General features: G+C 69.9%; 85 protein-coding genes and 11 pseudogenes (2 of these 96 only partly in view). 45 read left to right on the top strand and 51 right to left on the bottom strand.

The genetic code is table 11. The annotated features are described in order from the left end of the window. The 5 genes from OHA58_RS01290 to OHA58_RS01270 all read right to left on the bottom strand — a co-directional run. A protein-coding gene (locus OHA58_RS01290) for an amylo-alpha-1,6-glucosidase (RefSeq protein WP_405475412.1) crosses the window boundary here: on the bottom strand, window positions 1-1,056 show its 5' portion. Its footprint begins 678 nt before the window's first position; only the first 1,056 of its 1,734 coding nucleotides appear in the window; the start codon lies at window positions 1,054-1,056; its stop codon lies beyond the left edge, outside the window. A 64-nt stretch (window positions 1,057-1,120) separates the two neighbouring features. Next, the gene (locus OHA58_RS01285) at window positions 1,121-1,882 is read right to left on the bottom strand and encodes a carbohydrate ABC transporter permease (RefSeq protein WP_405484667.1); all 762 of its coding nucleotides are present in this window, start codon (window positions 1,880-1,882) and stop codon (window positions 1,121-1,123) included. Between the two features lie 68 nt (window positions 1,883-1,950). Next, entirely contained in the window at window positions 1,951-2,934 is a 984-nt protein-coding gene (locus tag OHA58_RS01280) for a carbohydrate ABC transporter permease (protein WP_405475410.1), read from the bottom strand. Window positions 2,935-2,944: 10 nt separating this feature from the next. Then, entirely contained in the window at window positions 2,945-4,192 is a 1,248-nt protein-coding gene (locus OHA58_RS01275) for an extracellular solute-binding protein (protein ID WP_405475407.1), read from the bottom strand. 77 nt (window positions 4,193-4,269) lie between these two features. Beyond that, window positions 4,270-5,283, bottom strand: a complete 1,014-nt coding sequence (locus tag OHA58_RS01270; protein WP_405475404.1) for a LacI family DNA-binding transcriptional regulator — start codon at window positions 5,281-5,283, stop codon at window positions 4,270-4,272. A gap of 313 nt (window positions 5,284-5,596) precedes the next feature. Between OHA58_RS01270 and OHA58_RS01265 the strand changes: the two genes are divergently transcribed. Then, window positions 5,597-9,238: a LamG-like jellyroll fold domain-containing protein gene (locus tag OHA58_RS01265; protein ID WP_405475402.1), complete on the top strand. Its 3,642-nt coding sequence runs from the start codon at window positions 5,597-5,599 to the stop codon at window positions 9,236-9,238. A gap of 256 nt (window positions 9,239-9,494) precedes the next feature. On the opposite strand, the gene OHA58_RS01260 is transcribed toward OHA58_RS01265, so the two are convergent. Continuing rightward, entirely contained in the window at window positions 9,495-9,773 is a 279-nt protein-coding gene (locus tag OHA58_RS01260) for an SMI1/KNR4 family protein (RefSeq protein WP_405475400.1), read from the bottom strand. Window positions 9,774-9,821: 48 nt separating this feature from the next. Here OHA58_RS01260 and OHA58_RS01255 point away from each other — a divergent pair. Then, a pseudogene (locus OHA58_RS01255) lies at window positions 9,822-9,992 on the top strand (OsmC family peroxiredoxin); the annotation flags it as partial. A 184-nt stretch (window positions 9,993-10,176) separates the two neighbouring features. Here the strand turns inward: OHA58_RS01255 and OHA58_RS01250 are convergent. Further along, window positions 10,177-11,643 carry a non-reducing end alpha-L-arabinofuranosidase family hydrolase gene (locus OHA58_RS01250; protein WP_405475397.1) on the bottom strand — a complete coding sequence of 489 codons (1,467 nt, stop codon included), beginning with the start codon at window positions 11,641-11,643 and terminating at the stop codon, window positions 10,177-10,179. 683 nt (window positions 11,644-12,326) lie between these two features. On the opposite strand from OHA58_RS01250, the gene OHA58_RS01245 reads away from it, so the two are divergent. Beyond that, complete coding sequence (locus OHA58_RS01245) at window positions 12,327-13,757, top strand: endo-1,4-beta-xylanase (protein ID WP_405475395.1); 1,431 nt, start codon at window positions 12,327-12,329, stop codon at window positions 13,755-13,757. A 127-nt stretch (window positions 13,758-13,884) separates the two neighbouring features. On the opposite strand, the pseudogene OHA58_RS01240 reads toward OHA58_RS01245, so the two are convergent. Next, window positions 13,885-14,043: pseudogene (locus tag OHA58_RS01240) on the bottom strand (endonuclease); the annotation flags it as partial. Between the two features lie 391 nt (window positions 14,044-14,434). Here OHA58_RS01240 and OHA58_RS01235 point away from each other — a divergent pair. Further along, window positions 14,435-15,019 (top strand): GNAT family N-acetyltransferase, encoded by a 585-nt coding sequence (locus OHA58_RS01235; protein ID WP_405475392.1) that lies wholly within the window; start codon window positions 14,435-14,437, stop codon window positions 15,017-15,019. Here OHA58_RS01235 and OHA58_RS01230 read toward each other — a convergent pair. Next, entirely contained in the window at window positions 15,016-15,414 is a 399-nt protein-coding gene (locus OHA58_RS01230) for a hypothetical protein (RefSeq protein WP_405475389.1), read from the bottom strand. The genes OHA58_RS01235 and OHA58_RS01230 overlap by 4 nt on opposite strands. Further along, a pseudogene (locus tag OHA58_RS01225) lies at window positions 15,411-16,264 on the bottom strand (IS5 family transposase). The gene OHA58_RS01230 and the pseudogene OHA58_RS01225 overlap by 4 nt, the downstream one beginning before the upstream one ends. Window positions 16,265-16,528: 264 nt before the next feature. On the opposite strand from OHA58_RS01225, the pseudogene OHA58_RS01220 reads away from it, so the two are divergent. Beyond that, window positions 16,529-17,762: pseudogene (locus tag OHA58_RS01220) on the top strand (ricin-type beta-trefoil lectin domain protein); the annotation flags it as partial. 97 nt (window positions 17,763-17,859) lie between these two features. On the opposite strand, the gene OHA58_RS01215 reads toward OHA58_RS01220, so the two are convergent. Beyond that, on the bottom strand, window positions 17,860-18,570 hold the full coding sequence (locus OHA58_RS01215) for a polysaccharide deacetylase family protein (RefSeq protein WP_405475387.1): 711 nt from the start codon (window positions 18,568-18,570) through the stop codon (window positions 17,860-17,862). Window positions 18,571-19,128: 558 nt separating this feature from the next. On the opposite strand from OHA58_RS01215, the gene OHA58_RS01210 reads away from it, so the two are divergent. The 6 genes and pseudogenes from OHA58_RS01210 (at window position 19,129) to OHA58_RS01185 (ending at window position 30,947) form a co-directional block, all read left to right on the top strand. Further along, a complete protein-coding gene (locus OHA58_RS01210; RefSeq protein WP_405475384.1) occupies window positions 19,129-21,285 on the top strand; it encodes a glycoside hydrolase family 9 protein in 2,157 nt (718 codons plus the stop codon). Window positions 21,286-21,438: 153 nt separating this feature from the next. Next, window positions 21,439-22,133, top strand: a pseudogene (locus tag OHA58_RS01205) (FadR/GntR family transcriptional regulator). A 320-nt stretch (window positions 22,134-22,453) separates the two neighbouring features. After that, a complete protein-coding gene (locus OHA58_RS01200; RefSeq protein ID WP_405475381.1) occupies window positions 22,454-24,280 on the top strand; it encodes an endo-1,4-beta-xylanase in 1,827 nt (608 codons plus the stop codon). Between the two features lie 144 nt (window positions 24,281-24,424). Further along, complete coding sequence (locus OHA58_RS01195) at window positions 24,425-27,187, top strand: glycoside hydrolase family 48 protein (protein WP_405475379.1); 2,763 nt, start codon at window positions 24,425-24,427, stop codon at window positions 27,185-27,187. Continuing rightward, the gene (locus OHA58_RS01190; protein ID WP_405475377.1) at window positions 27,184-28,719 is read left to right on the top strand and encodes a GH12 family glycosyl hydrolase domain-containing protein; all 1,536 of its coding nucleotides are present in this window, start codon (window positions 27,184-27,186) and stop codon (window positions 28,717-28,719) included. Before OHA58_RS01195 ends, OHA58_RS01190 begins: the two co-directional genes overlap by 4 nt. A 101-nt stretch (window positions 28,720-28,820) precedes the next feature. Continuing rightward, window positions 28,821-30,947: a glycoside hydrolase family 6 protein gene (locus OHA58_RS01185; protein WP_405475375.1), complete on the top strand. Its 2,127-nt coding sequence runs from the start codon at window positions 28,821-28,823 to the stop codon at window positions 30,945-30,947. Window positions 30,948-31,047: 100 nt separating this feature from the next. Here OHA58_RS01185 and OHA58_RS01180 read toward each other — a convergent pair whose 3' ends face one another. After that, entirely contained in the window at window positions 31,048-31,335 is a 288-nt protein-coding gene (locus tag OHA58_RS01180) for a hypothetical protein (protein ID WP_405475372.1), read from the bottom strand. 307 nt (window positions 31,336-31,642) lie between these two features. Between OHA58_RS01180 and OHA58_RS01175 the strand changes: the two genes are divergently transcribed. Further along, window positions 31,643-31,774 carry an alpha/beta fold hydrolase gene (locus OHA58_RS01175; RefSeq protein ID WP_405475369.1) on the top strand — a complete coding sequence of 44 codons (132 nt, stop codon included), beginning with the start codon at window positions 31,643-31,645 and terminating at the stop codon, window positions 31,772-31,774. Window positions 31,775-31,790: 16 nt separating this feature from the next. After that, on the top strand, window positions 31,791-32,027 hold the full coding sequence (locus OHA58_RS01170) for a hypothetical protein (RefSeq protein ID WP_405475367.1): 237 nt from the start codon (window positions 31,791-31,793) through the stop codon (window positions 32,025-32,027). A 169-nt stretch (window positions 32,028-32,196) separates the two neighbouring features. Here the strand turns inward: OHA58_RS01170 and OHA58_RS01165 are convergent, their stop codons facing one another. Genes OHA58_RS01165 through OHA58_RS01125 form a run of 9 tightly spaced genes read right to left on the bottom strand, consistent with a single transcriptional unit; the run spans window position 32,197 to window position 40,930 of the window. Then, window positions 32,197-33,573 carry an FAD-binding oxidoreductase gene (locus OHA58_RS01165; RefSeq protein WP_405475364.1) on the bottom strand — a complete coding sequence of 459 codons (1,377 nt, stop codon included), beginning with the start codon at window positions 33,571-33,573 and terminating at the stop codon, window positions 32,197-32,199. Beyond that, window positions 33,570-34,676: an acyl-CoA dehydrogenase family protein gene (locus tag OHA58_RS01160; protein ID WP_405475361.1), complete on the bottom strand. Its 1,107-nt coding sequence runs from the start codon at window positions 34,674-34,676 to the stop codon at window positions 33,570-33,572. Before OHA58_RS01160 ends, OHA58_RS01165 begins: the two co-directional genes overlap by 4 nt. Then, window positions 34,673-35,671 carry an ABC transporter substrate-binding protein gene (locus OHA58_RS01155; RefSeq protein WP_405475358.1) on the bottom strand — a complete coding sequence of 333 codons (999 nt, stop codon included), beginning with the start codon at window positions 35,669-35,671 and terminating at the stop codon, window positions 34,673-34,675. The genes OHA58_RS01160 and OHA58_RS01155 overlap by 4 nt, the downstream gene beginning before the upstream one ends. A gap of 10 nt (window positions 35,672-35,681) precedes the next feature. Further along, window positions 35,682-36,779 carry an LLM class flavin-dependent oxidoreductase gene (locus OHA58_RS01150; RefSeq protein WP_405475355.1) on the bottom strand — a complete coding sequence of 366 codons (1,098 nt, stop codon included), beginning with the start codon at window positions 36,777-36,779 and terminating at the stop codon, window positions 35,682-35,684. A gap of 23 nt (window positions 36,780-36,802) precedes the next feature. Beyond that, window positions 36,803-37,768 (bottom strand): ABC transporter substrate-binding protein, encoded by a 966-nt coding sequence (locus tag OHA58_RS01145; protein WP_405475352.1) that lies wholly within the window; start codon window positions 37,766-37,768, stop codon window positions 36,803-36,805. Beyond that, window positions 37,765-38,499 (bottom strand): ABC transporter ATP-binding protein, encoded by a 735-nt coding sequence (locus tag OHA58_RS01140; protein ID WP_405475349.1) that lies wholly within the window; start codon window positions 38,497-38,499, stop codon window positions 37,765-37,767. The genes OHA58_RS01145 and OHA58_RS01140 overlap by 4 nt, the downstream gene beginning before the upstream one ends. Window positions 38,500-38,502: 3 nt before the next feature. Next, entirely contained in the window at window positions 38,503-39,393 is an 891-nt protein-coding gene (locus OHA58_RS01135) for an ABC transporter permease (protein WP_405475347.1), read from the bottom strand. Next, window positions 39,390-40,229: a sulfurtransferase gene (locus OHA58_RS01130; RefSeq protein ID WP_405475345.1), complete on the bottom strand. Its 840-nt coding sequence runs from the start codon at window positions 40,227-40,229 to the stop codon at window positions 39,390-39,392. The genes OHA58_RS01135 and OHA58_RS01130 overlap by 4 nt, the downstream gene beginning before the upstream one ends. Beyond that, window positions 40,226-40,930: an alpha/beta hydrolase gene (locus tag OHA58_RS01125; protein WP_405475342.1), complete on the bottom strand. Its 705-nt coding sequence runs from the start codon at window positions 40,928-40,930 to the stop codon at window positions 40,226-40,228. The genes OHA58_RS01130 and OHA58_RS01125 overlap by 4 nt, the downstream gene beginning before the upstream one ends. A 394-nt stretch (window positions 40,931-41,324) precedes the next feature. On the opposite strand from OHA58_RS01125, the gene OHA58_RS01120 reads away from it, so the two are divergent. Beyond that, entirely contained in the window at window positions 41,325-42,173 is an 849-nt protein-coding gene (locus tag OHA58_RS01120) for a LysR family transcriptional regulator (RefSeq protein ID WP_405475340.1), read from the top strand. 22 nt (window positions 42,174-42,195) lie between these two features. Here OHA58_RS01120 and OHA58_RS01115 read toward each other — a convergent pair whose 3' ends face one another. The 8 genes and pseudogenes from OHA58_RS01115 to OHA58_RS01080 form a co-directional block, all read right to left on the bottom strand. After that, on the bottom strand, window positions 42,196-42,555 hold the full coding sequence (locus OHA58_RS01115; RefSeq protein ID WP_405475338.1) for a MarR family winged helix-turn-helix transcriptional regulator: 360 nt from the start codon (window positions 42,553-42,555) through the stop codon (window positions 42,196-42,198). Between the two features lie 212 nt (window positions 42,556-42,767). After that, a complete protein-coding gene (locus OHA58_RS01110) occupies window positions 42,768-43,502 on the bottom strand; it encodes an NADPH-dependent F420 reductase (RefSeq protein ID WP_405475335.1) in 735 nt (244 codons plus the stop codon). 105 nt (window positions 43,503-43,607) lie between these two features. Beyond that, window positions 43,608-44,201, bottom strand: coding sequence for a TetR/AcrR family transcriptional regulator (locus OHA58_RS01105; protein ID WP_405475332.1), 594 nt, complete (start codon window positions 44,199-44,201; stop codon window positions 43,608-43,610). 247 nt (window positions 44,202-44,448) lie between these two features. Further along, window positions 44,449-45,287: pseudogene (locus OHA58_RS01100) on the bottom strand (helix-turn-helix transcriptional regulator). 481 nt (window positions 45,288-45,768) lie between these two features. Next, window positions 45,769-46,518, bottom strand: a complete 750-nt coding sequence (locus tag OHA58_RS01095; RefSeq protein ID WP_405475330.1) for an SDR family oxidoreductase — start codon at window positions 46,516-46,518, stop codon at window positions 45,769-45,771. An 88-nt stretch (window positions 46,519-46,606) separates the two neighbouring features. Continuing rightward, on the bottom strand, window positions 46,607-46,756 hold the full coding sequence (locus OHA58_RS01090) for a hypothetical protein (protein ID WP_405475327.1): 150 nt from the start codon (window positions 46,754-46,756) through the stop codon (window positions 46,607-46,609). A 185-nt stretch (window positions 46,757-46,941) separates the two neighbouring features. Further along, window positions 46,942-48,282 (bottom strand): cation:dicarboxylate symporter family transporter, encoded by a 1,341-nt coding sequence (locus OHA58_RS01085; protein WP_405475326.1) that lies wholly within the window; start codon window positions 48,280-48,282, stop codon window positions 46,942-46,944. A gap of 167 nt (window positions 48,283-48,449) precedes the next feature. Next, on the bottom strand, window positions 48,450-49,616 hold the full coding sequence (locus OHA58_RS01080) for a mandelate racemase/muconate lactonizing enzyme family protein (protein ID WP_405475323.1): 1,167 nt from the start codon (window positions 49,614-49,616) through the stop codon (window positions 48,450-48,452). 108 nt (window positions 49,617-49,724) lie between these two features. Between OHA58_RS01080 and OHA58_RS01075 the strand changes: the two genes are divergently transcribed. Next, window positions 49,725-50,408, top strand: a complete 684-nt coding sequence (locus tag OHA58_RS01075) for a GntR family transcriptional regulator (RefSeq protein ID WP_405475322.1) — start codon at window positions 49,725-49,727, stop codon at window positions 50,406-50,408. 154 nt (window positions 50,409-50,562) lie between these two features. Here OHA58_RS01075 and tnpA read toward each other — a convergent pair whose 3' ends face one another. Continuing rightward, a complete protein-coding gene (tnpA, locus tag OHA58_RS01070) occupies window positions 50,563-50,991 on the bottom strand; it encodes an IS200/IS605 family transposase (protein ID WP_405475319.1) in 429 nt (142 codons plus the stop codon). Window positions 50,992-51,017: 26 nt separating this feature from the next. Between tnpA and OHA58_RS01065 the strand changes: the two genes are divergently transcribed. Together OHA58_RS01065 and OHA58_RS01060 are read left to right on the top strand one after the other, a co-directional pair. Next, window positions 51,018-52,337, top strand: a complete 1,320-nt coding sequence (locus OHA58_RS01065; RefSeq protein WP_405475318.1) for an RNA-guided endonuclease InsQ/TnpB family protein — start codon at window positions 51,018-51,020, stop codon at window positions 52,335-52,337. Between the two features lie 223 nt (window positions 52,338-52,560). After that, window positions 52,561-52,709, top strand: a pseudogene (locus tag OHA58_RS01060) (transcriptional regulator); the annotation flags it as partial. Between the two features lie 96 nt (window positions 52,710-52,805). On the opposite strand, the gene OHA58_RS01055 reads toward OHA58_RS01060, so the two are convergent. From OHA58_RS01055 to OHA58_RS01045, 3 genes are read right to left on the bottom strand one after another with little or no spacing between them, the layout of a single operon-like run. Then, a complete protein-coding gene (locus OHA58_RS01055; protein ID WP_405475317.1) occupies window positions 52,806-53,342 on the bottom strand; it encodes a DUF6262 family protein in 537 nt (178 codons plus the stop codon). Then, window positions 53,339-53,662, bottom strand: coding sequence for a transposase (locus OHA58_RS01050; RefSeq protein WP_405475315.1), 324 nt, complete (start codon window positions 53,660-53,662; stop codon window positions 53,339-53,341). The genes OHA58_RS01055 and OHA58_RS01050 overlap by 4 nt, the downstream gene beginning before the upstream one ends. 18 nt (window positions 53,663-53,680) lie before the next feature. Further along, window positions 53,681-54,403 (bottom strand): tyrosine-type recombinase/integrase, encoded by a 723-nt coding sequence (locus tag OHA58_RS01045; RefSeq protein ID WP_405475313.1) that lies wholly within the window; start codon window positions 54,401-54,403, stop codon window positions 53,681-53,683. Between the two features lie 1,118 nt (window positions 54,404-55,521). Here OHA58_RS01045 and OHA58_RS01040 point away from each other — a divergent pair. Further along, window positions 55,522-56,811, top strand: a complete 1,290-nt coding sequence (locus OHA58_RS01040) for a sulfite oxidase (protein ID WP_405475311.1) — start codon at window positions 55,522-55,524, stop codon at window positions 56,809-56,811. A 371-nt stretch (window positions 56,812-57,182) separates the two neighbouring features. Here the strand turns inward: OHA58_RS01040 and OHA58_RS01035 are convergent. Both OHA58_RS01035 and OHA58_RS01030 read right to left on the bottom strand, forming a co-directional pair. Further along, window positions 57,183-57,368, bottom strand: a pseudogene (locus tag OHA58_RS01035) (2-phosphosulfolactate phosphatase); the annotation flags it as partial. Then, the gene (locus OHA58_RS01030) at window positions 57,365-58,138 is read right to left on the bottom strand and encodes an IclR family transcriptional regulator (protein ID WP_405475308.1); all 774 of its coding nucleotides are present in this window, start codon (window positions 58,136-58,138) and stop codon (window positions 57,365-57,367) included. The gene OHA58_RS01030 and the pseudogene OHA58_RS01035, both read right to left, overlap by 4 nt. A 440-nt stretch (window positions 58,139-58,578) precedes the next feature. On the opposite strand from OHA58_RS01030, the gene OHA58_RS01025 reads away from it, so the two are divergent. Genes OHA58_RS01025 through OHA58_RS01000 form a run of 6 tightly spaced genes read left to right on the top strand, consistent with a single transcriptional unit; the run spans window position 58,579 to window position 64,168 of the window. Then, window positions 58,579-59,601, top strand: coding sequence for an ABC transporter substrate-binding protein (locus tag OHA58_RS01025; protein WP_405475306.1), 1,023 nt, complete (start codon window positions 58,579-58,581; stop codon window positions 59,599-59,601). A 9-nt stretch (window positions 59,602-59,610) separates the two neighbouring features. Then, on the top strand, window positions 59,611-60,609 hold the full coding sequence (locus tag OHA58_RS01020) for an NrtA/SsuA/CpmA family ABC transporter substrate-binding protein (RefSeq protein ID WP_405475304.1): 999 nt from the start codon (window positions 59,611-59,613) through the stop codon (window positions 60,607-60,609). 47 nt (window positions 60,610-60,656) lie between these two features. Then, window positions 60,657-61,493 carry an ABC transporter permease gene (locus tag OHA58_RS01015; RefSeq protein WP_405484665.1) on the top strand — a complete coding sequence of 279 codons (837 nt, stop codon included), beginning with the start codon at window positions 60,657-60,659 and terminating at the stop codon, window positions 61,491-61,493. Then, window positions 61,490-62,218, top strand: coding sequence for an ABC transporter ATP-binding protein (locus tag OHA58_RS01010; RefSeq protein ID WP_405475302.1), 729 nt, complete (start codon window positions 61,490-61,492; stop codon window positions 62,216-62,218). The genes OHA58_RS01015 and OHA58_RS01010 overlap by 4 nt, the downstream gene beginning before the upstream one ends. Then, the gene (locus OHA58_RS01005; protein ID WP_405475300.1) at window positions 62,219-63,082 is read left to right on the top strand and encodes an ABC transporter substrate-binding protein; all 864 of its coding nucleotides are present in this window, start codon (window positions 62,219-62,221) and stop codon (window positions 63,080-63,082) included. A gap of 12 nt (window positions 63,083-63,094) precedes the next feature. After that, window positions 63,095-64,168 (top strand): LLM class flavin-dependent oxidoreductase, encoded by a 1,074-nt coding sequence (locus OHA58_RS01000; RefSeq protein ID WP_405475298.1) that lies wholly within the window; start codon window positions 63,095-63,097, stop codon window positions 64,166-64,168. Between the two features lie 289 nt (window positions 64,169-64,457). On the opposite strand, the pseudogene OHA58_RS00995 reads toward OHA58_RS01000, so the two are convergent. Then, window positions 64,458-65,250 (bottom strand): annotated as a pseudogene (locus OHA58_RS00995) (IS5 family transposase). A gap of 252 nt (window positions 65,251-65,502) precedes the next feature. Here OHA58_RS00995 and OHA58_RS00990 point away from each other — a divergent pair. Together OHA58_RS00990 and OHA58_RS00985 are read left to right on the top strand one after the other, a co-directional pair. Next, a complete protein-coding gene (locus OHA58_RS00990) occupies window positions 65,503-66,348 on the top strand; it encodes an IS5 family transposase (protein ID WP_405484663.1) in 846 nt (281 codons plus the stop codon). Window positions 66,349-66,506: 158 nt separating this feature from the next. Next, a complete protein-coding gene (locus tag OHA58_RS00985) occupies window positions 66,507-67,901 on the top strand; it encodes an alpha/beta fold hydrolase (protein WP_405475296.1) in 1,395 nt (464 codons plus the stop codon). A 48-nt stretch (window positions 67,902-67,949) separates the two neighbouring features. Here the strand turns inward: OHA58_RS00985 and OHA58_RS00980 are convergent, their stop codons facing one another. Together OHA58_RS00980 and OHA58_RS00975 are read right to left on the bottom strand one after the other, a co-directional pair. Beyond that, the gene (locus tag OHA58_RS00980) at window positions 67,950-68,636 is read right to left on the bottom strand and encodes a hypothetical protein (protein WP_405475294.1); all 687 of its coding nucleotides are present in this window, start codon (window positions 68,634-68,636) and stop codon (window positions 67,950-67,952) included. A 352-nt stretch (window positions 68,637-68,988) separates the two neighbouring features. Then, complete coding sequence (locus OHA58_RS00975) at window positions 68,989-69,258, bottom strand: hypothetical protein (RefSeq protein ID WP_405475291.1); 270 nt, start codon at window positions 69,256-69,258, stop codon at window positions 68,989-68,991. Window positions 69,259-69,371: 113 nt separating this feature from the next. Between OHA58_RS00975 and OHA58_RS00970 the strand changes: the two genes are divergently transcribed. Then, window positions 69,372-69,602, top strand: coding sequence for a hypothetical protein (locus tag OHA58_RS00970; RefSeq protein WP_405475289.1), 231 nt, complete (start codon window positions 69,372-69,374; stop codon window positions 69,600-69,602). A 21-nt stretch (window positions 69,603-69,623) separates the two neighbouring features. On the opposite strand, the gene OHA58_RS00965 is transcribed toward OHA58_RS00970, so the two are convergent. The 8 genes from OHA58_RS00965 to OHA58_RS00930 all read right to left on the bottom strand — a co-directional run bounded on the left by OHA58_RS00965 (window position 69,624) and on the right by OHA58_RS00930 (window position 89,387). Beyond that, window positions 69,624-71,504 carry a M64 family metallopeptidase gene (locus tag OHA58_RS00965; RefSeq protein ID WP_405475286.1) on the bottom strand — a complete coding sequence of 627 codons (1,881 nt, stop codon included), beginning with the start codon at window positions 71,502-71,504 and terminating at the stop codon, window positions 69,624-69,626. 19 nt (window positions 71,505-71,523) lie between these two features. After that, complete coding sequence (locus OHA58_RS00960; protein ID WP_405475285.1) at window positions 71,524-74,250, bottom strand: peptidoglycan-binding protein; 2,727 nt, start codon at window positions 74,248-74,250, stop codon at window positions 71,524-71,526. A gap of 45 nt (window positions 74,251-74,295) precedes the next feature. Beyond that, window positions 74,296-75,258 (bottom strand): WD40 repeat domain-containing protein, encoded by a 963-nt coding sequence (locus OHA58_RS00955; RefSeq protein WP_405475282.1) that lies wholly within the window; start codon window positions 75,256-75,258, stop codon window positions 74,296-74,298. Then, on the bottom strand, window positions 75,255-76,973 hold the full coding sequence (locus tag OHA58_RS00950; protein WP_405475279.1) for a hypothetical protein: 1,719 nt from the start codon (window positions 76,971-76,973) through the stop codon (window positions 75,255-75,257). Before OHA58_RS00950 ends, OHA58_RS00955 begins: the two co-directional genes overlap by 4 nt. A 2-nt stretch (window positions 76,974-76,975) precedes the next feature. After that, window positions 76,976-81,613, bottom strand: coding sequence for a hypothetical protein (locus OHA58_RS00945; protein WP_405475278.1), 4,638 nt, complete (start codon window positions 81,611-81,613; stop codon window positions 76,976-76,978). A gap of 97 nt (window positions 81,614-81,710) precedes the next feature. Beyond that, a complete protein-coding gene (locus tag OHA58_RS00940; protein ID WP_405475276.1) occupies window positions 81,711-85,757 on the bottom strand; it encodes a hypothetical protein in 4,047 nt (1,348 codons plus the stop codon). Next, the gene (locus OHA58_RS00935; protein WP_405475275.1) at window positions 85,754-88,414 is read right to left on the bottom strand and encodes a DUF6603 domain-containing protein; all 2,661 of its coding nucleotides are present in this window, start codon (window positions 88,412-88,414) and stop codon (window positions 85,754-85,756) included. The genes OHA58_RS00940 and OHA58_RS00935 overlap by 4 nt, the downstream gene beginning before the upstream one ends. A 631-nt stretch (window positions 88,415-89,045) precedes the next feature. After that, the gene (locus tag OHA58_RS00930; RefSeq protein ID WP_405475273.1) at window positions 89,046-89,387 is read right to left on the bottom strand and encodes a hypothetical protein; all 342 of its coding nucleotides are present in this window, start codon (window positions 89,385-89,387) and stop codon (window positions 89,046-89,048) included. Between the two features lie 2 nt (window positions 89,388-89,389). On the opposite strand from OHA58_RS00930, the pseudogene OHA58_RS00925 reads away from it, so the two are divergent. Next, window positions 89,390-89,917, top strand: a pseudogene (locus tag OHA58_RS00925) (alpha/beta hydrolase); the annotation flags it as partial. A gap of 350 nt (window positions 89,918-90,267) precedes the next feature. Then, a complete protein-coding gene (locus OHA58_RS00920; protein WP_405475270.1) occupies window positions 90,268-91,140 on the top strand; it encodes a phosphotransferase family protein in 873 nt (290 codons plus the stop codon). 360 nt (window positions 91,141-91,500) lie between these two features. Here OHA58_RS00920 and OHA58_RS00915 read toward each other — a convergent pair whose 3' ends face one another. Beyond that, window positions 91,501-93,639: a P-loop NTPase fold protein gene (locus tag OHA58_RS00915; protein ID WP_405475267.1), complete on the bottom strand. Its 2,139-nt coding sequence runs from the start codon at window positions 93,637-93,639 to the stop codon at window positions 91,501-91,503. Between the two features lie 250 nt (window positions 93,640-93,889). Here OHA58_RS00915 and OHA58_RS00910 point away from each other — a divergent pair, with 250 nt between their 5' ends. From OHA58_RS00910 to OHA58_RS00900, 3 genes are all read left to right on the top strand, one after another. Beyond that, the gene (locus OHA58_RS00910) at window positions 93,890-94,288 is read left to right on the top strand and encodes a hypothetical protein (RefSeq protein WP_405475265.1); all 399 of its coding nucleotides are present in this window, start codon (window positions 93,890-93,892) and stop codon (window positions 94,286-94,288) included. 82 nt (window positions 94,289-94,370) lie between these two features. After that, window positions 94,371-94,757 (top strand): hypothetical protein, encoded by a 387-nt coding sequence (locus OHA58_RS00905; protein WP_405475262.1) that lies wholly within the window; start codon window positions 94,371-94,373, stop codon window positions 94,755-94,757. Window positions 94,758-94,815: 58 nt separating this feature from the next. Beyond that, complete coding sequence (locus tag OHA58_RS00900) at window positions 94,816-95,439, top strand: hypothetical protein (protein ID WP_405475259.1); 624 nt, start codon at window positions 94,816-94,818, stop codon at window positions 95,437-95,439. Window positions 95,440-96,124: 685 nt separating this feature from the next. Here OHA58_RS00900 and OHA58_RS00895 read toward each other — a convergent pair. Then, on the bottom strand, window positions 96,125-96,478 hold the full coding sequence (locus OHA58_RS00895; RefSeq protein ID WP_405475257.1) for a DUF4333 domain-containing protein: 354 nt from the start codon (window positions 96,476-96,478) through the stop codon (window positions 96,125-96,127). 363 nt (window positions 96,479-96,841) lie between these two features. Between OHA58_RS00895 and OHA58_RS00890 the strand changes: the two genes are divergently transcribed. After that, complete coding sequence (locus tag OHA58_RS00890) at window positions 96,842-97,111, top strand: DUF1876 domain-containing protein (protein WP_405475255.1); 270 nt, start codon at window positions 96,842-96,844, stop codon at window positions 97,109-97,111. A 127-nt stretch (window positions 97,112-97,238) separates the two neighbouring features. Beyond that, entirely contained in the window at window positions 97,239-98,651 is a 1,413-nt protein-coding gene (locus OHA58_RS00885; RefSeq protein WP_405475252.1) for an RtcB family protein, read from the top strand. Between the two features lie 39 nt (window positions 98,652-98,690). Here OHA58_RS00885 and OHA58_RS00880 read toward each other — a convergent pair whose 3' ends face one another. Then, window positions 98,691-99,146 (bottom strand): archease, encoded by a 456-nt coding sequence (locus OHA58_RS00880; protein WP_405475249.1) that lies wholly within the window; start codon window positions 99,144-99,146, stop codon window positions 98,691-98,693. Window positions 99,147-99,630: 484 nt separating this feature from the next. On the opposite strand from OHA58_RS00880, the gene OHA58_RS00875 reads away from it, so the two are divergent. The 7 genes and pseudogenes from OHA58_RS00875 (at window position 99,631) to tpg (ending at window position 105,635) form a co-directional block, all read left to right on the top strand. Beyond that, window positions 99,631-99,909, top strand: a complete 279-nt coding sequence (locus OHA58_RS00875; protein ID WP_405475246.1) for a hypothetical protein — start codon at window positions 99,631-99,633, stop codon at window positions 99,907-99,909. A 476-nt stretch (window positions 99,910-100,385) separates the two neighbouring features. Then, a complete protein-coding gene (locus OHA58_RS00870) occupies window positions 100,386-100,922 on the top strand; it encodes a GNAT family N-acetyltransferase (RefSeq protein WP_405475243.1) in 537 nt (178 codons plus the stop codon). After that, window positions 100,876-101,112, top strand: a pseudogene (locus tag OHA58_RS00865) (IS701 family transposase); the annotation flags it as partial. The gene OHA58_RS00870 and the pseudogene OHA58_RS00865, both read left to right, overlap by 47 nt. 976 nt (window positions 101,113-102,088) lie before the next feature. After that, window positions 102,089-102,304: a hypothetical protein gene (locus tag OHA58_RS00860; RefSeq protein WP_405475240.1), complete on the top strand. Its 216-nt coding sequence runs from the start codon at window positions 102,089-102,091 to the stop codon at window positions 102,302-102,304. A gap of 130 nt (window positions 102,305-102,434) precedes the next feature. Beyond that, complete coding sequence (locus OHA58_RS00855) at window positions 102,435-102,821, top strand: hypothetical protein (protein ID WP_405475239.1); 387 nt, start codon at window positions 102,435-102,437, stop codon at window positions 102,819-102,821. A gap of 17 nt (window positions 102,822-102,838) precedes the next feature. Beyond that, window positions 102,839-105,070 carry a telomere-associated protein Tap gene (gene tap, locus OHA58_RS00850; protein WP_405475236.1) on the top strand — a complete coding sequence of 744 codons (2,232 nt, stop codon included), beginning with the start codon at window positions 102,839-102,841 and terminating at the stop codon, window positions 105,068-105,070. 7 nt (window positions 105,071-105,077) lie between these two features. Continuing rightward, window positions 105,078-105,635 (top strand): telomere-protecting terminal protein Tpg, encoded by a 558-nt coding sequence (gene tpg, locus OHA58_RS00845; RefSeq protein ID WP_405475233.1) that lies wholly within the window; start codon window positions 105,078-105,080, stop codon window positions 105,633-105,635. A gap of 122 nt (window positions 105,636-105,757) precedes the next feature. Here the strand turns inward: tpg and OHA58_RS00840 are convergent, their stop codons facing one another. Beyond that, on the bottom strand, window positions 105,758-106,069 hold the full coding sequence (locus OHA58_RS00840; protein ID WP_405475230.1) for a hypothetical protein: 312 nt from the start codon (window positions 106,067-106,069) through the stop codon (window positions 105,758-105,760). 45 nt (window positions 106,070-106,114) lie between these two features. On the opposite strand from OHA58_RS00840, the gene OHA58_RS00835 reads away from it, so the two are divergent. Then, complete coding sequence (locus tag OHA58_RS00835) at window positions 106,115-106,330, top strand: hypothetical protein (RefSeq protein WP_329580175.1); 216 nt, start codon at window positions 106,115-106,117, stop codon at window positions 106,328-106,330. Window positions 106,331-106,737: 407 nt separating this feature from the next. On the opposite strand, the gene OHA58_RS00830 is transcribed toward OHA58_RS00835, so the two are convergent. Continuing rightward, window positions 106,738-107,199 (bottom strand): hypothetical protein, encoded by a 462-nt coding sequence (locus tag OHA58_RS00830; RefSeq protein WP_405475227.1) that lies wholly within the window; start codon window positions 107,197-107,199, stop codon window positions 106,738-106,740. 617 nt (window positions 107,200-107,816) lie between these two features. Between OHA58_RS00830 and OHA58_RS00825 the strand changes: the two genes are divergently transcribed. From OHA58_RS00825 to OHA58_RS00815, 3 genes are all read left to right on the top strand, one after another. Further along, complete coding sequence (locus OHA58_RS00825) at window positions 107,817-110,366, top strand: amino acid permease (RefSeq protein WP_405475225.1); 2,550 nt, start codon at window positions 107,817-107,819, stop codon at window positions 110,364-110,366. Window positions 110,367-110,898: 532 nt separating this feature from the next. Continuing rightward, complete coding sequence (locus tag OHA58_RS00820) at window positions 110,899-111,912, top strand: helix-turn-helix transcriptional regulator (protein WP_405475223.1); 1,014 nt, start codon at window positions 110,899-110,901, stop codon at window positions 111,910-111,912. A 211-nt stretch (window positions 111,913-112,123) separates the two neighbouring features. Beyond that, window positions 112,124-115,343, top strand: partial view of a S8 family peptidase gene (locus tag OHA58_RS00815; RefSeq protein WP_405475220.1) — the 5' portion only. The gene runs 641 nt beyond the window's last position; only the first 3,220 of its 3,861 coding nucleotides appear in the window; the start codon lies at window positions 112,124-112,126; the stop codon falls past the right edge of the window.

Here is a 115,343-nt window from a genome sequence, read left to right as displayed (position 1 = left end):
GCGGCGGGCAGTGAGCCAGAAGTTCGTCCAGCGCTCCAACCGATCGTACGTAGCGGCCAGTTCGTCCTGCCCGAGCGGCATGGTCAGGCGGCGTCGAAGGTGCCCGAGCGTCCACCCGTGAATGGGCGGCTTGACGAAGTTGCGCAGGACTTCGGAGTGCGTGACCGAGTCGGGCAGCGCCCCCGTCTCGTCCTGGTGGTCGAAGGGCAGGTGGTACTGGTCCCAGGCCAGTTCGGGGCAACCGGGCGCCAGGGCAAGGGCGTTGAAGCAGTGGTCCCAGCTCCAGACCTTGTCCATCCAGTGCTTGGACATCAGCACGGCGGGCCGGGTGACCAGAGAGGCGGGGCGTACGGTCGCGGACCACAGGACGTAGGCGGCGAGTTCGGCCGCGGGCGTGGCGGCCGAGCGCCAGGGAGCCACCGTGTCGGCGAAGTCGGTGAAGGCGTTCTGCGCCGCCTCGACGATCTTGGCGAAGGCGGCCGACGCCACGTACCGAGGGCGGGCCGTGTCGATCTCCTCGACCGCGATCTCCCAGGGCGCGTCCCCCTCGGGGTCGATGGTCAGTCCGCGCTCGGCGGCGCCCAGGCTCTGGCTGCCGAAGGCGGAGGCCGTGCCGGACAGCACGGTGACGCGGTAGCGGCGCCCGGTCTCGTACGACGTGAAGACGTGCGCGTCGACGGCGGCGTCGTGGAAGAAGTAGGTGCCACTGAACGGGGTCAACGTCTCTGCTGCCGCGTCGAGTTGCAGGCCCAGCCCCTCGCCGCGCAGCCGCACGGTGTCCGGCGACTGGTAGGCGAGGTCGACGCGTCCTGCGGCGCCGAGCCAGCTCAGCAGGCCCGGGGTCGCCTCCACGCGGGTCTCCGCCCGGTCGCCCGTCGCGGGGTCGAGAGGCATCAGGCGCAGGACGGCGTGCATGCCGTTCTGGTGCGAGACGAGGTGGAGGTCGTCGGCGTGGGTCTTCTCCGCCACCACGGGGGAGAGGTCGAACCAGGACCCGTACGTGCTGAACGGGATGTCGTGGACGGAGAAGGCCGGGCCGGGACGGGCGGCGGTCATGTGGTGTCACTCGTTTCTCGGGCAGGGGTGACCACGGCGACGAGGGGCCATGGCGAAGGGGAGATCAGTCCTTGACCGCGCCGGCGGTGACACCGGCGGCGACGTAGCGCTGGGCGAGGACGAGGATGACGGCCGCGGGCAGCGAGGCCAGGACGGCGGTGGCCATGATGCCGTTCCACTGCTGGTTGTTGTTGCCGATGTAGTGGTAGATGCCGAGTGTGATCGGCTCGTGGGCGCCGCCGTTCGCAAGGGTGCTGGCGAACACGAAGTCGGACCAGGACCACAGGAACGCGAAGAGCGACACGGTGACCACGGCGTTGCGGCTCATCGGCATGACGATCGACCAGAACGTGCGCAGCGGCCCCGCGCCGTCGGTCCGCGCGGCCTGGAGGAGTTCGCCGGGGATGCCGGACATGAACGCGGTGAAGATGAGCACCGCGAACGGGATGGCCAGGGTGGAGTCGGCGACGATCAGCCCCGGCACGGTCCTGAGCAGCCCGAGCTGGAGGTAGATGGCGTAGAAGCCCATCGCCATGATGATGCCGGGGATCATCTGGGCGGCCAGCAGCACGAAGCTCAGGACGCGGCCGCCGCGCGGGCGCAGCTTGGCCAGCGCGTACCCGGCGGGCGCGGCCAGCGCCACGGTCAGGGCGACGGTCCCCAGGCCGATGACCAAACTCGTTCCCAGGTACGGCAGTTGCTCGTCCAGGACGGTGCGGTAGCCGGTCAGGGTGCCGTGCAGCGGGAGCAGGTCGGGCGGGCTCTTGCGCATGTCCGTGTCCCGGGTGAGGGACACGTTCAGCATCCAGTAGACGGGGAAGAGCATGACGGCGGTCAGGACGACGCCGATCGTGGTCTTGAACCAAGTGGCCTTTGTACGCACATGAGTTCGGCTCACGACAACGCCTCCTGTCGCCGCTGGACCCGGATGTAGACCAGGCCGAAGACCAGGGCCGCGACCACGAGCAGGTTGCCGACGGCGGCTCCCGGCCCGAAGGCGGGCAGCATGTTGCCGAAGCCGAGTTGGTAGGACCAGGTGGCGAAGGTGGTGGACGCGTCCGCCGGGCCGCCCTTGGTCATGATCCAGATGATGTCGAGGACCTTGAGCGTGTAGATCAGGCCCAGCAGTAGCGTGATCGCGGACACCGGGCGAAGAAGCGGGAAGGTGATGCGCCAGAACCGCTGCCAGGCGTTCGCCCCGTCGAGCGCGGCGGCCTCGTACAGGCCGGAAGGGATGGACTGCAGGCCGCTGTAGAGCACGACCAGGTTGAACGGGACACCGATCCAGATGTTCGCGATGATCACCGAAGTCAGCGACCAGGACGGCGACGTGAGCCAGTTGACCGGGTCGACACCGACGGCGTGCAGGGCGGCGTTCACGATCCCCGAGTCGCTGTTGAGCATCCACGACCACGTCGACGCCGACACGATCAGCGGCAGCAGCCACGGTACGAGGAACAGGGCCCGCAGGGTCGCGGCGAGCCGGAAGTGCTGGTTGAAGAAGACCGCGAGGGCCAGCCCGATCGCGTACTGGAAGGCCAGGCACACGAAGGTGAAGACGGCGGTGTGGAGCAGGGCCGGGGCGAAGGCCGGGTCGTCGAGGACGGTGCGGTAGTTCTTCAGGCCCGTGAACGGTGCGTCGCCCTGGACGAAGGAGCGGACGGTGTAGTTGCGCAGGCTCAGGTCGAGGTTGCGGTAGAGCGGATACGCGTAGAAGAGGACGAGGTAGACGGTCACCGGGGCGAGGAACGCCCAGGCGGCCCACTGGGTGGAGGCGGGCCGTCGTCGCTTCTCGGCTCGGGGCGGGGGAGTGGGGGCCGGCTCGGCGGGAACGGGCGTGGGCCGGGGGAGGTCCGGCGGATGTGTGGTCTGCTTCATCGGCGTCATGTCACTTGACCGCGCCCTGCGCCGAACTCAGCGCGTCCTTCGGCGACTTGGACCCGCTGAGAGCGGACTGCACGGCCTTCCACAACTGCTCGGAGATCTTGGGGTACTTGGTGCCCAGGTCGTCACTGGTGCGGCCCTTGGCCGCCTTGACCGCGGCGACCCACGGCTTCAACTCGGGGTTGTCAGCGACCTGTTTGTCCTGGACCTCGCTCGTCGGCGCCACGTAGGACAGGGTGGTGTCGGTGGCGTAGATGTTGGTGGTGCTGGTCAGGCAGGCCGCCAGCTTCTTCGAGGTGGCGTAGCGGCCGGTGTCCTGCTGGACGGGGATCGTCACGAACTCGCCGCCGGTCGGGGCCGCGGCGGCGCCGCCCGTGGCGCCGGGGATGGGCAGCACGCCGTAGTCGAGACCGGCCTTCTTGGCGTTCGCGAGCTGCCAGGTGCCGTTCTCGCTGAAGGCGTAGTCGCCGCTCGCGAACTCCTGCCAGCTGGTGGTCTGCGTGTTGTTCAGTACGGAGTTCGGGGCGTAGCCGTCCTTCAGCCAGTCCTTCCACAAGGAGAGCGCCGACTCGGCCTGGGAGGAGTCGAGTTGGGTCAGCTTCGCGCCCGCGCCCCAGAACCACGGCAGGAACTGGAAGCTGCCCTCCTCCGTGCCGATCGCCGAGAATGTGATGCCCTTCTTGCCCGCCTTCTTTACCTTCGCGAGGGCGGCCGTCAGTGACGGCCAGTCCTTGACCGAGGCGATGTCCACTCCGGCCTGCTGAAGGACCTTCTTGTTGTAGTAGAGGGCAAGGGTGTTGGCGCCGATCGGTGTGCCGTACGTCTTGCCGCCCGACTGCCCGGCGGCAAGCAGGTTGGCGTCGACCATCGAGGTGTCCAGCTTGGTGTCGGCGGTCGAGGTGAGGACGCCCCCGTCGGCGAGGGTGGAGACCACCGGGTTGTCGACGACGAGGACGTCCGGCGCGTTGCCCTGCTGCGCGGCCAGCAGCGTCTTGTTGGCCAGGTCGCTGGTGTCGAACCCGGTCCGCTTGACCTTCACACCGGCCTTGGCGCCGCACTGGTCGAGGAGCTTCACCCAGGCCGAGCTCTTGGCGAACTGCGGATAGGGATCCCAGACGGTGTACGTGCCGCTGTCGGCGTCCTTGGAACCGGCGCTGCCCGAACCGGAGGAACAGGCGGTCGCGCCGGCCGTAACGGCCAGGGCGGTCAGGGCCGCGACGACCAGGCGGCGTTGTCCGGAGGAGCTGTTCATGGCAGGGGTCCTTTGGTTTTGGGCATGCGGGTGCCGTGAGCACGGCGAAACGGGGCCGGGCGGAGGGGACGGGTAGGTCAGTCGGAGGTGGCGGGCCCGGTGCTGGCCCGCAGCGAGATCGGCGGCGTGAGCAGATGGTGCCGGGCCGGTGCGTCGGGCTGGTCGAGCCGCTCCATCAACAGATCGACGGCGAGCCGGCCCATCTCGGGGGCCGGTACGTCGGCGGCGGTGAGCTGCGGTGTCACGGTCTCCGCCCAGCGGCTGGCGACGACGCCGGTGACGGAGAAGTCGCGGGGCACGTGGCGGCCCGCCCGGGCGAGCCCGCGGTACAGGCCGCCCAGCGCCGCCTCGTTCAGTGTGACCAGGGCCGTGGTCGCCGGGTCGTCGTGCAGGATGCGCTCGACGCAGCTCTGCCCCGACGCGGCGTCGTCCCCGCAGCAGTACGCGCGGACCGTGAGCCCGCGCTCCGCGGCGGCCTTGGTGAAGCCCTCCAGGCCGTGGTACGCCGACTCGTATCCCGAACGCAGCAGCTGCTCGGGCCTGTTGACGAAGGCGATGCGGCGGTGGCCGAGGTCCGCGAGGTGGTGCACGCACGCCTCCGCGAGCGCCGTGTGATCCAGGCCCACCCACCAGCCGTCGTCGTTGTGCGCGGTCCGGCCGATGGCGACCGCCGGGAAACCCACCGAGGCCAGGTGGTCCACCCGGTCGTCCTCGAGCCGGATCTCCATCAGGATCGCGCCGTCGACCCGCCGCTCCCCGAGCAGCCGCTGGAAGGAACGGTCGCTGTCCGCGCCGCTCGGGGACAGCAGCACGTCGTAGTCGCAGGCCGCGGCGGCCTCCACCACGCTGCCGATGAAGTCCAGCTGCATGCCGGTGTAGTGGTTCCCGGCGGGCGGGAAGACGAGACCGATCGTGCTGGTACGCCCGTTGGCGAGAGCCCGCGCACTGGCGCTCGGCCGGTAGCCGAGCTCGTCGACGACACGCTGGATCTTGCGGCGCGTCTCCTCCGACACCGGGCGCTTGCCGCTCAGCGCGTACGACACGGTGCTGCGCGAGACACCGGCCAGCCGGGCTATCTCACCGATGTTCACGGCAACTCCTCACGGGACGAGCGGACACCGGCCACTCGTCGAACCGGTTCGCGTGGAGTGAACGTAGGAAGGGACCGTACGCCTGTCAAGACCTCCTGCATGACTTACCAACTCGCCTGAAATGGCGGAAAGTTCGTTCTGCGCGAGGGATTGAATGCGTCTTCGCCCGGTGCTAGCTTGCCGAACCGGTTCGATGAATTGATCCTTCCGGCGCCCGTACAGGCCCGTGTACTGGCTTGTGCGCCGCGACAAGTCCCCGCACCAGGGCAGTTCCCCCACGTCACCCGCACCGGTCGAAGACGAGGACTCATCCATGTCATCCGCTGACAGACCATCCCGGCGCCGGGCCCCGGCCGCCGTCACCTTGGCCCTCGGCGCGGGCCTGCTGGCCGCCCCGGCCGCCCCCGCGCAGGCCGCCGACCCGCCCGGGCCGGCCGTCCACTACACCTTCGACCAGGACGACCTCGCCTCCGGAAAGATCACCGACGCGTCCGGCAACGGCCGCACGGCGACCCTGGTCAACGGCTCCACCGCCCAGTCCGTCACCGGCGCCGACGGCGGCAAGGCCCTCGCCCTGCCCGGCGGCGCGTCCACGTCCGACGGCGCATACGTCCGTCTGCCCCGCGAAGTCCTCGCCGACAGCGCTGACTTGACGGTCTCGGCGCGCGTGAAGTGGAGCGGCGACAAGGCTCCCTGGCAGCGCGTCTTCGACCTGGGCACCGACACGTCGAAGTACCTGTTCACGACCCCGTACAACGGCGACGGGCTGCTCCGCACCTCGGTGACCACCGGCGGAGGCGGCGCGGAGGCGCAGGTGTCCGGGTACGCCCCGCTCCCCGCCGACGCGTGGCGGACGATCACCGTCACCCTCGACACCGCGGCCCAGCGGGTCACCACGTACCTCGACGGCGTGCCGGTCTCCTCCGCCAAGTCCACCGTCAACGCAAAGGATCTGCTGGGGAGTTCGGCCACGACGGCCGGTTACCTCGGCAAGTCCTTCTACGCGGACCCCCTCTTCAAGGGCGCGATCGACGACTTCACCGTGTGGCATGCGGCGCTCAGTCCCGAGCAGGTGGCGGACACCGTCGGCGGACAGCTGCCGACCCTCACGGAGTTGTCGAAGACGACCTTCGACGTGCGTACGACGACGGGTACGGCCCCGTCGCTGCCGGCGGCCGTCCGCTCGACCTACTCCGACGGCTACGACCGCGACGCACCCGTCACCTGGGACGCCGTGCCCTCCGACAAGTACGCGCGACCAGGCACCTTCACGGTCGCCGGCACCGCGGCCGGACGCGCGGTGAAGGCAACGGTCACCGTGGTCCGCGAGGGCGCACTCACCGTCGACCTCGGCTCCAACACGGGCGCGTTCCACGGCGGTGCCTCCGGCACCCTCTACGGCGTCTACGGACCCGACGTCCCCTCGAACAACCTCATCGAGGGCATGGGCCTGCGCACCGTCTCCACCAAGGCGCAGGACGGCCCGCAACACCCGGGCGCCGACGCCCTCGACGTGGTCAAGCCGCTGGCCGACTCGACCGACGGCGACGTGTACATCTACATGACCGACATCCACCGCGGCTTCCCGTACCAGTGGCCGGGCGACACCCCCGAGGAGAAGCTGAAGCTCTACAAGGAGAAGATCGCCAAGCAGGTCGACCAGGTCCTCCAACTGCCGAAGCAGTACCAGGACAACATCGTCTTCGTGCCGTTCAACGAGCCCGAGGGCAACATGTTCGGCACCGGCGAGTGGAGCTACGACAAGGTCAGCTGGCTCAGCGACCCGGACGCGTACTTCGCCGCCTGGGACGACGCGTACAAGCTCATCAAGGGCAGGATGCCGGACGCCCGGATCGCGGGCCCCAACACCAGCGTCCTGTACTCCCAGGTGAAGGGCTTCCTCACCCACGCCCTGGCCGCCGGCACGCTCCCCGACGTGATCACCTGGCACGAGCTCAGCCACCCGGAAGCGGTGCGACAGAGCGTCGCCACATACCGCACGTGGGAGAAGGACCTGTTCAAGGGGACGGACAGGGAAGGCACCCAACTCCCCGTCAACATCAACGAATACGCTTTCAACTACCACACCTCGGTGCCCGGCCAGATGATCCAGTGGGTCTCCGCGATCGAGGAGTCCAAGGTCGACGCCGACATCGCGTACTGGAACATCGACGGCAACCTCTCCGACTCCGCCGTGCAGTCCAACCGCGGCAACGGCCAGTGGTGGCTGCTGAATGCGTACGCCTCCATGACCGGGCACACGGTGCAGGTGACGCCACCCTTCCCCGGCCAGAACTACACGATGCAGGGCGTCGCCACCCTCGACCGCGACAAGCGACAGGCCCGTCTCCTCTTCGGCGGCTCCACGGGCCAGGGCCACATCACGTTTGACAACATCCCGAAGAAGCTCTTCGGAGAGCAGGTGCACGCCTGGGTCCGTGAGATCGACTGGAGCGGACAGATCGGCGACAACACAGGCCCGAAGCTGCTCACGGAAACGGACCTGAAGGTCTCCGACGACGGCAAGGCGACCGTGGACTTCGGCGACGGTGCGCTGCCGAGGCTGAAGGAGTCGTCGGCGTACGAGATCATCCTCGGCCCGTCCACCGGAAGGGTCACCAACCCTCAGTCCCCGCCGGTGAGTTGGCAGGCGTCGTTCGAAGCGGAGGACGCCGCCCACACCGGGTCCGGGTACACGAAGAACGGCCCCGAGGGATCGACCTCCGACGTCTCGAAGTTCTACACCTCCGGCGGCTACGACGTCGGCGGCCTGCGCACCGGCTCCGACGTCACCCTCGACTTCACGGTGGACGTCCCCGAGGACGGCCGTTACGACCTGAGCGTCTTCGCCAACTCCCTCAACACCTACGACAAGGTGAAGGAACAGGGCCCCACGAACGTGTTCCTGAGCGTGGACGGCGAAGCGGCGAGCGAGCAGGAACTGAACCTGCCGCTCGGCTACAAATGGGTGGTCTGGGACCACGCCGACACCAAGGTGAAGCTCACCAAGGGCAAGCACACCCTGACGCTCGCCGCGAAGAGCCTCGACGGCAAGCGCGCCACCAAGGGCGACGCGATCGTCGACCGCCTCACCCTCGCGCTGCCCACGCCGTCGGCCACCACTCAGGTCCACGAGGGCGAACTGGCCTGGCTGGGCGGCGGGGCTCGCCCCGTCTACGACACCGGATCGGGAGCGGCCCGCATCGCCAAGAACCAGACGGCCACGTTCTGGGTCTCCTCACCGGCCGACCGCGAGGCAACCCTCAAGGTCGACACACTCGTCGGCACCGGCGCCCGACTCGCCGTCAACGGGCACGACGTCCTGAGCCTGTCCAAGAGGCACCAGAGCGTGGCTGTGTCCCTCTCCGGCGGCCTCAACAAGGTGACGCTGACGGGGACTTCGGCCCCGACCCTCCTCGATCGCCTCACCGTCACACCCACCCAGGGCACGCTCACGCCCCGTACGTACGAGGCTCAGGACGCGGCGCTCGCCGGCTCGGCCACACTGACGCCGCTCTCGCTCGCCACCGACGGCACGGCGATCACCGGCATCGGCGGCGACCCCGGCAATGGCAACACCGCGACCTTCACCGTCCCCGTCGACCGCGCGGGCCTGTACGCGCTGCGCATCCGCTACTCCAACCCCGAACAGTCCGAGGCCACCCACTACAACCCGGACCCTCTCGCCCGCCACGCCGACCTCTCCGTCAACGGCGGCGCGGCCCGGCGCGTCGGCTTCCCCCACACCTTCCACCAGAACAACTTCTGGGAACTGACCGTCCCCGTCCACCTCAAGAAGGGCGAGAACACCCTCACCTTCCGCTCCGAGGAACTCCCCGACTTCGACGGCACCACCTATGCCTCGGATACCTTCCCTGACACCCTGCTCCGCTCCCGCTACGCCCCGCTGATCGACCGGATCGCGGTTGCGCCCTACGCACGCGAGGTGTCGTGAGGTAGGCGCGCCGCGGCAGGGGAAGCGAAGCCGGGCGGGTCGACCTGGTCGCCCGCCCGGCTTCGCGTGCGTGGGCGATGCCGGGGGTGCCGTAGTACCAGGACGGCCGGGACGGTCCGGCCTGCAGAGGGCGGCGTTCGGCCAGCTCGCCCAGCGTGATCCACTGCGGCCACCAGGGACCGGTGGGGGAGGGCTGTTCCCATTCGTCGAACCAGGCGCAGATCCGTCCACTGGCACACTTCCCCGGTCTCACCGTTCAGGTAGAGGCCGTGGACGGTGTCGTCGGGGTGAAGGAGCAGAACGGTATCCAAGATGGTTTCCACAGCACCAGCGTGTCCTCGGTGTCGTCCGCGCGGTTCTCCTCCTGGAACCGCATCTGCATCTGGTAGACCTCGATCACGGCGTCGAGCGGCATCAGGGCCCAGCCGCCCAGCATGAGATCCGAACCGTCTACGCCGCTCTCACCGGCGGACAGCCGCCACAGCGCCTTCAACTCCTCCGGAACGCTCACGCCGAAGGTTTCTTCCAGAGCCACGATCTCGTCGTCGGAGGCGCCGGGCTTGAGGACCGCGTACGACGGCGGAGCGGCAATCGGATGTCGGACCTCGGGGTCACCTTCTCCGTCACGTTCCCGGACGGTCCTTCGGGCGATCGGGCCCGCGCCATCCTGCCGCGGGCGGTGAAGACCTCGCACGACCGGCTGTGCACGGTCAGCCGGACCGTCGAGGCGGGCACGCCCTGGTGGGGGACGGTGCGATCCGGCTCGATTCACCGGGCTGGATCGCGCGCGACCCGGACGCGTAGCAGGCACTCCGCCGCGTCGCGGGCGCAGTAGCAGTGCACATGTGCCCGGCGTTGTCGCGCGACCGGGGCGGGCTCGGCCTTTCGCCGAGCCCGCCCCGCCGGCTCCCAACCGGGGCCGGACCCGTGTCACGCCGTCAGCGCTGCAGTGTCAGCAGACCCGGACGGTAGGGCAGGAGGCCGTAGTCGCCGCCGGAGTTGGGGCTGCGTCCCTGGTAGAGCAATTGCAGATTGCAGGGATCGACGGTCATGGTCTGATCGGCGCTGGTGCGGAGCAGTTCGCCGTGGCTGATGTCGTTGGTCCAGGTGGCGCCGCTGTTGGCCTTGCCGGCGAAGGGGTTGCTCTCGGTCGCGGCCTGGGGTGTCCACGAGCCGTTGAGGCTGGTGGCGGTGAACGAGCGGAAGTAGCGGCCCTGGGAGCCGATCGCCTCGACCATCATGAGGTAGCGGTTCTGGCCCTGGAGCTTGTAGACCTGCGGGGCTTCGAACAGGTTGTTCGTCGTATCGCTCATGACCACTGTCGAGTTCGCGCCGAAGCTGCTCGGGAAGTTCCCGATCGGCATGCTGGCCCGGTAGATCTTGCCGTTGTCACCGGCGAAGAACAGGTACATGTTCGTCCCGTCACCGATGAGCGTCTGGTCGATGGGTCCTGTTCCGGAGCCGGTGATGCTTCCGGAGAAGAGCACCTGCGGTGATGACCAGCCGTTCGGGTTGGTGGGGTCGCTCGACGTCCGGTAGGAGAAGGCGGTCCCGCCCCACTGGTAGGTGAGCACCCAGATGTTCTTCGGCGCGAAGTAGAAGAGCGTGGGCGCGACGGTGGCGGAAGACATCGTGTTCTGGCTGGCCGAGGCCATGTCCGACCAGTTGGTGAACAGGCCGAAGTTCATCGAACCCCAACTCGTCCCCGTGTCGTGCGTCGTCGCGTAGACGAGCTGCTTGCCGTTGTACGGGACGACGGTGAAGTCCTTGAGCGAGGCCCAACCTGGCTTGGGCTGCGCCAGTGCGCCCGTGGAGGTCCAGCGGTACGTCGACGGAAGATCGCAGGCGCCGGGAGTGTCCCCGCCGACCTTGACGAGCTTCCACTGCTGGTTGGTGCCGCCCCAGTCGTCGTATTGGACGATGTTCGCGCTGTCGGCGGTGGAGGCGCCTTGTACCTCGAGGGCCTTGTTGCTGTGGCGCGAGATGAGCCTCACGTAGCCGTCCGAGCTGTCGGCCAGCCGCCACTGCTGATTCGTGGCGTTCAGGTCGGTCCACTGGACGATCGCGCCGCTGTTCGCGGTGGACCAGTTGTGGACGTCCAGCACCTTGCCCGAGTGGCGGGACTTGATGCGGTAGTAGCCGTCCCCGGAATCGACGAACTGCCACTGCTGCTGGTTCTGATCGTTCCTGGTCCACTGGGTGATGCGGGCGCCGTCGTCGGTCGCCAAGTTGTAGACATCCAGAGCCTTGCCGCTGTTGCGGTTGACCAGCACATACGAGGCGTTGGTGTCTACGGTCGCCGCGCTGGCGGGATGGGCACCGAGGAAGGTGGCCACGAGCAGGAAGGGCGCCAGGACGGCGAGTAAACGTCTCAGGCGGACCGGGGATGGATGGCGGAACCACATCAGAGGGACTCCTTGAGGGGCGAGGGCGAGATGGCCCCGATGAACCGCGGAGCGGCCACGCCGGGGGTAGGGGGACAGGGGCGATCCCGAAAACTTTCGGAAAGTTCCCGGATTCATTGACGCCACAAGCTAGGAATGAGAGGCCGTCCGGTCAAGGCCTGTCGCCGATCTGTCTACAAACGGCGCCTCCCCGTTGGGCTCGACAGGCTGTCGTGCCGACTGGAAATACCGTGCACAACACCGCGAACCGGCCTTACGGCGTCCACCGGTCGTGGCGTCAGGAGTTCGCCGCTGACTCGCTGGGATTTCGGAAAGTTTCGGGCGAGGAACGGAAACTTCTTCTGCGGGGAGTATTGACGAGCCATCGTCAATACCTCAATCATCCCTGTCTGAGACACCGGCCATAGTCCGGGATTTCGAACCATGTTGACCCTGGACGCTCTGTTCTGCACGGCAGATCCACGTCCACGCACAGCCGCGCAGCAGATCCGCGCACCACAGCACCTGCGCCACCCCGTTTCGTTCCGGTGAGGTTCGCACCCACGCATCCTGGCTCTTCGCGCAGTTGGAGAGGTACGCGACGCCGCGTGGTGGTTCCCCGGCTGAGCCGCGATGGAGTCCTTTCGTGCCGGTCGACCCCTGCACTTCAGTCCTTCCGTGATTTCTACCTTGGAGGCACAGTCATGGGCTCGTACGCCCTTTCCAAACCCGATATCCGCCGGAAGACCCGCGGGCTCCTGTTGGCGCTGGTCGTCGGCGTCTTGGTTGCGGTCGGCGCCCTGGTCGCCCCGCCGAGAGCACACGCCGCCGAGAGCGCGCTCGGTGCGGCGGCGGCGCAGAGCGGCCGCTACTTCGGCACCGCCATCGCCTCGGGCAGGCTGGGCGACTCGGCGTACACGTCGATAGCGGGCCGTGAGTTCAACATGGTGACGCCCGAGAACGAGATGAAGATCGACGCCACCGAACCGCAGCGGGGCCAGTTCAACTTCACCGCCGGTGACCGCGTCTACAACTGGGCGGTGCAGAACGGCAAGCAGGTCCGCGGTCACACCCTGGCCTGGCACTCCCAGCAGCCCGGCTGGATGCAGAGCCTCAGCGGCAGCACCCTGCGCCAGGCGATGATCGACCACATCAACGGCGTGATGGGCCACTACAAGGGCAAGATCGCCCAGTGGGACGTCGTGAACGAGGCCTTCGCCGACGGCAGTTCGGGCGCCCGGCGCGACTCCAACCTGCAGCGCACCGGCAACGACTGGATCGAGGTCGCCTTCCGCACCGCGCGCGCCGCCGACCCGGCCGCCAAGCTCTGCTACAACGACTACAACGTCGAGAACTGGACCTGGGCCAAGACCCAGGCCATGTACGCCATGGTCAAGGACTTCAAGCAGCGTGGCGTGCCGATCGACTGCGTCGGCTTCCAGTCGCACTTCAACAGCGGCAGCCCCTACAACAGCAACTTCCGCACCACCCTGCAGAACTTCGCCGCCCTTGGCGTCGACGTGGCCATCACCGAACTCGACATCCAGGGCGCCTCGTCCACGACCTACGCCAACGTGACCAACGACTGCCTGGCCGTCTCGCGCTGCCTCGGCATCACCGTCTGGGGTGTACGCGACACCGACTCCTGGCGCTCGCAGGACACGCCGCTGCTGTTCAACGGCGACGGCAGCAAGAAGCCCGCGTACACCGCCGTCCTCAACGCACTCAACGGCGGCTCCACCACGCCCCCTTCGGATTCCGGACAGATCAAGGGCGTCGGGTCGGGCCGCTGCCTGGATGTGCCCAGCAGCAGCACCACCGACGGCACCCAGCTCCAACTGTGGGACTGCAACAACGGCACCAACCAGCAGTGGACGTACTCCGCCGCCGGTGAGCTCAGGGTCTACGGCAACAAGTGCCTGGACGCCGGCGGCACCGGCAACGGCACCAAAGTCCAGATCTACAGCTGCTGGGGCGCCGACAACCAGAAATGGCGCCTCAACTCCGACGGATCCATCGTCGGCGTCCAGTCCGGCCTCTGCCTCGACGCCGTCTCGGCCGGTACTGCCAACGGCACCCTGATCCAGCTCTACACCTGCTCGAACGGCAGCAACCAGCGCTGGACCCGTACCTGATGAAGACCTACGGTGCGGCTCCCGCCCCTCCACGAAGACATCGCTGATGGTCCCGGGTCGCCGCCATGGTGGTGGCGACCCTCGGGATCGGCCTGCTCACCGCGGTCAACGCCGGCCGCCACGCGTTTCACCCGAGTGTCAGGCTCGCTTGCACCGGCAGGTGATCGCTGGGGTACTGGCCGCGCGGCTCGTACGTGTTGATGGTGGCGGAGTGCACGGTCACGCCGGCCGTGGCGAGGATCCAGTCGATGCGGTCGCCGTCCGGGACGAGCGGACGGTAGCAGTGGCAAGACCCGATGGCGAACGCCGCCCTCTACAGCTGTAACAGCGGGAGCCGGTCAGCCGGGGGGTGGCTCCTGAGTGTTGTCTTTGCTCTATAGGGAGGCCCTGGTAACGGGGTTGGTTCTTAGAGGTCGTTAAGTTCGTTTCTAGTAGTGGCCTTGTGCGGTTGGGTGAGGAAGCCTTGGCGTCCGAGGCGGCTGCGGGTGACGTTCATGTCTGGGCCGTCGGTGGGCAGGCCGAGTAGTCGTGCCGTTCGCAGACCCTGAATGTCTGGTCGGGGGTGCTCGTTGAAGGCATGCACGATCTGCTGGTAGGCGGTGCCTTGGTCGTGAGGGCCGGACCGTGATCGGATATTCGGTGTTCTGCCCGCCCCATGAGGACACAAGATGGTGCGCATGACTTTGGCCACCCCCATACTGCACACCGCTCGCCTGCGACTGCGACCCTTCACCGACGCCGACGCGGACCCCCTGTTCGCGCTGCACAGCAGCACCTACGTGATGCGCTACTGGGACTCCCCGCCGTGGACCGACCGGGCCCGCGCCGAGCGTTTCATCGCGATGTGCCGGACGATGGCGGACGAAGGCACCGGGGCGCGGGTGGCCATCGACCGTGCTTCTGACGGGGCCTTCATCGGCTGGTGCGTTCTGGCCGAATGGAACCCGGACTACCGCAGCGCGTCGTTGGGCTACTGCCTCACCGAGGCGATGTGGGGCCATGGCTACGCGACGGAGGCGGCACACGCCCTGCTGCAGTGGGCATTCGACACACTGGACCTGAATCGAATCCAGGCCGAGACCGACACGCGCAACGTGGCATCTGCCCGGGTCCTGGAGAAGATCGGATTCATGCGTGAAGGGACGTTGCGGGAAGACTGCGTCGTGAACGGCGAAGTATCCGACTCGTGGGTGTTCGGATTGATCAGGCGAGAGTGGCGGCCGTCGGCCGTGCCGATTTCAGCCCACGCAAAGCGGCGCTAAGCCCGCTTCTGGTAGAGACCGCGTCCGGGTTGAGTGAGGAAGCCTTGACGGGTGAGGCGTCCGAGGCGGCTGCGGGTGACGTTCATGGCCGGGTCGTCGGTGGGCATGCCGAGGAGCTCGTGCAGCTCACGGACCCGGAACGCCTGGTCGGGGTGGGTGTTGAAGGCGTTCACGATGACCTGGTAGGCGGTGGTCAACTCAGGCGGTTCGGATTCGGTTCCTGCCAGTGCGACTTCTGCGATGACCTTTCGGGTAGTGGCCAGATCGGCAAGCCGTCCTTCAGTTTTGGCCAGGGCGGAGGTCAAGTGCTCTATCTGGTCGTGTAGTTCACCGGCCCGGGCAGTGGCCTCGTCGTGCTGGGCCTGGAGGTCTGCCAGGAGTTCGTTGACGTTCATGCGGCCAGTCCGAGGGTGTCGCGCCAGGCCGGACTCGGGGTGGTGAGGCGGCGTGTCATGTTCGCGATGGAGGCCCAGTAGACGCGCGAGGCGGAGGTGTCTGGTCGGTGGTCGTACTCACGGGCGAGGCGCCGGTGCAGGAGCAGAGTGCCGTTCGTCTGCTCCACCACCCACCGCTTCGGCTGCGGGACGAAGCCTTTGCCCTGGTCGGCGGGGTTGCGGCGGACGATGTCGACGGTGATGTCGAGCATCGCGCCGTGGATGACGACTTCGTCCTTGAAGCCCTGGTCCACCAGGTCCTTCTCCAGGCGGTGTCCGCATCGTTCGGCGGCCTGGTCGAGCAGAGCGGTGCCGGCGGCGTTGTCGTGGGCGGACGCGGCCAGCACGACGACGCCGATAATCAGCCCCATCACATCCACGGCCAGCCCCCGCTTGCGCCCCGACACCTTCTTGTTGGCGTCCAGTCCCGTCGTGGTCTTCGGGACACCGGCTGCCGCGCGGACCGACTGGGTGTCGATGACCACGAGGGACGGGTCCTCTAATCGCCGGGCTGTCTCCCGCACCTGGCAGCGCAGGAGTTCCTGGATCCGCTGGTCAAGCCCGTCCTCGCGCCACAGCCGAAGTAGTAGAACACCGCCGACCAGGCCGGGAAGTCATGGGGAAGATAGCGCCACTGACAGCCCGTCCGGTTCTGATAGAAGATCGCGTTTACGACCTCCCGCAGGTCACAGGCTCCAGGGTCCCCGGTCGCCGACCGCGCCACCCGGTGCTGCTTCCAGGCAGTGATCATCGGCTCGATCAACGCCCACTGGGCATCCGATAAGTCGCTGAGGTACGGCTCCCTCTCCATGCCCCGCATCTCAACATGGACATGACCAAAGGATGGCCCGCATGGCGGCCAGTACCACGATCGAGCGATCACTAACCGACGAAGATGGGGCTTAACGCCCACTTAGATCGGCTTGCGTCAGGTGATGGTCCGAGTATGGGCTTGGATGCACCCGCTGTGTGAGCGGGGCGATGCCGCGCAGGAAGACGTAGTCGAACTTCAGGTGCCAGTTGGTGGGTCGGCTCGCAGGCGGCCTCGGGGGAGGGGCGGCACGCCGACGCAAGCACGCCGTCGCCGTCCACAAGTGCCGGTGCCGCCGCGGCGACTCCCGGATGCGGCCCCGACGCTGACCAGCGGGTACGCATATGATCTCGAGCAGCGGCCAGAACCGCAGCTACATCCTCTGGGTCCGGGCGAACTACGACAACAACCGCCCCTACCGGCTGGTCTTCGGATTCCACTGGGTGGGCGGCACCGCCAACGACGTCGACTCGGGCGGAACCGACGGGTACAACTGGTCCTACTACGGCCTGAGGCGGCTGGCGGACAGCGCGAACAACGGCACGATCTTCGTGGCGCCCCAGGGCATCAACAACGGCTGGGCCAATTCCGGCGGTCAGGACGTGACCTTCGTCGACGACCTGGTCCGGCAGATCGAGACGGGCCTGTGCGTCGACACGGCGCAGCTGTACGCCGGGGGCTTCAGCTACGGCGGGGCGATGACGTACGCCCTGGCCTGCTCCCGTGCGACGGTCTTCCGCGCGGTCGCGGTCTACTCCGGCGCGAACCTCAGCGGCTGCAGCGGCGGCACTCAACCCATCGCGTACATGGGGCTCCACGGCATCAGTGACAACGTCCTGCCCATCTCTTCGGGACGGGCGCTGCGCGACACGTTCGTACGGAACAACGGCTGCACCGCGCATAACCCACCCGAGCCGTCGTCCGGCAGCCGGACACACATCGTCACCGCCTACTCGGGGTGCACGTCCGGGCACCCCGTCGTATGGGCCGCGTTCGACGGCGGGCACGACCCCGGCCCCTCGACGGGGGCGGCGGCTGGCGCACCTGGACGTCGGGAGAGGTGTGGAAGTTCTTCACCCAGTTCGACTCGTCGACCCAGCCCCCGCCCACCGGCCGACAGATCGTGGGCCGGCAGTCCGGCCGCTGCGTCGACATCGACAACTCCACCACGACCAACGGCACCCAGGCACAATTGTGGGACTGCAACGGTGGCACCAACCAGCGGTGGGCCTACACCGACAGCAAGCAACTCATGGTCTACGGCAACAAGTGCCTGGACGCCTCCGGGAGGGGGGCCGCCAACGGTACCGCGGCGGTGATCTGGGACTGCAACGGGCAGACCAACCAGCAGTGGAACATCAACGCCAACGGCACGATCACAGGAGTGCAGTCGGGGCTGTGCCTTGATGCCGTCGGCGCGAACACCGCCAACGGAACGAAGATCCAACTGTGGAGCTGCTCGGGCGGAGCGAACCAGCAGTGGAGTCTGCGTAGCTGACAAGAGCTGACAAGAGCTGACAGGAGCTGCGGAGCCAGGCGCCACGCCACGGCCCTCCCGCCCGGTGCTCAACGCACCGAGTGGGAGAGCCGTGGTGTCAACCGGTCGGCGCCACCGCACGTCCGGTCTGCGGGGAGATCATGCCGGCGCACAGCCCCTTGGCCGCCAGGCCCTGCGCGATGCGCGGGATCGCGGCGCGCGTGTTGGCGGCCCAGTCGTGCATGAGGATGATCTGGCCACTCGTGAGCCGTGCCGCCGCTTGCACGATGGCATCGGTACTGGCGCCGTTCCAGTCCTGCGAGTCGACATCCCAAATGATCTCGGTCAGGCCGTACTTGGCCTCGACGTTCCTCACCGTCGCGTTGGTCTCGCCGTACGGAGGGCGGAACAGCCGGGGCGTGCCACCGCCCGCGTTGGCGATGGCCTGCTGGGTCCGGGAGAGCTCGGAGTCGATCTGTGCCTGGCCGAGTTGGGTGAGGTGGGGGTGGGTGTAGCTGTGGTTGCCGACCCACATGCCGGCGGCGACCTGTGCGCGTACCAGGGACGGATTCGCGGCGGCGTACTGCCCCTCGTTGAACATCGTGGCGCGCAGCCCGTTCTGCCGGAGCGTGTCGAGCAGCGCCGGGGTGCTGCCGGACGGGCCGTCGTCGAAGGTCAGCCCGACGTAGCCGGTGCAGGCGGCGGCCTGTGCCGAGGCGCCGGTGTCGACGGCGAGGGTGCATGCGCCCAGTGTCGCGACGACGGCCAGTTTCGCTATGAGGGAGGGTGACGACCGGTGGGGTCGCGTGGTTCCTGGTCGAGTTCTCATGCGGGTGCTCCTGCGGCCTGAGGTGGGGACAGGGACGGGGCTTGTCGACGTCGACAGGTTGGTGCCGGGCTCGTGGGCTGTCAACTGTTTCGGCGTGAAGGGCGAAACTTTTGATCCACGACCTCTCTCTGCAGTGCATCAAATGCCCTGCATGCAGGCCTACTTGGTGTACGTGTCGAGAGCGATGCGGGGGAGCGGTCACTTTGAGACAGCATGGCGACGCGTTCGGTGGGAAGGATTGTCTGAAACTCTTTCGAACGCGGATTACTGCCGCGTCGACACCGGCAACTCCCGTGGCGTGCACATCAGTTGACGACTGTTGTGCGCGTCGTTACTGTCCCCCTCGGTTCTTCGATCCATCGATCAACGTTCGGGATACCGGCGATTGGGAGCGCTCCCAAACCGAGCGCCGAGCCCGGCCACGACCGCCCTCGCCTGAGCACGCCCGACATCGGCGCCGACCTCTGACCACCCGGCGTTCCAGTTCCCCCTGCCCAACGGGCCCGCTTCACCCAGCCCAACTCCCTCTGCTGACCAGCATCGACATAGGAGCCGCTCATGCCCACCGTTGCTTCGTTACCCCGCCCCAGACGCCTCGCAGCCACCCTGCTGACGAGTTCCCTCCTCGTCGGCGGCCTCCTCGCCACGCCCACCGCGGCCGCCGCCGTCTCCGATGCGGCGGCGACCACGGCCGTGCGCGTCAACCAGGTCGGCTATCTGCCGGACGGCCCCAAGCGCGCCACCGTGGTCACCACGGCGACGCAGCCGCTCACCTGGCAGTTGCGCGACGCGTCAGGGACGGCGGTCGCCTCCGGTGCGACCGTCCCGCGCGGGGCGGACGCCCCCTCCGGGCAGTCCGTCCAAGTGGCCGACTTCTCCTCGTTCCAGGGGTCAGGATCGGGATACGTCCTGACGGTGGACGGCAGCAGCAGCGTGCCCTTCGACCTCCGCGCGAACCTGTACGACGGCCTGCGCTCCGACGCCATGGCGTTCTTCTACCACCAGCGCAGCGGCATACCCATCGACGCCTCCCTGGTGGGCTCCGCCTACGCGCGCCCCGCCGGACACCTCGGCGTCGCGCCCAACAAGGGCGACACCTCCGTCCCGTGCCAGGCCGGCGTGTGCGACTACACCCAGGACGTCAGGGGCGGCTGGTACGACGCGGGCGACCACGGCAAGTACGTGGTGAACGGCGGCATTTCGACCTGGCTGATGGTCAACTCCTTCGAGCGGGCCAAGCGCGCGGGCAAGGACGCGGCGCTCGGCGACTCCTCCCTGAAGGTCCCCGAGCGCGGCAACGGCGTACCCGACGTGCTGGACGAGGCGCGCTGGGAGCTCGACTTCCTGATGCGGATGCAGGTGCCCGAGGGCAAGCCGTACGCGGGCATGGCGTTCCACAAGATCCACGACGCGGCCTGGACCGGCATGCCGCTGCGCCCCGACCAGGACCCCCAGCCCCGCGAGCTGCACCGTCCCTCGACGGCGGCGACCCTCAACCTCGCGGCGGCCGCGGCGCAGTGCGCCCGGGTCTACCGCTCCTACGACGCCGCGTTCGCCGACCGCTGTCTGTCGGCCGCGCGGCGAGCCTGGACGGCGGCCCGCGCCAACCCGGCACTGTACGCGCCGGATTCGGACAGCACCGGCGGCGGCGCCTACGGCGACACCACGGTCACCGACGAGTTCTACTGGGCGGCGGCCGAGCTGTACGCCACGACCGGCGAGAGCGGCTACCGGGACGCGGTCACCGACTCCACCTGGCACACCTCCTCAACTGCCTTCTCCGCCTACGGATTCGGCTGGGCGGACACGGCCGCACTCGGCCGGCTCACCCTGGCCACCGTCCCCAACGGCCTGCCCGCAGCCGACCGGGACCGGGTCCGGGCCTCGGTGACGGCGGCCGCCGACGGCTACCTGTCCCGCATGGCCGCCCAGGGCTACGCGGTGCCCGTACCGGCGGACGGCTACTTCTGGGGCTCCAACGGCGAGGTCGCGGGCGACGCGATCGTCCTGGCCGTCGCCGGAGAGTTGACCGGAAACGAGCGCTACCGCACCGGCGCGCTGGAGACGATGGACTACCTCCTCGGCCGCAACGCCCTCGGCCAGTCCTACGTGTCCGGCTATGGCGAGACGTCCTCGCAGAACCAGCATCACCGCTTCTGGGCCCACCAGTTGGACGCCTCGTTGCCCCATCCTCCGGCGGGATCGCTGGCGGGCGGGCCCAACAGCGGCCTCCAGGACCCGGTGGCGGAGGAGAAGTTGGCCGGCTGCGCGCCCGCCGCCTGCTACATCGACGACATCGGCTCGTACTCCACCAACGAGGTGGCGGTCAACTGGAACGCCCCGCTTGCCTGGCTCGCCGCCTACGCCGCCGAGCGGACCTCCACCGGCGAACAGCCCACCGGTGCCTGCACGGTGACGTACAAGACCGACAGCGTGTGGAACACGGGCTTCACCGCGACGGTCACCGCCAAGAACACGGGCACGACCGCCGTGGACGGGTGGCAGCTGGGCTGGGCCTACGGGGCCGGGCAGCGCGTCACGAGCGCCTGGAACGCGACCGTCACCCAGAACGGCACGGCAGTCGTCGCCCGCGGCACCGACTGGAACCGGACGATCGCACCCGGCGCGACAGTGAGCTTCGGAGTCCAGGGGACGTCCAGCGGGACCAATCCCGCGCCCACGGCCTTCACTCTCAACGGGAAGGCCTGCACCTGATCAATCCACGGTCGGCCTGGCCCGCGGCGCGCAATCCTGCTCCGGGCCGGGCCGCAGCGATCTCCTCTCGCCGCAGCCACCCCAGTATCATCAGCGTCACCCCGGGCACGCCCAAGTGTCCCCGACGGCCTCCGGGGGCTGGAGGAGCGCAGGGTGTCGCTGACCGACAAGGCCATCAGCAGATCCGCGAGCTGATCCGCACCGGTGCGCTGCCACCGGGGACGAAACTGCCGCCCGAGCCCGAACTCGCCGCCCAGCTGGGCCTGTCCCGCAACCTCGCGCGCGAGGCGGTCAAGACGCTGGCTGTCGCCCGGGTCCTCGAAGTGCGGCGCGGCGACGGGACGTACGTCACCAGTCTGCAGCCGACCCTGCTGTTCGAGGGTCTGGGGGGAGCGGTGGGACTCCTGCAGAGCGATCCGGCGGCGCTCCTCGACCTGATGGAGGTCCGCCGTCTCCTGGAACCGGCGGCCACCGCACTCGCCGCCACCCGGATCTCCGACGCCTAACTGGCCGATGTGCGGGGCCACTTGGATGCCATGCGCGAGGCGCGCGAGGACGCGGAGGAGCTCAATTCCCACGACGCGGCCTTCCACCGCGCCGTGATCTCGGCTGCCGGGAACGACGCACTGCTCACGCTCCTGGAGGGCGTCTCGGGTCGCACCCTGCGCGCACGCGTCTGGCGGGGCCTCGTCGACGCGCAGGCCTCGGAGCGCACCCTCGCCGAACACGAGGCCATCTACGCCGCGTTGGCCACGCGCGACGCATCCCTCAGCCAAGCCGCCGCCCTGCTGCACATCAGCACGACCGAGCGCTGGCTGAAGGAACACGTCGACAGCGGCGAGTCGTAGTCCGCGAGTTCGCCTCATGCCGGTTTCAGTACATGACGGCAAGGCATAGTCCGGGGCTTCACGTGTTGGCGGAGGGCTGACGTCCGCAACGCCCGGGCCGTCGACAATGCCGCCAGATAACACGCAAGTTTCGGCTCACCTCTTGACAGGTGCACCGCGCTACAGCAATTTGGGAGCGCTCCCACGACTTCAAGGCTTGCACCATCTCCCCACTAGAGCCGCGGGGGAGGGAACGGCGCGCCGTGACCGGCGGGACCCCGGTCACAGGGCTTCGGTGACGCCCGAGCGTCCCCCTCCCGCATTCGGAGAGAGGAACCAGCATGACGCTGGCGCCCATACCCCCCGCCCGAAGACGGGCGTCTCGGAGCATCGCCGCCCTGATCGCCACCCTCGCCCTCGCGATGGCGGCGATGGGGGTCACGCCGTCGCCGGCGTCCGCGGCCGAGCCGCTGACGCTGCATCAACTCGCTGACGCCAAGGGCAAGTACTTCGGCTCGGCGACCGACAACGGGGAGCTGTCCGACGCCCCGTACACCCAGATCCTGGGTTCCCAGTTCGGGCCGATCACCCCCGGCAACTCCATGAAGTGGGACAGCACCGAGCGCACCCAGGGGCAGTTCAGCTTCGCGGGCGGCGACCAGGTCGTGAACTTCGCCCAGGCGCACGGCCAGAGCGTCCGCGGCCACACGCTGGTGTGGCACAACCAACTGCCCGACTGGGTGGGGCAGTTGCCCGTCGCGCAGGTGCGCCCCGCCATGGAGAACCACATCGCCAACGTGGCCGGTCACTACCGCGGCAAGGTGTTCGCCTGGGACGTCGTCAACGAGCCCTTCAACGAGGACGGCAGCTTCCGCACCTCGCCGTTCTACAACGCCATGGGCAAGGACTTCATCGCCTACGCCCTGCGCGCCGCCCGGGCCGCCGACCCCGACGCCAAGCTGTATATCAACGACTACAACGTCGAGGGGCTCGGCGCGAAGAGCGACGCCCTCTACGCACTGGCCCGCGATCTGAAGGCCGCCGGCGTGCCGCTCGACGGCGTCGGGCTGCAGGCGCATCTGGCGATCCAGTACGGCTTCCCGAACCAGATGCAGCAGAACATGCAGCGCTTCGCCGACCTCGGCCTCGACGTGGCCGTCACCGAACTCGACGTGCGGATGCAGCTGCCGAAGGACACGGCGAAGGAGGCCACCCAGGCCGACTACTACCGCCGGGTCACCGAGGCCTGCCTGGCCGTCAACCGGTGCGTCGGGATCACCGTCTGGGACTACACCGACAAGTACTCCTGGATCCCCGGCGTCTTCAACGGCGAGGGCTCGGCCCTCCCGTGGGACGGGAACCTGCAGCCCAAGCCCGTCGTCATGGACGCGATCCGCAAGGCCCTCGGCGAGACCGGCGCGGTCGACACCCAGGCCCCGAGCGTGCCCTCAGGGCTGCGGGTGACCGGCACGACCTCGGCCTCCGTCTCCCTGGCGTGGAACGCCGCCACCGACGACACCGGCGTCACCGGGTACGACGTCTTCCGCGACGGCACGAAGGTGGGGACGGCCTCCGGCACGTCCTTCACCGACAGCGGGCTCGCCGCTTCCACCGCGTACGCCTACACGGTGCGGGCCCGCGACGCCGCCGGGAACGTCTCGGCGCAGTCCGCTCCTGTGAATGCCACGACGCAGCCGGCGAGGACGGGCGGTGGCGCCCTGAAAGTGCAGTACAAGAACAACGACCAGTCCGCCGGTGACAACTCCATCAAGCCCGGGCTGCAGTTGGTCAACACCGGCGACTCGGCCGTCGATCTCTCCAAGGTGACCGTCCGCTACTACTTCAGCGGCGAGTCCGGCGCCTCGACGTACAGCACGTGGTGCGACTGGGCGGTGCTCGGCTGCGGGGCGCTCACGCACCGGGTAGTCGCGATGAGCGGCCCGGCGGCCGGCGCCGACCACTACCTGGAGGTGGGCTTCGCCGCCACGGCGGGCAGCCTCGCCCCCGGGGCCTCGAGCGGCGAGGCGCAACTGCGGTTCAACAAGAGCGACTGGTCGAACTTCAGCGAGGCCGACGACTACAGCCGCGGCACGAACACGTCCTTCGCGGACGCACCGAAGATCACCGTCCAGCTCGACGGTCAGACGGCTTACGGCACGGCCCCCTGAAGGACGGTCCGGGCGGCAGGCCCCGCCCGCCCGGACCGTGCACCTCCACCCCTCCCACCCGCACCCCCTCTTGGAGGACCTGTGTCCGCACACCCCGAACTGCCCGAAAGATCAGCATTACTCTCCCGGCGGTCCTTCGTCGGCGTGGCCGGCGGCGCCCTCGTCGCCCTCGGTGCCGGGCAGGCGCTCGCCCGGGCCGCCGAGGCCCCGGTCGGCTCCGCCGCACAGGCGGCCGCCGCCGCCAACGGCCCCTACACGGAAGCCTTCCTCACCCAGTACAACAAGATCAAGAACCCGGCCAGCGGCTACTTCAGCCCGGACGGCATCCCCTACCACTGCGCCGAGACCCTGATCGTCGAGGCCCCCGACCACGGCCACCAGACGACCTCGGAGGCGTTCAGCTTCTGGATCTGGCTGGAGGCGGCGTACGGCCGGGTCACCGGTGACTGGGCCCCGTTCAACAAGTCGTGGGAGGTCGCCGAGGCCTCGATCATCCCGCCGCACAACGACCAGCCCACGAACGACTCGTACACCTCCTCCAAGCCCGCCACTTACGCGCCCGAGCACCCGCAGGTCACCAGCTACCCGTCCCAGATGGACTCGTCCGTCTCCGTCGGCGCCGACCCCATCGCCACCGAACTCGCCTCCGCGTACGGGACGATGGACGTCTACGGCATGCACTGGCTGATGGACCTCGACAACGTCTACGGCTTCGGCAACAAGCCCGGCACCGGCGACGAGCTCGGCCCCGGCAAGATGGCGTCCTTCGTCAACAGCTACCAGCGCGGCGCGCAGGAGTCCGTCTGGGAGACCATTCCGCAGCCCAGCACCGACCTCTTCAAGTACGGCGGCCCCAACGGCTACCTCGACCTCTTCGTCAAGGACGCCTCGTACGCGAAGCAGTGGAAGTACACCAACGCCCCCGACGCCGACGCGCGCGCCGTGCAGGCCGCGTACTGGGCGCTGACGTGGGCGACGGCGCAGGGCAAGGCGAGCCAGGTCTCCGCCTCCGTGGCCAAGGCCGCGAAGATGGGCGACTACCTGCGCTACGCGATGTTCGACAAGTACTTCAAGAAAATCGGCAACTGCACCAGCCCCACCGGCTGCCAGCCCGCCTCCGGCCGCGACGCGCAGCACTACCTGCTGTCCTGGTACTACGCCTGGGGCGGTTCCGCCGGCACCGGGGGCGGCTGGGCCTGGCGCATCGGCGACGGCATCGCGCACCAGGGCTATCAGAACCCCCTCGCCGCCTGGGCGCTGTCCACCATCCCCGCCCTCACCCCCAAGTCGCCGACAGCGAAGGGCGATTGGCAGAAGTCGCTCACCCGGCAGCTGGAGTTCCTGCGCTGGCTGCAGTCCGCCGAGGGCGCGCTCGCCGGAGGCTGCTCCAACAGCTGGGACGGCCAGTACGGCACCCCGCCGGCCGGCACACCGACCTTCTACGGCATGGCGTACGACTGGCAGCCCGTCTACCACGACCCGCCGAGCAACAACTGGTTCGGCTTCCAGGTGTGGTGCATGGAGCGCGTCGCCCAGTACTACTACGTCACCAACAACGCGACCGCCAAGGCCGTCCTCGACAAGTGGGTGGCCTGGGCCTCCGAGCAGACCACCGTCGGTTCCGACGGCAGTTACCGCTTCCCCTCCACCCTGGGCTGGACCGGCGCACCCGACACCTGGAACTCCGCGAGCCCGGGCGCCAACACCGGCCTGCACGTGTCGGTCGTCGACTACAGCGACGACGTCGGCGTGGGCGCGGCGCTGGCCATGACGCTGATCTACTACTCCGCGAAGTCCGGGGACGCCGACGCCGCCGGACTCGCCAAGTCCCTGCTCGACGCCATGGCCGGGCACGCGGACACCAAGGGCATCGCCGTCCCCGAGACCCGCCGCGACTACGACCGCTTCGACGACCCGGTGTACTTCCCGGCGGGCTGGTCCGGCACCTCCCCGCAGGGCGTGAAGCTGGGTACCGGAACGACCTTCATCGGGATGCGGCCGTGGCTCAAGCAGGAGCCGGGCTGGTCGAAGGTGCAGACGTACCTCGACGGCGGCGCCCCGCCGGTCTTCACCTACCACCGCTTCTGGGCGCAGGCCGCGCTGGCGCTCTCCTTCGCCTCGTACGCCGAGCTCCTCGGTGACGAGGGCGGACCCGGCGGCGGCAGCGACACCACCGCGCCGACCGTCCCGACCGGCCTGACGGTGACGGCGACGACCGCTACCAGCGTGTCGCTGAGCTGGACGGCGTCCACCGACGACACGGGCGTGGCGGCATACGACGTCTACCGCGACGGCACCCCGGTCGGCACCCCGACCGCGACGACCTACACCGACACCGGGCTCTCCGCCGCCACCGCCTACCACTACCGGGTCGCCGCCCGCGACGCGGCGGGCAACGCCTCCGCACTGTCCGCCGAGGTCACCGGCACCACCAAGGCGGGCGGCGGCACGGGCGGGGCCAAGGTCCAGTACAAGAGCACCGACTCCAACGCCACCGACAACGCCATCCGTATGTCCCTGAAGGTCGGCAACACCGGCGGCGGCGCGCTCAGCCTGTCCACGGTGACCGTGCGCTACTACTTCACCGGAGACGGCGGCCCGTCCACGTACAGCACCTGGTGCGACTGGGCGATGCTCGGGGCCGCCAACATCACCCACCGGGTGGTCGCCTTGAGCAGCCCGAAGACCGGCGCGGACCACTACCTGGAGGTCGGCTTCAGCGCCGGCGCGGGCAGCGTCGCCGCGGGCGGCGACTCCGGCGAGATACAGCTGCGCGTGCACAAGAGCGACTGGTCGAACTTCAACGAGGCCGACGACTACAGCCGCGGTACGAATACGTCCTTCGCGGACGCCTCCAAGATCACCGCGTATGTCGGCGGCGAGCTCGTCTGGGGGACGGCGCCGTGACAGGACGACACCTGCGCGGCGCCGTCGCCGCCACCGCCGCGGGCATCCTGCTCGCCGGGCTCGCGCTGTTCACCGGCGCGGGCCCGGCGGCGGCCGCGTCGGTCACCGACTGCACCCAGTGGGGCACCACCGAGATGCAGGGCGGCGCGTACACGTACCAGCAGAACGAGTGGAACTCCTCGGCCCGCCAGTGCGTCAGCGTGGACACCGCGACCGGCGCCTGGAAGGTGACCGAGGCGATCTTCTCCCTGACCACGGCGGGACCGCCCGCCACCTACCCGTCCAGCTACAAGGGCTGCCACTGGGGCGCGTGCACCACGAACAGCGGCCTGCCGATCCGGGTGAGCGAGCTGGGCAGCGCCCGGTCGACGTTCGACACCGCGCAGGTCGCCTCCGGCGTCTGGGACGCCGCATACGACCTTTGGTTCAACTCCACGCCCACCACCGACGACCAGCCGGACGGCACCGAGTTGATGATCTGGATCAACCACCGCGGCGGCGTCCAGCCCATCGGCTCCCGCACGGCCACGGTCACCCTGGACGGCCGGACCTGGGACGTGTGGACCGGACCCGGCGCCTCCGGGTGGAAGGTCGTCTCGTACGTGCTGCAGGGCGGCGCCACCGCGGTGACCGACCTCGACGTGAAGCGCCTCGTCGACGATGCCACCGCACGCGGCCAGATCAACCCCGCGCACTACTTGATCGACGCCGAGGCCGGCTTCGAGATCTGGCAGGGCGGCCAGGGGCTGGGGGTGAACTCCTTCTCGTTCGACGCCAGTAAGGACCAGGGAGGCGGCGGGGACACCACGCCGCCGACCGCGCCCCGCAACCTGCGGTCCACCGGATCGAGTTCGTCGTCCGCCTCGCTGGCCTGGGATCCCGCCACGGACGACGTCGGCGTCACGGCGTACGACATCTACCGCGGCAGCACGCGCGTCGGCTCCACCGGCGGCACGACGTACACCGACACGGGGCTGACGCCGTCCACCGCGTACAGCTACACCGTGCGCGCCCTGGACGCGGCCGGGAACGCCTCGTCGCCCGCCGGTCCGGTGAGCGTCACCACCGCGCCGGGCGGGGGGACGGGCACCGGCAACCTGAAGGTGCAGTACAAGACGAGCGATACGAGTCTGACGGACAACGCCATCTGGATGAACCTGCAGTTGGTGAACACCGGGTCCAGTGCGCAGAGTCTGAAGGATGTCGAGATCCGCTACTGGTTCGACGACTCTGCTTCCTCGTACACGACGTGGTGTGACTGGGCGCAGATCGGTTGCTCGAATCTGACCCATTCGGTGTCGACGAACGGCACGACGACCGGGGCCAATCGCTACCTGAAGGTCAATGTCACCGGTGGCTCGCTGGCCGCGGGCGCTTCGACAGGTGACATCCAGTTGCGGTTGCACCGGGCCGACTGGTCGAACTTCAACGAGGCCGACGACTACAGCCACGGGACCGCGAGCTCGTACACGGACGCACCGAAGATCGGCGTCTACTCCGGCGGCCAACTCCTGTGGGGCACCGCGCCCTGATCCACCCCCCAGACACCCGGTGGCGGGAATCCTTCCCGCTGCCTCCCGCCACCGGGCCGTACCTCCGCACACCCCTATTCGAGAGGAGCACCAGAGCCGCGATGAACACCACCACGCACCTCAGACGCAGGAGCCGCTTCAGGAGGCTCGCGGCGCTGCTGCCGGCGCTCGCCATGGGCGCCGCGCTCAGCGTCGCACTGCCGGCCGCGCCCGCCTCGGCGGCCGCGGCGGCCCGCGTCGACAACCCCTACGTGGGCGCCAAGCCGTACGTCAACCCCGACTGGTCCGCCAAGGCGAAGGCCGAGCCCGGCGGCTCCGTCATCGCCGACGAGCCCAGCTTCGTGTGGATGGACCGGATCGCCGCGATCACCGGCACCTCCAACGGCCGCGGCCTGCGCGCCCACCTCGACACCGCGCTGACCCAGGGCGCCACGCTCTTCCAGGTCGTCATCTACGACCTGCCGGGCCGCGACTGCTCGGCGCTCGCTTCCAACGGCGAGCTGAAGGCGGAGGAACTCAGCCGCTACAAGTCGGAGTACATCGACCCGATCGCGGCGATCCTCGCCGACCCGAAGTACGCCGCCATGCGGATCTCCGCGCTGATCGAGCCGGACTCGCTGCCCAACATGGTCACCAACGCGGGCAGCGCGGCCGGCGCCACGGACGCCTGCCGGCACGTGAAGGAGCTGGGGTCGTACGAGCACGGCGTGGGCTACGCGCTGAACAAGCTCGGCGACATCCCCAACGTCTACAACTACATCGACGCGGGCCACCACGGCTGGCTCGGCTGGGACACGAACTTCGACCCGGCCGTCGACGAGTTCAAGATCGCCGCCACCACCGAGGGCGCGACGGTCGACGACGTCGCCGGCTTCATCGTCAACACCGCCAACTACGGTGCGCTGCACGAGCCGAACTTCAAGGTCACCGACTCGGTGAACGGCACCACCGTGCGCCAGTCCAAGTGGGTCGACTGGAACTACTACGTCGACGAGCTGGGCTTCGCCCAGGCGCTGCGTGAGCGCCTGGTCAGCCGCGGCGGCTTCAACTCCGGCCTCGGCATGCTCATCGACACCGCCCGCAACGGCTGGGGCGGTACCGCACGGCCCATCGGACCCGGCCCGCAGACCTCCGTCGACGCCTACGTCGACGGCGGCCGCATCGACCGTCGCATCCACACCGGCAACTGGTGCAACCAGCAGGGCGCCGGAGTCGGCGAACGCCCGCAGACCGCGCCCGAGCCGGGCATCGACGCGTACGTGTGGGCCAAGCCCCCGGGCGAGTCGGACGGCAACAGCGAGCCCATCGACAACGACGAGGGCAAGGGCTTCGACCGGATGTGCGACCCGACGTACGGGGGCAACGCACGCAACGGCAACAACCCGACGGGCGCCATGGCCAACGCCCCGCTGGCCGGCCGCTGGTTCTCCGCACAGTTCCAGATGCTGCTGACCAACGCCTACCCGCCGCTGAACGGCGGCGGCGACCCGGGCACCGACACCGAGGCGCCGAGCGTCCCGGCGGGGCTGAAGACGACGGGCGCCACCTCGTCGTCGGTGTCGCTGTCCTGGACCGCCTCGACGGACAACGTGGGCGTCGCGTCGTACGACGTGTACCGCAACGGGACCATCGTCGGCTCCACCGGCGGCACGACGTACACCGACAGCGGTCTGACCGCCTCCACCACCTACCAGTACAAGGTGCGGGCGCGGGACGCCGCCGGGAACGCCTCGGCCCAGTCCGCCCAGGTCGCCGGCACGACGACTTCGGGCGGTGGGACTGGTACCGGCAACCTGAAGGTGCAGTACAAGACGAGCGATACGAGTCTGACGGACAACGCCATCGGGATGAACCTGCAGTTGGTCAATACTGGGAGCAGTGCGCAGAGTTTGAAGGATGTCGAGATCCGCTACTGGTTCGACGACTCGGCTTCCTCGTACACGACGTGGTGTGACTGGGCGCAGATCGGCTGCTCGAACCTCACCCACTCGGTGTCGACGAACGGCACGACGACCGGGGCCAGTCGCTACCTGAAGGTCAATGTCACCGGCGGCACGCTCGCCGCGGGTGCCTCGACGGGTGACATCCAGTTGCGGTTGCACCGGGCCGACTGGTCGAACTTCAACGAGGCCGACGACTACAGCCACGGGACCGCGAGCTCGTACACGGACGCACCGAAGATCGGCGTCTACTCCGGCGGCCAGCTCGTGTGGGGCACCGCCCCGTAACCCGCAAGGCCTGACTCACGTACGGCGCGACGCGCCCCCGGGGTCTTTCGCTCCGGGGGCGAGTGCCACAACTCGCGTTCAGCCGGTGCTCAACTGGCGCTCAGGGAAAGTAGCCGTCTTCGACTGAGCGTAGGCGATCTGCGGGTCGGACGCTCCCGAGGCCATGGCGCCGTGTAGGCCCCATGACTCTGCGCAGCAGGGTCATCCGCCCTGTGTGGAAGACCAGTTGGTCAGTCAGCCGGGCGCCGGCCCGTCCGGCGAGCGCGAGCCCGAGATGCTCCAGGACGTGGTTGAGCCGGTTGGTGAACTGCGCGTAGGGCTTGGCCAACGTGCGGCGCGGGCAGTCGGCCGTACCGGAGACGAGACGCCAGACCGTCAGGTGGATCATGACGCTCTGCCCTCAGGGCGGGAGATCCCTCAGTCTGCGCTGGTAGGAGTCGTGCACCCGGACCGAGCAGCGACAGCGGTCAGGACATGCCGCACCGCCCGGCCTTTCGCCACCACGTCGACCACGAGAGTGTCCCAGAACGATGCGTCCGCCAGCATGACCAGCACCGTCGCCGGCTTTGGCTGACTGCGGTGGGGACAACCACAGATCTGACGGGGCGTCATTCGTGGCTGTCGGACGGTGAGGCTTACGTGGCGTCGCACGAACCCGAGACCCCGGTTCTCGTGGCGTGCACGTGGTGCGGAAGATGGCCGATGCCATCGAGGGCAGCACCTTCCGCGTGCTCCAGCACACCGCCCACCTCGCCGCGCGTGAGAACCCCGAGGCCGTCAACGCCGAAATCGACGCGTTCCTCGCCGCCCTGCCCATCGCGGCCTGATCAGGAGACCACCACCATGACAGACAGCGCACACGCGACTGCCGTACCCGACTGGGTCCTGAAGTTCATGGAAGCCATCGACACCCTGAACTTCGATGAGGGCTTCGCGCCACTGACCGAGGACACCGACATGCACTTCGGCACCGCACACATTCACGGTGTCGAGGCCATCAAGGCGTTCTTCGTCAAGATCGACGCACCGTTGAACATCACCCATAAGGTCCTGGGAGGGATCTATGCAGGCGAACCATGAATCCCGCTGCTCAGGTGGCTGCGCACGCCGCCCTGGGTCGACTTGGACGCCAAGCGATCCGGCACCGCGCACCGGCAAGGGGAGCGGCCGGGCCCGGGGAAGGGTGCGGGGCTGCCGCTTCCGCACCGGGTTACACGCGCGCCGAGGCCTGATCCGCGCCCCGCGCTTGTCACAGGCTCTTGCCGGGGTTGAGGATCCCCCTCGGGTCGAACACCTCCTTGAGCCTGCGCTGCAGCGCGTGGGCGGCAGGTCCGAGCTCCTCCGCGACCCACTGCCGCTTGAGCACACCCACCCCGTGCTCCCCGGTCAGGGTGCCCCCGAGCCGCAGCGCCAGCGCGAAGATCTCGCCGGCCGCCTCCCATGCGGTGTCCGGCAGCCGGTCCAGGGACGGGTCCGCCACGATGATCGGGTGCAGGTTGCCGTCCGCCGCGTGCGCAAGGGTGTACACGGGCACGTCGTGGCGGGCGGAAATGGCCCGTATCTCGCGTACCGCCTGAGCCAGCCGGGAGCGCGGGACGGCGATGTCCTCGATGAGCGGGCGGCCCAGCCGCTCCAGCGCGGGCAGAGCCAGCCGGCGGGCGGCCAGCAGCGCCTCGGCCTCGGCGGGATCCTGAGTCGTCTCAACCGTGGTGGCCAGAGGCGCGAGCAGCCGGGCGACCGCCGTCGTCTCGGCCGCCGCGCCCGCGCCGTCGCACTGCACCACCAGCAGCGCCGCGCCCCGCTCCCGCAGCGCCGGATCGATGGCGTGCAGCACGGGACCGTCCACGAGTTCGGCCAGCGCGGGCTCGACTCCGGCTCGGCTGATCGCGTACGAGGCCTCGGCGGCCGCCTCGAAGGAGGCGAAGTACGCGGCGAGCGTGGCTGTCGCCACCGGAATCGGCCGCAGCCGCAGCGTCGCCGAGGTGATCACCGCGAGGGTGCCCTCCGAGCCGGTGAGCAGCGCGGTCAGGTCGTAGCCGGTGACGCCCTTGACCGTACGGCGGCCCGTGCGCACCACCGTCCCGTCGGCGAGCACCGCCTCCAGTCCCATCACACTGTCCCGGGTCACCCCGTACTTGGCGCACCGCAGGCCGCCCGCGTTGGTCGCGATGTTCCCGCCGATGGTGGACAGGGCCGCGCTCGCGGGGTCCGGCGCGTACCGCAGCCCGTGTGCGCCCGCCGCCCGGTCCAGGTCGGCGGTGATCACGCCGGGTTCGACGACGGCGAGCTGGTCGTCGGCGGAGAGTTCGAGAATGCGGTCCATCCCGGACAGGTCCAGGACCAGGCAGCCGTCGTGCGCGGTCGCCCCGCCCGACAGCCCGGTGCCCGCCCCGCGCGGCACCACCGGCACCCGCAGCGCGTGGGCGTGCCGCAGGGTAACGGTCACGTCCTCGGTCCGCCGGGCGCGCACCAGCGCCAGCGGTTCCCCGGCGGGCCTGGTGCCGGAACGGTCGGTGGCGTGCGCGGCGAGCACCGCGGGGTCGGTGGTCAGGCGGTCGGGCGGCAGATCCCGGGCGAGCAGGCCGAGGAGCCGGGCGGAGGTGGTCGTTTCGGGTGCTGCGGTCACGGGTTCAGTGCCTTCGTTCCGATGGCGAGCAGGGAGATGTCCTCCTGGGGCGCGTGCACGGGTGCGCACTGGATGTCCCGGAAGTGCCGCTCCAAGGGGTTGCCGCGGGCCAGCGCCGGGTTGCCGAGCAGCCGTACGGCCGACTCCACGGCCCGCACCCCGTGCCGGTCGGCCAGCACCCGTGCCCCCAGAGCCTGTTCGGGGGAGTACGAGGTGTCGCCGGCGTCGAGTTTCGCGGCACCGTCGAACACCAGCTGCTCGGCGGCGGCGAGCAGTACCTCGATCTCGCCGGCCGTGCGCCGGAAGCGCTCGGTACGGGCCACCGGGTGACCCAGGTTGGCGGGCACGCGCGTGCGGGCGAAGTGGTGGAAGAACTCCTGGGCGGCGCGGGCGACACCCAGATAGAGGGCGGCGAGCGGGAGATGCAGGGCGGCACCCGCCCGGTTGTCCTGTTCGGCGGCCGGTCCGTGCGGGCCGATCCCGATCACGTGCTCGTACGGGACCTCCACCTCGCGGAAGGTCACGTCATGACTGCCGCTGGCGCGCAGCCCCAACTGGTCCCAGCGGCCGGTGATCTCGATGCCGGGCAGGTCGCCGGGCACCAGGAACGTGCCCACGCGCGGCTCCGGTTCGTCGGTGCTCGCCCACACCAGGAACCAGTCCAGCCCCTCGGCGCCCGTCACGAACCGCTTGGTGCCGCTGACGGCCCAGCCGTCCGCCGTCCGCCGCGCGCGCGTGGCGGGCAGCCCGCCACGCGCCGGAGAACCCAGCTCGGGCTCCACCCGCGCGTGGTTGATCAGCACGGGACGCGTGAACGACTCCTTGACCACCCGCCCGTACAACTCGTCGGGCCAGTGCGGCCGGTCGGCCTGCCGGGCGTGCGTGGCCAGCGTCATCGCAGTGATCAGGGCGACGGACGGGTCGAGCCGGCCCAGGGAGTGGAGGATGCGGGCGGTCTCCTCGATGCCCTCGCCCCGGCCGCTGTACCGCTCGCCGATCGTCGCGGTGAGCAGGCCCGCCTGGTGGGCGATCCGGAGGGACTCGGCGGGGAAGGCGGCCGACCGGTCGTACTCGGCGGCCAGTTCGGCGATGCGCTCGGTCACAGGGCCTTCCTCAGGTCGGCGTTCAGTGCGGTGGACCAGAACGACTTCACGTCCAAGTGGCCTTTGAGTGCCCCGAGTTGGGTGAAGGCGTCGGCGACCTTCTGCTGCGAGGCGACGGCGTCGTCGTCGACCGTCCGGGCCTGCGTCGGGCGCTGTGTCTGGGCGTCGGCGAGGTCCTTCCGTGCCTGGGCCAGGGGTTGGTGGGTGGCGTCCGCGGTGATCTTGGCAAAGCCGTCCTCGTGCCCGTCGCGGACGTACGCGTACGCCTTGGTGATCCGTGCGATCAGATCGGCCGCGGCCGCCTTCCGCGCCGGGCTCTCCAGGACGCTGTCCCGCGCCGACCAGAGGAAGTTGCCGGACAGGATGTCCCGGCCCGAGCCGACCGTGGTGGCGCCCTGCTGGTGGGCGGTGATGATCGAGGTGCCGTAGGAGGCGAGGGCGTCGATGCTGCCGCCGTTGAGAGCGGCCAGGCCGTCGTTGGGCAGCAGCGGCTTGGCGTCGATGTCGGACCACTTCAGGCCCGCCTGCTTCAGCAGCTCGTACAGGAAGTAGTGGGCGGTGGTGTTCTGGACGTAGCCGACCTTCCTGCCCTTCAGGCCGGCGATGCCGGTCACCTTCGAGCCCTTGGGGATGACGACCTCCTGGTTGCGGGTTGCCCCGCGCTGCACGGCGACCACCTTGAAGTTGGGCTCGCCGTCGGCGGCGGCGAAGACCGGCGGGATCTCGCTGGAGGAGGCGAGGTCCAGCGCCCCGGCCCGGACGGCCTGGAGCTGCTGGTCACCGCCCTGGAACTGGCTCCACTTCACCCGGTACGGGGTGTCGTCGAGACCGGCGTACTTCAGCACGGCCTCCTCGACCTTCCAGCCGGTGGCGCCGACCCGGAGGGTGACGGAGGACGGGGACTCGGCCTGGGCCTCGCTCCCGCAGGCCGCCGCGAAGGGCAGCAGCAGGACGAGGGCGGCGGCGGACGTGCGCAGGGTGCGGCGGAACAACACGGGCTCTCCATCAGGCAGCTTGGGTGGTGGCGCGGTGGGCGAGTTCCTGACGCACCAGCGGCAGGACGTGACGGGCGTAGTCGATGGCGTCGTTGAGCGGGTCGTAGCCACGGATCGACAGCAGATCGCAGCCGATGTCGACGTAGTCGAGCAGCGCCTTGGCGACCGTCTCCGCCGAGCCGACCAGCGCGGTGGAGGCGCCGGCCGCGTTGGTGGCGACCGCCGGGGCGGTCCACAGGCAGCGGTCGTGGACCTCGCCGCGCTCGGCGATGTCGAGCAGCCGCTGCGAACCGACGTTGGCCGGGCGGCCGTCGGTGCGGTAGTGGCGCAGCAGCTCGGTGTTGCGGGCCTGGTCCTTGAGCACCCCCAGCGTGCGGTGCGCCTTCTCCCAGGCCAGCTCGTCGGTGGGTGCGATGATCGGGCGGAACGACACCCAGATACGGGGACGGGGGCGCCCGGCGGCGTCCGCGACCGCGTTCACCGCGGCGATCTGCTCCGCCGTCTCCTTCAGCGGCTCCCCCCACAGCCCGAAGACGTCGCCCTGCTGCCCGCCGACCCGGTAGGCGTCCGGGGAGGACCCGCCCACCGAGATCGGGACCAGCCCGTTCACCGGCTTCACGTCCGAGTGGTAGCCCTCGAACCTGAAGTGCCTGCCTTCGTGCGAGACGGCCCCGTCGGCCTGCCACACCTTCCGCAGGATCTGGATGTATTCGTCCGAACGCTCGTACCGTTCGGCCTTGTCGAGGTAGTCGCCTTCCCGGCGCTGCTCCTCGTCGCTGCCGCCGGAGATGATGTGCACCGTGAGGCGGCCGCCGCTGATCTGGTCCAGCGTGGCGAGCGCCCGGGCCGCGTGCGTCGGGAAGATCACGCCCGGCCGGTGCGCCAGGATCGGGCGGATCCGCTCGGTGTGGGTGGCGACGAACTGTGCGATCTGGAAGGCGTCCGGGGACGCCGAGTGGTAGGCGACCAGGGTGTGGTCGAAACCGCCGTCGTCCAGCGCGCGGGCGTACTTGCGCAGATGGCCGACGTCGAGCCCGGTACGGCTCGCGGCGGCCGGACCCGAGGCCCCGGCGTCGGTGTGGACGGCACTGATGAACTCGACAGGCATGAGCAACTCCCTACTGATGACGGCTACTTGAGAAGGGACGTGTCGGCCGACCCGGCCACGTCGACGTTCGGCTCCAGCACACCGATCCCGTTCATGAGGTCGGCCACTCCCTGCACGGTCGCGTTCACGTCCGAGGTGACGGGCAGGACCTTGCTGTACGCGGCGGAGGCAAGCGTTTTCGCCACGGAGGCGTCGGCGCCGTTGCGCTTCTCGATGGCCTGGGCGTAGGCGTCCCGATGGGTGCTGGTCCATTCCAGGGCCGTACCGAGCCGCTTGAGGAAGTCGGTGAGCGCGGCCTTCTTCGACGGGTCGGCGAGGGCCTGGTCGGAGGCGCCGACGAAGCCGTAACCGCTGACCCGGCCGTCGGCACCGTCCACGAGCAGCTTGCCGCCCTGCTCCAGGCCGACGGCCTGGTAGACGCCGAAGGTCGCCCAGGCCTTGATCTTCCCGGAGGCGAAGGCGGCCTGCGCGTCGGTCGGCAGCAGGTACTGCACCTTCACGTCCGAGTAGCTGAGCCCGTTCTGCTTGAGCACATTGGCCAGCAGATACTCGGCGATGCTGCCCTTCGCCGAGGACACCACGACCTTCTGGCCCTTGAGGTCCTTGACGCTGTCGATGCCGGAGTCCTTGCCGACGACGATGCCGACATGCCGGCCGTCGTTCTTCAGCGCGGCCACGTTCTTGAACTTCACCCCACCGCTGAGCGCCTGGAGGGCGGGGAGATCCGCGGAGTACGTCGTGTCGGCGGCGCCCGCCTGCACGGCCTGGTAGAGCGGGGCGGCGCCCTCGAACTCGGCCCACTTCACCTTGTACTTGGCGCCCTTGAGGGCATCGGAGGCGGCGACGATGGTCTGGAGGGTCTTGGCCTGGTCGCCGATGACGAGGGTGCCGTCCTTCGACGAGGCGTCCGCCGAGGAGTCCGCGCCGCAGGCGGTCAGCGCCAGCAGGGCGGAGAAGCTCAGTGCGGCGGCTGCGATTCTGCGGATCACGACGGGGTTCCTTCCAACGTACGGGTCACGCCGAGCCAGTTCAGGAGGCGGGCGCGCAGGGTGACGAACTCGGGGGCGGTCAGGTCGCGGGGGCGGGGTAGGTCGACGGTGAGTTCGTGGGCGACGCGGCCCTCGTCCATCACCAGCACCCGGTCGGCGAGCAGCAGTGCCTCCTCCACGTCATGGGTGACCAGGAGGATGGCGCAGCCATGGCGCTGCCACAGCTCGGCCACCAGCTGCTGCACCCGGCCCCGGGTGAGCGCGTCCAGCGCGCCGAACGGCTCGTCCAGCAGCAGCAGTTCGGGTTCGCGCACCAGGGCACGGGCCAGCGAGACCCGCTGGGCCTGGCCGCCGGAGAGCGTCTTGGGCCAGACGGTGGCCCGTTCCGCAATGCCGACCTCGTCCAGCGCCTTCGCCGCGAGCGTCCGGTCGGGTCGGCCGGGCAGTCCGAGGACGACGTTGCGCCACACCTTCAGCCAGGGCAGCAGCCGCGGCGACTGGAACGCGGCACTGCGTCGGGCGGGCACGGTGACCTCGCCGCCGATCTCCTCGTCCAGCCCGGCGAGGATCCGCAGCAGCGTCGACTTGCCGCAGCCGCTGTGCCCCAGCAGGGCGACGAACTCGCCCTCCCGGATGTCGAGATCGAGCTCGTACAGGACGGTGTTGCCATCGAAGGCCCGCGAAAGACCCCTGATCTCCACGCTGTTGGGGCTATTGGGACTGTTGGGCATCTCTTACGCCTCGCCCTCGAAGTTGGCGCGCCAGGTCAGCAGCCGGCGCGAAAGGATCCGTACGGCGAAGTCGCAGGCCAGCCCGAGCAGCGCGTACACGACGAGGCACAGCACGATGACGTCCGTACGGAAGTACTGCTGGGCGTTACTCATCAGATAGCCGAGGCCCGCGTCCGCGTTGATCTGCTCGGCGAAGACCAGCGCCAGCCAGGCGGTGGACAGCGCGTAGCGCAGACCCACGAGGGCTCCGGGCAGCGCGCTCGGCAGGATCACGTACCTGATCAGTCCGAGCCTTCCGAGGCCCATCATCCGGGAGGCCTCGACGAGTTGGGAGTCGGTGGAGCGGATGCCGCCGTAGATGTTGAAGTACAGCGGATAGGTGACACCGAGGGCGACCAGCGCGATCTTCGGGGTCTCCTCGATGCCGAACCAGACGATGAACAGCGGGATCAGACCCACCCAGGGGATCGCCCGGAACATGCCCATCGAGGAGTCGATGACGTCCTCACCGAGCCGGAACAGCCCCGCCAGCAGGGACAGGCTCAGCGCGACGGAGGCTCCGATCAGGAAGCCGACGGCGGCCCGGCCGCCCGACGCGGCGATGGCGTCGGGCAGCTCGCCGCTCTTCGTGAGCTCCACGGCCTGGCGGACGACGTCCACGGGGGAGGCCAGCACGGATTCCGGGAGGACACCGGTGGCCGAGGTGAGGAACCACAGCAGGACCAGGCCCACGGGTCCCGCGGTACGGCGTACGGAACGGGGGAGGGTGAGGCGGCGTGCGGTCCTCGCGGTGCCGCGGATGGTGACGCGGGCGGGCGGCGGGGCTTTGTCTGTAGAAGACTGGGGTGCCGCCTGCTGCGGCAGCACCGCCGGGTCCAGGGGTTTCGTCGTCATGGGTGGATTCCCTTCACGGCCGGGCGGGTGGGATCGGCGGACCAGGCGGACCAGGAGCCGGGGAAGAGCGCGGCCTCGAAGCCGGCGATCTCCAGCGCGGCGATCTGGTGGGCGGCGGTGACGCCGGAGCCGCAGTACACGCCGATGCGCGCGGCCTGGGCGGCTCCCTTCTCCTCGAACCGCTTGCGCAGCTCCTCGGCCGGCAGGAACGTCCCGTCCGGCGCGAGGTTCTCCCCGGTGGGGGCGCTCACCGCGCCCGGGATGTGTCCCGCCCGTGGATCGACCGGCTCCACCTCACCCCGGTAGCGCTCGGCGGCCCGCGCGTCCAACAGCAGCCCGGACCCGGCGAGTTCGGCGGCGCCGTCGGCGTCGGTCACCGGCAGTCCGCCCGAGCCCAGTACGACGTCGCCGGGCGGGGGAGTGGCCGGGATCCCGGACTCCAGCGGCAGCCCGGCCGACCGCCAGGCGTCCAGCGCCCCGTCGAGGAGCGTCACCCGGGTCAGGCCCGCGTGGCGCAGCAGCCACCAGGCGCGGGCGGCGGCGGTGTTGCCCAAGTCGTCGTGAACGACCACCTGTTGTCCCCGCCGGATACCCCACCGGCGTGCCATGTCCTGCAACTCCGCGAGGCCGGGCAGCGGATGCCGGCCGCCCTCCGGACTCGGGGGTGCGGCGAGTTCCGTGTCCAGGTCGACGTAGACCGCGCCCGGGATGTGGCCCTCGGCGTAGTGGTCGCGGCCGTGCGGATCGCCGAGCGCCCACCGCGCGTCGAGCACGACCGGCGGTGCGCCGGACGCGAGGAGGTCGCGCAGTTCGGAGACGGTCGTCGTCACGGTCATGCGAGGCCCTCCGCGATCGCGGGCAGTTCGGAGGACAGGCGCAGCCGCTCCAGGAACAGCACGACGGTCGCGGCGGCTGTGCGGTGCAGGGCGTCGTTGAGGATGTCGTGCCGACCGCTGTTGAAGGTCACCGTCCGTACGGCGGGGTGGCCCGCGTACGCGCTCAGCGCCTGAGCGACCGGGCTGATCGCGTCGTCCTTGCCGTGCAGGGCCAGGACGGGAACGCGCACCCGGTCGAGGCGGAGGTCGGGCAGGCCGGAGGTGTCGCCGAGGGTGCCGCGCCGGAAATCCGGGTCGTTCGTCAGTCGGCTCTGGTGGGTGGGGCAGGCGGTGCGGGCCTCGACCTCGGCCTCCCAACTCCCGGAGGCCCAGGGAGCGGTGGGCAGACCGGCCAGGACCAGGGCGGCGACGGCCGCGGGCTGCTCGGCGGCGAGACGGGCGGCGTACAGGGCGCCGGTGTCCGAGCCGACCAGCACCTTTGGGCCGGGCAGCGACTCGTCGGCGAGGAGCTTGGCCGCCTGGTCCGGCACGGTCGGATCGGTGGTCGCGTCACCGAGGGCACGGACGCGGTAGGCGTCGAAGGCGAGCCGGCGGCCGAACCGCTCGTACACACCACCGTGTTCGCCCCGCCCGGCCAGCACGATCAGCGTGCCGCGGGCGGCGAGGCCTTCGGGTTCGTCCCACGAGAAGGATGAGGACATGAGGGGGCAACTCCCGTTTCGGGGCAGGGACATCCATGTGGAATACGGATACGTTAAGGAAAGCGGATATACGGGTGCATGAAGGGACGTGCGGACTGACGCAAGGGCAGCGGAGAGCGACTGCCACGTGTCAGTGAGAAGGAGACGCGATCGGCTCGGAGCGGGGAGCCGGAGCGCGGAAAGGGGCCGGAGTCCGGCGGAGGGTCAGCGACAGAGCGCGCTGCACGCCACGCCGAAGTCGATGACTCGGCGCTGCGTCAGAAGGGCAGCGGAAGCGGTCGCGTGCAACATGCGCCCATCATGACCGGCCGTGACGGTTCGCGTCCAACGACGATTCCGCATCAAAATCGATCAGGAATCGCGATCGGTCGATCCGAACGGTTACTGTCGCGGCATGTCCCGACCCGTCCTCGACATCGTGGCCCTGCGCAGCCTGACCGCGATCGCGGACTGCGGCGGCTTCCACCGCGCCGCGCAGACGCTGGCCCTGAGCCAGTCCGCGGTCAGCCAACACGTCCGCAAACTGGAGAAGGCGCTCGGACGGCCCGTCGTCGAGCGAGAGGGACGCGGCACCCGGTTCACGCCGGAGGGGCGGCTGCTTCTGGAGCAGGCCCGTCGGATCCTCGCCGTGCACGACGAGGCCGTACGCAGCCTGTTCGACGCGGACGGCGACACGGTCACCGTCGGCTCCACCGAGCACGCCGCGGACCAGTTCCTGCCCCGGCTCACCGCCGCCGTCCAGGCCGTGCGGCCCGGCTGTCGGGTCCGCTTCCGCATCGACCGCTCCGCCCGGCTCGTCGAGGCCGTGGAACGCGGCAGCGTCGATGTCGCGGTGTACGTCACGGAGGCCGCCGCCACCGAGGGCACACCCGTCGGGGGCCTCCCGCTCACCTGGCACACGGTCCCCGGCTGGGAACAGCCGCCCGCACCGGCCCCGGTCCCGCTGGTGGCCATCGAGGACCCCTGCGCGATCCGCCGCCGGGCCATCGCGACCCTGGCCGCGCACGGCGTGCCCGCCACGGTCGTCGGCGACGCCGGGTATCTCGCGGGCGTGCTCGACATCGCCCGCACGGGCCAGGGCGTGGCCCTGCTCGCCGCCGTGGGCCCGGCCCCGGACGGCCTGACCCCGTACACGGGCCTGCCCGCGGTCACCCCCATAGCGATGAGCGCACTCGCCCGCCCCGGCGCGGACCCGGCGACGGTCGAGGCCGCGTTCACCGCAGTACGCGAACTGCTGCGCTGAGGCCGGCCGGGCAGGCGGTCGGTCAGCCCACGGTTAGCCCAGCATCCGGGCCAGCACGTCCCGTTTGCAGCGGCCGTACCTCCGTGACCAGGTCACGCCCCTTACGGGTCAGGCGGACCGACACGCCCCGGCGGTCCTCCGCGCCGACGGAGCGCTCCACCAGGCCCTCCTTCTCCAGCCTGCCGATCACCCGGGACGGCGCGCTCTGGCTGAGATGCACCCGTCCGACGAGGTCCAGCACCCGGCACTGGTCGCCCTCCTCGGGCGACGCGGCGGCCGACATGTCGAGCACCTCGAAGTCGCTCGCGCCCAGTCCGTGCGGGTGCAGCACATGGTCGATCTCGCACATCGTGCGCGCGTGCACGGACAGGATGTCCCGCACTGTTCCTCGAGCCGGCTGTCGGCCGCGTTCACTGCCATACACCCGAAGTTAATGCGCATGCATCGACATCGGAGGAGGGGCGGACGTGCGGGTGAAGGTCCGCACGCCAGCCCTGACCTGCCGCGAGGCGTTGCCGCTGCCGCTGCCGAGCGAGCTCGCCGAAGCGGCATGCGATGCGCGGCATGCGGTGCACGAGAGCCGCGTCGGGTGTCTCAGCGGTGGGCGGCGCGGTTCATCTCGACGACGTCGTCGACGGTGGGGTTGGCCGGGAGGGCGGCGAAGCGTTCCGGGAGGCTGTCGCGGATGGCCGCGTCCTTGGCGCGGTCGGCTGCGGCCAGGGCTGTCGGCAGCTCGTCGAGGGTCAGTTCGGTGCAGTAGGCGGGGCCGTTGGGCTGCTGGCGCCAGGAGTCGGCCAGTATGCCGGCGTCGTAGGGGTCGAAGCCGGTGTCGTCCACCAGGCTCATGGCCACCTTCCGCGCCTGCTCGGAGTCGGCGGCGACGGGGATGGCAATGCGGCCGGGCTTTCCGGCCGGCAGGCCCCGGGTGCGCTGGGTCTCGGCCAGGGCGGCGTTCCACGCCTTGACCACGGGGCGCCCCAGCTGCTCGGCGTTCCACACGCTCTCGACCTGGCCGTTGTCCACGGCCTCGATGTGCCCGCTGAGGTGCGGATAGTAGTTCGAGGTGTCGATGATCACCGTCTCGGCGGGGACCGAGGCGAACAGGCCGGCCAGCTTCCCCGCCACCCCGAAGGGGATGGCCAGGACGATGACGTCCCGGCCCTGGACGGCGTCGGCAAGGTCCGCCGCGCGGGCCCCGGACTCCAGCACCTCGGCCCGGACGGCCTCGGGGCCGCGGGCGTCGGCCACCTGGACGTCGTGGCCCGCCGCGCTGAGCTTGGCAGCGAGGTTCCCGCCGATGGCACCGGCGCCTATGACAGTAATTTTCATGATTTGTCCCTTGAATGGTTGTGCCGCCCCTGAGGGCAGCGCGATGTGATGGCCGTGTGGTGGTGCCGCCTGGCGTTGCGGGGGCGGGGCTGGGTAACTGGCGGTTTACGCCTGGGTGTCCCGCTCGCGGTAGCCGCTGGCGATGAGCGTGCGGAGCCGGTCGAGCGACTCCTCCTCGGTACCGGTGCCCTTGATCCAGGCAACGGAACAGGCCGCGAGGAACAGGTCGTGCCCCCGCACCGACGCGCGCACGCGCCCCGCGAGCTGCGCGGCTCGCACGTACTGATCGGTGGCGGCGATGAGGATGTCGCAGGGAATCGTGAGCGGGTTGTCCGGCTCCTGCGCCCGGGCCGCGGCCATGAGCGGGTCCGGCAGCCCGCTGAAGGCGCTGAAGTACTCCTCCATCGCCCGCAGCCACTGTTCCAGCGCCTCGGCCGGGTCGCCGAGCTGATCGATGTCCGCCTGGCGGGCCACCAGTTCTTCGGAGCGCGTCTGCAGCACAGCCGCCAGCAGTGCTTCACGAGTGGGGAAGTGCCGGTACAGGGTGGCGGGCCCGACTCCCGCCTCCTTGGCCACCGCCTCGAGGGAGGTGCCGACCCCGTGCTGCAGGAAGTGACGCTGCGCGGTCTCCAGCAGGGCCACGCGGTTGCGCTGGACGTCCGCGCGGGGCTTGCGTCCCCGCAGTTCACCGGCGCTCATGCACCCTCCTGCCTGCCATGATCGTGCGGCCGCATCAAAACGGATGCTGCCTCCGTACGCATTCGAGAGTAAAACGGAGGGGGCATCCGGTCAAACGGGCGGCCCGACCACGGTGCCCGGACAGAGCAGGGGGCCGACATGTCTGGCCGCAGAGCGCAGGGCACAAGCCGTGCGGGCTGCACCATTCCAGGCTGCCCTTGTCCGGCCCCTCCCGCGCCGAGCCTGGCCCGCCCCCCGGGCCAGGACATCAGGGGGTGACCTGCTGGTGCCCGATGACGGAGAGCAGTTCCAGCTTGCTGTGGCTCTCCGTGCCGGGGCGAGTGGTCAGGACCACCAGAGTCTGGGCGCGGTTCTCGGTGAACAGGACCTGGGCGTCGACGTCGATGCGGCCGAGTTCGGGATGGAGGATGGTCTTGCAGTCGTCGTAGCGTCGGGCTACCTCCTGAAGTTCCCACATGCGGACGAACTCAGGGCTGTGCTCCTGGAGTTCGGCGAGGATCCGGGCGGCTCGTGGGGTGTCGCTGCCGGCTGTGAGCGCGGCCCGCAGGCGTGCTGCCTGGGCGCGGCCGTGGCGCTCGCGGCTCTCCTCCGGAACCATCCGACGTTCGGCCGGATCCATGAACCAGCGGTAGTAGGCGCTGCGGGCCAGGCCGGTGTGGCGGGTCTGGTCGCCGAGCAGCGCGACGGCCAAGGGGTTCATCGCGAGGGTGTCGACCAGATCGGTCTGCACCAGGGCCGCGAGTCGTCCAGGCGGTCCAGGACCCGCATCAGCGTCGGGCTGACGTGCTCGGAGCGGTGGAAGCGGGCCGGGGCGTTGTGGCCGATGAGCACGAAGAGATGGTCGCGTTCGTCCAGGGTCAGCCGCAGCGCCCTGGCGAGAGCTTCGGTGATCTGGACGGAGGGCTGCGGAGCACGCTGCTGTTCCAGCCGGGCGTAGTAGTCGGTGGACATGCCGGCGAGCTGCGCGACCTCCTCGCGGCGCAGCCCTTGCGTACGCCGGCGTGGCCCCTCGACCAGCCTGACGTCGCGGGGCCGCAGCGCCTCACGCCGGTGGCGCAGGAATTCCGCCAGTTCCTTTTTGTCCATGCCCCCATCCTCGCCGCGTCCCGCCCGGCTATCCAGAGACCGCCGATCCATGGCTGAGTCCTCCTCTCCCACCTCCGCGAAGCCGCCCGTACGGCCGACGCCGAGAGCGCTCCCGGCGCGACGATCCGGTGTTCACTTGACCTGCATGAACCGCTGGGCAATTCGCCGACTGTCGCCGGTGCGCCGCAGGCCGTCGGCAGGGAAGACGGCCTGCGACGACGGTTCGTCGACGACGCCCGACGCTTGGGACCTGCCCCGGGCCTCGTCACCCCGGCCCACCCGACACGACGGTGTTCGTCGTGTGACGGGCGCTCGCGTGTCTCTCGCTCCGGTCCGACGACCGAGGTGCAGCCGCAGACGCTTCCTTACCGTTCCGCGTCCTCGGTGAGGACCACCCCGAGGCGGTCCTCGCGTTCGCCCATGATGCGACTCCACAGTGCCCGCCCGCGTGCTCTTGTTCCGCGTCGGTGCCTATAGGTCGTCAGCTGCCGCTGATCATGGCGAGGACGTTGTCGTAGGAGCCGTTGGCCTCTGCGTCGCGGATGAACCTAGCGCGCTCGACGACAAGCTCTTTCGCGTCGGGCTGCTCGCGCAGCAGGTCGAGGGTCTCGGTGAGGAAGTCGTCCAACGGCATGGATTGGTCGCTGTCCTGCTGGCCCAGCAGGGTCGTGCGCACGCCCGGCGGGACCACCTCTATCACCTGGACACCGGCGTCAGCGCCGGCGAGCTGGATGCGCAGGCTCTCGGAGAAGGAGTGCAGCGCGGCCTTGGTCGCGCTGTAGGTCGGGGTGCTCTGGTACGGGACGAATGCCAGCGCGGAGGTGACGTTCATGACGACCGCGTCGTCCTTGCCCACCAGCAGCGGCAGGAAGGCGTACGTCATCCGGATCGTGCCGAGCAGGTTGACCGTGACGTGATCCTCGGCGATCGGGAGTTCGGCCGGGTCGAGGAGGTTCTCCAGCAGCATGATGCCGGCGTTGTTGACCAGGACGTTCAGCCCCGGGTGGCTCGCCGCCACTGTCTCACGGGCCCGGGCGATCGAGTCGGGGTCCGCCACATCGAGGACGAGCGCATCGATGCCCGGGTGCTCGGCCGTGATGTCGTCGAGGAGTTCCTTGCGCCGGCCGGCGACGATCACCTTGTTGCCGGCCTCGTGCAGACGCAGGGCCAGACCGAGGCCGATGCCCGAGGTTCCGCCGGTGATCAGGATCGTGTTGCCGGTCATCTTCATGGGGGTCTTGCTCCTTCGGTACGGCGGGCCGGTGAGCGCCCGGTGCCTCGACCGTAGGGGCGCCCGCGCAGGGGCGGGAGAGGAAGGTTTATCCATGGATCGGCGGTCTCTGACTCGTGAAGCGGCCCCGCGCAGCGGATCCGGTGTCGTGGGCGGCGATGGTGACGTCGATGCCGAGGCGGTCGGCGTCGGATGAGAAGACGTCGAGGGTGGTGACCGAGCCGCCCAGCCCCTCCATGGTGGCTGTCAGCTGGGATACCGCGTTGCCTGCCGCGGGACTTCGATCCGGATGGTCACCGAGTAGGAGACGCTGGGCGTGCTCACGGAAGGGTCCTCATCTGTCCTGGTGCACGGCGGCCTGGAGGATGCCGCCGGCGGGTGATGTATATGCCGTTGAGGGGGGACTGCACTCGACGGGCACGGCTACTTGTCGGCGCCGACCTTGGTGGTGTCCAAGTCGGCCTGCGGCGGCGTGGTGGTGCGGGAGTGCAGGACCTTGCGGGCCTGTTCGGTGTCGAAGTCGTTCTCCCACTTGCCGATCACGATGGTGGCGACGGCGTTGCCGAGGACGTTGATGAACACGCGGCCCTCGTTGAGGATGCGGTCGACGCCGACGATCAGGGAGAGTGCGGCCAGCGGGATGTGGCCGACCGCGGTGACGGTGCTGGCGAGGACGATGAACGCGCCGCCCGCAATCCCGGCGGTGCCCTTGCTGGTGAGCATCATGACGCCGACCATGACGAGTTGCTGCTGCCAGGACAGGTCGATGCCCATGGCCTGGGCCAGGAAGAGGGAGGCCATCGTGAGGTAGACGGCCGATCCGTCCAGGTTGAAGGAGAACCCGGACGGGATGACGATCCCGACCACCGGGCGGCCGACGCCGAGGGTCTCCAGCTTGCGTACCAGTTGCGGCAGTACGGCCTCGCTGGAACAGGTGCTGAGGGCGACGAGCAGTTCGGCCTTGAGGAAGCGCATGAGGCCGAACAGGCTCAGGCGGCATGCCCGCATGATGGCGCCGAGGACGACCAGGACGTAGACGATGCAGGTCGCGGTGAACAGGATGATGAGGTAGCCGAGCTGTTTGAGGCTCTCTGCGCCGTAGGTGGCGACCACGGTGGCCAGCGCGCCGAAGGTGCCCAAGGGCGCGAGCCGCATCACCCAGCCCACGATGCGGAACACGACGTCCGACAGCGCCTTGATCCCGCGGGTCAGCGGTGCCCCTTCTTCTCCGGCCATGTTCAGGGCCACACCGAAGACGATCGAGACCATCAGCGCGGCCAGGATCGCATCCCCGGTGATCGCGCCCAGCAGGGAGGCGGGGATGAGGGAGGAGACGAAGCCGGTGAAGGTGGCGTGCTCGATGGCGGTCTTGGGCACGTCGTCGGCGTTCAGTGACGAGGGGTCGACGTGCAGGCCGGAGCCGGGCTGGAAGATGTTGGCGACGACCAGCCCGATCAGCATGGACACCAGGGACAGCACCAGGAAGTAGCCGATCGCCTTCACACCGATCCGGCCCGCCTTGCGCAGGTTGTCCATGGAGGCGATGCCGGTGGTGACCACGCAGAAGACGACCGGGATCACGATCATCTTGACCAGCGCGATAAACCAGTCGTTGAGCGGCTTCAGGTCCTCACCCAGCCCGGGCGCGAGGATGCCTACGGCAATGCCGAGGACGGCGGCCAGTACGACCTGGAACCACAGCTCACGTATGAGACGGCTCAGCCGTGACCGCTGCGGGCGGCCGGCGGCGGCGGTGCTTGTCATCGTTGGTGCTCCCTTGCACGACGATTGTGTGTAGCCCTGTCCCGTGGGGGGTGCGGGGGACGCGGCGCGGCTCGCGCCCCCGATCTCGTGTGTGGCGCCCGTGTCCGGCGGCGCCGGCCGACGGCGCCCGCCCGGTGGCGGACGCGTCCGCGATGGCGGGGTGGCGGTCAGCTGTGCAGGGCGCGCAGCACCTTGTAGAAGGCGGCCTTGCTCTCGAAGCCGATGCCGGGGGTGTCGGTCAGGCCGACGCGGCTCTTCTCGACGACGGCGTCGTCGGCGAAGCCGCCCGTGGGCTGGAACTCGCCCGGGTAGGACTCGTTGCCGCCGAGCTTGAGGGCGGCTGCGATGTGCAGGGAGAACTGGTGCCCGCCGTGCGGGATACAGCGCCTCGATGACCAGCCGTGCTGACGGAGCATGTCCTGGATGCGCAGGTACTCCACCAGACCGTAGGAGAGCGCGGGGTCGACCTGGATGGTGTCGCGGTCGGGGCGCAGGCCGCCGTAGCGGATCAGGTTGCGGGCGTCCTGGAGGGAGAAGAGGTTCTCGCCCGTGGCGATGGAGCCGGTGTAGTGCTCGGCGACGGTGGCGTTGAGGTGGTAGTCGAGCGGGTCGCCGATCTCCTCGTACCAGAACAGCCCGTAGGGCTCGATGGCCCGCCCGTACTCCAGGGCCGTGTTGAGGTCGAAGCGGCCGTTGACGTCGACGGCCAGCCGGGAGCCGTCGCCGTCCAGGACGTCGATGACGGCCTCGATGCGGCGCAGGTCCTCCGCCAGGTCGGCGCCGCCGATCTTCATCTTGACGACGTCGTAGCCCAGGTCGAGGAAGCCGCGCATCTCGTCCTGAAGGTCGGTGAGGGTCTTGCCCGGGGCGTAGTAGCCGCCGGCGGCGTAGACGAAGACGGAGTCGTCGGGCTGCCCGTCGCCGTAGCGCTCGGACAGGTACCGGTACAGCGGCTTGCCCTCGATCTTGGAGGCCAGGTCGAACAGGGCCATGTCCACCACACCGACCGCGACCGAGCGCTCGCCGTGCCCGCCGGGCTTCTCGTTGTTCATCATCACGTCCCACGCCGTGGCGTGGTCCAGGCCGCCCCGCTCGTCGAGCAGGCTGCCGGGCTCGGCCTCGAGGAGGCGGGGCAGGACCCGGCGGCGCAGGATCTCTCCGGCGCTGTAGCGGCCGTTGGAGTTGAAGCCGTAGCCCACCACGGGCTTGCCGTCCCGGATGACGTCGCTCTCGATCGCCACGATCGAACAGTCCATGGAGCTGAAGTCGATCCAGGCGTTGCGGATCGAGGAGCTGATCGGAACGACGCCCTCGTAGACGTTGGTGATCTTCACTCAGAGCCTCTCTCATATCTTATAAGATGTGACGCCTGTTAGAGTGAGCGGGTCCAATGCGGGATGTCAAGGGGTGGGGAACCTCCGGAAAGGAACGGTCAGGGGGCTATGGCAGGACAGAACCTGTTCTTCAGCAAGAGCGACCTCGCCTACGCAGAACTCCGCGATCGGATCCTCTTCGGCACTCTTCCTGCCGGGTCACGGCTCGCCCAGTACGACCTCGCCGAGTCCCTCAACATGAGCATCACGCCCCTGCGCGAGGCCATCCGCCGCCTCAGCAGCGAGGGACTCGTCACCGTCGACACCCACCGCGACGTCCGGGTCTCCGTCATGAACTCGAACGAGGCCCGCCAGCTGTTCGAGGTCCGCCTGTCCCTGGACCCGACCGCCGCCGAACTCGCCGCCCAGCGACGCACCGACGACGACATCGCCACGATGCAGGCCGCCGTCGACAAACTTCTCCCCGTCACCCGCCAATGGGGGGAAGAGGCACTCACGGCCCACCGCACCTTCCACCAGGCGCTGTACCGGGCCTCGCACAACGACGTCCTCATCCGTCTCCTGGACGACCTGTGGGACAAGTCCGACCGCTACCGTCGCCTCGGCCTCGAACTCCCGCCCGGCGACGAACCCCGCACCCGGGACCTACAGGAACACCACCAGCTTGTCTCCCTCATCGTGGACGGCCGCGCCGCCGAAGCCGCCCAGTTGATGCGAGGCCACATCACCCACAGCCTCACCGCCACCGCCATCAGCGCCCTCGAAGACCGCGAGGGCATGCGCGTGACGTGACGCGCGGCGACCAGCGCCGTCGTGATGCGTGGGGGGACTGATGTTCTACCTCTGATCTTGGCAGTGCTCCGCCCTTCAGGGCGGGGGTGAAGGCCATCTCAAAATAGCTCTGACCCGCACCGAAGTACGGGTCAGAGCTATTTTCGTCAGCCACTTATACGGGGCGCTGCTGGTTCTCGATGTACTGCTTGACGACGGTCAGCGGTGCTCCGCCGCATGATCCGGCAAAGTAGGAGCCGGACCAGAAGTGTCCGCCCCACAGGTGTCGGCGGACGTGGCTGTCGTACTCCTGGCGGAGCCTGCGGGAGGACACACCCTTGAGGCTGTTGACGAGCTTGGAGAGCTGGACCTTGGGCGGGTAGTGGACCAGGAGGTGCACGTGGTCCTGCTCGCCGTTGAACTGCTTCAGTTCGGCCTCGAAGTCGGCACAGACCTCCCGCATGATCTCCTCGGTGCGCGTCAGCATGGCGTCCGTGAACGCCTTGCGCCGGTACTTGGTAACGAACACCAAATGGACATGCAGGTTGTAGACAACGTGGCGGCCGGTCCTGACATCGGGGTTTGGCTTCCAGCGCGGTGACATAAGCCAACTGTAGTAGGGTGATTTTCATGAGCGAACTCGGGTTGGAGAAGCGGCAGTTCGGGCATCGCGCCCGTCTGGCGCTGCCCCCTGCCCTGATCCTCAAGGCTGATGAGCAGGCACACGCCGCCCGCACCATGTGGAACTGCCTTCACGCCTGGTGGCAGATGATGCCGAAGGACAAGCGGACCCTGGCGAACGCGGACGCCGCGATACGCCAGGCCCGCAAGGACATCGGCTTTCTTGCCGTGCTCCCCGCGCAGGCCGCGCAAGCCGTGCTCAAGACGTACTTCCGGGCGTGGGTGAACTGTTGGGACGGCCGGGCAGACGCCCCGAACTTCAAGGGCCGGTTCCGGTCGGTGATGTCGGTGGACATCCCGCAGGGCCGCGACCTCCAGATCAAGCGTGTGCACGGCCGTTGGGGCATGGGCAATATCCCCAAGTTGGGTCGTGTTCGGTTCCGCTGGACCAAAGATCTGCCCGTCGGCAAGCATGCCGACACAGACAACCGAATCACCGGAGCGCGGCTGGTCAAGGATCACCTTGGCTGGCACATCGCCTTCCGCGTGACGACGATGGAGACCACGCCCGCACCCCACCAGGGGCCCGAGGTCGGCATCGACGCCGGGGTGAACCTGCCTCTCGCCCTCTCCGACAGCAACCACTTCGACCACGGCCGCGCTCCTCGCCTCCCGGACGGCAGGGCCGACCGCGACAAGTGGCTGAACGCAGACGAGAAGGCCAAACTGCTGCGCCTGGAACGCCGAGCCGCGCAGCGCAAGGCGCACCGTAAGCCTGGCGAGCGCACCAGCCGCCGCCTTCACCACACCTATGACCAGATCCGAGGGTTGCGCGCAAAAGCCACGCGACGCCACCAGGACTGGCAGCACAAGACCACCACCACCCTCGCCCAGCAGTACGGCACGGTCGTGGTCGAAGCACTCACCATCACGAACATGGTCAAGTCCGCTCGGGGAACCGTCGAGGAGCCGGGGAAGAACGTCAAGCAGAAGTCGGGCCTGAACCGCTCCATCGCCCAAGAGGCGTGGGGCCGCACGGTCACGATGCTGACGTACAAGACCGCCCGGTATGGGGGCACCCTGCACAAGGTTCCAGCCCCCGGCACCTCCCAGCGTTGCTCGGCATGCGGCTTCACCACGCCGGGCAGCAGAGAAGACCAGGCCACGTTCGTGTGCAAGAACACCGGCTGCGGATGGTCAGGCAACGCCGACTGGAACGCGGCCCGGAACATCTTGCATCTGTACCGGACGGGCCTCGTGCTCGTCCCGGCTGCCGGAAGGGCAGTCGTCAGGCGCGCTCGCCGCGTCAAGCCACCTACCGCAAGGTAGGGCGGAATCTCCCTCGTTTACGGGGGAGATCGCTTCAAATGTCACCTTCAGCACTAGAAGAATTAGTCGATGGCCATCCGCTGCCGGTCTGCTCGGCCGGAGCGCGATAGGCACCTGGCATCGCGGTGGCCTCATCGTTGGCCGCCCAGGTCGCGTCAACGACGCCTGCGGGGGCCAGACGTACCTGCCTCGGCCATCACGGTGGGAATCAGCGAGGCGACGGCGCCTGCTGCGCAACCTCGGACTGGTCACTGGGGAACGCCGCGGACGCTCAATCGTCTACGCCCTCTACGACAACCACGTCGCCGACTCGATCAGGCCCTTCACCACGTCGAACACCTGCGGCTGGGCATCCGGGACACCCCGGCGGCCGTCCCGCCCGGGAGCCGGTCACAGCTGGGCCTGCCGCGCGCTGCGGACCGCGCCACAGCCGCACGCATCCCCCGCCTGCCGCCCCAGCAGCCTCACCTATTGGTCCGCGGCTCCTTTCTGGTTCAGAGCCCGGGTCAGTTCGCGGTTAGCCGCGCGGGCAGCCTCCAGCCCCGCGTCTTTCTCCTCCAGTTGCGCCGACAGGTCGGTGTTTGCCTGCTCCAGGCGGGTGACTTGGCGCTGCAGTTCTTCCTGGTCCGCTGAGGCGCCCAGCCCTGATTCCCGCCACGCCTGCTCGCCCATCAGCTCGGAGAGCCGCTGTTCCAGGCTCCGAGTCTGGGTGACGAGCCGGGTGTTGCGGGCGTGCGCGTTTGCGAGGTCGGCCTGGAGGGAGGCCAGGCTGACCGGCGGCCCGGCCGCGGCATCCGATGCGGAGGGCTGTAGTTCTGCGGCATGGATGAGGGCGAGTAGGTCGCGGTGGCGGTAGAGGAAGGTGCGGTCGACGCCGGCCTGCCGGGCGATGCCGCTCACGCTGATCGCCGTACCCGTGCGGATGGCCTGCTGGATAGCGGTCGTCACGCGCTGGCGGCGGCGTTCGCCGTCGGCGCGACGGCCGGCGGTCATGGCGGTGGTCATGCGGTCCTCGTGGTGTGGACGTCGGGCAGGGGCTGGCCGATGCGGGGCATGCCGAGCATCACGCTGCGGCGTACGACGGCGACGGTCTCGCCGATTTGGGCCTGTTCCTCGTCGGTGAGGTCACCGAGATCGGCCTTGACCCGCTCGATCAGCCGACGCACTCTGCGGATCTCCTCCTCAGAGGGCGTGGCTTCGCTGCGCGCCCAGTCGTCGGCTGCGAACGCCGACATCAGCCGCTCCCGACCGCGCAGCAGATCGGCCAGGTACGCCTGCAGGTCCGGCAGGTAGGAGACGTCGGTACGGAAGTGGTCGCAGCCCACGCACCGGAACCGGATGGGTCAACTCTGCCCGCCAGCCGCGACGTTCGAGGGCTCCTGGCAGACGCCGTAGGGGACACTGACTTCCCCGATCGCCCGCCGTACGTGCTCGGAGTCCAGCAGCGACTGGGTCTTGCGCCAGACGCGGGTGCCGTTGCGGTCGGACTGCAGGGCAATCACCCGGTCCACGGCGTCTCGCCGCCGCTCCTGGCTGACCCGGTAGTAGTTCTGGGTGGTCTTGAGGTCGGAGTGGTCCATCAGCTCCTTGAGGACGTCCGGGGCCACACCGGCATCCGCGTGCCGCCGGGCGTAGCTGTGACGGTAGGCGTAGGGGAAGATCCGGCTCTTGTCGAAGGGCAGCATCCGGGTGACCGCCTGCCCGTTCTCCTCCACGGTGGTAGGGACCAGGAAGTCGGGCAGCGAGTCGACCCAGGTGCGGTGGCCTTCGCCGATCGAGTGGATCGCCTTGGTGCCGTGTGGGTTGGCCCGCATGCTGGGCAGCAGTTTCAACTCGCCGACGGGAGTGTTCGGGAACATCTCGCGCACCCGCTGCTGCTGGGTGGTGATGACGCCCGCGGTGGCTTTACCGATCGGCAGCCGCCGCCCCTTTCGGTAGGACTTGTGGTTGTCGTAGACCAGGACCAGGGAGCCGTCGGGGTCCTGCCCCAGGCAGTCAACGGGCAGGTCGCGGATCTCTTCGGGGTGTCGGCCGGTGTCCATCAACAGTTCGGTGATCCCGGGCACTGCGACATGCAAGGAACATCGCCACCAGCTCCTCGTCCGACGCCTGGTCCACCTCCGTCTGCGGCTCCTGCAACCGGTGCCGGGCCCGCAACCGGGTAGTACAGGCCTGTCTCCTCCCCCTTCGCTTCCTTCCGGCAGATCCCGGCTGTCCGCCAGCTCGTACAACTGACCCAGCGCCGACCGCGGTGCCGCGCCAACAGACACCGCGTACGACAGCAAGCCGCGCACTGCGGCCAGCACTCCGTTCACCCGCCGCTCTCCCCGCCCCGGCTTCGTCCCCGGACCCCACACCAACGTCGGATTCTCGGCGCCCAGCCGACTGGGCGAGTAGCGCAGCCACACCATGAACAACCCCATGTCGGCGGCGGCCTCTTCCCACCGCCGGCCCGTCGTCCGGCACCAGCGGAGATAGAAGGCCGCTCCGCTGGCGCACGACCGTGTCGTCAGCTCCGTCCGACTCCGCCCGAATCGCAAGAACCGAAGCCACTGATCGGCCACAGACACGACACAGAACTCGTCATCGACCACGGTCCAATACCGCGCTCCTGACGGCAGATCAACGGGAAACGCCCGCACGTGCAACTCCTCTGAAGTGACGGTTCATGCAACAACCCGCCACAGAGCCACAGCCCCCGAGAACGAGCCTCAGAAGACCAACGAAGTCTCCCGTCCCACGTCACACCACGGCCGTACCCGCCTCAGAAAACGGCAGGTCCTCGCCCGCGCGTACGAGCCGTGGGGGCGCGAGCGCCTGGTGATCGACACCGCGGAGTAGCGCCCTCATGAATTGCCGGGCCGGTTCGCCCGGCACCTCAACGTACGCCGAGCGGCCCGAACCACCCCGCGCAGCCTGTCCGTTGACACCTTCACACGTCGCGTGCTTGCATCGCGCCATGCCACCACTGGAGCCTCTGACGCGCCGCCGCACCGTGGACCTCGTCCGCGTGGCTGCCGCACTGTGTCGGTTCCCCGGCTGATCACTCCCTTCCGCGCTCCCACCTCCAACAGTCGGACCCACCGGTCCTGTTGGATTCGGCAGTCCGGCCTGGATGTCGCGCGCCGGCTCGCGCTGTCTCCTCTCCCCACGTCCGGCTTCCACACTGATGACGAGGACCGTCATGCCCGCATCCGCTGTGCCTCCACCCCGTCCCGCAACCCGTCTCGACGAAACCGCCTACGACCGTCGCAGGCTCCGCCAGTGGCTCGCCGGGGATGCCAGGGCGGACGGGGTCAGCCGCCGCCGTCTGCTCACCCTGCTCGCCGCCACGGCCGCCGCGACCTCACTCCCCACGCCGCGCCCGGCCCGCGCCGCCGACACCCCGATCGTCAAACCGCTGCCGCCCGAGTGGTTCATCCAGCGCGGCACCAACGCCGAGATCCGCTGGGAGGCCCTGCGCGGAACCGGCCACCACACCCCCAACGAACGGTTCTTCGTGCGCAACCACACCGCCACCCCCGTCCTGGAGGCGGACGACTGGCAGCTGCGGCTGTGGGGCAGCGGGCTGCGGGGCGCGCCCGGCGAGGACAAGCCGGTGGCGTTCGGATACGACGATCTGCGCGCCCTGCCGGCCGTCACCCGGACCGCGTTCGTCGAGTGCGCCGGAAACGGCCGCGGCTACTACACCACCCAGCAGGGAGACACCGTCACCGGCACCTCGTGGACGCTCGGCGCGGTCGGCGTCGCCCGCTGGCGCGGGGTGCGCCTGGCCGACGTACTGCGCAGGGCCGGGCTGTCCTCCTACGCCGTGGACGTCCAGCCGCGTGGCTTGGACGCCGAGTACGTCAGCGGCAGTGAGAGCCTCGGCCGGGTGCGCCGCCCGCTGCCGCTGGCCAAGGTGCTGGACGACGTCCTGCTCGCGTACGAGATGAACGGCGAGCCGCTGCCGTTCGACCATGGGTATCCGGTGCGGGTGCTGGTGCCTTCGTGGGTGGGGATCGCGTCGATCAAGTGGGTCGGCGACATCGAGGTGTCCGCGCAGCCGCTGTTCTCACCCTGGAACACCACCTTCTACCGGATGTTCGGCCCCGCCCACCCGGAGGAGGGCAGCGCGCCGTTGACCCGGCAGACGATCAAGAGCGCCTTCGAGCTGGCGAGTGGTGCCACGTTCCGCGTGAGCGAGGACCAGGTGCTGCACGGCCGGTCCTGGTCGGGCGCGGGAGCCGTCGCGCGGGTCGACGTCAGCACCGACGGCGGGACGAACTGGCGGCCGGCCCGGCTGCACGACCATCCCCGTGCCGACACCTGGACCCGCTGGTCCGTCACCTGGAAGCCCGAGATACGCGGCGCCACCCACTTCCTGGCCCGCGCCACCGACACGGCCGGCCACAGCCAGCCGGACATCGCTGTGCCCAACACACAGGGCTATCTGTTCGACGCGGTGGTGCGGCATGCGGTGACCGTGATCTGACGGCGGTCGCGAGGATCACGGTGCCTGCGCGGATGACGACGAAGTCTCCGGTACGGGGTGTTGAATCCGTCTGCCCCCGTGGCGCGCCCCGTCGAGGGTCAGTCAGCAAGTTGCAGTCAGGACTTCGTGGCGCGGCTTTCTTCGGCTGGCGGGGACAAGTCTTGGACTTGTCGAGGTGCCTGTGCACCGTGGACCGTGGCACGCCGAATGGGGCACGATCTGCTGTCCATCGGCGGCGTCCCCGCCGCTCGAAGGACTCGAAGGACTCGATGACCGGGCGATGCGCTGGGTGATCTTCGGGGACCGGAGCCAGCATCGCAGGTGGTCGTAGTCGTAGCCCTTGTCGCTCTTCAACTCAAGGGCCGCATCCAGGACTCGGCCAGGACGATCTTCTCGGCTCCCCGCGCGAACGCCCAGGCCGCCAGGGTGAAGGCCCGCATGACGTCTACGACCACAGCCCCCGACGGAGTCTCGGCCGGCTCTGGGGTGGAGACGAACCGGAAGCGCCGGGGCACTTCGGAGTCCCCATCGGACCCGGAACGGTTCGGTGCCCTCATGTCATGACCGCGGATCTGCGCTCGGACGGCGGAAGCAGGAGGATCTCCAGGGCACGGGCGCAGGTGCGGGCCTGGGTGAGGAACCAGTCCATGCGGTCCGCCGTGATGACTTCCGGTGTGGCGCGGACGGCCAGCGCAAAGCGCGCGGAGTCCGCGTGATCGAGCACGGGCACGGCCAGGGTGCGGATTCCGTACGCCGACTCGCCGTCGTTGAGGGCGTGCCCGTCGGCGCGCACCCGTTCCAACTCCTCGGCAAGGCGCGAGGGGTCGACGATGGTGCGGTCCGTGAAGGCGCGCAGCGGCGGCAGCGATTCCGCACCGCCCTCGCCCGCACGGGGCCAGGCGAGCAGCACCTTGCCGAGTGCCGTGGAGTGCAGCGGCCTGCGCAGGCCCACCTTCGGCGTGACGGATCCGCCCGCCACGATCACGGCATGCGGACCGCTGCGCAGCGCCAGGTCGGCCGTTGCGCCGGTGCGGTGGGCCAGATCTGCCAGTTCGGGCGCGACGAGGTGGAGTCCGCGCTGGTGGTAGGAGAGGCGGCCCAGTTCGGTGACGGCGGGCCCCAGTCGGTAGCGGGCGGTTCGCGCGTCCTGTTCCAGGAACCCGGCGCCGAGCAGGGTGCGGGCCAGCCGGTGCGCGGTCGAGGTGGAGAGCTCGAGACGGCGCGCGAGCTCCGAGGCGCTGAGGTCCGGGGCGTTGTCGTGGAAACAGTGCAGGACGTCGAGGGCGCGCCGTACCGCCTGCGCGCCTGACGGCGGGGCCTGGGTCATGCGTGGCTCCTCCCATGGCTCCGGCTTCTGGTTCCGGTTCTGACTCGGGTCCCGGTTCCGGTTCGGCTCAGGCCCGGAGATTCCCACATTACGGCACAGTCGAGAGGCTCAAACCACCCTCTGAAATGCCCCGTTCACACCCGTTCCCACATTATGGGAAGCTGCTTGCCCGGGTGTTCAGGCTCGTGTCAGGCTGCGCTCACCCCGCCGGGCCGCCCGGCGGGAAGCCGCAGGGAAGGGAACAGTGCGATGACCGACGCCGCCGTTCCGCCTGCCTTCACCACGCGCCGCCACATCGATCTCGGGCGCGTCTCCAGCATGTCCTGTCGCTGACCCACATCCGGTCCGGCAGCGTCACCGGCAGGCCGGCCGCCGCGCCGGCCTGCCGCACACCTCACTGCCTCGCCTGTTCCGAGGCAACGCCCTTCCTGGAAGAGTCCATGACGCATACCCCTGTGCCCGACACGCTGTGGTTCACCCGCTGTCCCGTGCCCACGGCGACCGGCATCGCCGCCGACCGGCGCTGGCTGACAGCGGAGTTCGCGCCCGACGGCATCGCCGTACGGTCCCTGCAGGACGCGGCACCCGACATCGACGCCACGACCAGGCAGACCCACTACACGCACGCCCTCCCAGGCCTGTTCCGAGAGGGCGGGAACGTGCCTGCGCTGTGGGCCCGTTCACGCGGCGAGCCCACCCGCCTGATCGGTCTCACCTGGATCGAGGAACGGCAGACGATCCTCGTCGCACCGGGCTCCGGCCTCCGCGGCGCGCCCGCACTGCGCGGTCAGCGCCTCGCCATGCCCAAGCACACGATCGCCGTCGACTTCTGGCGTGCCATGGCCCTGCGCGGCTTCGAGGGCGCGCTCGCCTCCGCCGGACTCACGCTGGAGGACGCCGCGCTCGTCGACGTACCGGCGGACGGTCATACGGGGCAGTGGGCCGCAGAACTCGAGGCGCTGCGGCGCGGCGACGTGGACGCCGTGTACGTCAAGGGCGCCCTGGCCGTCGAAGCGGCCCGGCGCGCCGGCGCCGAGGTAGCTGTCGAACTCGACGAACTGCCCGACCGCAGGCATCGAGTGAACAACGGCACACCGCGCCCGATCACCGTCCACCAGAGCCTGCTCGACGACCACCCCGACCTCGTCGACCGCTTCCTCGCGGTGCTGCTGCGCGCCGCCGACTGGGCCGCAGACCGGCCAGAGGACGTCGCCCGCATCCTCGGCGCCGAGACCGGAGCCGGCGCCGAGGGCGTCCAGGGCGCCTACCGCCCCGGCACCCACCGCACCCTCCACCCCGACCTGTCGGAGGAACGCCTCACCCTGCTCGCCCAGCAGGAGTCCGCCCTGCGCGCGCACGGCGTCCTGCCCGAACCCGTCGACGTACGCGCCTGGGCCGACCCCGAGCCGCTGCGCCGCGCCCGTCTCCATCCTTCCGCCGCCTCGTCCAGAACGGACACGTAAGGACCTGCCATGCGCATCCCCCGAATCACCTCGGCTGCCCTCGCCTCCGTCGCCGCTCTCGCCGTCCTCACCGGCTGCGGGACCTCGGAGGCCGACACCGGAGCCAAGAAGGCCGAGGTCACCGTGCGTATCCCGGACCCCGGCAACGCCGGAGTGCTCGCCCTCGGCAAGAAGGACGGCTCCCTGGCCAAGGCCCTGTCGAAGGTGCACGCCAAGGTCGCCTGGACCGGCAGTGCTGGTCCGTTCGCGCCCGCGGCCCAGGCCCTGAACGCGAACCAGCTGGACATCGCCACCGGCTCCATCACCTCCGGCATCACGTCCCTCACGCAGACCCCCGGATTCAAGTTCTTCAGCGCCACCGCGCCGGACCCCGTGGGCGAGGGCATCCTCGCTAAGGACGGCTCGGGCATCGACTCGGTGAAGGACCTGGTCGGCAAGAAGGTCGCTGTCAACCAGGGCGGCACCGGTGAGTATCTGCTGCTCAAGGCCCTCGCCAAGGAAGGGATCCCGGCGAGCAAGGTGGAGCGGGTCTACCTGCGCCCCGACCAGACCGCCGCCGTCTTCAACGCGGGCAAGGTCGAAGCCTGGGCGGTCTGGGCGACGTACTCCGTGGCCGAACTCGGCACCGGCAAGGCGCACTTCATCGCCGACGGGCAGGCCATCGGCTCCGACAACTACAGTCTCACCGCCGTCCGCACCGCCTTCGCGGACCAGCATCCCGAGGTCGTCAAGGCGATCTACCAGTACCTGCACGACGGGAGCGTGAAGGAGAAGAAGAACCCGGCCGCGTACCTCAACGTCACCACGGACGCCGGACCCCAGGCGCTCACCGGCGAGGCCAAGCGCATCCAGATCGAGTTCACCCGCAAGGGCGGAACCGTCGAACCCATCACCGACGCCGACACCAAGCGCTTCAAGGACGTCGCGCACTTCTACGCCGAGCAGAAGGTGACCCGCACCGAGGTCGACATCGCCGCCCACCTCATAGACGTCGGGAAGCTGTCGTGACGGCGACCCACGAGGAGGTGACCCATGAAGGTCCGTCCCACGAAGAGCTGACCCAAAAAGAGCCGGCCCACGAGGGACTGGTCCTCCCGCGCGCGCCTGTTCGGCGGCCCCGCTCCCGGACGTACTCGCTGACGGTACGAGCCCTGGGTCCACTGGTGCTGCTGGCCCTGTGGTGGACGGCCTCCGCCACCGGCGCGCTCACCCCTGACATCCTCGAGTCGCCCGCCGGCGTCGGCCGGGCCGTGGGTGAGCTGTGGGGCAACGGCCAGCTGCCCGACGCGCTCGCCACCTCCCTCACCCGCTCCGGCATAGGCCTGCTCATCGGGCTCACCGCGGGCCTGACCCTCGGCATCACCACCGGCTTCACGCGCCTGGGCGACGAACTTCTCGACTCCTCGCTGCAGACCTTGCGCACCATCCCGTTCCTGTCGCTGGTCCCGCTGTTCATGGTGTGGTTCGGGATCAACGAGATCGCGAAGATCCTGCTGATCGCCGTCGCCACCACCTTCCCGATGTACGTCTCCACCTCCAGCGGAGTGCGCAACACCGACCGCAAACTGATCGAGGCGATGCGCAGCTTCGGGATGAGCCGGATCGGCATCGTGCGCGATGTCGTCCTGCCCGGCGCCCTGCCGTCGCTGCTCGCCGGTCTCCGGCTCTCCATGACGCTCAGCGTGATCGCATTGATCGCGGCCGAGGAGATCAACGCGACGGCCGGAATCGGCTACCTGATGGCGCAGGCGCAGAGCTATGCCCGTACCGACATCCTGGCGGTCTGCATTCTCGTGTACGGGCTGTTCGGCCTCATCGCCGACGGGATCGTGCGGCTTCTGGAACGGGTGCTGATGCCCTGGCGGTCAGCAGGGCAGGGGGCGGGCCGATGAGCACCGCCGTACAAGTCCGCGGTCTGCGGCGGGTGTTCGGTGAGCGAGCTGTTCTCGACGGTCTCGACCTCACCATCGGCAGGGGCGAGTTCGTGGCGCTGCTCGGCGCGAGCGGCAGCGGCAAGACGACACTGCTGCGGATCCTCGGGGCCTTGGACAGCAGCGACGGGGGACAGGTCCTGGTTCCGCGGGCGCGCACGATCGTCTTCCAGGAGCCCCGGCTCGTGCCCTCGAAGCGCGTGCTGACCAATGTGACCGTCGCGCTGCCGCGCGGCGAGGCGGAGCGCGGCCGGCGTGCGCTCGCCGAGGTCGGCCTGGAACGGCACGCCCGGGCCTGGCCCGCCACCCTATCGGGCGGCGAGGCGCAGCGCGTCGCGCTCGCTCGTGCCCTCGTCCGGGAGCCCGAACTCCTCCTGCTCGACGAGCCGTTCGCCGCCCTCGACGCGCTCACCCGGCTGAAGATGCAGGACCTGGTGGGCGAGCTGTGCCGGGTGCACCGCCCAGCCGTGCTTCTCGTCACGCACGACGTCGAGGAGGCCGTGCGCCTCGCGGACCGCGTCTGCGTCCTGCGCGACGGCCGGCTCGTCACCGACGAGCCCGTCACCGTGGACCGCCCGCGCGACCCGGGCGACTCCGCCTTCGCCACGCTGCGGCGACGGCTCCTGAACGACCTCGGCGTGCAGCTCGCCGAGACTGCCAATCTTGCTGAAACCGGAGTGATCTGAGTGACCATCACCATTGGTGTGCACAACAGCAACCCGACCCTCTACTACCTCTCGCGCCTCGATTACGCGGCCGAAGAACTCGCCGCCGTCGGGGAGACGGTCGACTTCCACACCTACACGAACGGCGTGCGCACTGGCGAGCTCCTCACCCAGGGAGTGATCGACTTCGGCGGCACCGGATCGACCCCGCCCGTCACCGCCCAGGCCACCGGGCACGACATCGTGTACACGGCAATCTCGGCGCCGCGCCCCGACCACGGCGCACTCCTCGTCACCGAGGACAGCCCCGTACGCACCGTCGCCGACCTCAAGGGCGGCACCGTCCACCTGGCGATCGGCTCCTGGCAGACCCATCTGGTCGCCAAGGCGCTCGACGACGCCGGACTCTCGTACGCCACCGACATCACCGCCGTACGCAGCGACGAGCACAGCGAGAAGCTGCTGCGCTCCGGTGAGATCGCCGCCTGGGTCGCGCAGGGCCCGCAGCTCGCCGCCGCGCGCCGCGCCGGAGGCCTCCGCGTTCTTGTGCCCACGGGCGACGTCATCACCGACCGCTCGGTGTTCTTCACCCGCAGGGAACTCGCCGAGGGGCAGCCCGAGGTCGTCGAGGCGCTGACCCGGGCACTGCGGCGCGCCGACGACTGGGCCGAGACACACCCGCGCGAGGCTGCCGAGATCGCGGCCGAGTACCAGGGCGGCGCCGCCGACGACTGGGAGACGGCCCTGCGCGCGCTGCCCTGGCAGATTGAGGACGTGAGCGACGCGTTCCTCGCCGAACAGCAGGAGGCCGCAGACATCTTCCTCCGCACCGGCTTCATCGAGCGCCCGGTGAGGGTCGCCCGCGCCGTCGCCCACAAGGCCTGAGGAGTACGTGACATGGCCCCCGAAGTCCTCTGGTACATCATTCCGCGCGAAGGTGCCTACCCTTGGGAGCCGGCGGGGCGCCGGCCCGTCGACCTGGGCTACCTCCAGCAGCTCGCCGGCGCCGTCGAACGCCTCGGCTTCACCGGCGCGCTGCTCGCCACCGACCTGTACGACGTGTGGCCGCTCGGCAGCGCCCTGTCCGCCACCACCAGCACCCGCTTCAAACCGCTGATCGCCGTCCACCCCGGCCTGATCTCCCCGACGCTCCTCGCCAAGATGGCGCTCAGCTTCGACACCCTCTTCGGCGGCCGGCTGCGCTTCAACGTCGTCAACGGCTCGACGAAGGCCCTGCGCGAGTACGGCCTCCAGGTCGAGCACGACGAGCGCTACGCGCTCAGCGCCGAGTACTGGTCGATCGTGAAACGGCTGACCGCCGGTGAGGTCTTCGACCACAAGGGCCGCTTCTACGAGCTCCGGGACGCGGGTGCATCCTTCCGCGACCTGAAACCGGTGCAGGCCCCGCACGTCCCGCTCTGGTTCGGAGGTTCCTCGGAGCCTGGCATCGAGATGGCCGCCCAGCACGTCGACGCCTATCTGACCTGGGGCGAACCGCCGCACCTGCTCAAGGAGAAGCTCGACCGGGTGCGTGAGCGCGCTGCCGCGTACGGGCGGACCCTGCGCATCGGGCTGCGGCTGCACCTGATCGTCCGCGACACCGAGGGCGAGGCGTGGGCCGCCGCCGACCGGCTGCTCGACGTCACCAGCGAGGCCACCTATGCGCGCCAGCTCGGCGACAGGGTGGGCGAGGACGGCGTCGGCTGGCAGCGCCAGTTCCGCCAGCACGGCGGCAAGGTCCCGGCGCGCGCCCGTGAACTCGAGGTCCATCTGAACCTCTGGCCTGGCATGAGCCTGTTCCGGCCAGGACCGGGCACCGCCGTCGTCGGCTCCACGTCCCAGGTAGTCGAGCGCCTGAAGGAGTACGAGGAGCTGGGCGTCGACACCTTCATCCTGTCCGGCAACCCGCTCCTGGAGGAGGCCTACCGAGTCGCCGAAACGGTACTCCCGGCGCTGGGAATCCGGGCGTGACACGCACCGTACATCTCCCATGACGCCGCTTGCTCACCGCGTCGGCCGATGTCACTCCTGCAAGTCGAGCTGGTGCTTTGGAGTGCCGGGTCTGATGCAGGGTTGGGTGACAGGTTGACCTGCCCCACCTCTCAGGTTCCAGTTTTGGTGGCTAACTGGCGGCCTTCACGAAAGGCTGCGCAAGCACCCGGTCTGGGGCTACCTCACCCCGCTGGAGATCCGGCAACGACACGAACAAGGACACGCCCTCGCGGCGTAAGTATCGAGTGTCCGACATCACGGGGGAACTTCAGGTCTCCGAATGCGCCGGGCTTGTCTCGTAGTCACGGGCCAGGCGTCGGTTGGCGATGATCCACGACAGTGCGTTCGATTGCCCACCGCTTCGGTTGCACTTGGAAGCCTCGCTGGCCAGGGTCCTTGCGGACAATCTCCAGCTCGCGGCCGAGGATCTGGGTGGCCCAGTCCACCAGGCGGCCAGCGAAGCCCTGGTCGGCCCAGATCTTCCGCACGCTCGGATGGTCGAGGCGGGTCCACAGCAGCGGGCGCTTTCCGCCGTCGCGGTCCTGCACGTTCGCGGCGACCACGTGGACAGCCAGGAGAAGACCGAGCGTGTCGGTCACGAGGAACCGCTTGCGGCCCTTGACCTTCTTACCCGCATCGAAGCCCCTGGTGGCCGCAGGGACGGTGTCGGCGGTACGCACGGACTGCGAGTCGATCAGTCCCGCGCTCGGTTCGGCGCCGCGGCCCTCGGCCTCGCGGACCTGGCCGCGAAGGGCGTCGTGGATCCGCTCGACCGTCCCGTCGTCGTGCCACCACGTGAAGTACCAGTACACCGTGGGCCATGGCGCGAAGTCCTTCGGTAGCTGCCGCCAAGCGCACCCGGTCCGCACGACGTAGAAGATCGCGTCCAAGATCCGCCGCCGTGGATGCTTCTCCCGTCGGCCGCCTTTCGGGCCCACCCTGGCGAGCGGCAGCAACGGCTCCACAAGCGCCCACTGTTCATCCGTCAGGTCGGACGGATACCCACCCCCAGCAGCATTCACATGAGACTCAACGACCACCCGGGCCGCTGGACACCACAGATCTCAAACACGGTCTTAGAGGGCGTTCGTGTCATCTATACGGCGGTTTACGGCAGTTGGCGCTTGCCGGGAATCAGCCTGTACAGGCAGAACAAGCGGTATGTCTCTTCGGTCGAGACGCACCTGGCCTTGCCCTTTACTCTGTTTTCTACCGATAGCTCATGTCCGGTTCGAATACGCGCCTGAAGTTGGCTTTTGCCTCGCCTGATCGAGCGATATGCCCGACCAGGAGCCCCGTGCATGAGTATCCCCATGACCTCTTCGCAGCAGCGCCAGCCGTACCCGAGTGACCTGTCCGACGCCCGCTGGGCACTGATGGAACCGACCTTGACGGCATGGCGGGCCGAGCGGCAGAAGACCTCGCTCAACCTCGGCGGCAAGGTCACTGACCTGCGCGAAGTGATGGACGCGATCCTCTTCCTCAACCGGACCGGCGTCCCCTGGCGCTACCTGCCGCACGACTTCCCTCCGCACACCACCGTGTTCAGCTACTTCAGCGACTGGACAGCCGACGGCACCATCGAGAAACTCGGCGTCCGCCTGCACCGACTGGTCCGTGAGCAGGAAGGACGCGCCGCCGAGCCCACCGCCTGCGTCATCGACGCGCAGAGCATCAAGACCGCTCCCAGCGTGCCCACTGACACCCAGGGCACCGACGCCGGCAAGAAGATCGTGGGCCGTAAACGCAGCATCGTCGTCGACACCCTCGGCTTATTACTGCTGGTCATGGTGACCGCCGCCAGCGTCTCCGACAACGAGGCCGGCAAACAGCTCCTCACTCAGATCGCCGCCGACCACCCCACGATCACCAAGGCGTGGGTCGACACCGGCTACAAGACCCAGGCCATCGAGCACGGCGCCACCGTCGGCATCGACGTCAACGTCGTCCCGAGAAACGCGCAGGTCAAAGGGTTCTCTGTGATTCCGCGAAGGTGGGTCGTGGAGCGAAGTTTCGGCTGGATCATGATGCACCGACGCCTCGCCCGGGACTATGAGACCAAACCCGCCCACTCCGAGAGCATGATCCGGCTCGCGATGATCTCCAACCTCGCGAAACGAGCAACGGGTGAAACACCCATAACTTGGCACAATCCCTGAACTGTCATGTCTTCAGCCGGAACGTCCTCTTACAGCGGCTAACACAATGAGGCGCGTTCTACCGGTCTGGTCTTTTCGCCTGCCGGTCTGGCGTTCGTAGAGTAGTCGCATCGGCGCTTGCCTCCAGGCCGCTGCTCAGCTCCCGCAACGGGCGGCGGATGGACGCGGAGAACACGCCGAGGCGGATCGTGCGGGAGGTCGCTGAGCGGCACGCCGGGCTGACGGGGCTGGCGGGCGAGTTGACCGCCGACGGGGTGGCGCTGTCGCTGTCGCCGTTGGAGGACGACGAGCAGGAGCAGGCCGCCGTCGGCACGGAGAAAGTGCACGTCACACGACTGGTCCCCTGCTGTGGCGCGGACGGTCCCGCGCATCGAGCGTGGTCTGGGCGGGGCAACGACGCCCCGGCCGAGCTCATAGAACGGATCCTCATGCCCGTCACCGTGCAAGACCACCGGGTACCCCACAAGTCCACCGTCCCCGCGAACAGGGGCGAGGACGTCGAACTCTTCGTGCGGGAGCGCGACGGCACGCCCCCCGGCCACCCCGACGAGCGCACGGCCGTCCTGATGCTCCACGGCCGGAGCGTTCCGGTGCTCGCGGGCTTTGATCTCGATTTCAAGTCGTACAGCTGGGCCGATGCGCTGGCGAAGGCCGGTTACGACGTCTTCATGATGGACCTCCAGGGCTCGGGGCTGTCGCCGCGGCCGAAGATGGAGGACCCTCGCAACGTCAACCCCGCCCAGCAGAACCTTCTGAAGCCGAGGCCTCCAGGTTTCACGCCGGGCCCGCCGAACTATCCGTTCCAGCTGACCAACTCGAACAGCGACCGGGACGAACTGAACACCGTCGTGGAGTGGATCATCCGCGAGCGCGGGGTGAAGAAGGTCGCCTTCATCGGCTGGTCCGCGGCCGCGTTCACGATGGGGCCGTACGCGGTCAAGAACCCGGGCAAGGTGTCGAGCCTGTTCCTGCTGGCGCCGATCTTCCCGCCCGAGGGCACGTCGAACGCCCCCGACCCGCTGCCGCAGCCCGGCTTCCCGACGTTCCTGAGCACGAAAGACGGAACCTGGAACGGGTGGGGCAACGAGGTGCACTGCGAGGGACAGCGCGAAGAAGAGATGCGCGACAAGGCGTGGGACGCGATCATGAAAAGCGATCCGGTGGGCAGCACGTGGGGTCCGGACGGGGAAGGGCGCAATCGCATCAGAAACTTCGTCCGGTGGGGCTGGAACAAGACCACCGCGGCGCAGGGCGGCGTCCTCGGCGGCAGCGTGCCGGTCCTCATCGCGTACGGGGAGCACGACAGGCAGGTGAACACGTCGAGCGAAGATCCGGAATTCAACTTCTCGGTCCCCGCGCTCTACAACGCCATCGCCGGCGACCACAAGCTGATGGTCAAGCTGGACTGCGCCGGGCATTCGGTGGTGTGGGAGATGCAGCACAAGAACGTGCACAACCTCTCGAAGCACTGGCTCAAGCACCTGAAGGTCGACGGCAAGACCCAGGGCATCTTCGACATGAACACCAACGGCGACATCAGCCCGGCTCCGTAGAACAGCCGAGCCCTCGACCGCGAACCGTGGGGGCCCAGGGGCCATACGTCAGCCTTGCGCCGTCGTCAGGGCCGCCACAGGCACCGGCGAGGTGGAGTCCGCCGTCTGCGCGCCCTCGCCCGAACGGCGGGCCGCGGCATCGTCCGCCGCGGCGCCGGCGCAGCGGCGGTACGGGAGGAATCCCGCCGGACGTTCTCCCTCGCCGGGTTCTACGAGGTTGTCCAGGTGTGGCAGGACGGCCGTCGCTTCCCCGGCGGTCGACGCGTCCTTCGACTCTGGCCGGATGAGACCCGGTTCGTGGACCTGGAGGAGATCTGTAGCGTCCTGGTCTGCGAGGTCGGCGAGCTCGTAGGCGATGGTGGTGTAGGCGTCGAGATCACGCGGATGCAGCCGACGGCCGCCGATCGTCACACACGCCTTCTCATAGGCGGCGTCATACGCCTCGTCGGTCTCCTCGTCCGGCGACCGCACCCGTTCCATCTCCCATTCCGGACGGGATGGCGACTTCGCGATCTTGCGTTCCAGCTGGGACAGGCCGCCCGGTTGGTCTGCGTACTCGGCGTAGTGCGCAGCCGAGTCGAACATGTGGAGGTCGGGGTCCTTCATCCAGGCCAGCAGCGGTCGGTCCAGCTTCTCCAACGCCTCCGACGCGTGACCAGTCGGCGTCAGCCAGGGCATCACACCCTCCAGGGCTGCCTTCAGCTCCTTCGGCCCCAAGCCCACGCTCATCGCCATGGCCGTCAGTATCCGCCACCGGCTCTCTCACAACGGGTCCTTGCCGAACTACCACCCGGACGTAAGACGGGCTGCGCCACCACCGCCGCGTTCGTCTCAACGTGGCTCGACTGGTGATCAAGATTCTGAGCGAGAGCGCGCCGCCGACATGGACGGGCGTCCGACCTAGGCCTCGTGCTGCATCGCGACGAACGATCCTTGGCGGCGGCGACCTCTCAGCTCTCGCCGGGACGCCCTCAGCGCGCGGGGCGTCGCCGCCGTTTGGCGACCTCACCGCTTCTCCGGCTACTTCAGGGCTCCTGTCGCCCGAAGCGGACTCGGCCTGGGCGGCTGACTGGCTTCTCCGGCACCACTAGCTCCGCCCGATGTTCTTCGTACGGGTAGTAGTCCTGCGTCTCGGCACTTCGGGGTGCTCATCGACCACGGCCTCCTCCAGCGCCATGCGCGCCTGATCCAACGCTTCGATCGCCACCTGCAGTTGCTCAGCCGGGAAGGCCCTCGGTCCTGTCCGCGGGTACGCGTTCATCAACCCGGTCTGCTCGTGCACCAACTGGCTCCGCACGCCGGAGAGGACCTGGCCCAGGCGCAGGTGCTCGGGATGGGGGAGACCGCGCTTCGTCATCGTGCTGTTCCTCGATTCGGGGTCGGGCGCAGCGTACCCCTCGCCTCGACAGACTGAGCGTTTTCAGCACGGAGGTTGATCCAGTCGATCCCTTCCGGGAGGTGGAGCAGCCCTTGTTGCCCAGGTACCCGTTCGTACTGACCAGCTCACAGAGCGATCATCAGGAGGAACCCGGCACCGTCGTCGAATACATCCGCACCACACGCAGTGTGTCAAAGGTGTCCTTCATCGGCTGGTCGGCTGCCGCGTTCGCCACGGGGCCGTACGCGATCAAGAACTCGGGCAAGGTGGACAGCCTCCGTTTCGAGATGGACGAGAACGGCGGCATCAGCCCAGAACCATAGATCCACACGTCCGCCCCTTGATCAACGCGCCTCCACGGGAGTGAGGTTCAGCGTCTGCTTCAGGGCGTTGTAGATGTACAGCCACGGGCTCCGGCCGCTGTTCGGCTCGGGGAGTTGCACGCGACCCATCACTGGTGCACCCGCACCGAGAATCGACAGAGCCGCGGACCCCAGGTCCGGAATCGACAGAGCCCCGGGGCCGAGGGGCGGAACGCGGCACACCAGGTCTACACCTGTCCCGCCGTCACGCACGTGATGGACGGCAGCGCTGCCGTCAAAGCTGGAGTAGCGGACGAGGTACGGGCGGTCGGCCAGATCCAGCAGTGCCACATGAGTGATGTTGCGTTTCCAGAATCCGGATGGCGATGCGAAGGTCATGGTGAAACTCGACGAGGTGAGATGACGGATCATCAACTCGCCGGTGCTCATCCGGTAGGTCATGACGTAGGGCTCGCTGCCGATCATGATGGCCACGACGGCCGTGTGGCCGGCACCCCACTGCATCGTGGAAACGGGCACCGGATCGGCGGTGTCACTGTCGAGGCGGAACAGCCCGGCGTCGCCGGTGAGACTGTTGTAGCCGACATAGTGCGGCGCCCCGCCCAGGTTGAGGGTCACGACGTGGGTGTGCGAGGCGTGACCAGGTGGGGTGGCGTGGGTGAGGCTGACCGAGGTGAACGTCGCGTCCATCGCGAAGATGCCCTGCATACCGGAGCCGAACTGATGGCCGAAGTAGTGGAGAGTTCCACCGAAGTCGAAGGGGGCCAGCCAGGTCCAGCCGGCGCCGAGGGATCCGGTCCCGACCGCCGGGTCGTGGGAGTCGATCGGCGGAGTGCCGTCGGGGCGGCGGATCGGGAACCGGTAGGTGGCGGCGGCGGAGATCGCGTAGGCGCCTGTGGCCGCGTTGTACGACAGCATGCGCTCCGGGTTCGCGCCGGCCGCGAGGCTCTGCACATGCGTCCAGGCCCCGGCGCCGTACTCACTTCCGGCGCGCACGTCGACCAAGTAGTGGCCGATGTCGATATGTGCAGTCATCTCGCATACCCGGCAGAACGGTCGAGTGCTCTCCCGCATGCGGCACTGAAGTGACGGTCGGAAGACGCCGCAGTCGTGGTATTGCGCGCCCTCGTAGGCACCCACGGCGTCCGCGGGAATCGGCGGGTTCGCCGCGATGACCGGGTGGTTCCGCACGCAGGGAGTGGCCCGCACCGTGGTGGGGACCTGGGACTGCGGCAGAGTGAGGACCTCGGCCCACTTCATGGTGGCGACATCGGTGACCGTGGTGACGTTGGGGACAGTCGGGTCGCCACCGGGGTGCGTGGACACCGGGTCCGAGAAGTCGTTCCGATAGGGATACTCGTCGGCGAGCCTGAACGCCTGGTGCCCGAGTTCGTGGATGGCCACGTCGGGCCAGGAAGCCCTGAATTTGGTGAACCAGCCGACCTCGTTACTCATGCATCCGCCGTCGGTCTGGGTGTTGTTTATCAAGACGAGGAAGTGGTTCACCGGCCCGAGGCCGGGCTCGTCGTGCACGGCCTTCTTCACGGCAGCGTCATCGCCGAAGATGATACGTTCGATCTGATGCCCTTGGAAGGTGTCCCGGCCGAACATGGCGCCGAACATGGTGCCGAAGGGGGACGTGGTAGGGGTCGGAGTGATGAGGTGGATGGTGTTTCCGGTGTGCGCCGACGCCTTGCGGACCTTGACCACGTTCAGCAGTGGCCGCAGGCCGGCATCGTTGAACGGCGAGGTCACCAGCAGCCGTTTGACGAACTTCGCCACGTCCGCGTCGAACAGCCCGGCGTCGAGTTCGACCTGTGTGTAACCCTCGGGCAGCACGGCGATGGTCCAGCCGTGGGCGACCCGGCTCGCGTCCCCGAGGGCGAAGTCGACGACCTTCACTGGTCCTCCTTCAAGGCGGCTAGTCGACGGGCAGAGAGAAGATCTCGGACGCCGGTTCGTCCAGCCGGTCCGGATCGGGCGGGCTGCTGAACAGGACGACCGAGGCGCCTTCGGGCAGCAAGGGTGCAATCAGCTCGAAGGTGCCCCGGGGAGCGTCGACGGGGAGGGCGACGAGACCGCCGTCGTCCTCGGGGCCCGGGACCTCCCGGAGGACGGCGATCGGCCGGTGTCGGCCACGCCGGTACAGCACCCGGCCGGCCGCATCGCGGAGCTCGTACCAGAACCCGGCGCGGCCGTGGGGGGAGTCGTCGGGATCGGCGGCGAGCGGCGCGGTCATCTCCAGGTCCTCCCGCGAGACGAACCGGACGACCGGGCCGCCCTGCGCCCAGTCCGCGCTGTCGTAGGAGAACGTCAGGCGCATGCTCCTGGAGCCGGACGGGCCGGAGGGGGTCGGGGTGGGCGGCGGCCCGGCGAGCGCGACCCAGGTCTCGGGGGTCACGGTTCCGGTGACGGTGAGGCCGTGGGCCATCTGGAAGGTCTGTACCGCGGTCTCCGTCTCGGGTCCGTACTTCCCGTCGTCGTCGAGGGGCGGCTCGGGGCCCTGCTGGTTCAGCAGGCGCTGGACGACGGCCACCGGCGGCCCCGTCATGGGCGGGATACGGGGGCCGGGCTCCAGGAGGGGGAAGGGCGCAGCCACGGCGAGCGCGAACCAGACGGGTGTGTCGATGTCGTCCCCGGGGGTGAGGATCGGTCCGGCGCGGAAGGTGTGTACGGCGGCTTGGGTCAGGACGCCGAAGTTGCCGTCGACGACGAGGGTGGGCGCTGCGGCTCCAGCGGCGTTCAGCAGGCTCTGGGCCAGCTTCACATGGCCGTCGACCGCGTGCGGGTCGGCCATCAGGGCGAGGGTGGGCAGCAGCGCCCAGTCCAGGACCTCCGCCAGCGGTGCGTCCCCGACGGGCTCGCCCTGCCTTGGGTTGACGTGATGAGGGACGGTGGTACTGGCCGGCACGAAGGCATCGCCTCCCGCGTAGTCGATGGCGATGACGCTGTCGCCGAGCGGCAGATCGCTCGTGGTGATGCTCGCCCGCCCCTGGTCGTCCACCTCGGCGGTACCGAGGGGCGGTCCCTGCTGGAGCGAGAAGATCACCGTGCCGCGGGGCGGGCCCGCATCGGCGTCCGTCGGGCGCACCAGGGCGTTGAGGGTGACTTCCTGCCCCTGCTCGGACGGGGTGGGTGCGGTGGGGGACGCGACGCTGTAGCGGCCGGCCGCCGAGTAGGGGAAGGTGACGGTGCCGTCCCGCTCGAAGTCGAACCCCGTCCGCAGGACGCCGTTCACCGTCTGCGGGAGGTAGCCGCGGGCGGGCAGCAGGGCGTAGAGGATCTCCCGGGGGCCGCGGCGGTTCGGTGGTGGGCCGGGGGTGGACGCCGAGATGTTGCTCAGCCCGACGAGGTCGCTGTCCGCGGCCGTCGCGTCGATCAGGACCGGGTAACCGTGCAGGACGAGCGTGTCCGCGACCGCCGACGCGAAGCCGGCGAACTCGAAGTCGACGTAGACGTGCCCGTCAGGGTCGACTCCGAACTTCAGGTCCGCGACGAGTCCGGATCCGGGCTGGAAGCCGTAGCCGTCCGCCGGCAGGAGCGTCAGCTCGTTCACCGACGCCCGCGGCAGGAACTCGTCCGCCCGGGCGATTCCCAACGGCAGCAGGTCGTGGGACAGCGCGGTTCCGTCGACACGAATGGTGCAGCCGGTCAGCACGAGCGTGTCTCCCACGGCCGTGGCGAAGCTGGCGAACTCCGGCGCGACGCTCACCTGTCCGTCCCGGCCGACAGCGAACTTCAGGTCCGCGACGACTCCCGACCCCGTGTAGAAGCCATATCCCGTGGCCGGCAGCACCGTCAGCTGATGCACGGACGTACGCGGCAGAAAGCTCATTCCGGCGCCAGTCGGTTCCACGTCGCCGCTCAGCGCCGTTCCGTCGACGTGAATCGTGCGACCCCGCAGAATGAGCGTGTCTCCCGCGGCCGTGGCGAAGCCGGCGAACTCCGGCGCGACGCTCACCTGTCCGTCCCGGCCGACAGCGAACTTCAGGTCCGCGACGAAACTCGACCCCGCGTAGAAGCCGTAGCCGTCCGCCGGTAGCACCGTCAGCTCGTTCACAGACGCACGCGGATGGAAGCTCAGCCCGGAAAGGCCGGTCGGCTCCACGTCGTGGGACAGTGCTGTTCCGTCGATGCGGATCGTGCGGCCCTGAATGGTCAGCGTATTGCCGGACGCCGAGGCGAAACCAGCGGCGTCCGGATCGAGTTGGATCGAGCCGGTGACAGGAAGCGCGAAGGCCAGGTTTCCGTTTCCTCCGCTGAGGCGGTATTGCTGGCAGGGCAGCAGGACAAGATCGTGGGGTCGGTCCGCGGGCAGGGGCAGGCCGCCGATCTCCAGTTTCAGCGCGTGGTCCAGGGCGGTGGCGTCCAGGTGCACGGGCAGCCCGCGCAGGGTCAGGCGGCGGGTGCCGCGGCCTTCGGCGACGCCGTCGAGTGCCGCGTCGAAGTCGAGCGTGCCGTCCGCGGTCACCGAGAAGACCACGTCGGAGGCGGGGGCGGAGCCCTGTTTCAGGTGGTACGTGCCGGGGGCCGGTAGCGTCACCGGGGGCGGCGGGGTGACCGAGCCGTCGATCGGCCCGGTGCCGGCCTCGGGCACCGTGAACGACGGCGCGGTGAGACGCGAGGTGTCGATCTCGATGTCGGGCATCGGCTGCTCCCTGCATCGGGCACGCTTCCCGGTGTCGGGCAAGCGTCAGAACGGTGTGGTGCCGCGGATCTCCAGGCGCGGCGCGGTGTCGACCCGGGTCTGCTGGGTGGCCCGGCGCAGGACGGCGGGGTCGGCCGGATCGCGGGTCCAGCGGTGGATGAACCCGTCCCAGCCGCCGGTGATGATCTCCCTGCTGTCGGGGGTGGCGGTGATCGCCCAGACACTGGGGTGACCGGTGGCCATGGGCGTCCCCACGGGCTTGCCGGTGGTGCGCTGCCAGCGGCGGACGGTGCCGTCGTCGCAGCCCGCGACGATCTCGCCGTCGGTGGTCAGGGTGAGGACGCGGACCGGGGCACCGGCCACGAGGGGGTCACTCAGCGGGCCGCCGCTCCCCCGGTCCCAGCGCCGCACCGTGCCGTCCCGGCCGCCGCTGACGATCTCGCCGCCGTCGGCGGTGACGGCCACGGCGGGTACGGGGCCGATGTGACCGTCGAAGCCGGCCAGGAGGGTGGCGTCGGTGCGGTGCCAGCGGCGCACGGCGCCGTCGTTGCCGGCGGTGACGATCTCCTCGTCGTCCGGGGTGAGGGTCATCGCGCGGATGGCCCCGTCGTGGGCGTTCAGCGGCGGGGCGAGGGAGGTGCCGTCGGTCCGGTTCCAGCGCCGTACCGTGCCGTCGTAGGCGGCGGTGAGCAGTTCGGCGCCGTCGGTGGTCTTACGCAGGGCGAGGATCCAGTCGTCGTGGGCGGGGAAGGGGTCGGCCACGGCGGCGGAGGTGGTGCGGTTCCAGCGGCGCAGGCTGCCGTCGCTGCCGGCGGTGACGATCTCGTTGTCGTCGGGTGTGAGGAGCATCGACCAGACGCTGCGCTTGTGGGCGACCAGCAGGGAGCAGAGTGCTTCGCCGGTCTCCCGGCGCCAGCGCAGGACGCGGCCGGCGGCGTCGGCGCTGACGAGTTCCGATCCGTTCCCGGTGAGGGTGAGAGCGCTCACCGCGCCGTCGCCGTGGTTCATGGCGTGGTCTCCTTGGCGGGGAGCACTGCGTCGAAGGCCAGTTGGGAGGCGGCCTCGCCCTGCCCGGCGCGGGAACGGCGTCCGACCCAGCGGTAGTGGTGGCCGTCGTGGCCGCGCACGGTCACCGGGACCCGGCCGGCCGTCACCCCGGAGCGCGGGATCTCCTCGTCGCGGAAGTACACCCGGTGCACTTCCGGCTCCAGCAGCCGTCCGCGTGCCTGGGTGCGCACGGTGCCCTGTGCGGTGGGGAGGGTCATCCGCCCGCGCCGGAACCGGATCGCGGCCGAGCCGGGTACGAGTGGGACGGGGACGAGCGGGATCCAGTGGTAGGGCACGGACGATTCGAGCTGGTAGGCCAGGGCGCCGGGAACGTCCGACGGGCCGGGCGGGGTCAGGTCGGGTGTCTCGTCGGCGCGTGGGCGGGGCTTGCCGGTCGCGCTCTGCACGGTGCGTTCGATCGCCCAGGCGAGGTTGGCCATCTCGTCGCGGACGAACAGCACTTCCTCCACGGGCGGTCCTTCGATGCGGCCCGCGGCCCTGGGCAGGAGCGGCAGCAGGGCCGGTCCCGGGCGGCGGGATCCGGCGACGCCGAGCCGGAACAGGGACCAGTGCTCGTCGCCCGCGGCCTGAAGGGCCAGCGGGTCGCCGAAGGTGTCCACGACGGTGAGGTCCGTGACGCCGTGGACCTGCCCGACCTCCAGCTCCAGCGGGACGACCCAGTGGTCGTTGCCGTACACGTTGGCGAACTCCACCAGCAGCAGCCGGGCGAGGTCGGCCACGCCGGCCTCGATGGAGGGCAGGTTGACGGTGGTGTCCTCGAACTCCCACCAGCGCTCGGCGGGCATGCCGGGGTAGGTGGCGCGGGTGGGCAGGACGGTGCGGGTGGACGAGCCCGGGGTGGTGAAGGCGGTGGCGGCGGCGTCGATTTCGAACTGGTAGCCCTCGGCGCCGCCGCCCGGGTATTCGGGAGCGGTCAGGGTGATGCGCTGATTGCCCCGGGAGGCCTCGACGGCGAAGTGGTGCTCCAGGCGGTCGCGCACCCAACTGGAGTCGGCCGGCGGGGTGTGCTCGGCGGCGAACCAGGACTTCCATGCGGTCGCGGCCTGGTTGAAGGCGGTCAGCTGGGCCGGGCTGAGGCCGGTCGGATGCCAGCCGGCGGCCAGTCCGCGCGCGAGCTTTCCGCCGTGCGGGGCGCGAACCAGCAGGACCTGCCCCAGCGTACGGCCCGCGGGGTCGGCCTCCGGCTCGCCTGCGGGCTCCCCCGGGGAGGCGCTGTCGAGGAGGGGGAACTTGGCCAGTGCCTGGTCCGTGACGGAGTTCTGGACGCCGGTGGGCAGCGCGCCGAGCTGGTGGAGGAACCGCAGTCCGGCCCGCGCGGCGGTGCGCAGCGGCAGCTCCCGGTCCGCCGGGTCCGGGCCGCGGCCGGCCTCGGCGAGATACTCGACGGGCACGCCCGGCGGATACGGCACCGAGGGTGCGGTGTCGCCGGGCCGGAACCGGTCCACGGTGGCCGCCGCCGTGGTGAGCGAACAGCCGACCGGTGAGCCGCCGTCCTCGCCGTGAAACTCGGCGAGTTGCCGCTGCCTGGCCAGCAGGAAGAGCGGGTCGGCGATCCGGGCCTGGAGGGCCTCGTCGAGCTGTCCGCCGGTGCCGCTCGGCCGGACGTTCGGCTCGATGCGGTGGAACTGTGCGAAGACCGCCTTGTCGTCGGCCATGCTCAGGCCTCCAGGTCTCTCAGCTTGGCGATGACGCCTGCGGCGATGTGGGTCTTCAGCATGTCCTTGAGGTCGATGCCGGGGAAGGACCCGAGGGCGTCCTGGGGCAGGTAGACGGCGGGCAGGTAGCGGCCCAGCCAGCCGAGCGCCTGCAGGTCGACCAGGCGCAGTCCGGTGAGGTCGAGTGCCTCGCGAACGGTCTCGCTCAGCAGCTCGGCCGTCCAGGGGTGGCCCACCTGTGGCGGTACGGCGAGCAGCACGGCCTGGGGGGCGCGGGCGCCGGGGGCGTCGTAGTGGAAGGCGACTCCTGCCGTCTGTCGCCCGGCCGGGATCAGTTCCGGCCATTCGTCGACGACAAGGACGGCCACGGGGTGGGTGAGGTCGGGGGCGGCCAGGCCGTGCACGGCCAGGCCGGTCGCCGAGGGCAGGCCCGCCGTGCGGGCGGCGCCGACCCAGTGGTCGTGGGCGGTGAACGGGGTCTGCCCGATCCGCAGCGCGAAGTCTCCGCCGGTGCCGACCGCGTCGGTGTGCAGCAGCAGGTCGGCGAGGGCCGAGGCACCGGGCCGTACGGCCGCCGTCCGTTCGAGCCAGTCGCGCGGGATGGTGTCGTCCGTGCCGCCGCGGTCCAGGCCGGGCCCGAAGGACGCCGCGAGCGGGGCGGGGGCCGGTGCGGTGGTCAGGCCGACGGCGCGGAACCCGGGCCCGAAGACCGCCTGCAGGGCGGCCACCGCGGCCTGCGGGCCCTTACCGGCCAGTGCTTGCGCGGCGAGGCCGAGTCGGGTGTCGGCCTCCTGCTGGGCGGCCCTCGCGCGCGCGGCCGCGTCGTCGGTGTCGGATGGGGGTACGACGATTCCGTAGGCGGACAGACGTTGCAGGTCAGCGGCGTCCTTGGCGAGCTTCAGACCCGCCATGGCGCTCTGTGCGCGGCCGCGCAGCTCGGTCTCGTCGGGGGCCTGTGTGGGCGGGTTGGCGGCGGGTGCCAGGTCGGCGGGCGTGCCGGGCCGGCCGGCGGCGAGGACCGCGGCGACCGCACCGGCCAGCGCCTCGAACTCCTGCAGGGACACCGTCGAACGCGGCCAGTGGGCGTCCCGCCCGTCGAGCAGGTCGGCCACGGCATCGCCCGGCAGGTCGGACGGGCGGTGTGCGGTCAGGGCCTGGCTCAGCGCCGCGCGCAGGCTTCCGGCGGCGGTGAGGGCCACGATGTCCAGCGCGCACGGGTCGGTGAGCGGCCAGGGGTGCTGGCGGGTCGCCGCCGGCGTGGGGTGGCCGGGCCGCCGCCAGGCGACCTGGAGCCGGATCCGGTCGGTCCGCCCCAGCTGATGGCCGGCCCACGCGTCGAGCAGCGGTTCGGCGAGCGCGCGGGGCCGGGCGCGCTGGGCCGGGCCGTCCCAGCCGTGCGACAGGGGCACGTCCTTGGGGACGACGATCAGGATCCGGTGGGTGATGGCGGTGCCCTGGTCAGGGGTGTCGAGGATCTCGGGGCGGGGCGGTGCCTGACCGCCGGCGGCGAGGCTGTCCAGGGTGGCGCCGGCCCGGTCCGGGTTGCCGTTCGCGAGCTGGTGCACGCTCTCGGCGAGCAGCAGGTCGCCGACGGCGTCGATGTCGTCGTGCAGGGCGTCCAGTGCGGCGCGGACCGCGGGTACCTCCCGTGTGGCGTCCAGGGGCGGATGGACGGTGGGCGTCAGTTGGCTCAGCGCGGCGTCCACGGTGAGGGCGCCCACGGCGGCCCCGTCGGTGACATCGTGCGGAGCGACGAAATCCGTGGCGCCCGGGGCCTGGTGGTGCACGGCCCGCAACGGCCACTGTGTGCGCAGCGGAGCGATGACCCGGTCGAGTTCCAAGGGCTCGGTGGCGCTCTCCCGGGCCTCGTGCAGCCGCCGTTCCAGGCGGTAGCCGAGCAGCGCGCCCAGCGGCTGCCCCTGGCGCACGCCGTCCAGCACGGCCATGGCGGCCCGCATCCGGCTGGAGGACAGGTTCACGGCGAACGCACCGGGGTCCGACGGGTGGGAGAGGACGCCGCTGTGCAGGACGGCGGAGGTGGTGGCCTGGGCGAGCGAGGGCGCCAGGACGAATCCCTCGCTGCGGCGGCCTTCCCTCGGTGAGAGGTTCTCCACCCATCCGTAGGCGCCGAGTTGCACCCCGGTGGGCCGGCGGGTGGCGGATCGCATGGCCTTCAGGCGTACGGTCGCCAGCGAGGTGATCCAGGCGTCGAGCCGGTGGGAGGCGAGGTCCAGGCACTCGCCCAGGAGGCGTTCCAGGACGGTGAAGGGATCCCGGCCGGCGTCGTGCAAGTCGTGGACCCGGGTGGACAGGTAGCGCAGGGCGGCGTCGACCTGTGCCAGGCGCACGCTCCAGGGGCGTTCGGCGCTGAGGGCGTCGAGGACACCCCGGTGGTGGAGGGCGGCGACCTCGACGGCGGGGGCGAGCAGGACGCGTGCGTCGTTGATGGCGTCGTGCACGGTGGGTGCGGCGGCCTCGGCAACGCCGGGCAGGGTGAGGCCGAGGGTGGCCTTGAGGGTGAACGGCCTGAGGGCGAGGCCGGCCTGGGAGGCGAGGGTGCCGGCCGTCGAGGGTGCCAGCAGGACCTCGGCGAACCGCAGCCGTGCGTCCGTCACCAGGTGGTTCGCATGCGCGGCTCCGGCGGCGGCATGGCCGTACTCCAGGTTGGCGGTGTGCCGCAGCAGCGCCTCCAGCAGGGTGCGGGCCCGGGCCGGGCGCACCAGGATGTGCAGGGTTTCGAACCGGTCGACGACCTCATCGAGGAATCCCGCGAGTTCGTTGATCGGGTCGGTGCCCGGGGGCAGTTCCGTCAGTCGCGTGGCGGGCATCCACAGGCGGTTGCTGCGCGGCTCGTTCTCGTGGTGGGAGATGACCGGCTCGTAGTCGATGCCCAGGGCCCGGTTCAGGGCGGTGGACAGACGGGACTCGGGGCCGAAGCCGCAGTCCTGTACCAGGCCCAGGACGCGGTTGGTGTAGCAGGCGTTGAGGGCACCGCGCACGGCCCGCACGTCCCAGGACTTCGATACGGCTGCGAGGCCCAGGGCGCGCAGGACGTCCCGTTCGGGCTTGGGCAGGGCGAGGGTGTCGCCGGGCTGGTCGGGTCCGCCGACTCGCGGCATGCTGTCGACGCCGACCTCCCAGAACGGACGCAGGGTGGTCAGCACCCGGTGCAGTCCGGCGAGGTGGCGGTGCTCGCCCTGTGGGTCGGGGCTCCAGCGGCGCATGACGGTGACGGGCAGCAGGCCGTACGGCTGCTTGCCCAGGCGCAGGGTCGGCAGCGGGCCACGGGCCCGCACGGCGTCCGCGTGGTGCAGACGCAGCCACTCCAGGTCGATGCCGGTCTCGTCGGTGTGGCTGTCGCTCTCGAGGAGCTGGTCGAGGAAGAAGTCGCCGGTCGCGCTCCACAGGGCCAGTTGCAGGGCGCGCGCGTCAGCCTGCTCGGGTTCGGTGCCGCCGGGCAGGGCGGCGCCGGCTTCCTGCGGGATGCCGAGTGCCGAAGCCAGGCAGGTGGCGTTGGCCCACGGATCGGGAGCGGAGGGTGCCGGGGCGGCCGCGTGCAGCAGGGCGTCGACGTCGGGAGGGTCGTTCCGCGGGTGGTGAGGGTCGGGGATGTTGTTGGTGGGCGTGTCCTGCAGGACGTAGGCGGCCTCGCCGTCGCGGGCCCGCCCGGTGAGCAGTCGGGCCAGCCGGTCCGCGGAGATCTGCGGGTCCATGGAGGCCGACACGCCGAACGTGACGACGCGCGAGAGCAGGGGGCGGAGGTCCGGATCGTAGCCGGGCCGGTCGAGGGGCACGGTGAGGGCGAGACCGTTGTCGTGGGCGGCGGAGAAGTCGGTGAGCCAGCGCAGGCCGGGGTCGGTCAGGGGCGTGGTGGTCGCGCCCGCGGGGGCGGCCGGCGCGTCGGGGTCAGGTCTCACCTGCACGGTGTCCGGTACGGCCTCGCCGCGGCGCTCGCCGACGAGGATCTCGCCGTCCGGGGTCTGCTGGAAGGCCTGGACGATGAACTGGTCGGGGAGAGTGGAGGCGGTGGCCGGCCTGTTCCAGCCGCGGGAGCGGGTGGGAATGTCGGATGCGGCGGGCCAGGACGGCTCGGGACCCGCCACGTCGTCGGCCAGGGGCAGTTCGGGGCGGTCGTCGGCTTTCGGGGTCAGCACGGTGACGATCCAGCGGGCGCGGGCCGGGCCCAGCGTGCCGCACAGTTGCTCCCAGGCGCCGAGCCGGATACGGGCCCGGTCTCCCGCCGGGTTCTCGGTGCGCCCGGCCCGGAAGACGATGCGCCAGTACCGCTTGCCCTGCTGGATCTCACCGTCGGTGAGGAGCGGTTCATGGCTGTCGACGTGGATGTCGTCGGGAAAGATCCGCACCTGGAGGGTGTCGGGCCGGCCGCCGTCCGGCCGCAGCCGGGTCTCCAGGTGCACCGGGGTGAGCATGAGGGGCACTTCGGGATCCAGCCGGGCGAGCAGTGCGTCGGCGTCTGCCGTGCCGACGAACTCGCGCAGCGCCTGGTGGAGGGCCTGACGGGCCGTCTGGAGGGCCTGGTAGGCGGCCCGTCGCTGGTCGGGCGTGGCCTCGGGGCCGAGACCGGCGCGGCGCTGCTCGGCCTGAGCGACGGCCGCGCGCAGCGGTGCGAGGTCGGTCATCCGGTCTGCCTCCCTAAGGCTGGGACGGTGTGGAGCAGCCGTTCGCCGGCATGACGATCCGTGCGGCTCCTGGAAGCGGAGTGGCGACCTGGACTCGCTACGGACCCGGCCCGCCGCCGTCGGCTTGCGCCCCGCCGACCTGGAAGAGGACACCGTCGACGATGCTGCCGCCGACGAAGGTCGGGACCAGGGTGAACGTGACGGTGGTGAAGGCTCCGGCGAGACGGACGCTCCCGTTCGAGTCGTCGGGCCCGGGTGTGTCGTCCGGCCCCGAGACGGTGTTCGCGGTGACACGGAAGTGCGCGTCGCCACTGAGCCGGGCGACAGCCGTACCCGGCGGGGAGGTGACCGTCAGGACCGACCGCAAGGATCCCAGGTGGAAGACCGGGTCGTGCAGCACGGTGCCGAAGTCGAGGGTGAACGCGTGGTCCGCGCCGCCACGGATCTCCAGCAAGCCGGTGGCGGCCAGTCGCGGGGTGAACTCGGGCCTGGCGAATGCGGGAGAGGCGTCATGGAAGTCGAAGGCGGTTCCCATCGGTCCGGAGAGCGTCACCTGGTGACCGTGCAGTGTCCCCACCGCCCTGTCCGGCCCGGCCGATGTCCAATGGACGAAGTCCAGCGCGGACAGCGGCGGTTGCGGGCTCAGGAGTCGTTCGGCGGGCATGACCACCCGTACGGGCTGCTGGAAGCACTGCCGGGCGATACCGGCGGCGCTGTCGCCCCACACCAGATCACCGAGGGCGACGTTGGGGCGCCGGTCTCCCGGAGCGTGCCTCGCGTCCTCGAACTTCAGGCGCGAGTCGAAGAAGTGGCTCCAGTCCAGGTTGTTCCAGTCGTCGGCGTCGGTGGGCGGTACTGTCTCGGCCGGCGGCACGTAGGTGCGGCCCCACAGGCCGGGCGGCGGCGGGCTGGCGAGGACCTGGTCCGTGGGATCGTCCAGGCCGAAGCGGGGTTCGGTGGGCTGTTCGGCGATGACGAAGCACCAGTCGTGGCCGAGGATCTCGCCGAGCCGCAGGTCGAAGCCGAGGAACGCCGTGTCGGGGTCCAGGCCGCCGCGGAAGATCGGGTGCTGGGCGTGGGCGTCGTCGGGTTCCCGTGCGCCGTCCGGTGCCGGCGGCAGCAGAGGAGCCGCGTAGACGAGGGCGCCGGGGTAGCGACGGAGCAGGGCGGTGCGCAGCAGGAGGACCACGCGGTCGGCCGGGACGGTCAGATGGGTGCCGAGAGGGGAACCGGTCTGCCACTGGTGCAGGGGCGGCATCTCGGCGCCGGTGCCCCAGAAGGAGGCGAAGTAGGTACCGCGCTGGTCGGTGGGGTATTCGCGCCACCGCAGTTCGCGGGCGAACTCGTGGTTGAGGCCGACCATGTACGACGCCACGAAGGCGGGGTTGGTCACGGCGAGCGCGGCGCTGTCGGGGGGCACCTTGTTCAGCCCGGCCAGCATCCACTCGGTGGACTGACCGGCCAGCGGGCGCCACATGGCGTCGGGGTAGGTGGGCGCCCACTGGATGGGGGCGGTGCTGTCACCGGGGGCCGGGTGCTCGATGCGGGAGCCGACGACGGTGTCCACGGTGGTGTGGGGGTGGATCTGGTCGGTGACGGCTGCGTGGGCCGCGGGTGCGGGGAAGGGGTCCCGGGGTGGGAGGGGCGCCACGTCGGCGGGACGGAAGACCTGGTCGTGTGCGCCGACCACCATCCCGTGGGTGTCGCCAGGGGTGAGGGCGAGGACGGAGGGCGCGGGCAGCCGGTCGGCGAGGCCGGGCAGGCTTCCCTGCCCGAGGAAGCTGCCCAGGGGGATGCCGCCGCCCTGTTGCCAGCCGGCGAGGATCTCGCCCAGCTTCTCGGGTGTCCACACCTCTCCGTCGGGCGGGGCGCCGTCCGTGAGCCGTTCCCAGCCGCCGGAGCAGTCGGCGCGCCAGATTCCCGCGACGCCGCTCTCGTCCCAGTCCCACGTGCCGGGGCAGGTGCCGTGGAAGGTGCCGTGGGCGGTCTGCGACCGCCAGATGCCGTTGAAGGTGCCGTCGGAGGTGTCCGACGGGTCGTCCCACCCGCCAGCGGCCAGGCCCTGCCAGGTCCCGTGGTCGTCGGGGGTCTCCCAGTTGCCGGTGAAGACCAGCCGCCAGCCGCCCTGCCTGCCCAGGGTCGGGTTGTCCCACACGCCCGAGAAGACGCCTCGCCAGCTGCCGGGGCCGGTGCCGCCGGGGCCGAAGGTGCCACGGGCCTCGCCCTTCCAGCTGGAGCCCTCGGTCGACGGCCTCCACGGACCGGACCACATGCCCTTGAAGGTCGTCGTGGTGGTGCTGTCCGAGGTGGTCAGCAGGCCGGTGGGGGCGGTCCGCCCGGACGGGAAGATCAGGCTGCCCTGCGGGGTGAGCCGGGTGTCGGCGAGGAATTGGGCGGGTACGCCGAGTTCCCGTACGGTGCCGAGCCGGAAGACGGCGTCGAGCGGGGTGGGCTGCAGGGCCGGCACGGCGGCGAGTTGCGCGGTGGTGAGCTCGCGGGTCTGCGCGCGGCGGATCACCTCGCCGGCCAGAACCTGCCAGGCGGGCGTGGTGATGGTGGACACGCCGAGGGCGGCCCGGACGGCGGGCAGCCGGTCGGCGAGGACCACGCGTTCCGGTGCGACGGCGAAGGCGACGGTGCCGTCGGGACTGCGGGGTGTGACGGCCAGTCCGGTGCCGGTCGCCGCCAGTTTGGTCAGCGTGGTGGCGAACGGCTGCTGAACCGCGGCCCCGTTCTGCTGCTGGGCGACGAGGGTGACCCGTCTGCTGAGCAGGCCCAGCGGACGGACGGCACGCCGGAAGGTGGTCGTGGCCATCGCGGTGGGCAGGGCGCTGGCGTGCACCGTGCTCGCCAGTGTTACCGCGCCGAGCAGCGTGCGTGTACGCAGCGGTGACGCGAGGTGGAGGAACTCGTCCGTGGTGAGCGGCCGTACGTGCCGCTCGTGGAGCCGGGCGCCGACCAGCCGGGCCAGCCGGGCCAGGTCCAGGAAGCGGTTGGCGGCCCGCACGTCGGCCAGCTGGGTCCAGGCCGAGGCCATGAGCTGCTCCTGCTCGCGCTGGACGGTACTGGTGCCGAGGCCCGCGGCGACGCGCCAGCGCGGGTCGAGGTTGAGGGTGTCCAGCCAGCCCGCCGATCCTGGTACCGCCTTGGCGAGGAGGGCGTGGAACCGGCCGTACAGCGGAGGGGCAACCTCCGGGTCGTCGTCGCTGTCGTCGCTGTGGACGCCTTCGAGCGAGGCGGCGAGGGCGCTCTGCCACTGTGTGCTGTGCGCGTCGACCGGCCAGGGGTCGCGAGGGCCGAGGTCGGGGCTGCACAGGGCGCTCTCGACCTGCTGGACGACCGGCCCGGGACCGGGGTCCTGCGGCCTCGGCCGGCTGATGTCCATCGGCCTGCGGCCCGCTCCCCCGATGGGGCGGCACCGGAGGCGGTCGGCGAGGGTCTCGAAGTCCCCGGCCTCCCCGGTGGAGAAGGTCCACGAGTGGTACACCGGCAGGTCGCTGTCCGCGCCGGCACTCCACGCGGGGGCCAGGTCTCCCCCGCTCTCGTTGTGCCCGGCCCGCCGTCCGGCCTCGAACGTGGGCACCAGGCAGGCCACATAGTCGGTGTGCGGCAGCAGACGGCGCGGGGCGAGCAGCCGGGAGACGCAGGCGCGCGGGTCCTGCTCGTGGCCGACGACGGTCTGGACGTGCGCCCACAGGTGCAGGTGGGCGGGGTCGGGGAGTTCGGTGCCGGGCACGCGCAGGACGGGGAGCGGCCGGCCGGGCTCCCGCCGTAGCCGGGCGGGCCGGGCGGGAACGCAGACCAGCGCGAGCCAGGGGCGCAGTTCCCCGCCGGACGTGGCGGCGAGGGGCGTGAACAGCCAGGGCAGGTCGGTGCGGTCGAATTCGACCATGGGGAACTTGGTCGTCTCGGCGTCGGGGGTCCCGGGCAGCGGGTACACCCGCACGATCTGCCGGGGATCGAGGGCGCGTACGTCCCCGGGGCCGTACAGGTGCACGGGCACGGGCCGTTCGGGGCGTCCGTTGACGGACGCGAAGGCCGCGAGGGTGCCGCGGACGGGCGTGGTGCGCTGCAGGTCGTCGACGTCCGTCAGTGACGCCGCCGCTCCTGTCCGGTCCCACGAGGCGAACGCGTATCCGGTCATGGCGTGGCCTTCAGCTCGTACGGGGGGACGACGTGCAGCAGCTGCGTGCGACCGGAGGGGGCGTCGAACGACAGCGCGGCCTCGGTGAAGGTGGGTTTGCGTCCCAGCTCGGTGACCTCGGTGAGGGTGTCGACGTCAGCCACGGCGTACGACGGTGCCTTCAGGGCCGTCGGCGCGGGCGGGGAGACGTACCGGGTCCGGTCGGCGTGGACCGCGCTGGTCGCCACCGCCCCGTGCCGCAGCGCGGCGAGCAGGTGGGTCTCGGCCAGCGGCCAGGGGGCGCGCGGCAGGGGCGGGGAGCCGCGCTCGCCGAGCCACTTGGTCTCGTAGCGCACCTCCACGGTGCGGCGGGGCACGCCGCCCCCGGCCGCCGGAGGGGTCAGCTCGCTGCCGGAGCGGAGCTGTTCGAACGCGGGTTGGGTGAGCTTCTCGTCGTCGGTGAGGTCGAAGAAGTCCGCGCGCGCGAACTGCTCACGGACCGGCTGGACCGCCCCGCTGCCGTCGCCGAAGCGTACGGCGACGGCCATGGTCGTCGGGTTCTGCAGACGGCCGGGGCCGAACCGGGTCACGGCGATGTCGAGGGGCACCACGCGCTGGCTGAAGCGGAGCCGGCCGAGCGGGTGCAGCAGCCGGCCGGTGTCCGCGCCGTCGCTCCGCAGGGCGGCCAGGCCGGCCGCGCCGTCGGGCAGCACGGGCTCCCAGGTGCGGGGGTTGTCGAGTTCGCGTTCCAGCAGGGGTGCGATGTCGGGAGCGGGCGGGGCCCCGACGGCACCGGTGCAGGCCCAGTGCTCGTCGAACGGGAAGCTGACGTCGATGAAGAACAGGGAGACGGAGGCCCGTCCGGCGACGTGCCAGCAGGGGGTTGGCCCCTCGACACGGACCCGCAGGTCGACCGAGCACAGGCTGTGGCCGTCGAAGCGGAGGTGGAAGGAGCCGTACAGGTCGAGCACGACGCCGAAGCTGGGCTCCCAGCGCAGCAGTGCGTCGAAGCCGAGCTGTCCGCTCACTCCGGTGTCGGACGTGCCGATGACGGCGGTCAGCGTGGCTCCCGCCTGGGCGGTGCCGGGGGTGACGGCGAAGTATCCGGTGAAGACGATGCTGAGGGCGGGGGCGCCGGCGATGGCGATGGACAGCCGGCGGGGCACCGGGAACGCGTCGGGCTTGGGGAAGCGCGGGTGGAACCCGCCGGCGCTGAGGATGAACGCGGCATCGGAGCCGGTCTTGATCCGCAGCGCGATCCCGCCCTCGATACCAGCGCTGAGCAGCCGGGACCCGGCGAGGTCGGCGACCATCTCCACGAGTCCGGCTCCCGGGTCCATGACTCCCGCCACGGAGGCCCGCAGGTCGAGGATCGGCGCCTCGGGGGCGGGCAGCGCGATCCTGAGCCGGCCGAACAGGGCGACGACACCACTGGGCAGTTCCAGGACGAGTCCGAGGTCGGCGGTCACGAAGGACACCGGGCGGCCCCAGCCCAGCCGGAAGGTCGGCCCGACGACCTGACTGCCGCGCCGGGCAGGGAACACCGAGGCCAGCGTGTCCAGGATTCGCGGCGCGGCCCGGGCCGGATCGTCCGGGAACAGCACATCGTCCAGGTGGCCCGACTGCACGGCCGCCGCGAGGCCGGCGCGGTCGATGGCGCGCCCGATGCCGACGATCCCGCCGACCGCGTTCAGGGTGAAGGCGAGGCCGAGTTCCACGGCCGGCGTGAAGTGGGCGCTGAGGGCGAGCAGGAGCGACGGCTCGCTGGGCCGCAGAATGCCGAACGCCCGTACGTCCACCACTCCCAGGGCGAGCCCCAGGGCGCCGCGGTACTCGTCACCGCGCCGCTCCAGGAAGCCGCTGCCCCGCGCGGGGCCCACCGCCATGCTCAGGCCCATGCCGCTCGGGGGTACCGGGGTGGCCGGGGCTCCGGGGGCGAGCTCGCTGCCGATGCCGTCGAGCGTGGCGTCGGCGAGGCCCAGCAGCGAGGCGCCGAAGGAGGCGGTGAACCGCAGCGCGCCACCGGCGGGCGCCAGATACAGGGCGGGCGCGCGCAGACCCGGTGGTGCGGCCCTCAGCGGCACCGCGAGGCCGTTCTTCCCGCCGCCCTGGAAGTGGACCCCCTTCATGTCCAGCCCGGCCTGGACGTCACCTTCCAGGGCCGACCCGCCCGGGGCGAGCAGGGTGAGCAGCGCGTCCGTGGGCAGGGTGAGCCGCATGCCGCGCACGGAGAGTTGCAGCGCGGCACCCGCGGGGTCGGACGGCACGCTGAGGGTGAGCGTGATGTCCTGCCGTACCTCCAGCACGTCGGCCAGCCGGAGGGTGCCCAGGCGCACGGTGAAGGAGATCTCCGGTGGCAGGGTGACGCCGAGGACCTGGACGTCGTCCGCGGTGACCACGAGGACATCCGGAACGGTGAGGTTCCAGCCCGCGGCCGCGCCGTCCGCCGAGTCGGCGAGCAGCGCCAGCAGCTTGGGCCACAGGTCGCCCGCCTGATCGCTCTGCGGCACGCCGATGCGGGACAGCAGCGCCGAGGGCGTCACTTGCGCCCCCGGCAGTCCGAGCGCCTGAGCCAGCTTGGCTCGCCTCTGCGTGACGTCCAGTGCACCCAGCTGGGGCAGGACTGCGGCCAGCCCGGTCCGCAGCTGCGCGGCCAGATCGGCAACGGTCTCGTTCATGGGGTCACATCCGTGTGCGGCACGACGGCTCCTCACTACGGAACTGACAGTGATCATTGGCCTCGCGGCTCGCGCCGACCGGAGTGCCGTCCGTGCGGACCGCCCGGTCGTGCAGCAAGGAAAGGGCCGTCCTTGTCCGGCCTGGGTGAACGCATCGCTCCGCCCGGCCCGTTCCCCTCCGCCCGGACGACCGCGTGCACTGTGGCGGGTTACCTTGCAAGAGGTGCGGCATGCACCGCCTTCTTCGATAAAAGCACAGGCCGGGATCGGTGTCGACGCGAGAGGGCGGCGCCCTGGTTAGCCCGCAGAGCGGAAGGGGCGGCGGCCGTGGACGGCCTCGAACTCCCAAAGGAAAGCCGTCGGATGTGGCGGCGGCTGACCTGGCAGACGGCAAGGCCGAGGAACGGCGGTGGCGGCCGTTTCCGGGGGCCGACAGGTGGCCAGCTTTCGCCTCCCCGTCGGCTCAGTCGCGGGCGCAGTCACAGGTGCCGCAGGCTCGGCGTGCGTCGTCTGCGGGTGCCTCGCCGGACGGCCTTCACACGGTCGCACCGCGCGGAGTTGAGTCCGAACTGACGAACCGCCGCGCCGCGCCCGGCTCCCACCACACCGCGCCGAGCGCCTGCGCCGCCTCTCAGACCTGACTGGTCTTCAGCTCTTCGGCGGCCCGACCGAAGTGCGGTGTCCCGGCGGTCGCGCCAAAACGACGGCCGCGCGTGTTGGCCCGGAGTCCCCGAGACGCAGTCGCGGGGTCGCCCGGCGAGCCGGTCAGATGGAGCCCGGTCTGGCGCAGCGCCTCGCGGCGGAGCTGCTCCGGATACTGCTTGATGAGCTTGCTGCGGAGATTCACGCTCACAGTCTTGAACGCGTTGGTGTACACGCCGCGATAGCGGTGCGAGCGCACATAGTGGAGCACGACCAGGTCGCGCAGTACCTCGACGTGCAGGGGGTCGGCGAACGGAGTGCCGGCTTGCACGGCCGCGAGCGCGGGGCCACTCCTACGGAGGATCGGTGATCACTGGTCTGAGCGGAGTCGGGCGTCTGGTGTATCTGGCGGCCTTCGTGCCGGATACGGGTGAGAGTGCGGCGGGCTTGGGCGGCGCCTCTGCCGAGTTGAAGGCCGCCATCGAGCCGCAGACCGACGGTTCTACGCGCCTTGACGCAAGCCGGGCCGTGGATGCTCTGTATGCAGACCGCCCTGGGCGCCTGGCCGCTTGGGCAGCGGGACTGCTACGAGCCCAGGCGGCCGGCTGCGGACGAGGAGTACCGGAACGCCAAAGCTGGAAACATGCCCCTTCCGTGTACGTCGTGTGCACGAGGGACCGAGCTATCGCGCCGGCTCTCCAACAGGTCATGGCCGCGCGCTGCGACTCCGTTCGCGAGTCGGAGACGGGGCACTCTCCGTTTGTGGGCCAGCCGGCGCTGGTCATCGACCTGGTCCTGGAACTGCTCGATGCCTCGGACGCACCGGGCCGGGCAGACCGGGGGATTACAACCACGCTATGAGGCGACGGTCCTCGTCGCGGCCATCAACGAGTGGCTGCGACCGGGGCGTTGGAACGTGACGAGCGCTACCATGCGGGCCGACGAGCTCCTTTAATTGGCCAGGTTGGCGAGCCTCCGCAACTATGGTGCTCGGATCACCTGAACACGCATTGTGCGATGCAGGGGCGCACGCGGGACTGACAAGACGTCAGTCTGCCGAAGGACAGGGCCGGACCAATCAGGCCGGTACTGCCGCTCCGGCGTACTCGGCGTTCTCGTTCTGCAATCGACAGCTCTACGCCCCGCTGCTGCGCAGAACCGGCCGCGAACAGCCGGCCGCCCGCGCCCCGACACCCCGAGGAGCCCGCCCGGTGCCCGACGAACTCACCAGCACCGCCGCGGCGGCCATCCGGCTACGACCGGACTTCCGCCCCATCACACTCCTCTCCCGCACCGAGAAGTCCCTGCTCATCGCGGGAGCATGCGAGGACGGACCGGCCATCGCAAAGCTTCTGACCAGCCGGGAACCGCTCTGGGCGGAGAAGTTCGGCGCGGAGATCGAGGCCTACCGATGCTTCACCGACACACCGCCGCCGGTGCGCGTCCCCGCCCTCATCGCCGCAGACGAGCAGCACCGCGTACTGCTGATCGAGCACGCCCCGGGCCGTCCCCCCGTCCCCGGCCGAGACCGGTTCCCGTTGCAGGCCCTGGACCCGGCACACGTCACCGCGATGATCGAGGCGATGACCGACCTTGCCCAGTGGCGGCCTCCCACCGACGTGCTCACCCGGACCCCCGACTACCTCGGACGCCTTGACCGCGATCACCGCCAGGGCTTGACGACCCGGCAGGACCACCAGGCCTTGACCGACCTGCTCCACCAGGTCGGCACCGACCTGGTGCCGGGCCACGGCGACCCGCTGCCGACCAACTTCGTGTTCGGGCCCGACGGACGGACCACGGTGATCGACTGGGAGCACGCAGGACGCTACCTGCCAGGACACGACTTGGCAGTGCTCTGGACCGTCCTGGCCACCACCGCGGAAGCCCGCGCACAGATCGAGGAGTTGGTAGCAGCCGGATCCTCATCCGCCCGTGCCGCCTTTACCCTGAACCGGGCCGTGCTGCTCGTGCGAGAACTCCGCAACCACCGAGCCGTTCCCCCCTCCACCTGGCGGGACAAGCGGGTGGAAGCGATCGATCGTGACTGGCAGGACATCCGCGAGCTGCTCCACGCCCGGTGATTCGACTGGCGGCGCGGGTCCTCGCCATTCAGCACCCGCCCGCCCTTCGTCTGTCAGCATCCGCTGCCGAGCATGTCGAGGATGTGCGGCCACGCAGCAGCGCCCAGGAGTGCGTCAGCTTCGGGCGTGCCGCCGTACTGGAAGTGTGGGGAGGCCGATGCCGGGCTCTCACCCGGAAGACGTGGTCGGTGGCCGGCATCGTGGCGGGCAATCAGTCTCGCCGGGGCGTCGGTCGAGCGTTGGCGTTGCGCCAAGTGTTCGGCGAAGGGCAAAGACGGCCACATCGCGTCGTCGCCACCCGCGACAAATGGATTGGGCCGCTACTCGAGGAAGGGGCGCGGGCCCCTTTTTCGGGGGCGGTCAGGTGGTGGTGCCGTTGTGGGGTGAGGGTTGGCTGGGGCGGTGCTCGCGGAGTGCTTGGAGGATGTTGGCGTGGTGTTCGTCGGGGGAGTTGTTGCTGGTCTGGGTCTGGAGGAGGGGGGCCAGGCGTGTGTAGAGGTCGTCGAGACCGAACATTGCGTCGAGGCCGGCCAGCACACTCTCGTCGATGAGGCGGTGCGGGCGTGATGTGGGGTGGAGGAGTTTGCCCAGGAGGGGGAGGGGTTCCCATCCGTTGTCGAGGCGTTGGCGTAGCCAGGGGCGCAGGCTGTCGGGGTGGGTGTGGCGCCACATCCAGATCAGGTCGGTGTCGGACTCGGTGAGTTCCTCGGTGGGTCTGCCCGTGGTGGGCGTGAGGTGCTGGGCGATCCGCTCGGTTACGGCGTTGCGGGCTTGAAGTGACCAGTCTTCGGTGGTCTGTACTTCCTCGGAGTCGTTGCTGTCTGGGTTGGTAGCGCGGTGCAATGTCCGAGTGGCCAGGACGGTTCCGTCGGGGGTGGCAGCCATGGCGGCCAGTGCTGGGGCTCTTTGTTCCGGTGGGAGGTCGGTGAGGAGGTCCCGGGCCAGGAACTGCAGGCTCATGCCACTGTTGACCAGGCCCATCATTTCCGGTTCGGCGGTCAGTTGCCCGTAGCTGTCTGCTATGGCCTTGAGTAGCGCAGCGGCGGGGAGGCGGATGCCTGCGGTGCGGCGCTGCTCGATTCGGCGGGTGATGCGGTGGGTGTCGTTGCGCAGGCGGAGTAGCAGTTCGGCTGCTTCCTCTCCCGGGGCGTCGGCGGTCACCTGGGCCAGGGCTTGGTCGAAGGCGGCTTCGGGGAGGTCGTCGTCGGGGATACCGAAGACCATGTACCGGTCGAAGTAGTCGGTGCTGCCGATCCCGCGGCGTTGAGCGGCGGCCTTCGTGTCGCTACCGTTGCCGAGGTCCTTCTGGACCGTTGGGAACAGCAGGGCCAGCAGCTTGAGTACGCCTTCGATGTGCTCTTCGGCCACGCTGGCTTCGCGCAGGCGGCGGCGCCAGCGGTCGGCTCGTTCGCCGGGCTGCTGTGCGCTGTGTCGCTGTGCTGGGTCGATGCTGGTGCCGGTCAGCTCGGCGCGGTGCCGTCCCAGGAGCCGGTAGACGCCGGGCTCGTTGGTGCGCAGGAAGGTGACGATGAGGAAGTCGACCAGGTCCACGTTTCCGACGAGGGAGCCGAGGGTGGCGTCGGCCTGCCCGAAGTAGCGTTTGACGGCCCGTGGCGTCTGGAGCCTGGCTTGCAGGTGCCGGAAGTAGGCCTCGGAGAAGCGTCGTTCCTCGCCTGGCGTCATGGACAGGCCGTGGGAGTCCAGAAGGGCGTTGAGTGCGCGGATGCTCATGGCGGCGGCGTCGCGTTCGCGGAACGCGGGAAGGTCGAGCCGTACCTGGATGATCTTTTCCAGGAACTCGCGGGCCCTGGCCTCGCTGTTTCCCACGAGGTCGCTGCGTTGCAGGACGTCCAGCAACGTCTGCTCATCAAAGCTGATCAGGTAGTAGACGTTCGGTAGATGGCCCACCAGACGCACCAGCTTGAAGACCAGGAGCAGTTCGTCGGGGGTGAGGCGGTCCAGGTCGTCCATGACGACGAGGACGGGCTGGCCTGCCCGCCGCAGGGCCTCTTCGGCCTTCCGCTTGGCCGCCGAGGCGCTGGTGTCTCCGCTGATGCGGTCGCTGAAAGCCTTGATCAGGCCCTCTGAGTCGAGGCCCGCCAGCGCGGTGAGCTTGCCCAAGGGGCTGATGGCTTGCCCGAAGCCGCCGAGCGTTTTACGGACTTCTGACCAGCGCCTTCCTTTGGGGAGGGCGGCTCGGACCTCGCTGAAGAGTGCCGCGGTCAGCGTCTCCAGGTCGGAGTACAGCCATGGGTTGAGTTCCGCGATCAGCCAGTTTTCGCGGTCGTCCTGTCGCTGCAGGAGGCGTATCACTTTGCCCAGGACGGACGACTTACCGGAACCCCAGGGGCCGATCAAAGCCAGGACGCCTGCCTCCGTCTGGGCCCGGACACGCCCCAGCAGCTCCACGGCGTGCTGTGCGTACTGTTCACGTCCCAGCAGGTCAGGCCCTTCGTCGTTGAGGAAAGGCTCGTCGTTGAAGAAGCGCGCGTCGCTCATCGACATATCGTGCCGGACCGTATCGCCACCACGCCGCCCGTCGGCGTAGGAGGTCACGCATTCGGTTGGATGTCGATGGTGGTGAGGAGCTCTTGCCGAGAGGGGTGGAGGCTGTTCCAACGGGTGCGTTGCCTGTCGGCCCATCGCTGGAGGGCGGGGGGAGTGGTCCTGGCCGGTGTGGTGGGCGAGCTTGGCTTGCTGGTAGGTGCGTTGCCAGATGTGGGGCCAGGACGGGTTCCGCCACGGGTCGATGGCTTGCAGGGCCCTCACCGCGTGCACCAGCACCGCCAGTAGCGGCAGCGCAGACGCCGCCCCCGCGAAGGCGCCGACCGCCAATGAGTCCAAGGCCATCGCGGACGCCGAGGCCGCGGCCGGCATTTCGCCCAAGCCGGACGCCACCACACAGGCCAAGTACATCCAGGCCCTCACCCGCATCGACGCGGAGATCGTTAACGGCAAGCCGGACAAGGCCGTAAGCCGCGGACGAATCCAGTGCTCGATGATTCACAACTTCCCCAAGGGCAAGGCGAAGCAGGTCCACAGCGCCGAGCTCCGATTCATCTCGCCGAACCATCCCGGCGGGTTCGGCAAGGCCAAGGCTGCGCAGATCGTCGAAGCCGTGCACACGTACCTCTGCCCCAAGTTCTGACATCCCCAAGAACGAACGGCCCGGCGGCCTCCCCAGTGGTTGCCGGGCCGTTCTGCCATGCCCGTGCAGGGGGTGACACCCCATGGCGCGCCCCATCACTGACAAAGACCGCACCGCGGTGCGCCGACTGCACGCCAAGGGCTTGACCCGCAACGACACCGCCCGCAAGATGGGTCGCTCGCCGTCGAGGGTGTCCAAGCTCGCCATCGAGGCCGGCCTCACATTCGACCGCGGGCCCGAGGTCATCGCCACCACCGAGGCGCGCCGTATCGACCTCGTCGCCGGCCGCACACAGCTCGCTCAGGACTTGCACGAGGGCGCCGAGAAGCTCCGCGCCCAACACACCGGTCCTTGCCGTCTGAGGCCGCATCAAGCGCTGAGGGCTGCCCGGGCTCGCGCCGTGCCGCCGCTTGCCGCAGCCCTCTGGTGCCGTTTGGTGACGGAAAAGACGCCTCACGCCCACGCATAGCCATCAGAATCGTGTGTCGCCATACCCACCAGACCCAGTGGCACTACGGGGGAATTCCATGCACCGATCCATCGCGTCCGCGGCCACAGCGGTCGTGCTAGCCGCCGCCCTTGTGGGCGGCGGGGGGTCGGACGGGGACGGTAGCAAGGCCGGGTCAACGAAGAGTGCCAGTTCCAGCGGCGCGGCGTCCGGCGGTCAGCAGACGCCGGACGTCACGCCCAGCAGCACAACGCCGAGTGGCGCGAAGGTCGGTGACACTCTCTCGCTGGAGGGCGTGCCCGGTATGGGCGCCACGGGCCACGTCCAGGCCGACGTCACGCTGACCAAGTACGAGGACAACGCCAAACCGTCGCTGGAGGCCTTCGCAGCCCCCGACGGGCAGCGCCTGGTCGCGGCCAAGTTCACGATTCTCAGCACCGGCGACGCCACGTACGACGATCCCGGCAACTTTGGAGGGAAGGTCATCGACTCGACCGGGAAGGTGTACACCGGTAAGCCCGGTAGCCCCACCGCCGGCGAGTCCTTGGACCTCACCCTGATCCTCCAGCCGGGCGACAAGGCCACCGGCTGGGTGATTTTCAATGTGCCGCAGGATGCGAAGATCGCGGCCGTGACGTACCAGATGGACTCGCTCCTGCAGACCAACGGAGAGCACACGGACAGGTGGACCCTCGCCGCCTGAGGTGTCGCTTCAGCAGCCAAGTCCTCACCGCCACCTGCACGTAGACGGAAAGGGCCGCGTGCCTCAGCTAGCCGTCGATGGGCGCTGGTTGGGTGTTCGTCGTACGGTCGGGTTGGGCGCTCCTGACAGGAACGGCGTTCTTTGGGTGGTCCCGCACGCGTGCTCCGTCGCACGCGTGCGGGACCACCGCTTTGAGCGGGCAGGGTGTTGAGCTTGGTGGCGGAGTGAGGTGGTCCTGCTCGCTGGCCTGGCGGGTGGCGGGTGGCGGGTGGCGGGTGGCGTGAACGGGACCAGGACGCTGGGCGTGCGGGGGAGCGTGCCGTCGGCGTCGACGTAGTTCTTGGCGAGGCGGTAACCGTGGCGTCGCGCTGGCTCCCATGCCGACCGGCGGGGCGTCTGCCTCCCGGCGCGCCGGGAAGCGGCGGCTGGGGAGGCTCCCTTCGCGGACCAGGACCAGTCCGTAAGGCCGGCGCCGCCGACCGGTCGTCGGCGTCCTCCCGGGCCTGCCGGGAAGGGACGGCCCGCAGCACGGGGCGCGAGGTCACCAGCGCTGTACCACGACGGCCAGTAATGCGCGCCCCCGTCTGCCGAGCCAGAGGGCCGTGGTCCGCTAGTGACGCAGAAGGCAGGGGCCGGGACGGTCCCGATGCCGCGGCTGCGGTCCCGTTCGTCCGCTCCGTTGTGCTCAGTCCAGTGACAGGGTGCCCTGATCGTCCTTGATCTTCACCTTGACCCAGGCGTGGCCGCTGCTGTTGCCGTCGCCGACGCCGACGACATTGCACTCGAACTCCCGGCCCGCCTCGACGGGGATGGAAGCGGGGCAGGCCACATCGTCGATGGTCGGGGGTTTCGCGAAGGAGTCGTCGGATTCGACGTTGTTGAGTACGGCCCGCGCCAACGCGTCCTGATCCAGGACGCGTTGCGGCTGCACGGCGGGACTCCCGGCCAGCAGCATGATGGTGACAGTGAGCGCACAACAGGCGATCACGGCCAGGGAGAACGCGATGGCGTTACGGGCGAAGCTGCGTTGATCAGTCACGCGGACAGTCCTATCCGGCTGTCCGTGCTCAGACAACCCCTGCGACGACAGCGTCGCCTTCGGTATCCGGGGTCCCATTCGGCAGGGCGGCAACCGGCCTGCCGTGCCAGTCCCGGTGGCATCAGCGAGCCGCTGATTCGTGGTCTGTTTTGTCAGCCATGCCCGCCGTGCCGACTGCGGCATGCCTGATCAGGATGCGGCCTTGGCCAGAGCAGAGTCGGCGCTTGCCTCACACCACTCCTCCGACACGAAGACCTCGTGCCCTACCGCGAAACGTGCCGCAGCCCCACCCCTGCTCTCGGTGGAAGTCCAGGGTTCCGGCCAGCGCGCGACAATGGAGACCTGAGGAAGAAGGTGTTCGCCATGCAGACACACCTCTCCTGGCACCTTGATCTGAGCATCGACGACAGCGGCTCCGAGACCGGAGCGGTCGCTCAGTTGAGGCTCCCCGACGCCACCGAAATGTCGGCCCGCGGGCATTCCAAGCGCCACCCGGACGACCCCGTGCAGACGCTCGTGGGCGAGGAACTCGCCACGGCCCGGGCCCTCAACGATCTTGCCCACCAGTTGCTTCGCAAGGCCGCCCACGAGATCGAGGAGAAGACGCACGCGCCGGCGCACCCGCACCTGTAACTCCGTCTCCACACAAAGGTCGTGCATGGGCCCTTCCGTGTCGGCGCGGGCGCCCGGGCAAGGCAGTCGACACGCCACACAAGGACGCCGACCAGCACGGCACCAGACGACACGCGGGGAGGCCGCGATGGAACTGGTACAGGACCGCCCCTATCGCTACCGCATCGAACGGCACGACTCGATGCGGGTACCCGGCGTAATTTTCGCCACCCCGGACCTGCTCGCCGACGCCGAGCAGTCCCTGCTGCAGGTCGTCAACGTGGCCGCCCTGCCCGGCATCGTCACCGCCTCGTACGCCATGCCGGACATCCACTGGGGCTACGGCTTCCCCATCGGCGGCGTCGCGGCAACCGATGTCGACGACGGCGGGGTCGTCTCGCCGGGGGGAGTCGGCTTCGACATCTCCTGCGGTGTGCGGCTGCTGGCGGCGGACTGCGACCAGCATGAACTTGAGCCCGCGCTGACTGCAGTGATGGACGGCCTGGACCGGGCCATCCCGCGCGGCGCAGGACCCGGCGGGGTGTGGCGGCCGAGCGGCCCCGTGGAGCTGGAGCGCATCCTTGAAGGCGGCTCCCGCTACGCAGTCGAACAGGGATACGGCGAGGAACGCGACCTGGTGCGCTGTGAGGACCGCGGTGCGGTCGCCGACGCCGACGTCGCCCACGTGGGCGTGCGGGCTCGGCAGCGGGGCCTGGGGCAGGTCGGCAGCCTGGGCTCCGCCAACCACTTCATGGAGGTGCAACAGGTCGCCGAGGTGTACGACGAACAGGCCGCAGCAGTCTTCGGATTCGCCGTCGGCCAGGTGTGCGTGATGATCCACTGCGGTTCGCGCGGGCTCGGACATCAGATCTGCACCGATCACGTCAAAGCGATGGACCAGGCCATGGCCCGCTACGGCATCACGGTGCCCGACCGCCAGTTGGCCTGCACGCCCGTGGACTCGCCCGAGGGGCGGGACTACCTGGGCGCGATGGCCGCAGCAGCCAACTACGGCCGCGCCAACCGCCAGTTGCTCACCGACGCGGCCCGCCGGGTCTTCCAACGCGCCGCCGGCATCCGGCTGTCCCTGGTCTACGACGTGTCCCACAACCTCGCCAAAATCGAGACCCACACCGTGGACGGGACACGGCGTCGACTGTGCGTGCACCGCAAGGGCGCCACCCGTTCCTTCCCGCCCGGACACCCGGATCTGCCGAAGGACCTGCGGGAGGCCGGGCAGCCGGTGCTGATCCCCGGCACCATGGGCACGGCGTCGTACGTGCTGGCCGGGGTACCCGGCGGCGACGCTTTCAGCTCCACCTGCCACGGCGCGGGCCGCACGATGAGCCGGCACCAAGCCGCCCGCACGATCACTGGCAGGCAACTGGGAGCACGCCTGGAACGGGATGGCATCATGGTGCGCCCGCGGTCGTGGCGCGGGCTGTCCGAAGAGACCCCGGAGGCGTACAAGGACGTGAGCGCGGTTGTCGCGGCGAGCGAGGCCGCAGGGCTGTGCCGCACGGTGGCCCGCCTGGTCCCGCTCGGTGTGGTCAAGGGCTGAGATCACCGCCCCGTCCCATCCCGTCCACATCTATCGGCCTCACACGTCGATCGTCGCCGCACAGGACCAGCCGTACGGATCCGGCCCGATACGCAACTGGTGCCACGTGACGCCCTTCGGCACGGCCCCGGAGATCTCCACATCCGCCAATTCGGCGAGTGCCAGCCGTACCTCCAGGCAGGCGTGGGAGGCGTCGGTCTCCACGTCCACGGGCACACGGCCCTGCACCTCCAGCCGGAAGATGACCTCTTCGAGGAGCGCCGCCAGCAGGTACTCGTCGGGGCACTCGCACAGTCGGAGCCGCTCCACGGTGGTCGCCCGAACCTCGGACACGTCGGCGAAGCACTCCACCATCCCCAGCACTGCCTCCGCCAAGCAATCCTCCCGGGTCGCGCCCCACGCCTCGATGCGCATGTCGGCAGTGTGCGGCACGCCGCGATGCCCGCTCGCTCCCTGGCCCCGCGCCCGCAACCCGTCGCCGGTGTCACCGACCATGCCCAACCGGGTGCCCGCACGCGCCACATCCACACGTACCGCAGGCTCGGTACAACTGGGCAGCGCAAAGTCGTGAGGTCCCCAAACTTGCCCCACTGGTCCCCCAGAACCTGTCGAAAACAAGGGTCTCCCTGGCCGCGCCTGGCCCACGGCAACACCCAGACGGTGCTGCTCGACCTCGACGAGGCGGGGGATGTTGGCCGCCTCTAGCCGAGCGGCAAGTTCACCTCGGGAAAAGACGCCGCAGCGCGGCTGGGCAACATGACGCAGCCCACCTGGGGCATCAAGCCCTACGCCGCGTTCCTGGGCGCGCTGCAACTGGCCGACGCCGTTCGGGTGGAGTCGAGGTAGCCAGGCTCGAGCCGGCAGACGGACCCGGGTCGCCGCCGCGCACGGGCCACACCTGAGGGCGGCGGCAGCCGTACAGCCACCCGACCTCAAAGGCTGCAGGGTATCCGTCCCGTTCGGCTCCTATGGTGGGTACATGAGAGCCATCGTCGTCGTGTACGAGGTCGACAAGCTGGCGCCGGCACATCCCTCCCCGGGGATAAGGGGCTGCGAGGAACGGCATGCCCGCAAGGTGCACGCAGCGCCGACCGCCCCCGGGGAGCCCGCCGCCGCGGGGCCGCGCACCCTGTGCGGGAAGGACACCTTCGCCATGGAAACGGGCCCCTCGACCGCCGAGGATGGAGGGACGACCTGGTATCCCGCGCCATACGCGTCTGTGGTCTGTCCGGACTGCGACGCCGTGATCGAGACTTGATGGGCATACTGACTGCCCTTCGGGGCACGGGGCGTCGGCCGCTGCGGGCAAGAAACTTCCCGACGACGGGGCGACCCAAACGGCCCAATGAGCCAGGGTCGACCACCATGGTGCTGCCCGCCGTCCCCCGACCCCCTCAGCGTCCCGTACGACCCGCAAAACCTCGGCTGTCAAGATCGACCTGGCACGTGGTTTCCACAAGCGTCAGGAAACTCGCAACCTCACCATCGACGGCTTTCTGACACGCGAGAGGCCCCCGGCCGGTCACCGCTGTCTCCGCTCAAGAACAAGCCTCCGTCGCCAACGACACCGGCAAAGTGGCTGTGTCGGTGAGACAGCAGTTGTTCGCCAGTTCTGATAGCACTTATCGATCTTTATACTCCAGCCGTAGATCGTTATGTGCCCTGGTCCTTGGGCTGTCTGCCACTGGCGGAAACTCAGGTGGCCTCAGCGCACGATCTGGGTAAAGTCGCGCAATGCCCGAGCTGAAGCGGCTGCATGCCGGCCACGCCCCGGCGGTCCTGGCCTTCGAGCTGGCGAACCGCACCTACTTCGCTGCCTCGATCTCCGACCGCGGCGACGACTTCTTCGACCAGTTCACCGACCGGTACAACGCCTCGCTGGCCGAGCAGGAGGCCGGCATCTGCGCCTTCTACGTGCTCCTCGCCGAGGACGGCTCGGTACTCGGCAGGTTCAACCTGTACGACTTGGAGGACGGCACTGCCAGACTCGGCTACCGGGTCGCGGAGCGGGCCGCCGGCCGCGGCGTGGCGACCGCGACCGTCCGGGAGCTGTGCCGGATGGCGACAGCGATGCACGGCCTGCGCACACTGCGGGCGGCCACCTCCCACGACAACGCCGCGTCCCAGAAAGTCTTGGCCAAGGCCGGGTTCGTCCCGGTTGGCCCTGCCACCCCGGCCGATCTCGGCGGCAAGTCAGGCACTTGGTACCAGCGCGACCTCCAGCCCCGGCAGCCGCCAGCTGCTGATCCGCCGCAACCGCACCACCGGTGAACTCGCCTACCACCGCTGCTTCTCACCCGACCCGGCGCCCCTGAACACCCTGGTCCGCGTCGCTGGATCAAGGCGGCGGGTGGAGGAGACCTTCCAGTCCGGAAAGGGCCTGGCCCGACTCGACGAGCACCAAGTCCGCCGCTACACCTCCTGGTCCCGCTGGGTCACCCGGGCCATGCTCGCTCACGCCTCGCCACCGCCCACATCACCGACCTGGCGGCAGACGCCCAGGCCATCACACTTCACGACCCCCGCCGACTTCGCCAGGGCTGTCTGACCCACCCCGTCCCGCCCTGGGCCCGGCCCCTCCTCACGGCCGCCGCGCACCTGCGGCAGCTCACCGCCGGCACCGACGGGCCGCTGTTCACCGACCCCCTCCACCGCTCCGGCTTGCCCTGTCTGACCGATTTCGCCGAGACCTGCAAGCTCCGCCCGCCCCAGCCGCCCCGCCAGGGGCGCCGCAGGAGCAACCGCCGCATGCCACCGCCCCAGACCGTGTGGCCCATCAGCAACGCCCACTACTACTACCCCTGGGCGGTCACTGAGATGACCTACGGCTGCCCCGCACCACCCCCACACGCCTGCGACGACAGCTCCGGCGATGACTCGGGGGGCGCCCGGCCCAGTGCGGGCCTGGCGAGAGGAAGGCACGGCTGCCGCCCGCGCCGGACATCAGGCGCGGTGGCCGGGCGGCTTCGGGCGGCCACCGCGCGGGCGGACACGGCGCGCACGGCCAGCGGCTGGACCCCCGCAGGAGAGGAAGCATCCGGCGGCATCGTTCGCAGACCGGCCTCCGCGTCGGAAGGACGCCATGGACTCCATCAACGCTCTGGGTGAGACATGCATCGAGGTTCTGGTGTGCGGTCCCGTCTGTTCCCGGCCGCCGGATCCGGTGCGTTGCGTACCAGGGGGCGAGGGCCGTGCACCGTGGTCCTGGACCGCGGCGACGACGTGCGGTTCACCCGGGCCGCCCTGGCGTCGCACGACCCGGGGGCCGGGCGCGTTGTGGTCCACCCCACCGTCACCTCCTCCGGCCGCCTTCTGTGGCACGACATGCTCCAGGCGCTCGGCTGCGGGCCCAGACACGCAGCGGCCGGCTGTGCGCATCCAGGCAAGAGCAGCGGCGCGCAGTCCGCGCCGCTCTGCAGAGCGCGCCGTGCTGCCAGGTGAACGTCCTGCGCGCTCACCGGATCGGGCTCGGCCTGTGGGCGGCCCTGGTCCACTTGCACCGCACCACCCGCGCGGATCTGGTCCTCGTGCACCACGCCGAACTGCCGGACGACCTTGCGCATCTGCTGCGCCACTGCGATCACCGCATCGTCGACACCTTTTCCGGGGTGGCGTGGCTGCACCCGCCGGCAGCAGCGTCCCCGAAATCCTGACCTGGGGGAGCGGCAGGGCCGCTTTGGCCTTCGCTAGATGTGCTGGGCGTCTTTGAGGGGCTCCCTGCCACACGTTGGCAATGAAACAACAATCTGTTGTTTCATTGCATGGTTGCGGTAGTGTGACCGCATGGCACGTGACGCTCACGACAAGGCCCGTCGGCGGCTGTCCGCACTCGCGGAGGACTCCACCGCTCATGGGGCCCCGGCGCGCCAGTTGGAGCAGGACGCCGCCTGGCTGGGGCGGCTACTGGCGGCTGCCGCCGACCATCAGCAAAGCGACGGACAGCGACCGGATGTGGCGCCAGGGGACATTGCTGCGGCGCTCGGTCTGTTCGAGGACATGCGTCTGTCGCTGGACCGGCTGGAGACCCAGGTGGTCATCGAGGCCAGGCGCCGGGGCATGGAGTGGCGGGAGATCGCCGGGCACCAGGGCCTGAACTCCTCGCAGGCCGCCTCACAGCGCTATCAGCGGCTGATGACCCGGCTCGAAGAGATCCGTCAGGGCGTCAGGTAGGAGAAGGGGACATACAGATGACGGATCAGCCCGCTGAACTGCTCGCCGCCGTCGACTCGCTGCTCGCTGCCGTCGATGACGGCACCGTGCTGCCCGCGCCCGCCGAACGGGTTCGGTTGCGCGAGGCTGCGGGGCTGACCGAGGCTGCTGTTGCCCAGGCACTGGGGGTCCGCGTGCCGAGCATCCAGGCCTGGGAGGCGGGCCGTGCCGAGCCGAAGGGGGAGCGCCTGGAGGCCTACCGCAGGCTGCTCGAGGGCCTCGCACACCGCTATCCCGCGCCACTGTCCAAGGGCCCTGTTGCCACGGTGGAGGAGCCGGCTCCGCCACAAGCAGGCCCGGCACCCGCGGCTGAGGCCCTGACTGCGTCCGAGAACACCCCGGCCGCCCCTGCTCTCGTTACTGCTGCTGCGGTGGCCGCGTCGCGTCCGGCGCGTACCACCAGGCCGTCGTCGACGTTGCGCCGCCCGGGCGCGAAGAAGGCCGCTACCGCCGGCACCTCGGCGGGCGTCGACGCGCGCTTCGAGAACGGGCCGCTCGCAGTCGTCGACGTCGAAGACGGCCAGGTCTTCGCGTACTGCGTCGGCGGCCTGGTCCTGGACGTGCCCGCCAAGTCCCTTCCGTCCCTGGTCGAGTGGACGCTGACGGAGGCGAGGCTCGGTCAGCCGAAGCTGTCCGGGCCGGGCAAGGACGCCGACCCGCTGATCGTGCTCACCGAGACTGCACTCGAGCGCTACGGGCTGCCGGCCCGCCTCACCGATGAGGAGCGCCTGGCCGGGCGGCTGCCCGAGGGGCACAAGGTCGCCAAGCAACTGGCCCGTCAGGAATGGAAGTTGACGAAGCGAGGGTTCGGGCCGTGGGCTCGGATCTACCGCCCCGCTCAGGGTTCGGAGCGGGCCTGCGTGCAGCTGTGCATCCCGTCGTGGGATGCACTCGACACCCGGCACTGGACCAATGCCGCCCAGCTCCCGCCCGCCGAACTCGCACGGCTCCTGGGCGTGTACGCGTCCCGAGTGATGACGCCGCGCGGTTCCACCGCGGTGACCGGCCTGGAGCTGATGACCGCGCTGCACCCGCCGACCCGCGCCAGCGCGCCGGACGGCAACGGCAAGCGCACCTCGGAGCACAACCCCGGCTCGCTGGGCAAGGACCCCATCGACTTGATGGACTGGCCGCCGTGCGAGGTTCCCGACGGTCACCCGGTGCTCAAGGACCTGCCGCGCTTCCACGTCCGCGGCCCAGACGAGAAGCTGTTCGAGGAGGCGTACGACTGGGCGCGGCCGCTCACCGACGACGAATGCATGCGCCGGAACCTGGTCGGCATCGACGTCAACATGGCCTTCGCCGCCGGCGCGAACGGCCTGCTGGTCGGCCTCGCCCAGGCACCAACGCACGTCAAGGCGCCGGTGTTCGACCCGAAGCTGCCCGGATCCTGGCTGGTCGACCTGTCCCACGTCGACCTGTCGCGGGTGAAGTCGGGCAAGGAGTGGGTGAAGCTCGACGGGGAACTGTTGCCAAGCCCGTTCACGCCGAAGGGCGAGCGGCCCGAGGGGCCGGCCTGGTACGCGACGCCGACCGTCGGCTACGCCCAGGAGCTGGGCTACGACGTGACGCCGACCGAGGCATGGGTGCGGTACGACAACGGCCGCTACCTGGACGGCTGGTACAACCGGCTGCGCGACGCCTACATCGCCACGATGGCCGACCTAGGAGTGGCCGCCGACCTGCCGCCCCAGGAGTTCCTGGCGGCGATGGACGGCTACCGGCAGCACGACCCCGAGCTGGCAGTCGTCGTGTCCGCGATCAAGGCGACCGTCAAGGGCGGGCTCGGCAAGCTGCGCGAGCGCCCGCGCGGCGAGGGCTGGAAGCCCGGCGAGCCGTGGCGCGCTCTGGCCCGGCCCACCTGGCGGCCGGACATCCGCGCCGCGATCATCTCCCGCACGCGCATCAACATGCACCGCAAGATCGTCAAGCACGCCGCCTTCACGGGGCAGTACCCGGTCGCGATCCTCTCCGACTGCGCCGTGTACGCGGCCGACGGCGCCAGCCCGCTGGACTTCCTGCCCTACCGGGAGGGCAAGCCGCTGCCGGGCGGCTTCAAGCTCGGGGTGAACCCCGGCCTGGTCAAGCACGAGGGCACGCAGTCCGTGCTGTGGGGCGAGGGGGTGCGGGAGCAGTTCAACGCCCCGGAGCTCAACTTGGCCCGGTACATCAAGGACGGCACCGTCACCGACCAGGACAGCGGGGAGTAGGCAGGCGATGAGCATGTTCGGGGACGGCCTGGACCAGGCGGTGCAGAAGGCGTTCACCCGCCCGATCCCGAAGTCGGCCGGCGTGCGGATGCGGTACCTGGTCAAGCAGCTGGGTGGCACCAAGCCGGTCGCCCAGATGCTGCGGATCTCTCAGCGCACCGTGGAACGGTACGTGAAGGACCAGATCAAAAAGCCCCGCCCGGACCTCGCCGCACGTCTGGAGCACGAGGTGAATAAGCGGTGGCAGCCGCAGATCCGGGCCAGGGCCAAGGCCAAGGCGGCGGCCACGGACGGCATCGTCATCGACACCCGCGCCCGCCTCGGCTACACCGCGCCGATCGGGTCCACGGACCAGGACCGCATCCGGCACTTGACCATCGCCCTGCCACCCGTCTACGCCGCCCGCCTCTTCGAGGCTCAGGAGGCCGGTGCCGGCGACGCCCGGCTCCAGGAGATCGCGGCCGAAGCGCTCAGGGAGGTCTACTTCCAGGACGGCGGCCGCCGCGCCGGCAGTCTGGAAGAGGTCCGGTTCACGGACATCGAGCACCTCGAGTTCGACCTCTAGCAGCCGCACCCCGACCAGCCCGCGAGCCCCGGACCGATGCGGTCCGGGGCTCGCTCGCATATCCGCGGGGGTCGGATGTTCCTGCACGCGATGTCGTGCCCAATGAGGCCGCCGCGCACGGGTCACCACGGCGGCGAGGCCAGGTCTGCGGCGCGGTGAAAAGCCCACGGCTGCCGCTCAGCGGGGCAGCCTCCAGCGGGTGAACACGCATGGGTCGGGGCCGGCATGAACTCCGAAGGGAGCTCGATCCGCTCGAGAAGGAATCCCTCGCCGGGGACGTGCACGGTGTATCCGCAGCCCTTGTAGAAGGCGCCCAGGTCCCGGTCGGTCTCGAAGGACCCGTACAGCAGGAAGTAGTCAAGCTGGTCGTAGACCTGCCAGGCCCGCTTCAGCCTCGCGCAGACGTTTTGGACAGTACGGAATTTCTCTGGCAACGTCGCCTGTCCGATCCCCGATGACACCGGAAGGCGGTGCGGAACATGACCGAGGTGAGCACGCGCAGCGTCCGGGACGCCGCTGTCGCCGCGCACCTGCGCAGGACGACCACCCTCGACGTGCCCGAGGAGTTCGAGACGTGGTCCGTCGCGGACCTGGCGGACTGGCTCCACGACACGGAGGACGACCCGCAGGTGTCCGACGAGGACTTCTACCAGGCCCGCAAGGCGGTACAGATGCTGGGAGTCGAGGACGTCTGACCGGTGGGCAGGTCCCGCGGCCTCGCGCGGACATGCAGCATTCGCACGGTCCAGTCGGCGCCCGGGTGCTGCTCGTGCAGCAAAGCCCGGCCTCCCTGTGCAACGGGCGGTTCGTTACGCGATACGCGGCGTGCATCCCGTAACCGCACTCGTCACAGGCCAGCGGTGCGGGCGGCCAGGCCCAGTCAGCCCCAGATCTGCGGTTGCCCAAAGTGGCTCCGTTACTCTCTCGACTCGCATCGCGGAGGCGGCCCGCATCTCGCCAAGAACCCCTTCGCGTTTGACGACGCCCTCGGCAGCTGATCGCGAATGGCGACCCAGTCGGCGCGGGGGCTGGCAGCGGCCTTCAGCATCACGAGGGGCCCAGCCGTCAAGCTGGGTGCGCCGGTGACAGCCTGTACCGTGCGTCAGATCTGGTCCGCGAGGCGCACGTAGTCGTAGTAGAGAGGGTCCCCGTCCTCGTCCACCGGGTACTCGTGGCTGCTCTGGTTGGCGAGGACGATCTTCAGCTCCGGCAGCTCGTCGAAACCGAGGTCGTTCTCGGTGATCTCGTGGCCCCGCTCCGCGAACAGCTCGAAGAGGTCCACACTCGGGGTGCGGAAGACGTCGAGACCGTCGAGGGGCGCTCGTACGTCGGCGTCCTCGTCGAGGAACCGGAACAGCTCCACGCCGCTCAGCGCGCCCTTGGTGAAGCCGAGCATCACGTTCAGGCCGGACGCGTCGTGCTTGAGCAGGATCTGCCCGGGCTCCGGATCACTGGAGGCGACCCGCAGCAGCCCCCACGCCTGGACCGCGTCGCGCGTCTCCTGCGCCGACATGCAGAGTCGCAGCGGCCCGACACCGACCAGCGGCAGTAGTTCCAGTTCCATGTTCCGTCCTTCGCCTTTCTCGATGCCCTAGTGACGTGCCGGGGACCTCATGCGAGAAGAGCGGCCTTGTCGATTTTCCATCCTCGCGTCTTGAGCATGTCCTGGAGGGGCTTGTTGTCATCCAGGCTGGGGACTGCTGAGCGATCGCTACGCCACGATGGGTGATCCAGCGGCCAACCTGACACCACGGGGACTGGCTCATCGAACGCCGTGACGAGGACATCGATGCCGGCCTGGCTCGCCTGATCTCAGCCCTCGCCCAGGGCACCGCCCTGCCCTCGACGGGTTGGCGGACGTATTGCCGGCCCGGCTGCCAGTCGCCAGCGAGGCCCGCGACGACATCGCTTTGGTCGTCATTCGCCTGTGACGCTGCGAGACCCGAGGTGCGACGCCGGTGCAGCTCAGAGCCATCGGCGGCTTTTCTGCGAGCGGCACACCATGGCCGCGTCGCCGTCGTGCATGGTGGCAGCCACTCCTGCTGTCCCTGCGCTGTTGCGAAGGGAAGCGGCCCTGCGTTGGAATCAAGTGTGAGGCTCTTCGGCGGTGCGGTGTCGGCTGGTCTTCCCGCTCCGGGCACAGGGTCCGGCCGGAAGGGGCTCAAGAACGATGCCCTGGGCATGTTCTCCTCGGTCGTCATGGGCCTGGCCTCCACCGGCCCGGCGTTCAGCCTCGCCGCCACGCTGGGCATCATCGTGGCCGGAGTCGGATTGCAGGCTCCGATCGTCACCATGCTGGCTTTCGTCCCGATGCTGCTGGTCGCGTACGCTTTCCGGGAGCTCAACGCGAGCAACGCCGACTGCGGGACCACCTTCACCTGGGCCACCCGCGCCTTCGGACCGCGTACCGGCTGGATGGGCGGCTGGGGTCTCATCGTCGCCAACATCATCGTCATGGCTAGCCTCGCGCAGATCGCTGCTGCCTACGGCTTCCGGTTGATGGGCCTGGACGCACTGGCGGAAAACCGGCTGTGGACCACCGCGGCAGGCGTCGTCTGGATCGCGGTGCTGACAGTGATCTGCTACGTCGGCATCTCGTTCTCGGCGGCTGTACAGCGCTGGCTGCTGTGCCTGGAAGTGGTGATGCTGATCCTGCTCGCCGTCGCCGCGCTGGTCAGGGTGTACACCAGCCCTCCGCCGACGGCGATCCATGTGTCCGCGTCCTGGTTCAACCCCTTCGCGGTGCCCTCGGTGACGGCCATGACCTCGGGCATCCTCGCGGGGGTCTTCATCTACTGGGGCTGGGACACCGCGTTCTCGGTCAACGAGGAAACCGTCGACAGCACGCGCATCCCGGGCCGTGCCGCGGTCTTGTCCACCGTGCTGCTCCTGGTCATGTACGGGCTGGTGTCCACGTCGGCTCAGGCGTTCGCGGGAGTCGGCACCTCGGGCATCGGACTCGGCAACGCGGACAACGCGGACGATGTGTTCTCCGGGCTGGGTGAGGCCGTGTTCGGGAGCCACGGCACGGGGCTGTTCCTGTCGAGACTGCTGATCCTGATGGTGCTGACCTCCGCGTTGGCCTCCGCCCAGACCACCATCCTGCCCCTGGCCAGGACCGTCTTCTCCATGGCGGTCCACAAGGCCGTCCCCTCTCGGTTCGCCCGGGTCCACCGCAGGTTTCTCACCCCCACCTGGGGGACCATCGGCATGGGAGCGGCCTCGATCGCCCTGTTCGTCCTGCTGACCTCGCTCAGCCAGAACGTCCTGGCCGACTCGATCGACTCGGTCGGTCTCGCGATCGCGTTCCAGTACGGACTGACCGGCTTCGCCTGCGTCTGGTACCACCGCAAGATCCTCACCCGCAGCGTCAAGGATCTGGTCTTCAAAGGCGTGCTACCGGGGCTCGGCGCGCTGTTCATGCTCTTGCTGTTCCTCTACGCCACCTTCGTCGTCTACGCGGACCCCCGGTACGGCACGACCGCCGTCGACCTGCCGCTGATCGGCAGGACGGGCGGGGTCACCGTCCTGGGCCTGGGCGCCCTGCTGATCGGTTTCCTGCTGATGCCGGTAGTCACCCGTGGCCACAGCGTGGCCCTCAAGCTCCAGCGGAGCCTGCTTCCACGCCGCCTGCCGCCGCACGCCGCCGTCGACTCGGCGAGCCGCTACCTGCCCGCCGACAGCGGGTCCGGGGTGGGCGGCGACTGGTACGACATCATCCCTCTCTCCGGTACCCGGGTCGGCCTGGTCATCGGGGATGTGCTCGGTCACGGCATGCACGCCGCGGCCACCATGGGACGCCTGCGCACGGGGGTGCGCGTCCTGGCCCGCCTCGACCTGAGCCCGGACGAGCTCCTGTCCCGCCTGGCCGACCTGGTCGAGCAGACCACGCACGAGGGCGAAACCGGCCGCGGCCCGGGCCACCTGAAAGCGCACGCCGACGCGGCTCTGGGCGTGAGCTGCCTGTACGCGGTGTACGACCCCGTCTCGGGGGAGTGCAGCATGGCGCGAGCCGGGGAGCCGGTGCCGGCGCTCGTCGAACCGCACACGGGCGTCGTCGACTATCCCCAGCTGCCGCCAGGACCGCCGCTGGGAATCGGCGGCCTGCCCTACCAGAGCACGGAACTGGAGCTCGCGCCGGGCACTGTTGTCGCCCTCTTCACGGACGGCCTCCTCCAGGCGGCCAACGACCGCGAAGCCGGGCTCGCGCAGCTCTCACAGGTCCTCTCCGACGACCGAAGATCCCTGGAAGAACTGTGCGACCGGGCGGTGGCCACCATGCTGCCCGGGGCGGTGGACGTGGACGCGACGATGCTCCTGGTCCGCACGCGCCTGCTCGCCCAAAATCGGCTCGCCCAATGGGCAATGGCCCCGGACCCGGCGGCCGTGGCCACCATCCGCTCCGCCGTCGGGAAGCAACTCGGCGACTGGGGACTGGACGACGTGGCGTTCACCACGGAGCTCATCGTCAGCGAACTGGTCACCAACGCCATCCGCTACGCAGGTGGCGGCCCGATCCAGGTGCGCCTGATCCGCGACCGGACCCTGACCTGCGAGGTGTCCGACACCGGCCACACCGCGCCCAATCTGCGGCACGCCGCGAGCGACGACGAGGGAGGCCGGGGCCTGTTCATCATCGCCCAGATGACCCACCACTGGGGCACGCGCTACACGTCCACCGGCAAGACCATCTGGACCGAGCAGGACCTGCCGCAGCCGGACCGCCAGTAGCACCGAGGGGTCGGCGAAGAGGTCACGGTCGAGCTTGAGGTACGAGCCGGCCGGGCCGGCCCAGTACTGGCTCCAGCCGGTCATCGACTGGACCAGGTCGCCGACCTCGAGGTCGGGGCTGTCGGATCGGATGACGGTGCCGATGGCGGCCACCCCTACCCGCTGCCCCGGCTGCCAGGCCGACACCGGGATGGTGCAGTCGGCCCGCATCAGCTCCAGGTACGTCGCGGCGAGCCCGACCTGGTGGCTGATCAGCTGGAGCCAAACCTCTTGCCAAGCAGAAACTTTAGTGTGAATCATTTCAGCGGTTAGATAGATGCTGGCCGAGGTTCCAGGTCGGTCCCAGAGCTCGACGCGCTCCGCGCGGCAACGACCGAGAGTGTGCAAACCGGTTGGGCGCGGCCGGGTCCGCGCCCTGAGCCGCCGCTCGCGCCTGCAGTGACGCCGACTGACCGCCCCCGGACTGATCGAGGTCCGGGGGCGGTCCGCGTGCGCGGGGTGGGAACGGGGAGCTCGTGAGGAGAGGACATTCATGCTTGAGGCGCTGGGTCTGAGCACGGCCGAGTCGCAGGTGTACCAACTGCTGGTGGGGTCCGGGCGCTGCCCGGTGGGCCGGCTGGAGCAGCGGGCCGGCCTGGCCGGGGCCCAGCTCGAACAGGCGGTCGCGGCACTGGCCGTGAAGGGGCTGGTCACCCTCACCGACGACCTGCCCGCGCAGCTGATTCCCGCCCCGCCGGACATCGCCGGGGAGACGCTGTTGCTGGCGCGCATGAACGAACTGCAGTCCGCCAAAGGCGTTCTGCAGCGACTCACCAAGGAGTACCGCGAGGCGCTCCGGCCGGCAGCCCTGGAGGAGATCGCCGAAATCGTGCCGGCCGAGGCGTTGGCGCAGCGGTACGAGCAGCTCCAGCTCCGCGCCCGCCGGGAAGTACTGCGCTTCGACGCCCCGCCCTATCTGCTGATCGAGGAGTTCAACGTCGCGGAGCTGGAGCAACTGGCAGCGGGGGTGCGCTTCCGGACGGTGTACGACCGGGCCGCGATCGAGGGGTACGCGGTGCAGTTGGAGATCCGCCGGTACATGGACGCAGGTGAACAGGCCCGCGTGCTGGCCAGACTCCCGGTCAAGTTGATCATCGTAGACCGGTCCACGGCCATGCTCGCGGTGCGGACGGACGACGGGCGGCCACCGGGCGCCGTCGTGCAGATCCACCAAGGCCCCCTGCTCGACGCTCTCGTCGCACTGTTCGAGCTGATGTGGGTCACCGCGCTCCCCCTGGATCCGTCAACCGGCGAGACGCACCGCGGCGAACTCTCCGGCTCGGACACCCATCTGCTACTCCTGCTCCTGTCCGGTCTCACCGACGACGCGATCGCCCGCCTCATGGGGATCGGCAAGCGGACCGTCAACCGCCGGGTACGCGGCCTGATGGATCTGGCGGGCGCTTCGAGCCGGATGCAACGCGGGTGGCACGCCTGCGAACGCGGCTGGGTCACGGCCGGGGACCTGGACGGGCTGCAGCCGCCGGGCATCGGCCAGGACACATAGGGCCGCATCGGCGGCCCGGCGCCGCCCACGTCGCAGACCCACGTGGCGGGTGTGCGCCATGTGGCGCGTATCCGCCACACCACCTCTGGAAGACGCACCGGCCGGAGAGCTAGGTTCCGAGCGGCGCGCGGAGTCGGCCGGACGTTCGGTCGGTCCCCCTCGGTATCAATTGCCCCGCAGCGCCCACCAGTTGAGCGTGAAAGGACAACCGATGCACAAGGCCCGCCTCAGACGGGGGCGCACCGCCCTCGTCAGCGGGATCGCGGTGACAGTCGCCCTGTCACTGACGAACCAGCTCGGAACCGCGACAGCCGCCATGCCCTCGGCGCCTGTCGACCTGAGCAGCCGCCCGACGCTGCACAAGCAGACGGCGGCGGCGGCGGTGACTCTGATCACCGGCGACACGGTCTCGCTGACCACCGAGCCCGACGGCAGGCAGGCGGCCTCCGTCATCTCCGGGGCGGGGACGTCCAAGACGTTCGAAACCGTCAGCGGACAGAACGGCGACCTGTACGTCTACCCGGACGACACCACGGCCGCGGTCGCCTCGGGCACGGTGGACCGTGAACTGTTCAACGTCAGCCGGATGGTCCGGGACGGGTACGGCGACGCGAAGACCGACGAGGTCCCCGCCATCGTCGACTTCCAGGGGAAACCGACCGCCGCTGCCCTGACGCAGAAGACCGAGGACCTGCCGGGCAGCGACAACGAGCGGGTCATGCCCCGACTGGGGCTGTCCGCGGTGCATGTCGACAAGCACCGCGCGAAGGGCTTCTGGCAGGCCGTCAAGCCCGTCCAGGCACGCAGCAGAGGCGCCCAGGCCGCCACGGTCCCCGGCACTGCCGGGGTCTCCAAGCTGTGGTACGACGGCAAGGTAAAGGCCGCACTGGACAAGAGCGTGCCGCAGATCGGCGCTCCGCAGGCATGGGCCAAGGGGTACGACGGCAAGGGCGTGAAGGTCGCCGTGCTGGACACCGGTGCCGACCTGAACAACGCCGACATCAAGTCCGAGATCGTCCAGAGCCAGAGCTTCGTCAACGGCCAGACGGTCCAGGACGGTCACGGTCACGGCACCCACGTCGCATCCACCATCGCGGGCAGTGGCGCCAACTCCGACGGCAAGTACAAGGGCGTCGCCCCCGGCGCCGACCTGCTCATCGGCAAGGTGCTCGCCAACAGCGGGCAGGGCCTGGACTCCGGCATCCTGGCCGGCATGGACTGGGCGGTCGAGCAGGGCGCCGACGTCGTCAGCATGAGCCTCGGCGGCCCCGACACCCCCGGCGAGGACGCTCTGACCAACGCGGTCAACTCGCTCAGCGCGTCCTCGGGCACCCTCTTCGTCATCGCGGCAGGCAACGACGGCAGGAAGGGCGAGGCGACAATCGGCACCCCCGGCGCCGCCGACGCGGCCCTCACCGTCGGCGCCGTCGACAAGTCCGACGCACTCGCCGACTTCTCCAGCCGCGGCCCGCGCCTCGGCGACATGGCGATCAAGCCGGAGATCACCGCCCCGGGCGTGGACATCGTCGCCGCCCGCGCGGCCGGCACCACCATGGGCACCCCCGTGGACGCCAACTACACCTCGGCCAACGGCACCTCGATGGCCACCCCGCATGTGGCCGGCTCCGCCGCGATCCTCAAGCAGCGCCACCCCGACTGGACCGGTCAGCGCATCAAGGACGCGCTGACCGCGCACGCCAAGTCTGCCGCCGACCAGACCGTCTACCAGCAGGGCTACGGCCGGGTCGACATCCCCGCCGCCCTCGACCCGTCGCTGGAGCTGTCCGGCACCGCCGACTTCCGCGTCATACCGTGGCAGAAGGGCACCTACCCCACGCGCAGCCGCACCCTGACGCTGCACAACAACGCCGCGACCGACACCGTGGTGACCGTGACGGCCGCCGCCGAGGACGCGAGCGGCACCGCGGTCCCGGCGGGCACGCTGTCGCTGTCGGGAGCGGGCCTCTCCGCCGGCCGGGTCACCGTCCCGGCCGGCGGCACGGCCGAGGTCACCGTCACGCTCGACAACAACGGCCTGAAGACCGGCCAGTACGGCGGATCGGTCACCGCCACCTCCGACAGCGGCGAGTCGGTGCACGCAGCGCTCGGCTTCGTCACCTCTGTCGAGCAGCACGATGTCACGCTGAAGGTCACGGACCGCTTCGGGAAAACCCCCAGTGCGCTCAGGTTCACCCTGCACGGGATGGACAACCACTTCTGGCAGAGCCAGACCATGTACGCCAACGGCACCGCCACCCTGTCGGTGCCGCTCGGCAAGTACTCCATCGAGGGCTCGGTCTACTCGGCGGCACCCACCGGCGGCGCGGTCTCCTACGCGGCCGACCTGTTCACCGTGCCCAACATCGAGGTGAGCGACCGGGACCAGACCTTCACCGTCGACGGCACCACCGCCACCGACCTCAGCGTGAAGATCAAGGGTGAGAAGCGGCCACTGGAGAACGGCCAGGTGACCACGTTCGTCGTCCGTGACCCCGGCACCGCAGGCGGTTACTCGAGCTTCGCCGGTATCGGCAACCTGCTCAACCTCGCCGACACCAGGCAAGGCGCCATCCCCAGTGCCGGCGCCACCACCGGCGCGCTGCGCCTGGAGACCTCCCTGGCCCGGCGCGAACCGCTGGTCCAGCTGGAGGTGACGGCCCCCGGGCACGTGACCATCCCGCTGAAGTCCTCGGTGAACGCGAAGCGCTTCGAGGGCACCAAGCGCACCGAGCTGGTCGACCTCGGCGCCGGCTCCGAGCAGGACTTCGCCGCTGCCGACGTCAAGGGCAAGACCGTTCTGGTCTCCGTGGCCGATGTCAGCAAGGCCGACGACCAGGCCACCAGGGCCGCGGCTGCCGGAGCCGTCGCAATGATCGTGGCCCCTGCCGACCCCGGGCCGAGCGGAAGTGGCGTCCCCGCCGGACAGACCATCCCGGTCGCCCTCGCCACGTACGACAACGCCGCAACCCTCAAGGGCTTGCTGGCCAAGCACAAGGTCCGGATCGCCCTGAAGGGCGTCCTGGAGTCGGGCTACACCTACAACCCGCACTTCACCGACGACCGGATCCCCGCCGATCTGGCCAAGACCGTCGACGTCAAGGAATTCGCCAAGGTCACCAATACGTTCCACTCCGACGGCGCCCGGCGCCTGGGCGCCGAGTTCATGAACGTCTGGGGCCCGCTGCAGGTGAGCACCGGCTCCGTCGCCCAGCCCCTCTACCAGGGCACCACCCGCGACGACTACTTCCTCGCGGGCACCGGGGTGACGTACCAGCCGAGCGTGTCGGCCAACTTCAACTCCTCGATCTGGCAGATGAACGGTCAGCGCGCCACCTACCTCACCCCGGGCAAGGCCTACACCCGGAGCTGGTTCGATGCGCCGATGCGCCTGTCCCAGTACGAGTTCGGGCCGTGTGCGTTCTGCCGCGCCG

Source organism: Streptomyces sp. NBC_00009 (genome assembly GCF_045040855.1).
Taxonomy (GTDB): Bacteria; Actinomycetota; Actinomycetes; order Streptomycetales; family Streptomycetaceae; genus Streptomyces; species Streptomyces aureus.
Note: the sequence above shows the minus strand (reverse complement) of the source record. Positions and strands in the feature narration are given on the sequence as shown.

Coding starts and splice junctions, on each gene's coding strand:
- OHA58_RS01285 (WP_405484667.1), bottom strand. CDS start 1,882: ATGCTCTTCCCCGTCTACTGGATGCTGAACGTGTCCCTCACCCGGGAC.
- OHA58_RS01280 (WP_405475410.1), bottom strand. CDS start 2,934: ATGAAGCAGACCACACATCCGCCGGACCTCCCCCGGCCCACGCCCGTT.
- OHA58_RS01275 (WP_405475407.1), bottom strand. CDS start 4,192: ATGAACAGCTCCTCCGGACAACGCCGCCTGGTCGTCGCGGCCCTGACC.
- OHA58_RS01265 (WP_405475402.1), top strand. CDS start 5,597: ATGTCATCCGCTGACAGACCATCCCGGCGCCGGGCCCCGGCCGCCGTC.
- OHA58_RS01250 (WP_405475397.1), bottom strand. CDS start 11,643: ATGTGGTTCCGCCATCCATCCCCGGTCCGCCTGAGACGTTTACTCGCC.
- OHA58_RS01245 (WP_405475395.1), top strand. CDS start 12,327: ATGGGCTCGTACGCCCTTTCCAAACCCGATATCCGCCGGAAGACCCGC.
- OHA58_RS01235 (WP_405475392.1), top strand. CDS start 14,435: ATGACTTTGGCCACCCCCATACTGCACACCGCTCGCCTGCGACTGCGA.
- OHA58_RS01230 (WP_405475389.1), bottom strand. CDS start 15,414: ATGAACGTCAACGAACTCCTGGCAGACCTCCAGGCCCAGCACGACGAG.
- OHA58_RS01215 (WP_405475387.1), bottom strand. CDS start 18,570: ATGAGAACTCGACCAGGAACCACGCGACCCCACCGGTCGTCACCCTCC.
- OHA58_RS01210 (WP_405475384.1), top strand. CDS start 19,129: ATGCCCACCGTTGCTTCGTTACCCCGCCCCAGACGCCTCGCAGCCACC.
- OHA58_RS01200 (WP_405475381.1), top strand. CDS start 22,454: ATGACGCTGGCGCCCATACCCCCCGCCCGAAGACGGGCGTCTCGGAGC.
- OHA58_RS01185 (WP_405475375.1), top strand. CDS start 28,821: ATGAACACCACCACGCACCTCAGACGCAGGAGCCGCTTCAGGAGGCTC.
- OHA58_RS01180 (WP_405475372.1), bottom strand. CDS start 31,335: ATGATCCACCTGACGGTCTGGCGTCTCGTCTCCGGTACGGCCGACTGC.
- OHA58_RS01175 (WP_405475369.1), top strand. CDS start 31,643: ATGGCCGATGCCATCGAGGGCAGCACCTTCCGCGTGCTCCAGCACACC.
- OHA58_RS01170 (WP_405475367.1), top strand. CDS start 31,791: ATGACAGACAGCGCACACGCGACTGCCGTACCCGACTGGGTCCTGAAG.
- OHA58_RS01150 (WP_405475355.1), bottom strand. CDS start 36,779: ATGCCTGTCGAGTTCATCAGTGCCGTCCACACCGACGCCGGGGCCTCG.
- OHA58_RS01140 (WP_405475349.1), bottom strand. CDS start 38,499: ATGCCCAACAGTCCCAATAGCCCCAACAGCGTGGAGATCAGGGGTCTT.
- OHA58_RS01135 (WP_405475347.1), bottom strand. CDS start 39,393: ATGACGACGAAACCCCTGGACCCGGCGGTGCTGCCGCAGCAGGCGGCA.
- OHA58_RS01130 (WP_405475345.1), bottom strand. CDS start 40,229: ATGACCGTGACGACGACCGTCTCCGAACTGCGCGACCTCCTCGCGTCC.
- OHA58_RS01125 (WP_405475342.1), bottom strand. CDS start 40,930: ATGTCCTCATCCTTCTCGTGGGACGAACCCGAAGGCCTCGCCGCCCGC.
- OHA58_RS01120 (WP_405475340.1), top strand. CDS start 41,325: ATGTCCCGACCCGTCCTCGACATCGTGGCCCTGCGCAGCCTGACCGCG.
- OHA58_RS01110 (WP_405475335.1), bottom strand. CDS start 43,502: ATGAAAATTACTGTCATAGGCGCCGGTGCCATCGGCGGGAACCTCGCT.
- OHA58_RS01105 (WP_405475332.1), bottom strand. CDS start 44,201: ATGAGCGCCGGTGAACTGCGGGGACGCAAGCCCCGCGCGGACGTCCAG.
- OHA58_RS01095 (WP_405475330.1), bottom strand. CDS start 46,518: ATGAAGATGACCGGCAACACGATCCTGATCACCGGCGGAACCTCGGGC.
- OHA58_RS01090 (WP_405475327.1), bottom strand. CDS start 46,756: ATGGAGGGGCTGGGCGGCTCGGTCACCACCCTCGACGTCTTCTCATCC.
- OHA58_RS01085 (WP_405475326.1), bottom strand. CDS start 48,282: ATGACAAGCACCGCCGCCGCCGGCCGCCCGCAGCGGTCACGGCTGAGC.
- OHA58_RS01075 (WP_405475322.1), top strand. CDS start 49,725: ATGGCAGGACAGAACCTGTTCTTCAGCAAGAGCGACCTCGCCTACGCA.
- tnpA (WP_405475319.1), bottom strand. CDS start 50,991: ATGTCACCGCGCTGGAAGCCAAACCCCGATGTCAGGACCGGCCGCCAC.
- OHA58_RS01065 (WP_405475318.1), top strand. CDS start 51,018: ATGAGCGAACTCGGGTTGGAGAAGCGGCAGTTCGGGCATCGCGCCCGT.
- OHA58_RS01055 (WP_405475317.1), bottom strand. CDS start 53,342: ATGACCACCGCCATGACCGCCGGCCGTCGCGCCGACGGCGAACGCCGC.
- OHA58_RS01040 (WP_405475311.1), top strand. CDS start 55,522: ATGCCCGCATCCGCTGTGCCTCCACCCCGTCCCGCAACCCGTCTCGAC.
- OHA58_RS01030 (WP_405475308.1), bottom strand. CDS start 58,138: ATGACCCAGGCCCCGCCGTCAGGCGCGCAGGCGGTACGGCGCGCCCTC.
- OHA58_RS01025 (WP_405475306.1), top strand. CDS start 58,579: ATGACGCATACCCCTGTGCCCGACACGCTGTGGTTCACCCGCTGTCCC.
- OHA58_RS01020 (WP_405475304.1), top strand. CDS start 59,611: ATGCGCATCCCCCGAATCACCTCGGCTGCCCTCGCCTCCGTCGCCGCT.
- OHA58_RS01010 (WP_405475302.1), top strand. CDS start 61,490: ATGAGCACCGCCGTACAAGTCCGCGGTCTGCGGCGGGTGTTCGGTGAG.
- OHA58_RS01000 (WP_405475298.1), top strand. CDS start 63,095: ATGGCCCCCGAAGTCCTCTGGTACATCATTCCGCGCGAAGGTGCCTAC.
- OHA58_RS00990 (WP_405484663.1), top strand. CDS start 65,503: ATGACCTCTTCGCAGCAGCGCCAGCCGTACCCGAGTGACCTGTCCGAC.
- OHA58_RS00985 (WP_405475296.1), top strand. CDS start 66,507: ATGGACGCGGAGAACACGCCGAGGCGGATCGTGCGGGAGGTCGCTGAG.
- OHA58_RS00980 (WP_405475294.1), bottom strand. CDS start 68,636: ATGGCGATGAGCGTGGGCTTGGGGCCGAAGGAGCTGAAGGCAGCCCTG.
- OHA58_RS00975 (WP_405475291.1), bottom strand. CDS start 69,258: ATGACGAAGCGCGGTCTCCCCCATCCCGAGCACCTGCGCCTGGGCCAG.
- OHA58_RS00960 (WP_405475285.1), bottom strand. CDS start 74,250: ATGCCCGACATCGAGATCGACACCTCGCGTCTCACCGCGCCGTCGTTC.
- OHA58_RS00955 (WP_405475282.1), bottom strand. CDS start 75,258: ATGAACCACGGCGACGGCGCGGTGAGCGCTCTCACCCTCACCGGGAAC.
- OHA58_RS00950 (WP_405475279.1), bottom strand. CDS start 76,973: ATGGCCGACGACAAGGCGGTCTTCGCACAGTTCCACCGCATCGAGCCG.
- OHA58_RS00945 (WP_405475278.1), bottom strand. CDS start 81,613: ATGACCGACCTCGCACCGCTGCGCGCGGCCGTCGCTCAGGCCGAGCAG.
- OHA58_RS00940 (WP_405475276.1), bottom strand. CDS start 85,757: ATGACCGGATACGCGTTCGCCTCGTGGGACCGGACAGGAGCGGCGGCG.
- OHA58_RS00935 (WP_405475275.1), bottom strand. CDS start 88,414: ATGAACGAGACCGTTGCCGATCTGGCCGCGCAGCTGCGGACCGGGCTG.
- OHA58_RS00915 (WP_405475267.1), bottom strand. CDS start 93,639: ATGAGCGACGCGCGCTTCTTCAACGACGAGCCTTTCCTCAACGACGAA.
- OHA58_RS00910 (WP_405475265.1), top strand. CDS start 93,890: ATGGCTTGCAGGGCCCTCACCGCGTGCACCAGCACCGCCAGTAGCGGC.
- OHA58_RS00905 (WP_405475262.1), top strand. CDS start 94,371: ATGGCGCGCCCCATCACTGACAAAGACCGCACCGCGGTGCGCCGACTG.
- OHA58_RS00900 (WP_405475259.1), top strand. CDS start 94,816: ATGCACCGATCCATCGCGTCCGCGGCCACAGCGGTCGTGCTAGCCGCC.
- OHA58_RS00890 (WP_405475255.1), top strand. CDS start 96,842: ATGCAGACACACCTCTCCTGGCACCTTGATCTGAGCATCGACGACAGC.
- OHA58_RS00885 (WP_405475252.1), top strand. CDS start 97,239: ATGGAACTGGTACAGGACCGCCCCTATCGCTACCGCATCGAACGGCAC.
- OHA58_RS00880 (WP_405475249.1), bottom strand. CDS start 99,146: ATGGTCGGTGACACCGGCGACGGGTTGCGGGCGCGGGGCCAGGGAGCG.
- OHA58_RS00875 (WP_405475246.1), top strand. CDS start 99,631: ATGAGAGCCATCGTCGTCGTGTACGAGGTCGACAAGCTGGCGCCGGCA.
- OHA58_RS00870 (WP_405475243.1), top strand. CDS start 100,386: ATGCCCGAGCTGAAGCGGCTGCATGCCGGCCACGCCCCGGCGGTCCTG.
- OHA58_RS00855 (WP_405475239.1), top strand. CDS start 102,435: ATGGCACGTGACGCTCACGACAAGGCCCGTCGGCGGCTGTCCGCACTC.
- tap (WP_405475236.1), top strand. CDS start 102,839: ATGACGGATCAGCCCGCTGAACTGCTCGCCGCCGTCGACTCGCTGCTC.
- tpg (WP_405475233.1), top strand. CDS start 105,078: ATGAGCATGTTCGGGGACGGCCTGGACCAGGCGGTGCAGAAGGCGTTC.
- OHA58_RS00835 (WP_329580175.1), top strand. CDS start 106,115: ATGACCGAGGTGAGCACGCGCAGCGTCCGGGACGCCGCTGTCGCCGCG.
- OHA58_RS00830 (WP_405475227.1), bottom strand. CDS start 107,199: ATGGAACTGGAACTACTGCCGCTGGTCGGTGTCGGGCCGCTGCGACTC.
- OHA58_RS00825 (WP_405475225.1), top strand. CDS start 107,817: ATGTTCTCCTCGGTCGTCATGGGCCTGGCCTCCACCGGCCCGGCGTTC.
- OHA58_RS00820 (WP_405475223.1), top strand. CDS start 110,899: ATGCTTGAGGCGCTGGGTCTGAGCACGGCCGAGTCGCAGGTGTACCAA.